This window comes from Proteus sp. TSJ240517 (assembly GCF_047921575.1).
Lineage (GTDB): Bacteria > Pseudomonadota > Gammaproteobacteria > Enterobacterales > Enterobacteriaceae > Proteus.
Genome location: NZ_JBLRMH010000001.1, coordinates 403,700 through 519,042, shown reverse-complemented (window position 1 = coordinate 519,042; position 115,343 = coordinate 403,700). Strand labels below are relative to the sequence as shown.

The window sequence follows — 115,343 nt, the reverse complement described above, 5'->3', positions numbered from 1 at the left end:
CTCGACAAGCGGAGATAAGTCATGCTGGGTAAGAATATCGAACAAATTAATCATGCTCGTCTCGTTGGAAAAGAGGGTTTGTGGCGCATTACGCTTAAAAACAATAAAATTGAAGCGATAGAGCCACAACCTGAGAATAACTTTCATCCTGAAGCATTAGATGCGCAAGGTGGTTTAGTTCATGCTCCTTTTGTTGAGCCTCATATTCATTTAGATACAACACAAACAGCAGGGCAACCGAATTGGAATCAATCGGGAACATTATTTGAGGGTATCGAGCGTTGGGCTGAAAGAAAAGCGCTGTTAACTCATGATGATGTTAAACAACGTGCATGGCAAACGCTTCAATGGCAAATTGCTAATGGTATTCAACATGTTAGAACCCATGTTGATGTTTCGGATCCATCGCTGACAGCATTAAAAGCCATGCTGGAAGTGAAAGAAGAAATTAAACCTTGGATTGATTTGCAAATTGTTGCTTTTCCACAAGAAGGTATTTTGTCTTACCCTAATGGTGAAGCTTTATTAGAAGAAGCATTAAAATTAGGCGCTGATGTTGTCGGTGCTATTCCTCACTTTGAATTTACGCGTGAATATGGTGTTGAATCACTGCATAAAACCTTTGCATTAGCACAAAAATATGATCGCTTAATTGATGTTCATTGTGATGAAATTGATGATGAACAATCTCGCTTTGTTGAAACTGTTGCCGCTTTAGCACATAAAGAAAATATGGGCTCAAGAGTAACAGCAAGTCATACAACCGCAATGCATTCTTATAATGGGGCTTATACTTCGCGTTTATTCCGTTTATTAAGAATGTCTGGTATTAACTTTGTGGCGAATCCTTTAGTTAATATTCACTTGCAAGGTCGTTTTGATACTTATCCAAAGCGTCGCGGTATTACTCGTGTAAAAGAGATGCTAGAAAGTAATATTAATGTTTGTTTTGGTCATGATGATGTTTTTGATCCTTGGTATCCATTAGGCACAGCAAATATGCTTCAAGTCTTACATATGGGACTGCATGTTTGCCAATTAATGGGCTATGGTCAAATTGATAATGGGTTACAGTTAATTAGTCATAATAGTGCGAAAACATTGGTCTTAACGGATTACGGTGTTGAAATAGGAAATAGTGCAAACTTTATTATTTTGCCCGCAGATAATGGATTTGATGCCTTACGCCGTCAAGTACCTGTACGTTATTCAATTCGCCACGGTAAAGTGATTGCACAAACAGAGCCAGCGAAAACAGAAATTATGTTAGATAAGCCAACAGCGATTAATTATAAATAATCTAACAAGTTGGATTTTCGAATAACAGATAAAACGGATAAGTCGATTAATCACTTATCCGTTATTTTTTTATAAAGATTTAATACCTGTTTTCTTTTTATTATCGGCTATTTTTTCTGATCAACGCTGCTAATTGTGCAAGTTCTTCATCACTCGCACGTTCAAAATCATGCGATGAAAGATATCCGGGGTATTTCTCAAAGAAAATCTTTTGTTTATTTTCAATAGGCGCCCATTTTGTCATATCACCTGTGCCGTGCATCGGGCTAAGTTTACTATGAACATGATCAACCCCAAACCCTTCAAAAAACATTCCTGAGCGTGAAACATCGGGGAATGTTTTATCTAAGATTTTTGCTACTTTTTTTGTCGCGATAACCAATAATGCTAAAGCTTCATCGTTTAAATCAAACGCATAACTCGGGTAGTGCTTTTTGGGAATAACAACGGTAAAACCTTTGGTATTGGGAAAAATAGAGAGGAAAGCAAGATGATGATCATCCTCCCAAATTTTATGGCAAGGCGCTTTACCCGCAACGATTTGGCAGAAAATACAGTTATCCATAGTCGTAGCCTCATATCTATATTCTACATACTTCAACTTATTGAATTATTTAGCGTATAAGGTGATTAAAGTAGATTTCTTTCTGCTAAATCAAGTGCGAAGTAAGATAGAATTAAATCTGCACCTGCACGTTTAATTGAGCCTAAAGTCTCCATTACCACACGATCTTCATCGATTGCACCCGCTAATGCCGCAAATTTAATTTGCGCATATTCACCGCTGATTTGATAAGCCGCTAAAGGTAATAAAGTACGTTCACGCACATCGCGAATAATATCTAAATAAGCACCCGCTGGTTTTACCATCAGCATATCAGCGCCTTCTTGCTCATCAATTAATGATTCACGGATCGCTTCACGGCGGTTCATTGGATTCATTTGATAAGTTTTACGATCACCAATTAAGCGAGAGCCTGCTGCATCGCGGAAAGGACCATATAAGGCAGAAGCAAATTTAGTCGAGTAAGAAACAATACCTGTGTCGCTAAATCCTGCTTTATCAAGTGCGGCACGAATAGCAGCAACTTGGCCGTCCATTGCCGCTGATGGCGCGATAAAATCAGCACCCGCTTGTGCGGCAGCAACAGCTTGAAGCCCTAAATTATAGATAGTTTCATCATTATCAACATGTTCACCATGTAAAACACCACAGTGACCATGTGATGTGTATTCACAAAAACAGGTATCAGACATGACAATCATTTCTGGTACGGCATCTTTACAAATACGAGACATGCGAGAAACTAAACCGTCACTTTTCCAAGCATCACTTCCTGTTTCATCAAGGTGATGTGATACGCCAAAAGTCATAACAGTTTTAATGCCTGCTTTTGCAATGCGTTCAATTTCATAAGCAAGGCGTTTTTCAGGAATACGAACGACACCTGGCATGCTTTTAATCGGTTGGTAATCATCAAGCCCTTCTTCTACAAAGATAGGCAGAGCGAGATCATTTTTAGTCAGAGTTGTTTCTTGAAAGAGCGCGCGCAGGTTTTCTGACTGGCGTAGTCTTCTTAAACGCTGGATGGATTGTTCGTTGCTCACAATATCTCCTTTTTATGGCCAGTACTAACAAGTATTTACCGAGGTATTATAAACCTTAATATTGATACATAGATACTCTATAATTCATACTCGTCATACTTCAAGCTGTAGCGTTGTTGGCTGCGTAGTCACTACTTATGTATGCTCCTAGCGACTCATTCACTTGTCGCCTAGCTACATCTTGAATTATTTAGAGTATAGAACGTTAATTATAGAGAAAAGAGAAAAGAGAAAAGAGAAAAGAGAAAAGAGAAAAGAGAAAAGAGAAAAGAGAAAAGAGAAAAGAGAAAAGAGAAAAGAGAAAAGAGGAGAGGAATAAGTGATAGGTGAGGGGAAAATAAAAAAGAGCAGGATAATTTCTACTCTTTATATTGATTTTTACCCATTCTTTAATGAGAAGATTATTTTTTTGGCTCTTCTAATGCTGCAACCATTTGAACTTTACAAGCCGCAACAATTTGAGTTAAACCATCTTGGAACTCTGCGCGAGAACCAATTTCAGATTTGGCTTCACGTAAAGAATTAACAACCTCAATAGCACCTTCAGTGAATTGTGCTTCAGTTGCTTCCAGTTTTGCAAAATCAAATTTCTTTGCACTCAGAGAGGCCATTGCATCTTTAGCAATTTTCTCTGCTGGCTCTTTTGTATCATAAGCTTTAATTGAGATATCTTTAAAAGTATCGCAGTAATCATCAGCCATTTTTGTTGGGTTTGCAAAAGCAACAGCAGGTAATAATAGCAGAGATAAGAGAAGTGGTTTCATTTTAGCCTCATGTTTATTTTTTAGTACATATTTATTGAGTGTAACATATAAACAGGAGTGACGATAAATCAGAAAAAGTGTAAAAATATAAATAGTTAATATTTTTAATCCTATTGGTTTTAGTTGCTTTCGCTATAATTGTGTTTAGGGACAATAAGCTAGCAAATTTTGACATAATAAAAACTTACAATTTACAATATATAAAATAACTCAAAATACAATAATATTAGGATTTATCTTTATTTACATTTTATACGATTAATTTTTATTTGTGTTAAAAATAACAAAATGTGCGCTTTAAATATAAAAAACAGAATAAAAAAGTTAAGTGATTATCAGTTATCATTGAGATAATTTTAATACATTGTATTTAATAAGTTAATTTATGTTCGTGTTGGCAATGATGGCAAGATTTCTAATTCTATTATTTAATCCAAATAACATTAAAAATTTTAAACAAAAATAAGTTTTGATAGTGACTATTGGTTAAATACACCAAAAGAAAACAAACTCATTATCATTTGGATGATATGAAAAGAATTTGAATAGAAATATTGAGGCGGGTAAAAGAAAAAAATCCCCTCTATAAAGATAGAGGGGTAGCTAAATGAATAAAGAATGGTTTATTTCGAGATTGAGTATATAGGAAATTTGAAATCAAAATTTGTTTATTTGTGCAGCACAAAAAGATTAGAAAATAGAATAAAAATATGTGCGAGTACTCAATTCGAAAATAAATGTATTATTGACGATAGGCTGTCTTAATTTGGCTAATCGTATTACGGAATGTTTCTGCTTGTTTTTCATCATCAACTTCTGCAATAGCACGTTCAATGTTTAAAATAACACGCCCAGCATCTGCTTGACCTAATGCTTTTAACATATAGGTGACTAGTGTTTTTAAGCAAGCCACTTCTTCTGCCAATGTTTCTACATCTGCTTGTGTTTTAAACTTCTCGTTCATTATCTACGTTCCTTTGTCTTTAATTTATAAATCATATCAGGCTAGGTCATTAGAATAGCAAAGTCTCAGCAAGGTATGAATAGCGATAATGAAAGCATTTTATCATATTGAATTTGTTAGCATGATAAAAAGACAAAATAGCCAGTGATCCCATTTATTAGTCGAAATCAGGCTATACTTTGAACGTTATGCTTTTAACGTTAATACAAACAAAATGTGGTAGAGCAACCATTGCGAGCAATAAGAAAAATGCAGAAAAAGGGAAAATAATATGAATGAAGAACAATTATTACAGGCTATCACTCATTATCCCGCACTTTATCAGCGCAAATCAGGAAATACACATAAAGGAACATTCGGCACATTAGGTATTGTAGGCAGCTCAGAAGGAATGAGCGGTGCTATTGTGTTAGCAGGCAAAAGTGCATTGAAAGCAGGGTGTGGAAAGGTATTTCTTGGTTTTGCTCAATCGCAACTTCCTATCCCTTTTATTGATAGTGCACCAGAGCTTATGCTTAAAACAGCCCAAGCGTTGATAAATCAGCAGGATATTTCTGCTTGGGCGATTGGGTGTGGATTAGGATTATCTGCAAATTCTGAAGAAATCTTATCAATAGCTTTAGCACAGCGTAATGAAAATAGACCTTATGTTTTTGATGCGGATGCATTAGTGTTAATGGCTAATCTTAAATCAGAACTCTCACTTAATCAGCACTGTGTATTAACACCACACCCTAAAGAAGCGTCTATTTTGCTTAATTGCACGCTAAATGATATTCAAAATAATAGAGAAGAAGCGGCGAAAGAAATTGCGAAGATTTATCATTGCTGGGCAATTATCAAAGGTCAACATACCGTAGTGACTTCTCCGAAAGGGGAAATCACAATTAATACAACTGGTAATAGTGGATTATCAACCGCGGGGAGTGGTGATGTGCTAACAGGCGTTATGGGAAGTTTTTTAGCACAAGGAATGACAATGGCGGATGCGGTGAGAAGTGCTGTTTGGATACATGGAATGTCGGCGGATATTTTAGTTAAAAAAGGTATTGGACCAATCGGATTAACTGCATCAGAATTGATTGATACTATCCGGAATATTCGCAATCAAATATGGACATTATCACAGCAACATAATGCAAACTATTTTGAATAATCGCTTTTATTTTTTAGCTTAACGTATTAATAATTAAAGTAGGTTTATATTAAGATTAGGTTGTTTTTAGTTAATTCACTCACAGTAATCTTTGGGTTATTGCGATAGGATTAAGGCAAATGGAGAGTTAAGAGGAGTTATTATGTATAAAACGATTTTAGTGCCTATTGATATTGTGGAAGAAGAGTTAACCAGTAAAGCGGTACGACATGCTGTGTATTTAGCCAAAGAAACAGGAGCTAATTTACATTTAATTCATGTTCTTCCTATCTCTTCAGCAATCATTAATGCTTATTCATTGGGTTATCCAGAAATTAAAGATAAAGCGACAGTGAAAGCAGAGAATGATATGCAAATGTTGGTAGATTCGGTGGATTTGCCTGCTGAAAAGGTCGCTTATACGGTTACTTTTGGCTCACCTCGTGATGAAATTTTGGTCACAGCAAAAGATATTCAAGCAGACTTAATTGTGATTGGTTCACGTAGACCTAATATTAGTACTCATTTATTAGGTTCAACGGCAGCGGGTGTTGTTCGCTATGCTGAAATTTCAGTGTTAGTTGTTCGTTAATATATTACTAATATGCTATGAGCATCCCTCATAGCATATATTTTAGTTTTTTTGCGTAGCTTATCTTATTTATTCAATAAGCAGTTTATTGAATAAACAGTCTAGAAAGTGGATAAGAATGGAAAAATTTACCGAAGAACTTTTAAGGCTCGATCATTTTATTCTACGCATCTTACGCTATTATGTAATAGGCTCTATTTTCTTTTTCTTAGGATTATTACCTGGTGTATTAGGGTTTTATTTAATTGAAGGGCATACCTTTATGGAATCTTCATTAAATGCAATCTCTATGTTAAGTGGTCAGCCAGTAGAGCCAGCACCTGCAACCCCAACAGGGCGCTTTTTTATTGCAATCTATGGTTTATTTCTTCAGTGTGTTTTTATTTTATCGATTGGGCTTGTAGTGACACCTTTTATTCATCGACAATTGCATAAATGGCATCTTGAGGAAGATTAAATAAGCAAGCTGTGGGTTTAACGCTACAATAATAAACAGACAATAATCTGATAATGAGGAGTTGCTATGTACAAGACAATTCTAGTACCTGTTGATATTTCAGAAGATGAGTTAACGACTAAAGCCTTACAACACGCTGTTTATATTGCTAAATTAGAAGGCGCAAAACTGCATCTTTTCCATGCTATTCCTGATATTTCACGTTTCTCTATTAGTTATAGTTACCATTATGACATGCTCAGTTCTTTTGCAAATAAAGCACTTGAGCGTGTACAAGAACAACTGCAAGAATTAGCTAATGGTATTGATTTGCCAAATGAACAAGTTGAATTTTCAGCTGTATTTGGTTCTGCAAGAGATAAAGTTTTAGAGCTGGCTGAAAAAATTAATGCTGATTTAATCGTGATTGGCTCACGCCGCCCAAGTATTTCGACACACCTATTAGGCTCCAATGCATCAGGTATTGTCGCTTATGCTAAACAATCTGTTTTAGTTGTTCGCTAAAATTTTTTATAAAAGTTAAAAAATAGCCTAAAACCCCTAGATTTTTTATTTAGGGGTTTTTTATTTTTGCATTTAAGCATTGCCATTTTAAATTGATTTGTGCGTGTGATTGCTTATTAAAATAGTGATAGCTATTTGATGATGCGATTTAAAAACAAGAATGGGTATTTATCATTGTATTGTACTTTCCTATGCCAATATTTATGGCTATCCATCGATAAAATTGATCTACTTACTGCCTAAAATATTTTATTTGTTCATAATAGTATTGAAAGATAATAGAGCGAGAAACGAGCTATGCTGATAAACTTTATATTAGCAATGGCTCGTTTTGGATTAAAACTAAGGCATAGTATGGATAATGAGATAATGGCAGAGTGCACAGCCATTTCACAAGATAAACAGCGTGAAATTACCAAGTTATGTATTCAAACTGCGTTGTTGCTATTGCAACATGGCGCAGAAAGTATGCTGGTTGAACAGCTTTCAACCCGTCTAGGTTTAGCTTTAGGTGTACATCAAGTCGAAAGCGCAATTTCTGCTAATGCAGTTGTATTAACCACGATTGTTAACGGGCATTGCCAAACATCAACACGAAAGATAGTCGACCGTGGCATTAATATGCATGTTGTGACAGAAGTTCAGCATATTGTTATTTTGGTTGAACATCATCTTGCAGATATTCATGAAGCCAGAAAACGCTTTGAGCATATAAAACCATTACGTTATCCTCGTTGGGCGATTATTTTTATGGTTGCCTTATCTTGTGGTTGTTTCTCTAAATTGAATGGTGGTAATTGGGATGGCTTTTTAGTTTCTGCCATTGGTGGTGGTTTTGGTATGTTTGTACGCCAAGCATTAACACATCGCCAAATGAATCCATTAATTAATTTCTGTATTACGGCATTTGTGGCAACTTCAGTTTCAGGTCTATTATTAAAGCTCTCTTATTTTCAAACTACAGCGACTATTTCAATGGCTGCCAGCGTCTTATTGTTGGTTCCCGGATTTCCTTTAATTAATGCCGTCGCTGATATGTTTAAAGGGCATGTTAATACTGGCTTAGCGCGTTGGGCAATGGCAACAATGTTAACATTGGCAACCTGTCTAGGCGTTATTTTAGCCATGGCAGTATGGGGGTTAAGAGATTGGGCATAATAACGATAATTCTTACCCTGATTGAAGATATGATTTTAGCTGCTATTCCTGCGGTCGGTTTTGCAATGGTATTTAATGTACCTTCAAGGGCATTAAAATATTGCGCATTATTAGGTGCAATAGGCCACGGCTCTCGTACTATTTTAGTGATGAGTGGTATGAACATTGAGTGGTCAAGTTTTTGTGCTGCTATTTTAGTGGGGTGCATAGGTATTCAATGGTCACGCTGGTGGCTTGCACACCCTAAAGTCTTTACTGTTGCAGCGGTTATTCCTATGTTCCCTGGAATAAATGCATATATAGCGATGATCTCAGTGGTGAAGTTAACGCAAATTGGTTATAGCGCGGAAATTTTTGAAGCTTTAGTTACTAATTTCCTTAAAGCTTCATTTATTGTCGGTGCGCTCTCTATCGGGCTATCCTTGCCGGGATTATGGTTGTATCGCAAGCGTCCGAGTGTATAAAAGCTTATACGGCGTGTTGTAGCGAATTTAATGTAATATCTAGTTCATTTTTGTCGGAAATAATAATTTGAATTCGTAATTTATTCTCAGATTCTAAACTGGCATGCGCTTTAACATCTTCGTTATTCGCATGCTTTTTTGTTATCTCGACTAATTCGTCCATCAAATTCAGCATATTCTCATTCATTTTTAAATTTCTCCAAATCATTGATGGAGTAAACCATAGCAAATCCCTTTTGCGTTAATGTCGAGAATAACGGCTTTTTCTATCACCATTCACGCTTATTGTTTTATTTTTTATACAAAAAATAGCAAGAAAGATTGCCCAAAATAAATCAAAAAAAGGTAATATTAGGCAAAATAAAAATAAGATTATCAGTTGGTTATTAAAGATAATTCTTATTGGGTTTAATAAAATAAAGAGTAAGGCAGATACCACTTTGAGAAAAATATTACACTATACCGCGGTTGTGTTGGGTTTATTTGTTATTGCGCTAAATGTTCAAGCACAAGCCCCTGAAAATTTCACCAAAGCGAAAGAGATAGCAAAAGAACGTATTTATTATGATCAAAATCAAAAATCGCAAGGAACGATTTATTGTGGTTGTGATTGGGAATGGGTAGGGAAATCGGGAGGTCGCGTTGATTTAGCCAGTTGTGGTTATCAAGTGAGAACACAGCAAACAAGAGCGGCTCGTATTGAGTGGGAACATATTGTTCCAGCATGGGTTTTTGGGCATCAACGTCAATGTTGGCAAAATGGAGGTCGAACTAACTGTGTGAAAAACGATCCTGTTTTTGGCAAAATCGAAGCCGATTTACATAACTTAGCGCCATCTATTGGTGAAGTTAACGGTGATCGTAGCAATTTTAGTTTTGGACAATTACCCGCTCAAGCACCTTATCAATATGGGCAATGCCGTAGTCGTGTTGACTTTGCTTCTCGCACTTTTGAACCTCGTAATGAAGTCAAAGGCCAAGTGGCAAGAGTTTATTTCTATTTACACGACCGTTATAACCTCTCAATGTCACGTCAGCAACAACAGTTATTAATGGCTTGGGATAATGCTTATCCACCAACCGCATGGGAAAAAGAGCGTGATAGCCGTATTGCTCGTATTGTTGGATATCATAATCCTTTTGTAACGGGTGAAATGAAATGGCAATTAGGGCATAAAAATAGTGGTGCAGGATTATCTGCAACAAATAGTACGCCAGTGACTAGAGCCAAAGTGGAAACACCGAAACAAGCCAGTACACCACAATCGGGAGACATTAAGGGTAATGTAAATAGCAAGATCTACCATTTTGCACATTGCTCAGGTTATAAAACAATGTCAGATAAAAATGCGGTTTTATTTAAAACAGAGAGTGAGGCCATTAAGGCAGGTTACCGTTTAGCTAATAACTGTAAACAGCCTTAATCGTAATTATTTAGATTACATCCAACGACGAACGTGGCGACAATATTGTTGCCACGCTTGTGGAAATAATTCACTTAAGATTTTCTCTTCACGCACTATCGTATAGCGATCAGTAATAAAGTAAAACGCAATTGCCGCGCCCAAAAATCCCCAATTACCAAAAATAAAAAATAACCCAATACTAATATCTAAGAAACCGAGATACATAGGATTGCGACTTATTTTATAAGGGCCACTTATTACTAATTGTCGAGGGGTGTGATTGGGGTTAGGAGAGGTTTTTTGTTTAATAAAAAATGAGAGGCAATAAAAAAGCCAGATCCCTGAAGTCGTAATGGTGAGCAAACCGAGGTAAAAAAAGAAGCCCATTTTGAGAGAGCCAGAGTGAAGTTCAAAACCAATAAATGGAATTAGGTTAAGTAATAACCAATAAACAAAAGGTAATCGCAAGAAACTCATTTACTTCCCCCTAAAATAACACTTAATTGTTATTTTTATGTTAAGTCCATCTCGTTATAAATCATTTCAGTATTGAAAATATTTTTCTTTTGTCATTATACTGTCATAAAGCTTCGTTAATTTTCACTCTAACTCCATGATGGGGAATATGAATGACAGAAGCAATGGAAATATCTCGTTACTCACAGAAAACCGGCAACAACCGTTCATTGATGTTTAATGTTCAGGATTGTGACCGGTTTTTTTGTTTTTTGCGACTAAACAGGGTCTGAAGGGGACTCATCGGTAAGTGAATGGAATATAAACAGAGATGTCGATGACTTTTTGAAGACTAACAAGGATAAATTCCACTATGAGTAGACAAAAAGCAGCAACACGTTTACGCCGAGAAAATAAACGCACCTCACGTAAAGAGCAACGTAATGGGGCACATCGAGATAATGTTATGGTCTTACCAGGATTTGGGGATATCAATACAATTGGTATGGCCAGAGAAAAGCGTGATGAGAGGATGTTATCTCCTCGCAACGAAGCACAACGCCAATATATAAATGCAATTAAACATCAGAATCTTATTTTTGCCACAGGGGAAGCGGGCTGTGGTAAAACCTTTCTCAGCGCTGCAATGGCTGCCGATGCTTTAATTAATAAAGAAATAGAACGTATCATTGTTACTCGACCTGTGTTGCAAGCTGATGAGGATCTTGGTTTCTTACCTGGTGATATTGCTGAAAAGTTTGCACCCTATTTTCGTCCTGTCTACGACGTATTAGTCAAACGTTTAGGCGCTTCATTTTTACAATACTGTTTAAGACCTGAAATCGGTAAAGTCGAAATTGCGCCTTTTGCTTATATGCGGGGCCGTACTTTTGAAAATGCATTTGTTATTTTAGATGAAGCGCAAAATGTGACGGTAAATCAAATGAAGTTATTTCTAACTCGTATGGGTGAAAATGTTACCGTGATTGTCAATGGAGATATTACCCAGTGTGATTTACCCTCAAATGTAAATTCAGGATTAGCAGATGCTCTTATTCGATTTGAAGCCAATAATCGTGTAGGCGTGATTAAATTTATGCAAGAAGATTGTGTACGCTCTACATTATGCCAACATGTATTAGCTGCTTATAATGATTAAATAGAGCATGGGAATTTTTGTATACATTTAAAAAGGCTGCATACTAATGTGGCCTTTTTATTTGTTGATTTTCCTTGATGTGATTTATCTTTTTTATTAATTGTGGAATATTTAATTTGAATAAAAAATTCCAAAATAAATCAATTTATTTATAGATATTCTTTTTATGACTTGTTATTAATAAATTAATTGTTATTGTTCTTTTGTTTATGATTTTTTAATTAGATAGTAATGCTAAATATTAATACATTTACATATTAACTAAGTATGGTTATGAATCTAATTTGACTTAAGTCACAAATTTAAAAAAGCGGATAAATTCATTTGTTGGTTTTTTAAATTATGGCTAATATCAAATTGACTAGGGTCTAATTTCATCACCTTTAGTTAATGATGGCAATAATAGTAGCTTATTTTTGCTAATTAAATATTTGTCTATTCTTGGGGTTATATATGCTTAAAAATAAACTCCCACTGTCATTATTATCAGTGGCTATATTGTCGACGTCGGCATTTGCTGCAACCAACAGCGCTGGTGGAATAATCTCTTTCTCTGGTGCTATTAGTGATACCACCTGTACAATTAATGGAGGAAATAGTGCGGACTTTTCTATTTTATTAGATCCTATTACCGTAACGGATGCTGGAACAACGGCGAGTACTGTTATTGCCAAAAACCAAAAAGAGTTTGCTTTGACATTCTCTGATTGTGCTCCTGCATCTACGCCAAGTGGAAGTAATTTAAAGATACATTTCTCATCTGCAAATACCATTTCCACCAGTGGATTATATTTAGTCAATGATACCGCTAATGAAAATGATCCATTAGTGGCAAAGAATGTTGGCTTTAGTTTATCAACACCTGCGGCTCCAACAGTTGCTATACCACTGAACGCAACCTTTGATACAGGTATTAAAGGCGATAAAACAGCGCCAGATTCAGATACTCTGCGTTTAATTGCCAGTTACTATAAAACAAATGCGACAGCCGCTAAAACAGGGCCAGTACACTCTAACGTTATCTATACTGTTTCTTATTTATAATATAAAAAAACCAGACTCAATATTGGGTCTGGTTTTTTAGGATGTTTATAATGAAAAAGTTAATCGTTTTTTTAATGGCATTGATATTACCAACGAGTGTATTTGCTAATATTATTATTAATGGTACACGGGTTATTTATTATGAAGGAACAGATAGTGTTAATCTTCAATTAACCAACAATGGTGATTTAGCTTCACTCGTGCAAAGTTGGATTGATGATGGCGATATAAACTCTACGCCTGAAGATGCAAACTCTCCTTTTTATTTATATCCACCAATTGTAAAAATAGCAGGTAGGCAAGGACAAACATTAAGAATAAAAAATTCCAATGAAAAATTATCAGGAAATGTTGAACAGGTATACTATTTAAATATTCTCGATATTCCAGAAAATGCCGAAGCATTAAAAGGAAAAAGCTATTTGCAATTAGCGATGAAAACACGAATTAAAGTTTTTTATCGCCCAAAAGATTTAACTGATAAACCAGAACTTGTTAATGAGAAAATAACGTATCAATTAAATGGTGATAAAGTTTTAGTTAAAAATAACTCACAGTATCATTTCACGATAGCCTCGATTTCTACACAAGAGACACCCCGTGTTACGCTTGTAGATTCTGAAATGATCCCGCCGTTATCTTCTCGTGAGTTACCTTTAATTAATAAATTAAAAAGTAATTCCGCTGTTGTTATTTATGTTGATGATTTTGGTGTTTATAAATCACAGAATATTAAACTCTAATAGAGATAACATCGTGAATAATTCAAAATACCTCTCAGTTCTTATTTTTTTAGGAATACAAAATTATACTCAAAATCTGTATGCAGAGGGATTTGACACATCTTTATTAGTTGGAAAATCAAAGCATGGCGATATTTCACGATTTTATATTGATGATAAAGTACCTGAAGGAAAGCAACTTGTTGATGTGTATGTCAATCAGGTGTGGAAAGGGCAATTTGAAGTCAATGTGCTAGGGAATAATACGGGGATTAGTTTTGAGTCGGATGATGTAAATAAGTTAGGTTTAAATCTATCTTTGTCGGCAAAGCAAAAAATAGCACAGCAAAAAACAATTTTATCTAATGAATTGGCGACGGGAGTTGCTTCAACATTAGATATTAATAAATTAAGACTGGATATCACAGCACCTCAGATTTCTGTTAAACAATCAGAAATGGGATATGTTGATCCCAGTTATTGGGAACAAGGTATTTCAGCACTGATTTTATCTTATAATTTAAATTACTATAACTACAAAGAGAAAAAAGGGAATAAGAGTAATAACGAGAGCTTTTTTGCCAATATTAATTCAGGAATTAACTTAGGGGCATGGCAGTTTAGAGACGAGTCTAACTATACTTATTATTCTCATGGTAAAAGTCAATGGAAAAATAATACTCGCTATATCTATAAAGCATTAAGCCAGATAACAGCAGGATTAACGATAGGTGATTTTTATACACCAGCCGCACTCTTTACCAGTATTTCATTTAGAGGCGCTTCATTGGCGACCGAAATGGGAATGCTACCTAATTCAAGTCAAGGGTTTGCACCTATTATTCGTGGCGTTGCACAAACAAACGCATTAGTGAGTGTTTATCAAAACGAAAACTTAGTTTTTCAAGAGAATGTGCCCCCTGGTGAATTTTCTTTTCGTGATATTCAGCCAACAGCTGGTGGTGGTGATCTGTTAGTGGTGGTTCAAGAAGCGGATGGCAGAAGAGAGTCATTTACTGTGCCATTTTCAGCCGTTCCCGATATGCTAAAAGAAGGTGTATATCGCTATAACGTGATGGTGGGGGAATCACGTATTAATAATACCGATTACCGACCTAAATTTGCGCAAGGTGAATTTCATTATGGCTTAAATAACCTTGTTACGCTTTATGCAGGGGGAATTGCCAGTGAAGACTATTATTCGGCATTGATTGGTAGTGGTTGGAATTTCAAATTTGGGGCGATTTCTGCCGATATAACTCATGCAAGTGCAGATCTACAAACAGGCAAAAAAACAGGGCAAAGTTTTCGTCTTGCATATAGCAAATATATGGATGCCACACTAACTAATTTAACACTGGCGGCTTATCGTTACTCTACCCGTGATTATTATAGCTTTGTGGACTCAATTTACTCTCATGATAACTATCAAGCTTGGAAAGATTATCAAAATGATCTTGCTCAACAGCAGGGAAATAATAATGCTGCATCTGATTTAGATCTCACAACATTTGATGCACTACGCGGCTCTAGAGCAAAAAATACGTTTACCATAAACCTTAATCAATATTTAGGCGGCCAGCGAGGTGTTATTTTCCTTTCAGGAACGCATCGAAATTATTGGAATACTGATGAGAGTAATCGAGAGTATCAACTAGGTTACTCAAATAACTATAAAGATATTGCTTATAATCTTTCGGTATCAAAATTAAGAAATTACGATAATAAAGAAGAAACTCGTTATTATTTAAACGTCAGTGTGCCCATTTCATTCTTTGATAAAAGAGCAAATATTAATACTTCGGTTTATGCCACTGATTCACGCTATCAACAATCTACATTGAGTATGAGCGGAACAGCAGGTAAAGATGACTTGGTTAATTATACCTTAACAGGCTCTAATCAGACGGGTGGGAATAATTTAGTCGGTGCTAATGTGAGCTATCGCCATCCTTATAGCACTTTATCTGCCTCTTATACTGAAGCAAATAATTATCGTCAAGGTGGACTGGGAACCCGAGGAACTATTGTTGCTATACCTAGTCATATTGCGTTTTCTGGGGATACTGGAAAAACTTATACTATTATTGAAGCGCCTATGGCGAATAATATGATGGTTAATGGGAATAAAGCGACATTAACCAATAATCAAGGTGTTGTTTTAGTCGCGAATACGATCCCTTATCGAACGAATACTTATATATTAACAAATACAGAATACCCATCGAATGCAGAAGTTTTAGGAAATATAACGCATGTTACGCCTTATTTAGGTGCTGTTAATCATCTCACATTAACCACGGATCAGCGCAAAACGTTCATTATCAGAGCTTCTTTAGAAAATGATGAAAGCTTACCTTTTGGTACTGAAGTTTTAAATAATAAGAAACAGAGTATCGGTTATGTTGGGCAATCGAGTGTACTTTATTTAAAAAGTGATGCGTTACCTTCTTCTGTCTCGATTAAATTAAATGAGGCAGGAAAAACAGAGTGTGTGATTAATCATTTAGTTAATACGATGGATAAAAATAGTAATATCTGTCGATAAAGGAAAGTCTTATGAAATCATCTGCCTTTATATTTTTAATGCTATTAGGAACAATAAGCCAGCAGGCAATCGCTAACTGTAAACCCGATAGCACTATTACTGCACCCAACGTTAATTTTGATTTATCTGCGGATTTAAATAGTACTTCAACAACGATCACAAAATCGAGTAGAACAACATTTCCAGGTACATATAAATGTACAGCAAGAGGATTATTATTTCCTAATACAGTGGGTATCGCTTCACCTTTTAATGATGGACGGACGGGAACAATTGGTTTTAATGGTGGTAAGCAGTTTGTTTCTATTACGTTAACGTCATTAGAAAAAGATAACGTAACGAATATTCCAGCGGGAACACATCCTGCTTCAGATTTAGATACTAACTTTACATTGAAATTTACGTTATTAAGTAGTAAACCTTCGACCAACTACACTGAAGTCAGTGGCAGTACAGCAATTGTTACACCCGTTATTTTAGCCTCTGATGCATCAAGTTTGGGGCTTGTTCAATGGTTATTGAATATTGTCACTAAATTAGTTCAATTTTTATTAACGTGGCAGTGGCCGGTTGATCAAAACGATATTTTCTTACAACCAATGCAAATTACATATAATCCTGTAATGACAACATGTAATTTTTCTAATGCAGGTTTAATTGTTTCATTGCCGTTAATTAGCGTAAAAGATGCAAAAACGGTAGATAAAGCAGGATATACCCCTTTTACATTAAATTTTACATGCCAAGATTTTTTGAGCGGTTCAAAAGCATCACGTAATATTAATATGTTTTTATCAAGCCAGAATTTATTGGCAACGGATAAAACCGTATTAACCAACACAACAGCACAAGGTGCAGGTGGTGTTGGATTCCGTGTCGTAAAAAGTGATAACACCGCAAGCCCGCTTATTTTATCTGACAATATTAATACACAAGGTAGTGCGACTAGTATTTTTAGTGTTAATCAAGGTGGCACCATATCCTCTGCATTTTCGATAAATATGGGCGCTTATTATTATCCTTATAATATTAATTCAGTCACTCAAGGAAAAATGACAAGTGCGGCAACACTTGTGATGTCTTACGATTAATAAGCCATAAAAAATGGAAGCGAAAATGAAAGGTGTTTTAATTCTATTATTCATGTTGATAACACATTTTACTTATGCAAGTGTGGTGCTTGAGCGCACTCGTTTAATACTTTCTGCCGATAAATCGATAATATCGTTGCAAGTTTTTAATCGAAGTGAACAGCCGACATTAATACAGAGTTGGGTAGATGAAGGGAATATTGCGTCCACACCAGAAACGACAACAGCACCTTTTATTGTTATTCCACCTATGGCAAAAATAACTGCAAATGGTGGATTACAATTAAAAATACAACAATTAGAAAACAGGTTACCCAAAGATAGAGAATCTGTTTTTTATTTAAATGTATTAGATATTGCACCTAAACCAGAAAATAAAGAAAACCTCAGTACATTACAATTAGCATTGCAAACACGAATTAAACTTTTTTATCGTCCAGCACAACTTAAGTTAACCACCGAGGATGTTTTTAAAAAAATAGGGATAACTCATAATGGAGAATATTTAGAAATAAATAACCCTACAGCTTATTACTTTACAATTTCGAAGATGTATTTTGATGATAAAGAAGCACTATTAACAAATGCCATTATGGTTGCTCCTTTTGCAAAACAGCACATTCAATATCAAAAGCAAACTGATATGAACCAAGTAATTACTGTTATCTATATCGATGATGATGGAAACTATCAGCAAGATAAGAAGAATATACATTAATTATATTTGTATAATAAAAAAGGCCGCATATTATTAATGAAATTAATATGCAGCCTGTACAGCCAACGATTAACCTTTAATTTATCGCTTAGCTTACATCTTCGTTATCCATAACATGGTGACGTTCAGCATGATAGCCTTCTTCGTCATAACCAAAACGCCAATAAGGAACGGCATAAATCAAGCTACGATCGTAACCATTATCACGACGAATATGGCGTCTTAATGCACGAATAATTTTGTCTTCACCTGCAATCCAAAATGCCACATCTTCAGCAGGTAATTCCCACGACATAAATTCATTAATTAAGTTTTGAGTTTGTTCTTCAACAGAACCAACTAACCAGATTATCTCTAAGCCACTAGGACGTTTAATTTCTTGGCGATGCGTTTCGTCTTCTACTCGTATAACGACTTTCCCTTGAACATTAGGCTGCATGGCTTCAATTAAAGCCATTAAAGCAGGTAATGAACTTGGATCTGCTGCCATATAGTAATGTGACGCTGGTGCTAATAAAGGCTCAGGGCCACCTGGATTAGTGATCCCAATATAGTCGCCTTGTTTAGCATTTAGCGCAAAATGAATAGCGGGGCCTGCATCGTTATGTACTGCAAATTCAATATCTAACTCTTTTTGTTCAGGGCGAATAGCGCGAACACTATAAGTACGTACAATCGATCTTGGTTCACCTTCAGGCCATTTAGGGCCTTTTTCAGAAAAGCCTGGGACTGTTGGTTTAACTTGGCCTTCTAAAGGTAAGAATATTTTTAAATGTGCCCCCGCAGTATCTGCTGGGTAAGTATTTAAATCATCACTCGTAAAGGTGATACAACGCATTCCCGGTGTAACATCAGTAATGCGCTTTACTTGAACTAGGCGAGGAGGCGCTGGTTTATAAATACTCTTTTCTTGAGGTGTTTTTTTGTTACTCACGTTTTTTTACCTGACTCATTTAATTGTTTTATTGACGTAGATATTATCATTTTCAATTAATAATGATAGTCATTATCAAAATTAACGTTGATTTAGTAAACGAATGCGTATTTTTTTACTTATGTCTAGTGATTAGGTTCAAATTAACAATAAAGAAAAAAACTTAAAAATCAATGTAATAAGCTTAATGTAATAACTCTAAGGCATTAATTAAAAAGTCAGAGATAAATAAAAATACTAAATTACAATACAGAGGGAGGTGAATTGGTGTTCTTTTTTTAACGAAGGAATATTTTCAGATGGTTGTAACAAAGGAAGAAAAATCAATTAATACAGTGAGTAAACTTAATAGTAGGTATACTCACTGTATTGTCATATTAATTCAGCACTAGATTAAGCTTTTGGATCTGGACCAAATCTGTTGTCACCTTTAGTACCCTCAAGGCACATAAAGACAAAAACAATTAATCCACCAACAGCAGGAATAAATGCAAGTAAGAACATCCAACCTGATTTATCTTGATCGTGGAAACGACGAATAGTCACTGCAAGACTAGGTATGATAATTGCTAAAGAATAAATACCTATAATAATACCTGCAATTGAACCTAGTGAACTCATTTCACCTGTATTCATATCTACTGATGAAATTAAAATAGCGTATAGAACAGTAATAATAATGGTATTTACTAGAGTAAACATCCAATATTCTTTTCTGCGAGCACGGCCTGAAAAGTTAGCGTAATTATTTTTAATGACTTCCAAATACCAATTCATGACTTCATCCTTAATTTAGTAGCAACAATACGTAAGCCTAGTGTAAGAGATCTTTCTTAGCAATTAAGATAAATCTAAATTATCAAAATATGTATTTTGAACAGATATTATCCATATCCACACTTTTAATAGGGTGTGGATTTAATTCTTGAATTAATCATATGAGCATACCTGAATGACACATTCAGCGTGTCTTTATAGAATAATACAGATATGGATCCTCTAGGCGCCGATATCATAATTACTTTGGAAGCCTAATTCAACATTCATTCTATCTTATTTCTAGAGAAGAAGGCTTTTTATAGGATTATTTATATTTTTATTTATCGTAATACATGCATAAAAAAGATTTTATCTCTTATTGTTAATCAAAAATGATGTATTTAAAATGATTTTATCAAGGAGTTTGATTTAAATTTAGTTAATCATGGAAGAATAAAAATATTTGTTTTTGTATTTTCTTTTATAAAAAAATTATTTATATAAAATTAGCTGTTAAAAGAGCATTCTAATAAGAATAGGTTAAGTTTTAATGACATTACACGGTAACCCACTATCTTAAATAAAGATAAAAGGGCTGAAGATAACTTCAGCCCTTTCTTTACTTCATTTCTATTTTATAGCTTACCGTATTCGGCGCTAGTTAATTATATTGCTGTATGTACTTTGCCTTTACTTGACTTTCATTCCGGCTAACGTCATTAAAAAACGGAAGAGGGAAGACACAGCAAATAAGGCTAAAACACTACAAAACCAAATTGTAATCAACCATCCCCATTTTTTTAATAATGAGGATTTACTTTGTATTTGTGGATCAGTGATAACCTTCTTCATAATTTGTTTTTCCTCTGAAAACGTAATAACTCCAGAATGTGTAAACGAGAATAATTGGAATAATAAACAATGCGCCAACTAGCATAAACCCTTGACTTTCTGGTGGTGCAGATGCTTCTACAAAACTAATTGCAGGTGGAATAATGTTAGGCCAAATGCTTATGCCTAATCCTGCAAAGCCTAAGAAAATTAAAGCCAGCGCACCAAAGAAAGGAAGGTAATGTCCTTGTTTTTTCACTGAGCGTAAAATTAACCAAGTGCTGTACAACACTAAAAGAGGAACAGGTAAAAAGAAGAACAGATTTGGTAATGTGAACCAACGTTCAGCAATTGCAGGTTGCGCTAATGGTGTCCATGCACTGACGGCTGCAATGACTGCAAGCATAATGAGTGTGAGAGGTTTAGCGACCTTATATAGACTCTGTTGTAAATGACCTTCGGTTTTCATAATCAGCCAGCCACATCCTAATAATGAATAGGCGATAACTAATCCAAATCCACAAAAGAGTGCAAAAGGGGATAACCAGTCAAAATAGCTACCCGCAAAGGCGCGATTAACAACTGGCAAACCTTGAACAACGCTACCCACGACAACACCTTGCATAAAGGTGGCTAAGATAGAGCCAAAGATAAATGCTTTATTCCAAAAGCCTTTATGACTGTCATCTGCTTTAAAACGAAATTCAAAAGCGACACCACGGAAAATTAATGCGACAAGCATTAAGGTTAAAGGCATTGCCAAGGCATCAAGAATAACCGCGTAAGCTAATGGGAAGGCACCAAATAATGAAGCTCCACCTAGGACTAACCATGTTTCGTTACCATCCCATACAGGGGCAACAGTATTCATCATTAAGTCACGATCTTGGTCACTTTTAATAAATGGATAAAGCATACCGATACCAAGATCGAAGCCATCCATTACGATATACATTAACGTACTAAATACGATAATGATGAACCAAATAACTGGTAAATCAATTCCCATGATGAACCTCCGGTGTACCTTTACGGATCAGTTTTAACATATAGGCATATCCAATACCGAATACAGACCCATAAACAACTAAGAAGATCAGCAGGCTTATACTCATATGCATTTCGCCATGTGCAGATACGGCATCTCGTGTTCGTTGTACGCCATAAACAACCCAAGGTTGACGTCCTACTTCTGTTGTAAACCAACCAGCAAGAATAGCGATAAGACCCGAAGGCGCCATTAAGAAAGTTAAGCGTAAGAAAGCTTTAGATTCATAAAGTTTCTTTTTATATCGCAGCCAAGTTCCCCATGCACCAACTAAAATCATTAATATCCCAAGGCCAACCATAATGCGGAAAGACCAGAAGACGATAAGTGAGTTTGGTCGATCTTCTTTAGGAAACTCTTTTAATGCCGGAACTTGTTTTTCTAAGCTGTGAGTTAAGATCATGCTGCCAAGATAAGGAATTTCTATCTTATATTTCGTTTCTTCAGCATCCATATCAGGCACACCAAAGAGAATTAACGGTGTTGCTTCTCCTGGTTCATTTTCCCAGTGACCTTCAATAGCGGCGATTTTAGCGGGTTGATGTTTTAAGGTGTTTAAACCATGAACATCTCCAATGAGTGCTTGAATTGGTGCTAAAATTAAAATCATCCATAAAGACATTGAAAGCATTTTTTTCATTGCAGATGTTTTATGGCCTTTGAGTAGATGCCATGAAGCAGATGCAGCAATAAAGAAGGCGGAAGCAAGGAAAGCTGCAACACCCATATGAGCAAGGCGATAAGGGAACGATGGGTTAAAAATAACGGCGATCCAATCTACCGGAACGACTTGGTTATTTATAATTTCAAATCCTTGCGGTGTTTGCATCCAGCTATTTGAAGCCAAGATCCAAAACGTAGACATTAATGTACCTAATGCCACCATACAGGTTGCGAAAAAGTGAAGTTTTTCACCTACTTTATTCCAGCCAAACAGCATCACACCTAAGAAACCAGCTTCTAAGAAGAAAGCGGTAAGTACTTCATAAGTGAGTAGAGGGCCTGTAATTGAGCCAGCAAAATCAGAGAAAAAGCTCCAGTTGGTTCCAAATTGATAGGCCATAACCAAACCAGAGACAACGCCCATAGCAAAGTTAACAGCGAATATTTTTGACCAAAAATGGAATAGCGCTAAATAATCCTTATTGCGAGTTTTTAACCATAAACCTTCCAATACGGCTAAAAAGCTAGCCAGTCCGATCGTAATTGCGGGAAAGATAATATGGAAAGAAACTGTGAACGCAAACTGGATACGCGCCAAATCAAAGGCACTTAACCCAAGCATAAAAACCTCGTTTTATTGATATAAAAATGTAAATTGCAGGTAAAACGTGTGGATTAGTAGACCATATGACAGTAAGCTATAATAGTGACAATAAGTTTAAAAATGACTATAACAGTTTTGAGGTAAACAGTTTTATATGACTCGATATGAACAGCTTGCATCGCAAATACGCCAACAAATTGAAGATAATATCTGGCAATCTGGCGACCGTTTACCTTCATTGCGGGATACGGTGAAACAATCAGGTTTAAGTTTAATGACTGTTTTACAATCGTACCAGTTATTAGAAAGCCAAGGATGGATAACAGCGCGACCACAATCAGGTTATTACGTTGCACATCGTAATAACCGTTTCGGTCAAGTAACCGCTAGCAAAGGGCTACACATGAGTGAAAATGTTGAAATTAGCACCTCTATTTTCAATGTACTTCAAGCGTGTAAAGATCCTGAAATTATTCCTTTTGGTTCCGCTTTCCCCGATCCCAGCCTATTTATTCAGCCTAAATTAAGTAGCGCATTGGCTTCTGCTGCAAGGCATTTAGCGCCTCAAAGTTCAGTGATCAATCTACCACCAGGAAATGAAAAGTTACGCCGTAACATTGCGCAACGCTATGCATTACAAGGAATTCATGTCTCTCCAGATGAAATTGTGATTACTGCTGGTGCAATGGAATCACTCAGTTTTAGTTTGCAAGCCGTTACCGAACCGGGTGACTGGGTCGTGATTGAATCACCTGCATTTTATGGTGCATTACAAGCCATTGAGCGTTTACGATTAAAAGCGATTGCCATTAGAACAGATCCAGTAACAGGAATTTGTTTAGATGAACTCGAAAAAGTGGTTGAGCAATACGATATTAAAGCCTGTTGGTTGATGAGTCATTGTCAAAATCCATTAGGTGGAACAATGCCTGATGAAAATAAAATAAAGCTGGTGGATATATTAGCGAAGAAACAGATAACGCTAATTGAAGATGATGTCTATGGCGAACTCTATAACAGCCAGAAAGCACCTATGCCAGTAAAAGGTTTTGATAAAACAAATAGCGTTTTACATTGCGCTTCTTTTTCTAAATGCCTTGCACCAGGATTTCGTGTGGGTTGGGTTGCAGCTGGAAAACATGCAACAAAAATACAGCAGTTGCAAATGATGAGTACAGTATCTGCGAGTATGCCAACACAACAAGCTATTGCCGATTATTTGTCACAAGGTGGCTATGATACGCATCTTCGCCGATTAAGATTATTATTAGAACAAAGGCGTTATCGTATGTTACAAGCGATACAAACGCATTTATCAGAAGATGTAAAAGTGAATATTCCATCAGGAGGATATTTTCTCTGGTTAGAATTTGAATCAACATTTGATGCGAATAAACTCTATCATTTTGCATTAGAGCGAGGTGTCAGTATTGCGCCAAGTTCAATGTTTTCCACCAGCTCTCAATTTAATCATGCATTTCGTTTAAACTCTTCTTTTCAATGGAATAGTCGTACTGAAAAAGGAATGGAAATTATTGGAGAAGGGTGCAGAAAATTACGACGTAAATAGCTGACGCCAGCGCACATTTTTAAAAGTTAACTATTGATTTATTGACGGTAATCTCCAATGATTGATCCCTAACCTCATTATCAGACTGATAGCCAGATATTGAAGGAGGATACAATGAAGCTACGTTGTTTTGATCAACAAGAGTTACCGTTTATATCATGGAATAATCAAAAAGGCACAACGCAAGAAATTGTGTGCTGGCCAGTTAATAATGATTTTTCATGGCGAGCGTGTTTAACCTTTATCGAAGAGAATAGCTCATTAGGACAGTTTCCTGACATTGAACGGCAAATAGTGCTATTAGAAGGTAATGGCATCAATTTAAATAGCCCTGGTTTTCTTAATCATTCCGTTACTGACTCTTATCAGCCTTTTGATTTTTCAGGTGATATTCCTGTTAAATCTGAACTTATTAAAGGCAGCGTAAAGTGCCTAAATATTATGGTGCGTCGGACATGTTGGAAAGCAGAGACGACCTTAATAACACAACCGCTTATTTTACCTAGTTCTCATGCAGGATTAATTTATGTCACTCAAGGTGAATGGACTTTAATTGGCGCGACTTGCCAGCGTTTATCAAAAGGACAGGGGGCTTGGTGGTTACCTGATATTCGAGAAGGTGAAATAAGACCGTTAACCGCAAACTGTCAATTATTATGGGCAGATATTCGACCACTTAAATAGAGGGCATTCTTGTGGTCAAATTCTGATTAGAATAATAAATAGTGCTTAGGATTAAGGCTAATTTAAAGCCAGATTAATTGCTGCAAATGTGAGTAATCCACCCGCGATGCCATCGTTATAGCGGCGACGTTTTTCACTTAAACCGCCTTTTAAGCCAATATAAGCAAAAAAGGTGCCGAGCAAACCATAAATAATTAAGCAAGTCGTGATAAATATCCCAGATAACAGCAATGATTGTGTTGCGATATCATTATGATTATCAATAAAGTTTGGTAAAATAGCGAGATAAACTAATAGTCCTTTAGGATTAAGAAAACTGGTTAAAAAACCTTTACGAAATAAGTGTGAGGTTTTTGAGGCATTGAGGGCTAATTGACCTTTTTTGCAGGCGGATATCAACATTTTGACTGCAAGATAACTGATATAAAACACACCAACCCATTTGAGTAAATGAAATAAAATGGGTGATGCTGACACTAAGGCGGCAAGCCCTAATGCGCTTAGTAATGCATGGGTTAAATAGCCTGATATAACGCCAGCGTTGGCAACCCATGCAGATTTCATACCGCCTGATAGCCCTTGAGATGAGATAAAAAGAATATCGGGCCCAGGTGTGCAGATAAGCGGTAGAACCGTTAATGCGAATAATAATAAAGTGTTAAATTCCATCTTTTCACCTGATAGAGATAGTTTAAGAGAAATATCGTTTTTGCTGTGAAATTTAGCGGAAAGATTATATGATGTTTTCGAAAAAATCGGGTTGCTTTGTTGCTAACAAAAAGAATTAATTGGCAATAAAATTCCACAAATAGAATTAAGGTTAATCTTTGATGTCAATAAAATTAGATAAGATAGATAAACATATTTTGCAGGTGCTTCAACGTGATGGCAAAATCCAGAACATTGAGCTGGCAAAAGAGGTTGGACTCTCACCTTCTCCTTGTCTTCGTCGAGTGCGTTTACTTGAAGAATCTGGTGTGATCACTCGTTATGTTGCTGTATTAGATGGTAGTAAGGTTGATGCAGGGTTATCTTTATTTGCAAGAATTTGGTTTAGAGCACAAGATGCTGAAACTATTGAAGAATTTGTAAAGGCTATCAAGGTATTACCTGAAGTGGTTGAGTGTCATTTAATGGCAGGCGAATGCGATGCGCTAATTCGAATTGTGACGAAAGATTTAGCAACGTATCGTCGCTTCCATGCCGATTATTTAACACAAATTCCAAGCATCCAAAGTATAAAAACAGAAGTACCAATGGAAACGGTAAAAGTGAGTTTTGCTTTGCCACTTTAATTTTCTAAACAGTTAGGTTTAGTTGATTTTAAATTATCACACGATATTCTTAGTCGAGAAAGCCTCTAGTTAAAGTTAACGGAGGCTTTTTTATAACTATAAGTTAAATTATCCAGCTTTTAATAAAACGATATATTTCTGGTGTATAAAGCAACATACAAATAAATAATGATGCACCAATAAAATAGATATCAAATGACCAAGTACATAAAGAGACGATAATTAACATTAATATTGTAAGAGTGACGATACAAAGTCTGATCTGTGTAAGAGTTATTTGACCTGCACACGATAATAACTCACCAATTAACTCAAAAAAATCGGACATCTTACTTCCTTAAAATAAATCCATTTAATAGAATTAAGTATATTAGGCTTATTTATTACAGTCTAATTTTTTATCTTTAAGTTATTTTACTTATATTGTTCCGTGTACTCTTGTAATAATAGAGCTAATAAGTAGCTCTATTATATTTAATTTCCTGTTTAGATTATCAATAAAGAAATTTATTTTTTTTGAGATAAATTGGAAAATTCTTTTGTTACAATCTCTGTGGCTTTCACAATAATATCTTTACGGTATTTTGCATCTTGTTCTTGTTGTGTGAAATAGACCACTAAAATTAATGGTGCATGGTTTTTAGGCCAAATAACGGCGATATCATTAGTCGTACCATAATCACCACTGCCAGTTTTATCCCCAACAATCCAGTGTTTTGGTAAACCCGCTTTAATACTGTGATCACCTGTTGTATTGCCTTTTAACCAAGTAACAAGCTGTTGACGTTGAGATTGACCTAATGCGTCACCTAATGTCAATGCTTGAAGGCTTTTAGCCATAGCAATTGGAGAAGTCGTATCACGAGGATCACCATGAATTGCTGTATTTAATTCAGGCTCTTTACGATCTAGGCGATAAGTTACATCATTAATTGAACGTGCAAATTGAGTGACTTTGGCTGGACCACCTAAATAATCTAAGATTTTATTCATTGCTGTATTATCGCTATATTGCAACGTAGCAGCACTTAATTGAGCTAAAGACATTCCTGTCACTAAATGTTTTTCTGTAATAGGGCTGTAAGCAACTAAGTCGGATTTTTTAATTGTAATATTCTTATCTAATAATCCCGCTTGTTTTTCACTCTCTTTTAAAACTGCCGCAACAGCCATAACCTTACTTGTACTTGCCATCGCAAAACGTTCTTCACCACGATATGTTATTTGTGAATTATCTTCCGTGTTGATTAAAGCAACACCTAAACGACCTTGGCTATATTTTTCAAGCGTACTTAATTGCTCTTCAATCGTATTATTGGTGTTAGACCATAACATTGGAGATACCAATAGAGATATTAATGAAACTGCAATCGTCGCTGTTTGGCGAAATGTTGTTTTAAACATAGTCATTGTTGCTCATATTAAGTTAATAAAGAAAATATCAATATAAATAGACAGTTATTGAGTAGATATAGAGCCGTTTATTTATGAGGTGCAATATCCTATTTAATTGATTTATTGACAATCGATAATAAATCACCTTAGCCTATAGAAAATCTAATGGCTAAAAATATTATGCGAACTCATCTTCCCCTAAATGCATTACGTGCATTTGAAGCTTCAGCAAGGCACCTTAATTTCACCAAAGCGGCATTAGAGCTGTATGTCACTCAAGGTGCTGTTAGCCAACAAGTGAGAATGTTAGAAGAGCGACTTGGCGTTATTCTTTTTAAGCGTTTACCCCGTGGCTTAGAAATGACGGATGATGCCCAGATTTTATTTTCTGTGTTAACAACGGCTTTTAGTGATATTGAGCGTGTATTTAAGCAATTTGAACGTGGTGAATATCGCGATGTTGTTTCAATTGCTGCTGTTGGCACATTTGCGGTGGGATGGTTATTACCTAGATTAGCTGAATTTAGGCAGTTATATCCAAGAATAGAATTAAATTTAAGAACAAATAATAATGTGGTTAATTTGGCTACTGAAGGATTAGATTTTGCGATTCGATTTGGTGAAGGTTTATGGCCATTGACACATAATAAAGCGTTATTTTCTGCGCCATTAACGGTGTTATGTTCATCAGATACAGCGAAACGTTTACAACATCCGACAGATTTAATAAATGAAAACTTATATCGCTCTTATCGAGAAGATGAGTGGTTACAATGGTTTGAAAAAGCAGAGATGCCGCCGATAAAAATAACAGGCTCTATTTTTGACTCTTCACGCTTAATGATTGAAAGCGCAATTTATGAAGGGGGTGTTGCATTAGCACCCGCAAAAATGTTTTCAAGAGAAATTAAAAATGGTCAGTTAGTACAACCCTTTAAAATAGAAGTTGAATTGGGAAAATATTGGCTAACATATTTAAAATCAAAGCCAATGACAGCATCAATGGAAATATTTCAGCAATGGCTAATGAATGAAGCGCTAAAAGAAATCAGTGAATGATATAAAAATAAAAAAGCACTGATTAATCTCAGTGCCATTTGTTGTTTTTACTTGCATATATTTTTTCAATTACAAAGAAAAATGCTCTTTTACTATTTCTCTGCCTATTTCAATAGATGCGGTTGCAGCAGGTGATGGAGCATTACAAACATGCAGCGAGCGTTTGCCTTTTACAAAATGAAAATCATCTACTAATTTCCCTTCACGAGTTAACGCTTGGGCTCTAACACCCGCAGGACCTGGATGAATATCTGCTTCACGTAAATCAGGAATGAGTTTCTGTGCATTTGCAGTAAATAATTTACGTGAATATGAGCGGCGAAGCTCTGCCATTCCTTCACCTAAATAATTTCCAGCAATTTTCCAAAATCCTTTATAAGTCAGCACTTCAGTGAGATCTTTTAAGTTAATATCGCTTTTTTTATAGCCTTCACGCTTAAATGCTAATACTGCGTTAGGTCCAACATCACGATGCCCGTTATACATACGCGTAAAGTGTACACCTAAGAAAGGAAAATCAGGATTAGGAACAGGGTAGATAAGATGGTTTACTAAGTAGTTTTTATTAGCATTAAGCATAAAATATTCACCACGGAATGGGACTATTTTCATTCCTGTGTCATAACCTGCCATTTTAGCAATACGATCACTAAATAAGCCGGCGCAATTAATCAACCATTTACCTGTAAATTGATTATTGGATGTTGTGACAGTAACAGTATCATCGGTTTCATTAATTGCTGTCACCGTTTGTCCAAATGCAAATTCACCGCCTCGTGATTGAATAATTTCAACGTGTTTTGCTGCAATTTCAGGGTAATTCACAATACCTGCATCAGGAACTAATAGAGCCGCGATACCATTGACATAAGGTTCTCTGACTTTAAGTTCAGATTCAGTCATTTTGATAACTTCAAGCCCGTTTTCAATGCCACGTTGATAGATATTTTCTAACGCTTTTAACTCTTTTTCATTGGTAGCAACAATAACTTTGCCACAACGATCATAATAGAGATTATGTTGTTGGCAAAACGCATATGTCGTAATGTTGCCTTGTTTTGCCAGCCTTGCTTTAAGGCTCCCTGGTGTGTAATAAATACCGGAATGAACAACATTACTGTTATGCCCACTTTGGTGAGCAGCAGGGCCTGACTCTTTATCAATCACTAGCAATTTCAGCTCAGGTTGACTCTCTTGTAGCGCACTTGCAACCCCTAATCCAACTAATCCCGCACCAATAATAATCACGTCATAAGCCATAATATTATCCATTTTATAAATTTTAAATTAACAGGGTTCTTGTTGTAATCGCTTTAATTTGCCACGTACATTGGTTAAATGAAGACGCATTCTATGGCTTGTTTCATCGTGATCTTGTTGGCGTATTGATTCGACAATTGCCTCATGTTCCGCAATCACTCGCTCAATTTCAGTATCTCGTCCTTTGTTTTTACTTAGCGAATACATTAATACGCCAAGGTAGAGTTCGTGTAAGTTATCTAAGATCTGGACAAAAAAAGAGTTATGAGAGGCAACCATAATAGAACGATGAAATTGATAGTCCTCTTTATGACCAATACTTTTGTTTTGTCTTGTTGCTAAAACAAAGGCATCGTGGGCGTTTTCGATAGCGCGTAATTCTTCTGGTGTTCGACGTAAAGCGGCAATAGCTGCCGCTTCATGTTCAATGACCTCACGCATTTCGAGCAGTGAATCTATCTCTTCAGGGCAAGCAATTTCCATTACCAATGGTTCATATTTACTGAGTATAGAATGGTCAATTACACGGCGACCACCCCCTTGGCGTGAAGTTACTATGCCACTGGCTTCTAAGACACCTAATGCTTCTCTGATGGGAACTCGACTGACGCCAAAGGCGTCAGCAAGTACATTTTCAGAGGGTAACTTTTCACCAATAGGGTAAGTCCCGTTACTAATATTTTGCTTTATCTGCTCAAGAATTTGATGCGACGCTTTTTGGCGTGAGATCTTTTGTATCATCTAGTTTTCTCCAGATGCATGCTCCATATTGGCTAACTGTTTTTTAGACCGTAATAAATGGAATGCACCCGTTAATAGGATCAAGGCGACACCTAAAAGGTCGGTATATAAGCCCGGTTTAATCATTAGAATTGCCGCTGCTGCAAATGCAATACGCTCAAACCATGTTGTTTTAATCATCCAGAAGTTTGCCGTTGCGATACTGAGTGCATAAATTCCGATTAATGCACTAATAATCATTAATCCAATTGAAAGTACACCTAAATTATCACCTTGCATCAGTAAAGCAGGGTTATAGACTAAAATAAACGGAATAATAAAACCGGGAAGTGCTAAACGAACCGCATCCCATGATGTTTGCATTGGATCAGCTCTAGCAATACTGGCCGCGGTATAACTTGCTAATGCTACGGGTGGTGTAATATTGGATAAAGCTCCGAACCAGAAAACAAAGAAGTGAGCTGCTAAAGGCATAACACCCGCTTTAATTAAGATAGGTGACACTGTAACGGCTACGACAATATATAACGCCGTTGAAGGTAAACCCATACTTAATACAATGCACACTAGCATAACGACTAATAAGATCATCCATAATGTGTTATCTGTCATTGAGACGATATTGAATGCCAATGTTGCACCGATACCTGTCATTGTCACAACACAGATGATGACACCGATTGCAGCACAAGCGACAGTCACTTGAACAGATCCACGAGCCGCTTCCGCTAAGGCGTCAGCTACTTTAGTTAATGTCATACGGACTGATTTATCAGGCGTTATCCAACTTGCGACAATAATGGTCAGAATACCTAAGAAGCCTGCATAAATAGGTGTTTTACCCACTAATAAAGTGCCAATAACAATAACTAAAGGTAGTAATAATAAACCACGCGCTTTTAATACCGCTTTAACTTGTGGAATATTCTCTTTACTTAAACCTTTTAATCCTTGTTTTTTGGCTTCGATATCAATCGCCATAATTAAAGCTGCGTAATATAACAACGCTGGAATAATCGCTGCAATAACAATAGTGGTATAAGAAATGCCTAAAAAGCCCGCCATAATAAATGCGGCAGCACCCATAATAGGTGGCATTATCATACCGCCTGTTGATGCTGTTGCTTCTACGGCACCCGCAAAGCGAGGCGTTAATCCAATGCTTTTCATTAAAGGAATGGTAAAAGTCCCCGTTGTTGCTACGTTGGCGACAGCACTTCCACTTAATGAACCTGTTAATGCAGATGAAATAACAGCGACTTGAGCAGGACCACCTCGGCGACGACCCGCAAGAGCAAGTGCTAAGTCATTAAACAGGGCTGTTGCGCCACTGACACTTAAGAACGATCCAAAAAGAATAAAGACAACAATCGCTGTCGAGGCTGTTGAAAGGGTGATCCCAAAAATACCTTCACTGGTCATAAATAAACGGTATAACAATCTTTCTACAGAAAATCCGGCATGACCGAAAATACCCATAAAATACTGACCAAATAAAGCATAGATAATGGCAAAAGTTGCAAGCCCTGGAATGAAATACCCAGTGGTTCTTCTTGCTGCTTCAAACAGTACAATAATACCCAGTATTGCCATGACATAATCGGTAGTATTGGGAATACTTTTTCTTACAACATGAAGATCGACGTAATTAAAGAAAAAATATCCATAACTGATTAATGTTAAAGCAATAAAAAGATAATCCCATCCATTAAATTTAGGCGTTGAAAAACGCTTAGAGAATGGAAACAGAATAAAGCCTAGAATTAAAATACCACTAAGAAAAATAGTATTACGGTAAAATTCTTGAGTATTTGATAATGCGTTGGAATAAATAGCGTAAAGCGAAATTAATATTGCAAGAGTCGTGGTAATTTTCAGGTAAATACCTGCAAGTTGGCGATTGCCGGAGCTTGCTTCTTTATCTAATGCAGGTGGCTCTACCGGAGTTAGGTGGTCATTATTAGTCATAACTCACTCCTGTTATTTATTATTAGTCTGCGTTTGAGCTTCTGGTGGAATAAGATAATCAGGGATCTCTAATCCGATTTCTTTGTAGTAGCGGTAAGCCCCTAAATGTAATGGTACAGAAACACCTTTTAATGCATTTTCTGTGGTGATGTACTTGGCTGCGCTGTGAACTTGGTGAACCTCTGGAAGGTTCTCAAACATAGTTTTTGTCAACTCATAAACCAGATCATTATCAATGCTGGTTGTGGTCATTAAGATATTAGGTTGAGCAATCGTATTGACCATTTCAGTTTGACGAGGGTAGGTGTTGGCGGGGATTTCAAAACGAAACCATGAATTCGCTACATGATTGATATCATCAAGTTGCTTATCCGTGACTTCGAGTAATTTTGCACTGACACCACTTGCGTACATATCAGTTACCGCAGAAGCTGGCACCCCAGCAGGTAATGCACCACCATCAAGGCGGCCATCTCGCATGGCAGAAACGGTATCGCCATATCCAAGATATTCAGGTGTGATATCTTTTTTAGTTAAATTCACGCCTTGAAGAATAATAATCGTGGATTGTTCAGTACCACTGGCTTGAGGACCCACAGAAAAGCTAGTCGCGCGAATATCTTCTAATGTGCCCGTTTTTACTTTGTTATCCATTAAAACAAAGTGCTCAACATTAGGCCATAACATAGAAATTGAACGCAGATCTTTTTCTGGTTTGCCTTCAAAATTACGCACCCCTTCATAAGCCTCTACGGCTAAAAGGCTTTGTAAAATTGAAAGTTGAGCTTCATTTTTCTGCATTAAATAGATATTTTCTATTGATCCCGCTGAAGATTGTCCTGTTACTTGAACACCTCTGTCCTTAAGATGTGTACTCCATACGTTTGCTAAACCCACTCCCATCGGATAATACGTTCCTCCTGTTGAAGCGGTTGCTACAGAGAGAAATTGTTTATTCGCATTCTCTTTTTTGCCGATTACTGCTAATGAGACAACAGCAATAACAGCAACAATACCGATGGCAAGCTTTGTTTTTCTTATTCTCATGATGTTGTTCCTGTACATAAAAACGCAGGTGAATGTTTCACACTAACTTGTATACAACATGACAACTTTTATAGAAAACAAGAAAGTTAAAGAATTGTGAGGTGGCGTAATGAAATTTAAACAAGAAAATAACAATTTGTGATCAACATAGTAATTATGCAATTTTTAATCATAATTATGGTGATAGTCATAAAACACAAAAGAAAATATCAATAACTTGCTAGGGAAACGATAAAATGAGCTAAAAAATAGCCTATTTATCGATAATAAAAAATAAAATGAAAAAAAGAGAAGTTGGTAGAAATTTAAACAATTTTGCGAAAAAAAGTGAAAATAGATGAGTTTGAGAATTAAGAAAATAAGTAAAATTAAGGATTAATCAGTATTCCTATAATGCAATAGAGAGCACTCCTGTTGCAATTAGAATAAACATTGCAGACCACACCAATGCAGAAATAGCGCTAGTGATATAAATACCATAAGCAGGTAATTTTAATAAGCCTGCACTAAAGGGTGTTAAATAACGAAAGACAGCTAAGAATCGAGAAATAAACAAAATATAGTACGTTTTATTTTTTAATAACTGTTGAACTCGATTTATTTTTGATTGATAACGCTTAACCCACAATTTAAGACGAGGAAAACGATAAATTGAACACCCCAATTCATAGCTTAAAATTGAACCTAATAAGGCACCAAAACTGGTTGCTAACCAAAGAAATATCGGGGAGTAAAGTGGTAAACAGGCACCAAAAATAAAGATCAACATCAAAGATGCTGGTGGCAAAAATGAAGAAATACCGATGGTCGATTTTCCAGCCGTGATTAAGATAATAGATAAGAATAGGGTAATAGGAGATAAGTGACTCAATGAGTCTAATACCATGTGAAAGATTTCCATTTAATTATCTCCAGCAGCAAAATAAATGATAATAATAGAAATAAGTCTTAAGATTATTATGAGCTAATATTATAATTTTTATTTATTCTTAATTAACATTTTAGCCCATTCAACAGGGCTGTTTTTTATTGGTAATTTTAATTTCTGACTTAATGAGTATAACGTAGGTGCGGGTATATCTGAAAGGGATTGCAACGTTGAGCTCATTAATACATTTTCAGGAGCGCCATCAGCAATTAATTTTCCTGATGATAAATGGATAACTCGCTGAAAATGACGTGCCGTAAAATCAAGATCATGGCTAATCGCAAGAACAGATGTACCTAATGTTTTTTGTATCTGAAGCCAGTTCTCAAAACATGTTAGCCAATGTGCATCGAAATCGCGAGTCGGCTCATCAAGTAGTAATATTTTGGGGGATAGAATACTCAAACTTGCAACGGCAACCATTCTACGTTGACCTGCGTGTAAATCTAAAGGATGAACATCAGCGACATTGCTTAAACCGCAAAGCATTAATGTTTCATCCAAACGTTTTTTAATCTCTTCTTTAGAAAACTTGCGTTGTTTCAAGCCAAAAGAAACTTCTTTTTCTACGGTGTTATGAAATATTTGTCGTTCAGGCTCTTGGAATAATACACCAATATATTGAGCACGTTGCTGTGCTTTCATTTGAGATAATAACTGATTATTGAGTTTTATCTCACCTTCATTAGGCGTTAACAATCCTGCAATTAAACGTAATAGTGTTGATTTACCCGCACCATTATCACCAACGAGTGTTATCCATTCACCTTGATTTAATGTTAAAGATAATTGAGAAATACACGGTGGAACATCTTCACTCCAACGATAAGTCACTTTATCAAGCTGTAACATAAAACTCCTTAAAAGCCTTAAGTAAGGCCTTATCGTTATTTACAATATTTTTTTTCCAATGATGGTTTTCGACTAACCAATTTAAAGCTAACCATGCATCAGGAGCATTAATTGTTGTAAATAAGAAAGGAAATATATCTTTTAAAGCACCTGCTGCTTTTATTGTTCCTGCTTCTAACAATAAAAATTGTTCACTAAGTGTTATTGCAGGCAATAAATTGCGTTCAAAAATAATCACACTACATGTGTGCTCTTGTGCGTACCGTTTAATGCGTTGCTGTAATTGTTGTGTTGCATTTGGTGTTAAACGACTAAATGCTTCATCAAGCAATAATAATTTAGGGTGCATGGCAAGAGCGCTTGCAATGACTACACGCTGCGCTTCTCCGCCTGACAGTGTAGAAGGGTGGCGGAAACGAAGGCTGTCACATTGCGTTAATATCATTGCTTCTTTTACGCGAAATCGAACTTCATTATCACTTAACCCCAAATTTTCAGGGCCAAAAGCAATCTCTTGCTCTACTGTAAAAGCACAACCTGAAAGTTGTAATTGAGGAGATTGTTGAACGAGTTGTCTACCGGGGGCTAGTGATACTAATCGGCTTTTATCCAGAGCAATATTTTGTACAATTCCCAAGCCTTGCACTGAGCCTGTTAATAAATCGGGATGCCAACCTGCTAGTAGTTGGGCAAGAAGGCTTTTTCCACTGCCATTTCCTCCCAAAACAACAAGCCATTCTCCTTGCTTTAATTGTAGATCAATAGGGCCAATAATAGGTTGCTCATCGTCTTTAGGAGTAAAACTAAATTGCTGAAGATTTATTACCATAGCCAAATAGCTCCTTCAACAAAGATAAGCAGTAAAATAAAATAGCGTAACATCTCTTGTAGTGGTGTATCGACAGGGGGAGAAAGCGTGGTACGTTTTGCAATAATACGAAATCCTCGCATATCTAATGCAGCGCTACGAATCGTTAAATCACTTAATACATGGCTAATAAGTGGCAAGACAATAGCAGGCAATGTTATTAGACGTTGCCAGAATGAACCATCAAGAGGTACACCTCGTGCTAATTGTGCTTCTCTTATATTGTGTAACTGTTGGCGTAATTGTTCTACAAGTAACAAAGGCCCTGCTAATAAATAGGAAAGACTCATAGGTAGACGGCTAGCAAATAAGGCCCTAATAAATTGTTCGGTTGAAGTGTACTGCAACCACAATTGAGCACCGCTTATTATTGCTAATAATCTTAGCCATAGCGTTATTGCCATAGCTTGTTTACTGGTATCTAAAATGCCACCTGTTAACCAATAAGCAAACCAACCGCTATGAACTAACCATAGGCCTATCGCCATAGGGATCATCAACCATGCAATAAGGCGCCAACGCCAGCGAGAGGCTTTCCAGAGTAATAAGCTAATAAAAGTACCACTGCTAATTATCAGCAGTGGTAAGCTTAATGATAAAAACAGCACACTGGCACTTAGCCAAAGCCATAATGCCAATGAGGTAAAGGGGTGCATTATTAGCGAACCTTAGCCATTGCAGGGAAGTTGCGTTGTGTTTTTTGTGGTAATTGACGTACTAATAACCAAGCAATAATCGCTGATAATATTTTATCGGCGAGATTTGCACCTAAAACAGTAATTGCAACAGATTCAATAAGCCCTTCACCAACCGCATGAAAATAAGCGACAAAGAAATCTGCGCCACTGCCTGTGGCACCACCAAATAAATAAGTCCGAATTGGAACAGCGACAACCATTAACGCTAAAGTAATAATAATACCTGAGCCAATAACTCGAGTTAATGAACGAAAACCACCAGCACGCGCTAATAAACCTGCACTTAATCCTATCATCATGGCAACAGGTGCAAATGCAGCAGCCATTGGGCCACTAATTAATCCCCATAACAGGTTGGTTAATAATCCAGTAAATAATGCAACCCATGGACCACCTAATAAGGCACAGATAAGCGTGCCGATGGAGTCTAAAAAGATAGGAAGTTTGACCATTGAGGTGATTTGACCACCGATCATATTTATTGCAATAGAAACAACAATGAGCACAAGAGTACGGCTCGAAATTAGAGGAGTTGTAGACATAGTTTAAAAACCTTTACAAAGGATAGTGACTATTGGTTTTATTATTCTGCATCAATAACGCTCTTTTTATAAAAAGGCTATTTACGCGGTGTGATGACCAACTCCTCATAACCAGAGTGTTCACAAGGCTGACGGCTAAAAGTCACTTGCTCTAACTCACCAATAACGAGTTCTAGCGTTGTGCGCACTGTACAACCTGGCATCATATGTCCACCACACATTAATCCATTTTCATCTGAAACCGCTAAATGCAAATGTTCACCTTGGTCATCTAATGTTCCAATTAGTGAAACAATTTCAAATTTACCCGTAAGATAGCGATTTTCTTCACGTCCTGCAAAGCGTAATACCACATCTGTTAAACTGCCCACACAACCTGCAATAAATGCCGATTTCAGGTTTTGTTCTTTAATCATCTGTCGTAATGCCATAATCACATCTTCATTAGGGAGAAGGCGAAGTGGAATAAATCGAGAATTGGAATAAAGTAATGAGGTGTGTGGCATGGTGATTATCCTAATAACTGAATGTCTATATTTAATTTATTATGGTTATTGTAAGCACTAAAATGACCGTTTCAGATAAGATAAGACTTAGTTTATTTTTATTATCTACTTTCATTTTTATGCACAAAACTCGCATAATGTATTATTAATAAAAAAAACGAAAGAGGAAATAGATAATAACTTTTTATTAACAATGAAATTGTTTTGTATCAAAAGAATAAAATATGGAAAAACAAAGGAGGGCATAAGGATGAAAGGAGAATGTTCATCCTTATTTTTCTAAATAGGGCGTTTAAGTAAGATAACTAAATAATCAAATTATAATCAATATGTTCCATTAATTTAGCGTTATCACTATAATCGACAGGAATAGCAAGAACAGCAGGGCCATCAACAGCCATTGCTTCATGTAAAACGCTACGTAATTGAGAAGCACATTCAACAGAAAACCCTTTAGCTCCGAAGGATTCCGCGTAACGTTTAAAATCAATTGCGCCAAATTTCACGCCAGAATAACGACCATATTTTTCCTTTTCTTGCATTTCGACCATATTATAAGCGTTATCCACCCAGATAATATGTAGGATATTTGTATTTAAACGAACCGCAGTTTCTAATTCCATTGAAGATTGCATAAAGCCACCATCACCAGAAACAGAAATAATTTTGTCAGAAGGACGAACAAAAGAGGCACCAATTCCCCACGGCAATGCAACACCCATAGTTTGTTGACCATTAGAAATCAGCATTTGTCTTGCTCTAAAACTATAAAGATAACGAGCTAACCAGATATGAAAACTCCCCATATCAATACACAGTGTTACATCGTTATCAATAATATCTTGCATCTCATGAATAATGGTTAAAGGGTGAATAGGACTACCTTGCCTAAAATAACTATTTTGTTGCAGCGTTTCTCTTTGCTGGCGAATTTTTTCTAAAACCTGACGAGTGTTATTTGAGAGTGTAATTTGAGATGTGGATTGTTTAGCGAAACGCTGAGTTAAATTATCGAGAGTTAATTTGATATTGCCGGTTAATTCTAAATCAGGGCAATAAGCTAGATCTATTTCAGCTGGAATTTCATCAATATGAATAATATTGGCATTATTGTGATTCCATAATGAAGGTTCATATTCGATTGGACTATAACCTAACGTAATGACTAAATCAGCATGGGAAAGTAATTCATCGCCTGGCTGATTATTAAATAAACCTATGCGACCAGCAAATAAAGGAAAATGGCGTTGAGCGATAGCGCCTGCTGATTGATAAGTTCCCACAATTGGGAGAGGGCAAATATCGAGTAGTTTTTGCAGTGATAATGCATTATCAGGATAACTCGCCTGCAAACCTAATAAAATGACAGGGTTTTTTGCCATTAATAATAAGGTAACCGCTTCTTTTATTGCATCATTGTTTGCTCCACCCAGATTAGATTTAGATTTAGGCTCTAATATTGGGCTATCAACAGCATTATTTAAAATGTCCATTGGAAATGTTAAGAAAGCAGAGCCAGGTCTTCCTGATTCTGCATGACGAAACGCATTGACCATTGTTTCAGAGATTGATTTTGAGGAATCAATTTCAGCACAAAATTTAGTGATAGGATTAAACATGGTAACTGTATCCATACTCTGATGAACCAGTTTTAATCTATCCGCCGATTTTACTGAACCGCCTAATGCGACTAACGGATCACCTTCAGAAGTTGCCGTTGCAATGCCTGTTGCAAGATTAGAACATCCTGGCCCAGATGTAGCGATAGCGACTCCCGCTTTACCCGTTAAGCGTCCGACTGCCGTAGCCATAAATGCCGCATTCGCTTCATGACGAACAACCACAGTTTCAATATTTGAATCAACAAGCGAATCGAATACACGATCGATTTTTGCACCTGGAATACCAAATACTTGTTTGATGCCATGTTGCTCTAATTGTTTGACGACTAAATCTGCACCACATTTCCAATGATGAGTGTTCATATAACCTTCTTTGAGTTTGCAAGTGAATAAAATACAAGCGGGTAATAAAGCTAAGAGGCTTCTAGATTAATTTTCAGCTTTTTCTATTGCCTGATGCAGATTGTCTGGCATTAAGTTAGCTTGCAGAAACGTAGCTTGGCAGGGTAAGTCGATGGTAAGGCGAGAAATAACACCGATTTTTAAGGTGCCATATTTTAAATAGTAATCAAGAACATGACCACCACCTTGACGTTGTTGATTAATATAATGTTCATGAAATCCAGCAACATTCATGCCTTGCGTAAATTGTGGTGAACGAAAACCTGCAATAATACCGGTTTCGTTATGAAACGTGAAAATAGGTTGATTTTTTATTGCCTCTAACATGGGAAGGTAAGGAGGCTCTTGGCGAGGAACAGTACGTGTTTTGACTAATTCAAATTCGCCTTCAATTTTAATTGCACAAAAAAGATTATCGGAAGGAACATACTGATTGATTGTATTATGTATTTCTTGTTGTGAGGCGCCGTAAGAAAACGAATGTTCAATATCAGAATTAAAAAAGGTCATCACAGCAAAAGGGGATTTTTGAGAGTCTAATGCCTTACGGGCACTGCCATCAGAACGTAATTGGAAAACGTTGTTATCAAAAGCAACTAATTCACCATCAAGTTGATTAAAGGTGCCCAAACCAAAATCACCCTGTTTTAATAAATCAGCAATAGTAACATCACTATCATAAACGCCGGCAATTAAGCTGCTCATTAATGAATTCTGATAAATAGTACATTCGGGATGATTATTAATATAATTATTTAGATTGGTTACTATCTCTTGGCTACATTGACAACTACTATTTTTATTATGGGCTATATCGCTATTATCTCGCATATTATGGCTTAAATTATAATTCATAATGCAACTGATCCTTATTTGATAAAGATGGTCATTAATTGACTATCAATTTAATTATTAGTCTCGTGAATAAAAAATTCAAATGTTTTTATTGTTATTAAAATATTAATGATAATTTACTATTTTTTAGATGTGTGTGGTGATTATTTTATAAAGTTATTTGAATGGTTTTTTTTAAGTTATTTGAATGGTGGTTACTTTATTAAAGTAGAAATCATAAATGCTTGTTATCGTCACTTACGATACATAGTTAATTATATAGGCTACTATTATGAATATAGTTTTTACATATCTAAAGGCTCATTTAGCTAAGGATACTACAGCCGCTGTTGATCTGGCAGATTATAATCCTTCTTATAATAATTTATCTTTTGCAAGAAAGATATTGGATATAAAATTAACAACTGCTAAGTGTAATTTCCGTTATAAAAATAAAGGACGTGAACTTAATGAAATTAAAGTAATTAAATATAGAAAACTGATTAAAAAAATAGACACCATTAGTCAAAGAAAAACATATTTCGATAAAGATCTCAGGAATGAAGGTTTTGAGATTTTAAATAAACTTAATTATTTGAAAATTAAAACAAATAATGATTTTTCAAATTCTAATATTTCCAATGTTGATTTAAGTGGTATATTTTTGGATGGCTCAAAATTTATAAAGAGTGATTTGAGCGGAACTAAAATCCATATAAATGATGCTAATTTTTCGAATGCCAAGCTTGATGGTGCGGAAATAAAATTTAAAAATATAAAATATATGGATAAAGTTTTGGTAAATGAAAAACTAATCGATGATCCAGCTAAGAAAAAAATACTTAATACTCTCAGAAGTATTGATGATAAATATTCCGATGTTAAAATAGAACTCGTCAAGCAATTAATCAGTGAAGTGCATTTTTGGGATAATAATTATGTAAATTTACAACATATTGACTCATTTCTAGATTACATTTTTTCAAAAGAATATTATTTGGAAGATAAAGAGATTAGAGATTCTGTTAAATCTTTGCTTGATCAATTAACTCTAACTAATAATAATGAAAAACATATAGCACTACAGCACGTATCGTTATATCTGGATATTATTTCCAAGTTTTTTAATGATCAAGAACAGGATGATTTCCTATTGAAAAATAATAAAAAATTTATTAATTTAATGGCAGTCGCTCTTTATCATAAAGAATTAGATATTCAAGAAAAATCTAGAACTTTATATGATAAATATCTTAAATTAGAAAGGGTAAGATCCTTTTATGAAAAGCATAAAACTGTTAATGATGAAAAGGTTGATTGGGATAATAAAGACGCTAATAATATAATTATTATTAATGAAAATAAAACGATGGTGACAAGCTATAACGAATTAAATAAAATGCTATTTGCCGACCTTAAAAAAGCTGATACACAGTGGAATTCATTTTATCTTTATAACGATAAAATATTGCAGAAGGTTAACGAAAGCAATCTTTATGTTTTATTTAATAAAGATTTTAAGATCTTTAAAGAGAATTATAATGATTTTGCTCTGAGTGAGAAATTTAAGAAACTAGCATCTAATTTTGATAGTTACGCTGAAGGATTCAATTCTGCTTTCATTGGTAATCATATTCAGGTTAATGACAAATTAATTGTTCGTGATCAGAAAGAGCAAACTAAAATATATTTGGTTTTAAAAGAATTAATAGATATCCCAGAAACCAATATTTCAATGACATCACTCAAAAATAAACATTATCAACAAATATGTGACATTTTTGAATTGAACGGGTTAAAGGATAAAGAAAAGTCTAAATACTTACTGTGCCTTGCAATTATATTTGTTAAATATGCATCTAACGATGTATTTGGCTTGGGAAATAAGTCACCTCAAGTATTGAAACTTTATGCTTATGCATTAATAGATAAAGCTAATAAATTAAATGCAAAATTAATGGGCGATGATTATTATGATTTTATGTCTGATTTAGTGGGAAGCGGTAAAGAGACCACTGAAACAACTGGTCTTTATTTCCGAATGAGTGCATATGGAAAAATGCGCTGTGCTTCTATTTTTAATAAGATGATACCACCACAGTGGAGATAATACTTATTTAATGCAAAAGCATAAAAAACCCCAAAAGCTGGAGATCAACTTTTGGGGCTTAATTAAGAAAATGTATTTTTTGTAATAACGAGAATTACACGTTAAACAAGAAGTTCATCACATCGCCGTCTTGAACAATATACTCTTTACCTTCTGCACGCATTTTACCCGCTTCTTTTGCACCTTGCTCACCACCGTAAGTGATAAAATCGTTATAAGCGATAGTTTGAGCGCGAATAAAGCCTTTTTCAAAGTCAGTGTGGATTTTACCTGCGGCTTGTGGCGCAGTTGCACCTACTGGTATTGTCCATGCACGTACTTCTTTAACGCCCGCAGTGAAGTAAGTTTGTAAGTTCAGTAATGCGTAACCCGCACGGATAACACGGTTTAAACCGGGCTCTTCGATGCCTAAATCTTGCATAAATTCTTCACGCTCAGCATCTTCTAATTCAGCAATGTCTGCTTCAATCGCAGCACAAACAGGAACAACCACAGAGCCTTCTGCTTCTGCGATTTTGCGAACGGTTTCAAGGTAAGGGTTATTTTCAAAACCATCTTCATTAACGTTTGCAATATACATTGTTGGTTTTAACGTTAAGAAGCTTAAATAACGAATAGTCGCTTTTTCTTCTTCAGTTAAATCTAAAGCACGTAACATGCCCGCGTTTTCTAAATGCGGTAAGCATTTTTCTAACACTTCCATTTCTGCTTTAGCAATTTTATCGCCACCTTTCGCTTTTTTCTGATTACGGTGCATTGCACGTTCACAGGTATCTAAGTCAGAAAGGGCAAGTTCAGTATTGATAGTTTCGATATCTTCAGCAGGATCAACTTTGCCCGCAACGTGAATGATATTGTCGTTTTCAAAACAACGAACCACATGGCCAATCGCTTCAGTTTCACGAATATTAGTTAGGAATTGGTTACCTAAACCTTCGCCTTTAGATGCGCCTTTTACTAAACCCGCAATATCAACGAATTCCATTGTTGTAGGTAAAATACGCTGTGGCTTAACAATTTCAGCTAATTTATCTAAGCGAGGATCAGGCATTGGAACAACACCTGTGTTTGGCTCAATAGTACAGAATGGGAAGTTGGCTGCCTCAATACCTGCCTTAGTTAAGGCATTAAACAGTGTAGATTTCCCTACGTTAGGCAGACCGACGATACCACATTTAAATCCCATAAACGTTCACCTTGTCACATAAAAACAACAGGAGGGAGTGTTCCTGTTGTGTGCTGTTAAAAAAAATTTGGCGCTATTATAGAGCAAATCCCCGATTGATTAAATCATCAGGGATTAATCGCGCAAAAGAAGAGGGTGATTTACCCACTTAATAACTTGAAAGTAATTGAGTTTGCTTACTAATGCTGATTAAGCTTTAAAACTATGTAAGCGGTTTATGGCTTTTTCATAGCCGTCACGCATGAGAATCTCTGTGCATGAAAGTGCTTCATCAATAGCGTCATCAATTAATTTTTGTTCACTCATGGGTGGTTTGCCTAATACAAAACCAACCACTTTATTTTTATCACCAGGGTGACCAATACCAATGCGTAAACGATAGAAGTTCGGATTATTAGCAAACTTACTTTGAATATCTTTTAATCCGTTATGACCGCCATTGCCACCACCTAGCTTCATTTTGACAACACCGGGTGGTAAATCGAGTTCATCATGTGCAACTAAAATTTCATCAAGCTCAATGCGATAGAAATTTGCCATTGCTTGTACCGCTTTACCACTTAAATTCATAAAAGTGGTAGGCACTAATAATCGAACATCATTACCATTCAAATTAATACGCGCAGTGTAACCAAAGAATTTACTCTCTTCTTTTAGAGATTGTTGATGGCGTTGAGCCAATAAATCAACATACCAAGCACCCGCATTATGACGAGTCTGGGCATAATCTGTACCGGGGTTTGCTAACCCGACGATAAGTTTAATTTTACTCACAATAGCCTTTCACTGTTATCGTCTTAAAAGAAAGCCCATAGTTTACCTGTCTAAGCTCAGAAGCACAAAATAGATTACATAGAATGTTTTTTGAAATGATAAGCAGAGGAAATGTTAATTTTTTGATTTAACAAAAAGAGCGAAAATAACAAAATCGGCGCTGTTTTATTCTTTTGAAAGAAAAAAACACATTTTTTGTTAAGAATTGTCAATAAATTTCGGAGCGATGTGATCCCTTCGACAATAACTTCTTAGTATTTATGGCTATAATAACTACAAAGAATAAAAGGTTATTCGATGTATTTTGTTGTTGAATCGTCTGACGACGCGCTTGGAGGTGCAACATGAAATATAAACATGCATTTGCAGTTGGTAATTTATGTATGGCTACGGGGATGGTTGTGATGCTCGGTAGTCTTGGTTATACGCTTCTTAGCCATATTTTCCCATTAGGGCTCCCTGAATTTCTAGCGGATATCTCTTTAATGGGGATCTTTATTGGTGCTCTAGTTTGGTTAGCTGGCGCCCGTATTGGTGGTAGAGAAACAATAGCAGAAAGATATTGGTGGTTACGTAACCATGATGAACGTTATCGTCGTCATGACAATCACCGTTATCCATAATGTTATTATCACAAATGAATATCAGAATAGATAAAAATAACAAGAAATTAAAAACTGATGTTAAGTGAATAATAGTTGTCATTATGCGTTGTAATACACACCTATAGACCCGTTTAATGATAACGGGTTTTTTGTTGCCTAAAATTCTCTTAATCTAGAAAAAAACATCAAAAAACCCGCTATAACAAATGCTATAGCGGGTTTAGTTATCTCAAATTGCAATGAATGTTATAACAAATTAATGTTCAAACATCGCAGAGATTGACTCTTCATTGCTAATGCGACGAATTGCTTCAGCCAGCATGCCAGAAAGGGTCAATGAGCGGACTTTATTTAATGCTTTGATTTCTGCTGATAACGGAATTGTATCGCAGACAACCACTTCATCAATAACAGAGCTTTTGATGTTCTCAACAGCATTACCAGAGAAGATTGGGTGAGTCGCGTAAGCAAATACACGTTTAGCACCACGTTCTTTCAGCGCTTCAGCTGCTTTACACAATGTACCGCCTGTGTCGATCATATCGTCAACAAGGATACAGTCGCGGTTAGCAACGTCACCAATAATGTGCATAACTTGAGAAACGTTAGCGCGAGGGCGACGTTTATCAATGATAGCCATATCAGTGTCATTCAGAAGTTTAGCGATAGCACGAGCGCGAACAACACCGCCAATATCTGGAGAAACAACAATAGGGTTGTCCAAATCTTTTTGAAGCATATCTTCTAAAAGAATTGGGCTGCCGAAGACATTGTCAACCGGTACATCAAAGAACCCTTGGATTTGTTCTGCGTGTAAGTCACAGGTTAAAACACGATCTACGCCTACACTAGATAAGAAATCCGCAACAACTTTTGCCGTAATAGGAACACGGGCTGAACGAACACGGCGATCCTGACGGGCATAACCGAAGTAAGGAATAACAGCAGTGATACGACCAGCGGAAGCTCGACGTAATGCGTCAACCATGACCACTAATTCCATTAAATTATCATTAGTAGGTGCGCAGGTTGATTGAATGATAAATACATCACCACCACGTACGTTTTCGTTGATTTGCACACTGACTTCACCGTCGCTAAAACGACCTACAGCCGCGTCTCCTAGGCTAGTGTAGAGTCGGTTGGCAACACGTTGAGCCAGTTCCGGGGTTGCGTTACCAGCAAAAAGCTTCATATCGGGCACGAGAAAAACCTCAGGCTTGCGTCCAGAGAGAGATATTGTTGACCTGTAAAGAACGTGTTTATGAACATAGGGTTTGTAAACATCATCTTACGGGTGCAATAACACAGGTATCCTTGAGCGGAATAAATGCAGAGGAGAAATGTTGACGCCTTGCGCTACAAATCCATGCACCCACTCAGGGGCGTTAATTAACACTTCACTGGCGGCAACTTGTGAGTCGAACTCGCCGAACACACAGGCACCTGTCCCAGTTAAGCGTGACGGTGCATATTCTAACAGCCACGAAAGCAGATATTCAACCTCACGAAAACGTTTTCTTGCGATCATTTCACAGTCATTTGCAAACGGAGCCTTTAATAATGCGCCAAGAGAGCGAATAGGAGAATTACGTTTTAATTCTGGATCTGTGAAGATTGTCGGTGTTGGGATGGAAATTCCGGGATGTGCGACTAAATACCATTGCTCTTTTGGCTCTGCGGGGGTCAAAATTTCACCAACGCCTTCGGCGAACGCTGCATGACCTTTTACAAAAACAGGGACGTCTGCACCTAAACTAACGCCTAATTCAGCTAACGTTTCATCACTTAAACCGGCGTGCCAATGGTAATTAAGTGCAATTAAGGTGGTTGCCGCGTTAGAGGAGCCTCCACCTAAACCACCTCCCATAGGCAGTTTTTTATCAACACTGATATCTGCACCGTGATACTGCAAAGAAATATTATGTTGTTGACAATAATCACGCAGTAATTTAGCGGCTTTAATAATTAAATTATCTTTATCTTCTACGCCATCAATCGGCGTCAAGATAGTTAACTGGGTATCATCACGAGGTGTAATGGTTAATGTATCGCCATAATCTAAAAACTGAAATAACGTTTGCAGATTGTGATAACCATCAGGGCGTTTTCCCGTAATGTAGAGAAAAAGATTTAATTTGGCAGGAGAAGGCCAACTTAGTGTCATTGCTGTATATCCCAGTTATCCATTTTTAATTTGATAGTGCGTTCACCTTGTTTTAGCTCAAGGCGTTGTGGCAGGTTGGGTGTGGTACTTGAATCATAAGCTTGGTAAGTCACAATCCAATCGCCTTCAGGTGCAGGTAATGTGACAGATTTTAATAAATGATTAGCATCTAACTCGAAATCAGTTGCATCACCTGGTAAACCGACAAGCCAAGCACGCAGATTTTTCAGTGGAATAACCATTCCTGTAAGTTGGTAGATCATTTCAGCAGGGTTATCGCTATAATATTTTTTGCCTTTATTATCAGTAACTTCAATTACACCAGGCATAACATTTAAATCGAGTTCTGTTGTACCTAAAGGATTGGTTAACAATAAGCGATAACGCTCATCCGCTTTGTCTTGCCAATAGAATCGGGCATAGGTTTTATTGGTATCTTCAATATAGGCAAAAGCGCCTCGGGTTTCGTATTGTGAAATTTTCTTTAATGCTTGTTGGCGAGCTTGCCATTGCACATCATTATCAGATGCCGAACCTTGAGTCTTTATCTGATTTAGATTACAGGCACTCAGCAACAACGCCGTTAGCGGGATAAGGCGCAGGAGTTGTTTGGTTGAAAAAAAGCGTGAACGCATAGCTGAGACATTCCTTTAATTCGTTATTAGTTAAAAAAAAGAGTATCATAAACCTTATGATATAACGATATTTCGTTAAATTGTGTATAGAAATCTCCTATCACTCAAGTAAGCTCTTTTATTGAATCTGTTCATCAAGTAGAATGTCGGAAATGAAGAGTCCATACTAAATGCGCTGTTTTAGGTTTACACTAAGTCAAGTCGCGAGGCGGTATTTATTCATAACTCGATATAGTTGATATGACGTTATTAGCATTAGGTATTAATCATAAAACAGCCCCCGTTGCTTTACGCGAGAAAGTCTCTTTTTCTCCCGATACCATGGGTGATGCCTTAAATAACCTCTTACAGCAACCCGCTGTTAGAGGCGGTGTTGTGCTGTCTACTTGTAACCGTACTGAGCTCTATCTTAGTATGGAAGACAAAGAAAATAGTCATGAACAGCTTATTCGCTGGTTATGTCAATATCACCAAATAGAGCCAAATGAACTGAAAAGCAGTGTTTATTGGCATCAAGATAATCAAGCTGTCAGCCATTTAATGCGAGTGGCAAGTGGCTTAGATTCTCTAGTATTAGGTGAACCTCAAATATTAGGGCAAGTTAAAAAAGCCTTTGCCGATTCTCAAAGCTATCACTCGCTCTCTTCAGAGCTGGAACGTTTGTTTCAGAAATCTTTTTCAGTTGCGAAAAGAGTGAGAACAGAGACACAAATCGGTGCCAATGCGGTTTCTGTCGCTTTTGCAGCTTGTACGCTAGCGCGTCAAATCTTTGAATCGTTATCTTCTTTGACTATTTTGTTAGTAGGCGCTGGCGAGACAATAGAGTTAGTCGCTCGTCATCTGCGTGAACATCAAGTCAAAAAAATCATCATTGCGAATCGAACAAAAGAGCGTGCTCAACGTTTAGCTAATGAAGTTGATGCCGAAGTGATTACATTATCAGAGATTGATGAATGTCTTTCACAAGCGGATATTGTCATTAGTTCTACGGCAAGCCCATTACCCATTATTGGTAAAGGAATGGTTGAAAGGGCGCTTAAAAAACGTCGTAATCAGCCAATGTTGCTGGTGGATATTGCAGTTCCTCGTGATATTGAACAAGATGTTGAAAAGCTAAATAACGTTTATCTTTATAGCGTTGATGATTTAGAAGCGATTATTCAACATAACCGAGAACAACGCCAAGCAGCAGCAATTCAAGCAGAACATATTGTCCAGCAAGAAAGTGGGCAATTTATGGATTGGCTACGGGCACAAGGTGCCGTGGGTGCGATTCGAGAATATCGAGACAGCGCTGAAATGTTACGTGCAGAAATGACAGAAAAAGCTATCACATTGATACAAAACGGAGCGGATGCAGAAAAAGTTATCCAACAGCTCTCTCATCAATTGATGAATCGCCTTATTCACACACCAACAAAATCTCTTCAACAGGCTGCCAGTGATGGTGATATTGAACGCCTGAATCTATTACGTGAAAGTTTGGGTATTACCCATAATTAACTTTGTCTAACAGGATCTTAATCTACGAATGAAGCCTTCTATTGTCGCTAAGTTGGAAGCTCTACAAGAGCGTTATGAAGAAATTCAGGCACTTCTGTCAGAAGCTGATGTTATTGCCTCTCAGGAGCGTTTTCGTGCGCTTTCAAAAGAATACTCTCAATTAACTGACGTCACGGCTTGTTTTAGCCAATGGCGACAAGTGCAAGACGACATCGAAGCAGCAGAAATGATGCTTGATGATCCTGAAATGAAAGAGATGGCACAAGAAGAGCTGAAAGAAGCGCGAGCATTAAATGATGATTTAGAACAACAGTTACAAGTACTGTTGTTACCTAAAGATCCTGATGATGAATTTAACTGTTTCCTTGAAATTCGTGCAGGAACAGGCGGCGATGAAGCTGCATTATTTGCGGGTGATTTATTCCGTATGTATAGCCGTTATGCAGAATCACGTCGCTGGCGTATTGAAGTCATGAATGCTAACGAAGGTGAGCATGGTGGCTATAAAGAAGTTATTGCAAAAGTCGTGGGTGATGGCGCTTATGGTGTATTGAAATTTGAATCAGGCGGTCACCGTGTTCAACGTGTACCAGAAACAGAATCTCAAGGCCGTATTCATACTTCTGCTTGTACGGTTGCCGTATTAGCTGAAGTGCCAGAAGCTGAATTACCTGAAATCAGTCCAAGTGACTTACGTATAGATACATTCCGTTCTTCAGGGGCGGGTGGTCAGCACGTTAACACCACTGATTCTGCTATCCGTATTACGCATATTCCAACAGGAATTGTGGTGGAATGTCAGGATGAACGTTCACAGCACAAAAATAAAGCTAAAGCGATGTCTGTATTAGGTGCACGTATTCGTGCGGCTGAAATGCAAAAACGCCAAGAAGCAGAAGCTTCTGAACGTCGTAACTTATTGGGTTCTGGTGACCGTTCTGACCGAATCAGAACGTACAACTTCCCGCAAGGTCGTGTAACTGATCACCGTATCAACCTCACATTTTATCGCTTAGATGAAGTGATGGAAGGAAAGTTAGATCCATTAATTCAGCCTATCGTGACCGAATATCAAGCGGATCAGCTTTCTGCACTTTCTGAGTTGAATTAATGAATTATGAACAATGGTTGCGTGAAGCAGCCTTGCAATTAATTGAAAGTGACAGCCCTAAACGCGATGCTGAGATTTTACTTGGGTACGTAACACAACGTACCCGTACTTATTTAATTGCCTTTAATGAAACGGTACTTTCGTCAGACGAGTTAGCGCAATTGTCACAATTACTTGCTCGACGCATTAAAGGTGAGCCCATCGCGTATTTAGTGGGTGAAAGAGAGTTTTGGTCATTGCCGTTAAAAGTGTCACCCGCAACATTAATCCCCCGCCCTGATACCGAATGTCTTGTTGAAAAAGCGTTAGAAAAACTCCCATTGGAACCAACAAAAATTCTTGATTTAGGAACAGGAACAGGTGCTATTGCGCTCGCAATGGCATCTGAGCGCCCAGATTGTCATATTATTGGTGTGGATTTTCAAACTGAAGCCGTGGCATTAGCACAAGAGAATGCGACCAATTTAGCATTAACCAACACAGAATTTATGGAAAGTTGTTGGTTTAGTTCACTCTCTGGGTATCAATTTGGTATGATAATCAGTAATCCTCCTTACATAGATGAAAATGATGAGCATATTCATCAAGGGGATGTTCGTTTTGAACCTTTAACTGCATTAGTTGCTGGCAAAAATGGGTTTGCTGATATCGAAATTATCATTGAAACTGCTCGACAGTTTTTAACTGATAATGGATGGGTATTACTGGAACACGGTTGGCAACAAGGCGAAGGTGTACGCAATATTTTTATTGATAAGGGTTACTGCTGTGTGGAAACTTTCCGTGATTATGGCGGTAATGAGCGAGTGACAGTAGGTCGTTGGAATTATGATAGAAACCATAGCTGATTACGAATTTAATAAAGCCCCTTTAGTTAAGGGCATGATCCTTATCTCTCAGGCTATTCGACCTGATTTTCCAACCACTTCTGTTGGTTATCAACTGGAGCAGTTAGTTGAACAAGCAGAAGCTGAAATTCCTCAACAAGGAAATACTAAAGAGCAGATAGAAGCACTGCTAAAACTGTTTTATAAGCAGTGGCACTTTAGTGGTGCAAGTGGCAAATATTGCCTTTCTGATACTTTATGGTTAGATAAAGTATTAGCGACTCATGTAGGCTCTCCTGTTTCACTGGGTTCGATTCTTATTTATATCGCACAAGCGTTAAATTTACCGTTAGTACCAGTTATCTTTCCTACACAACTTATTATCAGAATAGATATTCCTAATGAACAACCGCTATTTTTAAACCCAATAAATGGTGAATATCTATCGCAACATACCTTAGAAGTTTGGTTAAAAGGGAATGTAGGTAGCTCTTCTGTACTATTAGAGGCAGATTTAGAAGAATCAGAATATAGTTCTATTATTCGTAAACTTTTGGATACATTGAAAGTTTCTTTAATGGAAGAAAAGAATATGGAGCAAGCATTAAAAGCCAGTGAAACGGTATTAATGTTTGATCCTGAAGATCCTTACGAAATACGTGATCGCGGACTTATTTTTGCTCAGTTAGAGTGCAACCATGTGGCAATATCTGACCTAAACTATTTTGTTGAGCAATGCCCTGAAGATCCTATTTCAGAGATGATCAAAATCCAAATTCATTCGATAGAACAAAATCCTATTGTTCTCCATTAAAAATTTAAGAAACGTACTTAATTAACACAGTACATTACAAACAGTATAGGGATAAATATGCAACATAAAGTGGTGAATATTGGTGATATCAAGGTAGCAAACGACCTGCCATTTGTGCTTTTTGGTGGCATGAATGTATTAGAATCGCGCGATTTAGCCATGCGTATTTGTGAGCATTACGTCACTGTCACTCAAAAACTGAATATTCCTTATGTATTCAAAGCCTCTTTTGATAAAGCAAACCGTTCTTCAATCCACTCTTACCGTGGTCCGGGCTTAGAAGAAGGGATGAAAATTTTCCAAGAGTTAAAAGAAACTTTTGGCGTTAAAATTATTACTGACGTTCATGAAGCTGCACAAGCTCAGCCTGTATCAGAAGTTGTCGATGTTATTCAATTACCTGCATTTTTAGCTCGTCAAACTGATCTTGTTGAAGCGATGGCAAAAACGGGTGCTGTGATCAACGTGAAAAAACCTCAGTTTGTAAGCCCTGGTCAAATGGGAAATATCGTCGATAAATTTAAAGAAGGCGGCAACGACCAAGTTATTCTATGTGATCGCGGCAGTAACTTTGGCTACGATAACTTAGTAGTTGATATGTTAGGTTTCCACGTTATGATGCAGGCTTCTCAAGGCGCACCCGTTATTTTTGACGTAACACATTCACTGCAATGCCGTGACCCATTTGGTGCAGCATCAGGTGGACGCCGTGCACAAGTTGCAGAACTAGCTCGTGCAGGTATGGCGGTTGGTCTTGCAGGTCTATTCCTTGAAGCTCATCCAGATCCAGATAATGCTCGTTGTGATGGCCCATCAGCGTTACCACTGGCTAAATTAGAGCCTTTCCTAGCGCAAATTAAAGCGATTGATGAAGTGGTAAAAAGTTTCCCAGAGCTAGATACCAGCAAATAAAATGCATTATGCAACTTCATACGGTTGTTAATATGTTCGGCGCTGATCTTCAGCGCCGTTATCACGAAAAAATTCATAAAATCACCCTTCATGGCGGTTTCAACTGTCCTAATCGAGATGGCACATTGGGGCGAGGTGGCTGTACTTTTTGTAATGTCTCTTCTTTTGCTGATGAGCAAACGCAATATCACTCCATTGAAGAACAAATTGCATTACAAGCTAAAAATATTAACCGCGCACACCGTTATCTTGCTTATTTTCAAGCCTATACCAGTACTTATGCCGAAGTAGAATACTTACGTACCTTATATGAAACCGCATTATTACAAGCAGATATGGTGGGGTTATGTGTGGGAACTCGACCAGATTGTGTTCCTGTTAGCGTATTAGATTTATTACAAGGTTATCGTGATAAAGGCTATGAAGTATGGTTAGAACTCGGTTTACAAACGGCTCATGATAAAACATTAAAGCATATTAATCGTGGACATGATTTTCAATGTTATCAAGCGACGACTCGCGAAGCTCGCCGTCGTGGTTTAAAAGTATGCACACATCTTATTGTTGGACTGCCACGAGAAGATCATCTGCTTAATATGCAAACATTAGAGCGTGTGGTTGAGACAGGTACTGATGGGCTTAAATTGCATCCTTTACATATTGTCGAAGGCAGTACGATAGCTAAAGCGTGGAAAGCGGGGCGAATAAACGCATTAACACAAGAACAATATGTTTATACCGCGGGTGAGATGATCCGCCATACTCCTCCTGAGATTATTTATCACCGCGTATGTGCCAGTGCCAGAAAACCCACTTTATTAGCCCCAGAGTGGTGTGAAAACCATTGGTTGGGTATGAATGCACTTTATCAAGATTTATTAAAAAAAGGTGTGCAAGGAAGTGGAATAGGTAAAGCATTTATTCCTTATTAAGTGAATTACTCATAATTAAAAACGCCCTTAATCTTTATTTAATATTGATTAAAGGCGTTAATTTTTTATCTTAAAAATATAAACAACTACTGAATTAATTCCAGATCATCCAATGCTTTTTGCAATGAAGGATAAAAATTCAGTGTACCTTCAATTGGCGTGACTCTTGCTCTAGCCAGTGTCTTTAATGGCTGGAAAGGTATATCACACACAATCACATGGGTATCGTGTTTTACATCAGTAACGAAATGCTGGAACGCATGTAATCCCCCTGCATCTAATACAGGAACAGCATCCCATTGCATAATAACGGTTTTATAACCTTTACTACGTTCACGTAACTCATTAAAGATACGTTCAGCGGCGGCAAAGAATAATGGACCATTAACACGCACAACTAATAACTGCTTATCATCATCAGTATAAGGGGATTCAGTTATTTTGGTCATATTGGCAATACGACGCATAAATAACAGTGACGCCAACACAATACCGATAGTAATTGCAATCACCATGTCAAAGAGAACGGTGAGCGATAAGCATAATACTAAGACAATAATATCGTCTTTAGGGGCATGTCGAATAAGATCAATAACTTTACGTGCTTCGCTCATATTCCATGCAACAATTAACAGCAATGCTGACATTGCGGCTAAAGGTAAATAAGAAAGAAAAGGAGCTAATACAAGTAAAGTTAGCAACACCAACAACGAGTGAACAATAGCAGAAACTGGCGATGTTGCGCCCGCACGCACGTTAGCTGCTGAACGAGCAATAGCGGCAGTCGCTGTAATACCACCAAAGAAAGGTGCGACAATATTACCAATCCCTTGTCCCACTAATTCACCATTAGAGTGATGTTTTTTGCCTGTCATGCCATCAAGTACAACCGCACATAATAACGATTCAATTGCACCTAACATTGCCATTGAAAAGGCTGCGGGTAATAAAGCAGAGACAGTGCTCCAATTTAATTCAAGTGATGAACCTGAGCTTGGTAAATTCCAAGGTAAAACAAATTGGGGCAAAATAGGTGGAATACCTTGCCCTGTTGTACCATTAGGAAGCATATAGCTAAATTGCGAGCCAATTGTTGCAACGTCATGACCGAACATATTCACAATACCCATTACCGCAGTACCTGCGATTAAAGCAGGTAGGTGCCCAGGTAAACGTAAATTCAGCTTAGGCCAATAAATTAAAACAAACAGAGTTGTCAGACCAATAAGCGTATCACCAATATGAATAGTCGGTAATGCAGAGCCTAAAGCAATAACTTTATCTATATAGGTTTCTGGCACATGTGCTAATTCAAGACCAAAAAAGTCTTTTACTTGCATCGTGGCAATTGTAATAGCAATCCCTGAGGTAAATCCAAGTGTTACAGAAACAGGAATATACTCGATAAGCTTACCAAAACGAGCTAATCCCATAACCACTAAGATCACGCCAGACATAAGCGTAGCAATCAATAAGCCACTTAAACCAAATTGTTGTGATACAGGATAAAGGATCACAACAAATGCGGCAGTAGGGCCTGAAACGCTGTATCGTGAGCCACCAGAAACAGCAATAACTATACCGGCAATAGCTGCGGTATAAAGACCGTATTGCGGAGGAACACCGCTACCAATTGCCAGAGCCATGGCTAAAGGTATCGCGATAATTCCGACGGTGATCCCTGCAATAATATCTTTTAATAAACGCGCAAAAGAGTAAGGCTCTTTTACACATGCATCAATAAATGCACTAAAGGGGCGAACCCGGTTAACTTTATGAGTTTTCATTTAGGATTAAACCAAAATAAGAAGTCAGATGCCGAATAACGGCGATAAGGAAAAGAGAGGATATCGCTTTTATTCGCTGATAATAATGTGATACATCAAATTATTAATGCATATCTTAAAGCTTAGTAGAAATAAAATCAATTAAACTAATAAGTTAACATAAATAGATAATGTAATGTATCTTATTGTATTTATTCTGTTGCTTGCTTGAAAATAAAGTTTAAATTTATTTTAAAACTATAAAAAGCGTTTTATTTTAGAATAAATGTCGTTTATAGATAGAATAATAAAAACCTTTTTATGTCATAAAAATCGGATAGACATAAATAACAACTAGATAAGTTGTTTTGATTCATTAAAATTAATTATTAGAGATTATTAAGTGATAAGGAATTATTAAATAAAACGATTAAGCAAAAAAGTAAAATAAAAAATGCTTTGTATACTAACCATAATCTAATCAAAAAAAGAAGAGTGATGGATATAAATAACTCAGTGAAGAAAAACGAGACTAAAAGTGTATGTTTTTAGAACAAAAAAATAGAGCCTAGCTAAAAAACTAGGCTCTATCTTAGAATATGGCGGTGAGAGAGGGATTCGAACCCTCGATACGTTGCCGTATACACACTTTCCAGGCGTGCTCCTTCAGCCTCTCGGACATCTCACCGTATTGTTTGTTGGATATGTACTTAACATCTCTCAACGGGGCGCTACTATAGGGAAAAGGAGCATAAGCGTCAACAGCTAAATGCATTTTTCCTTTAACTTTTCTATTAAGCAGTCAAATAAAAAACAATATGCACAAATGCTAGACAAATTATACAGTAAACCAATACACGTATAGATTGGCGTATTGAAAAAAGAATGGATATTTTCGTTAACTGGTTAACATTCTCAACATTTTTATTAACAACTTATACAAAGAGACTTGAAATAAGAACGCAACCCTCGCACCCTATGATAAAAATGCTGGAGGAAGGCAAAATGAATATTATTTATTATCATCCTTTTTTTGACGCAGAAACATGGATCAACGGTATGAAGGCGCGTTTGCCTGATGCCAATATACGCATTTGGGAACCTAGCGATAATCAACCTGCTGATTACGCCATGGTTTGGCTTCCTCCTTATGAAATGCTTACAAGTCGTAATCACCTTAAAGGTATTTTTGCGTTAGGGGCAGGTGTTGATGCTATTTTAAAACAAGAACAGCAAAAGCCCGGCACATTGCCAACAGGTGTTCCTGTTATGCGTTTAGAAGACACTGGTATGGGGCTTCAAATGCAAGAATATGCCATTGCTAAAGTGATGTATTACTTTCGCCGTATGGATGATTATAAACGCCAACAATCACAACGTTTATGGAAACAGCTTCCTGCACACTCTTATGATAATTTTGTGATTGGTGTTTTAGGTGCTGGCGCTTTAGGCGGTAGTGTCGCAACTAAACTTGCGGAATTAGGTTTTAAAGTTCGTTGCTGGAGTCGCAGTGAAAAACAAATTAAAAATGTTGAAAGTTTTTATGGCAAAGAGCAACTCAGTAATTTTCTCAAAGAGTGTAATTTGCTGATTAACTTATTGCCTTATACGCCTGAAACGCATGGTATCTTGAATTTTTCACTCTTTGAGCAATTAAAACCGTCTTCTTATTTAATTAATCTTGCTCGTGGTGCGCATTTAGTCGATCAAGATTTATTAGAAGCCATAGATCAAGGCTATATTGCTGATGCAACACTTGATGTTTTTGCTCAGGAGCCTTTAGCGGGTATGCACCCATTTTGGACTCATCCTCGTATTTCTATTACGCCACATATTGCGGCTTTCACCATTCCGAATATTGCTATGGATACGATTGTTGAAAATATTCAGAGAATTGAAAATGGAGAAGCACCTTTTGGTGTTGTTGATATGAAGAGTGGTTACTAAGTCTATTTTATTTATATTTTAATTTTAGATAATAGGCAGCAAACTTTAGTTTGTTGCTTATTTTTTTGTCTGAGCTTTCAAAAAAAGTACTTTTTTTGATTATTATATAATGTCATAAAAATCTGGTTGTAAAAAGATATCGTTTGCAGATTATCTTATTAATTATTACCTCATGATTTGAATGTAATGAGGTCGACATGATTAATAAAATAAATGCGATACCCAGTAAATTAATGCCAATGGGTACTTTTTATGGGAAAAAAGAGAAACCTTCAATAAAAGGGCTAGCTAATAGTAATAGTACCTACCACAAAAATCATGATAAACAGAAAAGAGGAAAGCAATTTAGCTTAAATAATGCTAATAACTATGTATATTTAGGATCAACAAATACACCTTTATTTAATAATATGGGGATCACACTTTCAGATGATGGTTCCTTGATCTTAATTAAAGGTAAAACACATGACTTATTTACAGGATTATATCAAAAACACTTTAAAGGAGGGTTTGAATATAATCTTTTTAATATAGAATCCCAAGGTGGTGATAATATGAAGTTCAAAGAGCTTTATGTTGATCTTAATGGGTTTTTGATTGGAAATAAATATAGCAATATAGATAATAGTAGTGACCTTTATAAAATTAAATTTAACAGAGTTGAAAATGAATATAGTTTAAATGATGTCTCATCAAATACTATTGGGAGTAACTTTATCGTTGAATATGAAAAATATATAGTTGACGATAACCTACAGCCAGAATTATCAAGTATAAATAATATTGCGGAATCAAAAGAGAATAATATATTAAAAATTAATCGTGAAGGTCTAAATATTACAATTGAAGTTAAAGATAACCAACTTTTTACATCTGGATTGCCTGCGATATTAAAATTAACAGATGATCAAACTGACAGTGCTAAAACTGAACATGATATTAAAATTGAAAAGCATAAAATAAAAATTCCATTAAAGAATACAGATAAAATATTAGCAATAAAACCAATATTAAATCAAATCCAACTCGTTGTGGATAAAGGTAATAAAATAAAAATATACTACCTTGACCCTTTGAATATTTTTGCGGTTAAAGATTATCAGTATGAGGTTACTCGTTTAAAACAGGATCCACCCTTATCATTTTACTCAATGGTAGGTGAAAATAATTATAATAATTATCATTCTGGGCAGCCATTTGCTACTCAAACAATAGGTAATTTCAGTAGCCAACATATTCCTTTTTTCTCTTCTTTTATTGATAATTCTAGATTACATATTAGTAAAGCTAAAGAGCAATATGCATTAAAAAAATATAAAGCAATGATGAAAAATATTGCAAAAGCTGTTGATCCTGGTTTTAGAGGATTATTTTGTAATATAAAACAGCTTATTAATTCTTCAACCTCTGCATATAACAGCAAGCCAATGGCATTATATGGTATTAAAGAAAATATAGGAAAAAGCTATGATGTGTTAAATCGTATAGTTAAAGGTGTCAAAAATGGTGTAACACAAGGTGATGTGATTTATTCATTAGTAAAAGACCTTAAAGAGAAAGAAAATATTACAATTAACCACCATAATGATGTTAAAGCTTTTTTTGGTATTAATGCTTTTCAACTGCCAAATAATATAGGGATTAACGCCTTTCTATTAGCTTCTTATGTAAAGTCGCACTCTATCACATTATCAAAAAGTGAAGATAATAAGATCACTTTTTCTTTTATTAATAATAATAAGAATCTTTTTGTTGCAGGCTTATCTGCGGGCATTGGTGGGTATGAAAAAAGATGGGATTTAGAAAATGTTGACTATGGCTTTGTTACTCCAGTCATGGCAAGTGCTTTATTAAGTGCCACTTATACTAAAAAATCTAATTTTTCATTTAGTCTTGATATTAATAATATTTCAGAATTTATTAATCAAGGGTTAAATCAAAGTGAAAATGAATTAATCGATAAATCTACCCTTGAAATTGATCAAGGCATAAGCATCTCAATGGGAGTTGAGGGAAGAAGTGAAGTGAGTTTTGATGTTGATGTCATGGTTAATCCCAATATGGAACTAACCGTGCCCAGAAATGCTATTGGTATAAACTTTATTTTAAATTTATTAAAATTAAATTTAAATATTAATAAATTTATCGACTATGGTAAAACAGATATTACAAAAAAAACAAAAAGGCTTGAGCTCAACTTATTAGAACTTGGTGTTGATATTTATCGTGATTTGAAGTTTACGCCTTCTACAACGAATGCTGATAATGTTATTCAGTGGTATCCATTAACGTCCGTAAAAGATTTCGAATTAATGGTGAAAAAAAGAATAAATAGCTTATTAAGTTTTACGCTTTTTAAAAGCGAAAAATTAATAAGCGCAGAAAAATTGGATCAAGATAAAAAAGATATAAAAGGAATTTACAAAAGAGTATTAAAAATAAATAGATTATTAGAAAAATATCCAGAGGGATATCATCTTTCTAATAGTATATCTAAATTGGATAGCATCTATTTAAATTTATCATCAGATAAAAAAGCAATTAATAAATTAAAAGATGATAGTAATAAAAAATCTATTACTGTTCTATCTCAAAGTAAAGAAGATATTTTTCAGGATCAAATAACAAAAGAAAATAGACAATATAACATTGATCGTTTTTTATCCTCATTAAAGGAAAGAAAAGAGACATTGTCATCTCAAACAAAAGATAATATGAATGAAAAATTTAAGCCTTATTTTACAGCAAATTATCAGCTAAATAGACAGGGGCGCTCACTGCGTTCTGATTTACAAAATGAAATAAATCAATTTGTTGAAGAGAGTAGAAATTCTGAACAGATTGATTTAAATAAAATCAAAGAAAAACTGGATGATTTATATACTAGATATAAACAGCAGTTTACTCAGGTTGAATATCAAATTGCCTCTACAGATATTATGTCTGTTAGTGAACTTTCGTACAAAAAGAAGACATTGCCGACAGGGTTTGTGCGATTAGGAAATAAAAAAGCGATTATACATACTCAAGTTAAAGGTAATATTAATTATATTTATAATGAAGATGAAGAGCGAATGGATAAAATATCAACTAGTTATTATTACTAAGTAAATCATTCATTTTGTTTATTATTAGTGTAATGTAACTTATAAAATCACCCTTGAAAAAATGAGGGTTTGAAAAAGATAAGCAGTGTTAAGTTTTGTTTGATCTATTATTTTTGATTTTTATGAGATTTATCTCTAATTAATTGATGTTATCGAAAAGATAAGTTTATTAAATTGTCATTTTGCTTAACTTGGTGATATAAGGTAGTTTCCCATGTTTATCAGACAATATACTTAATGAATATAGCAGAACTTCTTGAGCAAATAGCAGAGAAAGGATGGTGTGTATGGGATGATTTCCTCACACCAGAGGCTGTTCAACAATTGCGCGCTTGTTTTGATGGCAATGCACAACAAGCGCGTATTGGTCGTCATGAGAATCGACTTGCAGAAACAACAATTCGAAGTGATAAAATACGTTGGCTAGAACCTGAAATGGGAATACCCGTTCAGCATTACTTAATGCAAATGGAGTCTATTCAGCGTGCCGTTAACCGAGAGTTTTATTTAGGTCTTTTTGAATACGAAGCACATTTTGCCTGTTATGAGAAAGGCGCTTTTTATAAAAAACACCTCGATGCATTTAAAGAAAATGTCACTCGCCGTTTAACTACCGTGTTGTATCTTAATGAGGCTTGGACAAAAGAAGACGGTGGTGAGTTAGTTATTTATGATTTGGAAGATAAAGAACTGGCAACTGTGGCACCAAAGGGTGGGCGTTTGGTTGTTTTTCTTTCGGAGCAGTTTCCTCATGAAGTCCTTCCTACTAATAAAGAGAGAGTCAGTATTGCTGGTTGGTTTAGAGTAAATGGCGTGCGAGATAACTTTTTAGATATCGCCAGCTAATTAATTGGCAAAATAATTGCTGTTGGAAAATAGCATGGGATTAGGCGCGTTTCTTATATTAAGTAAAAGACTTAATAATAAGAACGCGCTTTTTCTGTTTTAAGTGATTAGAGATGGTAAGATTAATATTAACAATAAAAGAGATATGACGAAAAAAGTTGATTTTCTTACTATTAAAAGCACAATAACGCCAAACTTTATGGGGTAAAAATAAAATGAATGAGTTTTCGATTGTTTGTCGTCTTTTAGGTACATTATTTCAACGTGAACCCAATGATCCAATCTTAGCGCCAATTATAAAAATGATTAGTGAAGGGAAACTGAGTCAGCTGTGGCCATTAGAGCAAGATGAACTCTTTAATACGTTAAAAAATAGTGTCAAAGATTTGGCTATTGTTGAAGCTGATTATCAATCTCTTTTTGGTGGTGAAGCACCAACGGTGTCTGTTTATGCCCATGATTATGAAGAGATCAAAGAAGACGATATTCGCCAATTCTTAGTCACAAGAGGGATGCCTGTTGCTGAAAGTGCAACAGACAGTTTTGGCGCTTTATTGCTTGCTGCTTCATGGCTTGAAGATAACTCTGCGGAAGATGAAGTATTAGCACAAATACAATTATTTGATGAATACCTGCTACCTTGGGCTGGAACATTTTTAGGTAAAGTAGAAGCTCATGCAACAAGTGGTTTTTATCGCACATTAGCAGGTATTGCGCGTGGTGCATTATCAGCATTACGCGAAGAACTCTCTGATGATGAAGATAGTGATGAGATAGATGCAGAGTAATATAAATATTTCTTTGTAAAAGTATTTTATTATTCATAAAAAAGGCAAACCATTAGGTTTGCCTTTCTCATTAATCACGATAAATATTTTTAATCAACTCGCGTAACTATTAGAGTTGGATCACAAATTTACCTGGTTTAACTTCAATTCCTTTAGCCAGTTTAAACGCGGCTGCTTCAGCACTGTTTTTTTCTGGATTAAGAACATAAACAGGTTGATTATCAAAGTAAGTTGCGATGGTTGTCTCTAAATAAGGTTTTAATGCTACAACCACTGCATCCATTTTTTCTGGAGAGACTTTGTAACTATCAATAGCCATTGATTTTATGTATATCGCTCCTTTATCAGCTTGATAAGAAGGTTGGCCTGATAACGTAAGCTCAACTTTAGCGTTTGTCTTGCCAAAGAATGAATTAATTGTTAGGTCGGTTGTACCAGAAAGACTAATTTTACCCGGTTCAGTACGACCAATTTGAATGGAAAGATTGCTCAATTTAATATCAGCGGATACAACTTCATCTTCACCAATATGTTTCTGGAGATTTATTTTTTGGCTGATATAGTCATTAATAAGATTTTCACTTACATCAAATTGCTTGAGCTGATCACACCCTGTGACTAAGCTTGTTAATACTAATATAGCTGTTAGAAAAATTACTTTCATAAACACTCCTTGATCATTGATAACTAAGAGTTTACCCGATCTTTAGGGAGTAAGCATGGCTGTTTCTATTTTTTTACGATTAAATTGGCGATGTAATGCATAAAGTGTTATTAAACCTACGGTTCCTAGTAAGAACCAAGGCAATTCAGGCATATCAAATTGATTACCTAAATCATACATCCATCCACCACCGGTATATCCAATTGCACCACCAAATGCTAAGCCTAATCGGCTAAAGCCCATATAACTACCACGAGCGCGAGGATCAGCAAGTGATGCACTTAATGTTTCGCGAGCAGGCTCTGCGGTAATAGTACCAAGATAGAACAGGCCAATAATCAAGAAGATGCTTTGTAATGAATGGATCATACCAACAGGGAACATGCTGATGCTCATTAAAAATAAGCCCGCCATTAAACGTTGTTCTAATTTAAAGCGTTTCTCACTCCAGCGCGCAATAGGATAAAGCAATGTTAAAGAAAGTAGGGCTTCAATAGCATACATCCATTTTACGGCAGTTGGCGTACCCGCAATATCATTGACGATAATAGGAAACATCAACATGACTTGAACGGATAATACAAAATAACCTGTCAGCGTTAAGACATAACTGACAAAGCGTTTATCAAGAAATACGCGTTTTAATCCTTCTTTAATTGGTGTTCGGGTTGTGGATATACGGTAAGCGGGTAATAACCAAGCATTAAATAAGGCGGCGATAACAAAAACACCAGCACCGACCCAGCAGACTAAATGAAAATCATACTGTAATAACCAGCTACCAATGAGTGCACCAATAACGGCACCGGCGCTATCTTGCATTAATAATAAAGAGTAAAAACGACCGCGTTCATAAGGACGGGTTAATTTGATAACTAGCGCTGTGCGAGGTGGATCAAATAAAGTCCCACCTAATGCAGATAAAATGCAAGATAACCAAAGTATCCAAGGTTGATCTGCCATTGCCATTAAAGCAAAACCTGAAGCTCGTAATAACATGCCTGTTATTATCATTGGTTTTGCACCAAAACGGTCTGCAATAGCACCACCAAAAATACCAAGGCCTTGTTGTACTAATTGTCTAAGCCCTAAAGCAAAGCCGACAATAACACCAGCCCAACCTAATTGTTCGACGAAACGAATAGAAATAAGCGGAAAAACGACGAAAAAACCTAAGACAACTAACATATTGTCAACGAGGAGAAAGTATTTACCCAAAGTACGGGCTTGTGTTACCAGCGCCATTACTCACCATCAATAAGCAAATAATTTAAATAAAATAAGGGGGGAATGAAATAATTTATTTCTTCGACTATTCTGTCTCTAAATGTACATAATTCCTAGTAAATTAAAGATGATATTTTTTTATTAAGGTTAGTGGCAGAATAAGAAGAGTTGCTTCAGAATTAGGCTTATTTATATCAAAGGATAATGAGATCGTAATGTTTGGTTATCGTGGCGGAATTCCTAAAATTCGTTTTGAAACACAAAGAATGGTAATTCGTTTAGCATATGAGAGAGATGCTGAAAGACTGGCCGATTATTATACATTAAATCGTCGCTTTTTAATTCCATGGGAACCCGTAAGAGATAAAACGCATTATCTACCCTCTGGTTGGGAACACCGCTTACAATATATGAACGAACTGCACCGACAAGAAAGTGCTTTTCATTTTCTGCTATTAACACAAAATGAAGATGAAATTATTGGTGTTGCTAATTACAGCAATGTTATGCGCGGCGCTTTTAATGCTTGTTTTCTAGGGTATTCAGTGGGTGAAAAATGGCAAGGTCAGGGCTATATGTCGGAAGCCTTAACGGAAACACTTCGCTATATGCAACGACAGCAAGGGATGCATCGTATTATGGCGAATTATATGCCTCATAATTTACGCAGTGGAAACCTATTAGCTAAACATGGTTTTGAACGGGAAGGCTACGCCAAAAACTATCTACAAATTAATCAAGAGTGGCGAGATCACGTATTAACTGCATTAACAACGCGAACTTATTTTAAACGTTAATATTGGTCATCATGGAAGAAAAGCACTGTTTATAATTATATTAAAAATGCCTTATTTCAGTGCTTTTAGCCACTATTTAATGATAATAGAGATATTTAATAGGTCATTAAGTCGGTTTTTTTCAACATATAGTACCAATGTTGAATATGGAAAATAGACTGTGTTAAGCGTGATGATTCCTCTTTTTCAATATAAAACCCATTCTTTTGATACAAATAAAGTGCACCTTGATGATGAATATCGACATAAAGTGATAAAAACGCTTTTCTCAGAACATCTTTACTATATTGGGTTATCCAATCAAGTATAGCGTAAGCAATACCATGTCCTTGATATGATGATAAAACGGCAATATGAGCCAAATAAGCCTCATTTTCATTTGGTATATAATCAAATAAAGAAAAGAAAATCTTTTGCTTAATATAATGAGCGATACCAAAATGCCAATGATCCAAGAAAGGTGTTTTAATAAAGAGATTTGAAATAAAGTCGTTTTCTTTTATCACTAAGCAAAATGTGGCAATTATCTTTCCATCATCAGTGACAACAAATTGTTGGCTATTTTTCTTACATGCTAATGAATTCCAAATAGCCTCTAGTTGCCGACGTTGGTTAGGATTAGTGCTATCAATATTAAATGCGTTCAATTTAAAACGAAATGCTTGTGTAAATAATTGAATAATTTCAGGAGTATCTGAAGGTTCTGCAACACGAAGCTGATAGTGTTCATTAAGTAATTGCATGATATCGTTACTCTGCAATAATAGGGTTAACTTTTTAGACTGTTTAGTCTAGTTGATTGTAGACTAATCAGTCTAATTTATTTTGTCCAGAGATTTTTAATGTTATGAACAAGACTGTTACTGAAAAACAAAAAGCGAAAATGAAGCATATTATTGATGCTGCAATACGCTGCTTTGCTGTAAAAGGTTTTCACTCCACATCAACAGCAGAAATCTGTCATGAAGCAGGTATGAGCCCTGGGAATGTATTTCATTACTTTCCGAATAAGAATTCGATTATTGAGGCGATTGCATTAGAAGATGCACAACTGTTTGACGATATCTTTTGTCGCTATGAAGCCGAAGAAGAGTGTATTCAAGCAATCATCGATTTAATGAAGGAAATTATAGCGCTTTATAATCACCCCGAATATGCGCGCATTAGTATTGAAATTTTTGCTGAAGCATCGCGTAATGCGAGCATTCACGAGATTTTTATTGAAAATGAAAGAAACAACAAACAGCGTTTGATTGCGATGCTGAAAAACGGTATTAAAAAAGGGCAGATAGACTCAACACTTGAGCCAGAGAAAATTGCAACATGGCTGTTAGTCATCGCAGATGGCTCTATGGGAAGAAATATTATCGATCCTGAATTTAATGAGGGTGAGGATCACGTTATGTTGGAATCGATGTTGAGAAAAATGCTGACAAAGCCATAAATAGCTATTTTTTAATCGCTTGGATTAGTCGAAGATAAGCAGAGTCAGCATATTCTTAGCTAATTGAAGATTGATTTTTCGATGTTAGAGACGGAGTATAGTCCCTTTCTTTTTATTCCATTCAACAAAAATTAGAATGACTTTATGAATTTACTTAAATCACTTGCTGCGGTGAGTTCTATGACCTTATTTTCACGGGTACTGGGATTTATTCGTGATGCAATTATTGCGCGTATTTTTGGCGCAGGTATGGCAACAGATGCCTTTTTTGTTGCTTTTAAATTGCCAAACTTATTGCGGCGTATTTTTGCAGAAGGGGCATTTTCTCAAGCATTTGTTCCAATCTTGGCAGAATATAAAAATCAGCAAGGTGAGGAGGCAACGCGTACCTTTATTGCTTACGTTTCGGGTATGCTGACGCTTATTTTAGCCGTGGTCACCGTGATTGGTATTATTGCTGCGCCTTGGGTGATTTATGTTACAGCACCGGGTTTTAGTAGTTCACCTGATAAATTTCAATTAACGACCGATCTATTACGGATCACCTTTCCTTATATTTTTCTTATTTCACTGGCTTCATTGACGGGCTCTATTTTAAATACTTGGAATCGTTTTTCAGTACCCGCTTTTGCACCAACGCTACTCAATGTCAGCATGATCTTTTTCGCTTTAGTGGTCGCACCTTATTGTAATCCTCCTATTATGGCATTGGCGTGGGCGGTTGTTGCTGGGGGAATATTACAACTGGGTTATCAATTACCGCATTTGAAAAAAATCGGTATGCTTGTTTTGCCACGTATTTCATTTAAAAATAGCGGTGTTTGGCGTGTGATGAAACTGATGGGACCTGCTATTTTAGGGGTTTCGGTTAGCCAAATATCGTTAATTATCAATACTATTTTTGCTTCCTTCTTAGTCTCTGGTTCAGTTTCTTGGATGTATTACGCAGATCGTTTGATGGAACTACCGACAGGGGTATTAGGCGTTGCATTAGGTACAATCTTACTTCCTTCATTATCTAAGAGTTTTGCCAGTGGTAATACTGAAGAATATAGAAAATTAATGGATTGGGGATTAAGACTGTGCTTCTTATTAGCACTGCCTTGTACTATTGGTTTAGCGATATTATCTGGGCCTTTAACAGCGTCTTTATTCCAGTATGGTAATTTCAATGCTCATGATGCACTAATGACACAACAAGCGCTAATCGCTTACTGTGTTGGGTTAATGGGACTGATTATCATAAAAATCTTAGCACCAGGGTTTTATTCTCGTCAGGATATTAAAACACCAGTAAAAATTGCGATTGCGACATTAATTCTCACACAATTAATGAACCTTGCATTCATTGGTAGCTTGAAACATGTGGGGCTTGCACTTTCAATAGGTATTGCGGCTTGTTTTAATGCCTCTATGTTGTTTTGGCAGATCCGTAAGAAAAATATCTATCAGCCTTTGGCTGGCTGGCCAGTGTTCTTATTAAAACTTGTTATTGCGCTTGCCATAATGGGGGCTGTATTAGTTGGAATGTTGTGGATCATGCCAAGTTGGGATACTGGCAATATGCTAATGCGCATCTTACGCTTGTTGTTAGTTGTAGTAGCTGGAGCAGGAAGTTATTTTGTTGCGCTGTATGCACTAGGGTTTAGACCTCGCCATTTCTCACTACGTGCTTTATAACTGATAACATGGACTCCTCGTTTTTGTATAAAAGCGAGGAGTTGCAAAATTAACAATATTTTTATCAATGTAATTCTCTTCATTTAGATCCTTTCTCTATTTTTAGACTATTTATAATGTTATATAGATCACACTTCTCGCATTTAGTTACGCGGATCTGGCTACCCTTAAAAAGAAAAAATAGTGAGAAAAAAAGCAAAAATCTTTTTTCTCACTATTTTTTTTATTAAATTTTTTTTCCAATTTCTAAATGATTTATACAGTTTTTCGGCATCTGAAAGTGTTTTTTAATCTTCATTGATAAAATTATCTAAACATTAATCATATCGAATATCTTTAGACAATTTGTTTACTAGCAGTGGGATTCTACATAAAGTAAAAAAATAGACACTATATTCTAAGCACTTACGGTTTGACGAATTATCTTTTTTTAGATAAACTCTCTTATGTCGTATAGGTTTAAAAATTGACACATCTGTTAAATATTTCTTACTTAATGATGAGATATTGCAAATATTTCAAAATATTGCAGTATATTTTAAAACATTTAATTTTTTTGATTTAAGACATATTATTATTTCTTTATTCAGGTAGATTAACCGTGACTGTAAAGTTATTTGCTTGTTATCGTTCAGTACTACTGAAAGTGATCATATCTATTTTGTCTGCGCTTCAAATAGGTAACACGATTGCTGGGGATAAGCAGTAAACAATAAGTCGCGTGAATAATGAAATTAATGCTAAATCTATTATTAATAGATAATTAGATTACTGAAAATTCAGTATGGTACACTAATTATTATTTTCATTTATCCGCCGTTGTTTTCTGTTTTTCCCTCTCTTTTCTAGTCCTTCTCAATATCTCTTATTTTTTTATTAATAGCTCAATAACTCAAATATTTCTCTATTTATTCGTTATACTCAAAGCAGTTATAAATCATTAGGTATTTCTAGTTTAAAGACCACTAAATAATCACTGCGTGATTTTTGGTAAAAATAAAAATAAGAGTGTCAAGGAGCTACTATGAAAAAAGCAATTATCATTTCTGTATCACTAGCTACGTTATTTCTTGCAGGTTGTACTGCTGACGGAAAAATTAATACCTCAAGACTCACTCCAGTTAACTGTATTGGCGTATTTGACAAAACTAATGAGAAGCTTGCTTTCACCGCTAAAGACGTCAATGACCGCTTATACAGCCCTAGTAAGCCAATAGACAGTGTCGATGGTTGGATTGAGGTAAAAGATATTAGAGGGCTATTGTGTCAGGATGTTATAACTGCTAACGAAGATTAATGATTAAATAGCATTGGAAGTTTTATTAAACCATTGTTTGTAATGTTTTTAGCTATCTTGAATTAAAATTTAACGCATAATAAAAAACCGATGGTTAATACCATCGGTTTTTTTATCACTACTATTTGAAAATAGAAATGAATTACATTCTATCTACTGTTTCAATACCTAAAGTATCCAAACCTTGTTTTAATGTTCTTGCGGTTAAACGAGCTAGTTTTAGACGACTTTGGCGAGTGTTTTCATCTTCAGCAGATAAGATAGGGCAGTTTTCATAAAAGCCAGAGAAAGCTTGTGCCAGATCGTAAAGATAAGCACACATAACGTGAGGCGTTCCTTCACGAGAAACTTGCATAATCGTCTCATCAAATTGGACTAAACGTAATGCAAGCTGTCTTTCATGAGATTGGGTTAGTGCGATAGGTTGCGTTAACGCATTTTCATCAATTTCTGCACGTTTGAAGATTGAAGCAACACGAGTATAAGCATATTGCATATACGGTGCTGTGTTACCTTCAAAACTTAACATCAGATCCCAATCAAAGATGTAATCTGTGGTACGGTTTTTAGATAAATCAGCGTATTTAACAGCACCAACACCCACAACGCGAGCAACATTATTTAATTCGTCTTTATCCATATCTGGATTTTTTTCAGCGATTAATGCGCGGGCTCTTTCTTGAGCTTCGTCCAGCAAGTCGGTTAAACGAATAGTGCCACCAGAACGAGTTTTAAACGGACGACCATCTTTACCTAACATCATACCGAACATATGGTGTTCGAGTGACATTGAATCAGGGATGTAGCCTGCTTTACGAACGATTGTCCAAGCTTGCATTAAATGCTGGTGCTGACGAGAGTCGATATAATAAAGCACACGGTCAGCATGTAATGTATCGTGACGGTATTTTGCACAAGCAATATCTGTCGTTGTATATAGGTAGCCACCGTCTTTTTTCTGAACGATAACACCCATAGGTTCGCCTTCCTTGTTTTTATATTCGTCAAGGAAAACAACCGTTGCGCCTTCACTTTCTACTGCAAGACCTTTTGCTTTTAAATCGGCAACAATACCTGCCAACATTGGGTTATAAAGACTTTCACCCATAATGTCGTCTTCGGTTAATGTGACGTTAAGACGTTGATAAGTCACTTGGTTTTGTTGCATGGTGATATCAACTAATTTACGCCACATTGTACGGCAGTATTCATCACCACTTTGTAATTTCACAACGTAATTACGGGCACGCTCTGCGAATACTTCATCTTCATCATAGTGTTTTTTCGCTTCACGATAGAACTCTTCGAGATCAGATAACGCCATATCAGCGGCATTTTCATTCTGTTTTTTCTCTAAATACGCAATCAACATACCAAATTGCGTACCCCAATCACCAAGGTGATTAGCACGAATAACATTATGACCTAAGAAAGATAAAGTACGCGCACTTGCATCACCAATAATGGTTGAGCGTAAGTGACCAACGTGCATCTGTTTTGCAACGTTCGGAGATGAATAGTCGATAACAATAGTTTGAGGTTCGACGGGTGTTACGTTTAGATGTTCATCTGCTAATGCGTCTTCAGCTTGCTTTGCAACCCATTGTGGAGATAAAAAGATATTGATGAAACCTGGGCCTGCGATTTCAACTTTATCTGCAACATCTGTAATATCGAGCTTTTCTAGGATCTTTTCTGCGAGTTGTCGGGGTGGGATCCCCATTTTTTTTGCAGCTCCCATGACACCATTTGCCTGATAGTCACCAAATTGTACTTTGGCTGACTGACGGACAAGAGGTTCGCTATCAGCGGGTGCGCCAGCAGCACACATTGCCACACTGATTTTTTCTGAAAGAAAAGCCTGAATATTCACCGGGTTACCTTAAATTATTGAGAAAATAAAACCTGACGACAAAAGTCTGACAGGTTTCTTATAAAGAATTAGGATTAACCTTGAATTTATAACATATTCCGGCTAGAACATGCTACCATCTAGGCCTTATCTTTAAGGTTTTTTCTCTGTTTTTTCATTAAGGTTATTCAAAATGGTGTTATTTTCTTCAATTCCTCAATTAAATGATTTAACTCACGAGCTTTCTTTGTTTGAAGAAAATATGACACTATTTGTCAATAGTTTGGGCATAGATTTATCCATCTATCACACTGATCACGTATCGTTACGTTGTCACGATTTAGCATTAGCGGAGCAGTGGCGAACAGGGTTAAGCCAGTGTGGAAAGTGTATTTCTGATAATGTGATTAATGGGCGCCCAATATATCTATTTCAATTAGAAATACCGCTAACTATTCTAAATCAAGCTGTTTCGATTGTTGAATTGCCTTTCCCCACAAATAAAAAATATGAATACCAAGGTTGGGAGCATATTGAGCAAGTGATCTCCGTTGAACCCGCTTTTTTAGTGGATAAAGTGATGTCTTTTTTACCCGAAACGTTACCTGAGAGTGTTAGCTTAAAAATCAGCGAACCTAAAGGTGAGAAAGAACGTTTACCCAATCCAACGGTGGCTATTTCTAATGGAAAAGTCACAGTGAAGTATCATCCTTATTCGTTACTTGAAATCGTTGAAAGTGAGTGTTGTTCGACACTTTCAGAAAATAGTTTGCTTGTGTCAGCACAAAATTCTGATGGCAGAATTGAATGAATTACAAGATTCGACAACTATTGTTAGTAATCGCTAAGAAATGATATTTATTTTCTGATTACTTTCTTTATTAAGGATGGAGAGGGATGATATGGCTACATTGGAGATTTGTTGTTTTGGCGCTGAATGTGCGTTGGTAGCAGAACGAGCAGGCGCAGACAGAATAGAGCTGTGCACGAGTCCAGCAGAAGGTGGTATTACACCAAGCTTTGGAATGCTACGACAAGTCAGGGATCTGGTTCGTATTCCCGTTCATCCTATCGTTCGCCCGCGTGGTGGTGATTTTTGTTATACACAAGCTGATTTTTCAGCAATGAAAAATGATATTAGTTTGATCCGTGATATGGGATTTTCAGGTGCCGTTGTTGGTCTTTTAAATGAAGAAGGGCATATTGATTTGCCTAAAATGGAAATTTTAATGGAGCTTGCAGGTCCATTAGCCATTACTTTTCATCGTGCTTTTGATATGTGCATTAATCCATTATTAGCGCTAGAACAACTGACTCAGCTAGGTGTTGCTCGTATTTTAACCTCAGGACAGCAGGCGAATGCAGAATTAGGTTTGCCATTATTACGCACGTTAAATGAAAAAACACAAGGCCCTATAATTATGGCGGGCGCTGGTGTAAGACTCAGCAATATCCAAAAATTCCTAGATGCAGGATTGAAAGAAATTCATAGCTCAGCAGGAAAAGTGGCACCTTCAACCATGATTTATCGAAAAGCGGGTGTAACTATGAGCTCTGACAGTGAGGTTGATGAGTTTACGCATTACTGTGTGGATGAAGATACAGTTGAAGCGATGAAAGATATTATGAGTATTTATGCGCCATTAGCATCTTGATTGATACGGATTAAATATTTTAAAACTGCGCCTTTTATGGCGCAGTTTTTTTATATAAGTTCGCCTAATAACAGCGTATGTGTAATACCACAGCGTTCAACAAAGGCTTCATCATGCGAAACCAGTAACAATGTGCCTTGATATTCAACAAGTAGATTTTCCAATAGTTGTTTGGATTCGATATCAAGGTGATTATCTGGCTCATCAAGTAATAATACTGCTGGTGGTTTTGGGCTGTGTGTTAAAGCCAATAACGTTGCTTTTAATTGCTCGCCACCACTGAGTTTTTCAAGTGGTAGTAAAGATTTATCACCTCTAATTCTCAACATTCCAAGACGAGTTCGCCATTGCTCGACAGAAATCGCGGGTTGATATTGGTGTAGTGCTTGTGCAACTGGCAATGTTTTATCAAGTAAAGCAAGATGTTGGTCAAGGTAACAATAGTCTTTGTTGAGACGAAACTCACCAGAAAGTGGTACAAATTGTTCGATCAAGCATTTTAGTAATGTTGATTTTCCACAGCCATTTTTACCTTTAATATGCCAATGCTCATTGCCGTAAGCTGAAAATGAAATAGGGTGCTGATAACCATATGGAAGTTGAAGATTATTAACAAATACATTTAAACGATGGCCATCACTTTGATAATTCAATACCATTTTTTGCTGATGAACATGTGCTTTTTCCTCATCGATATCTTGCTTTTGAGATTGTATATCATCAATTACGCGTTGATGTCGTTTTGCTACGGCAGATTGGCGTTGTTCTGCTCTGTTTTTTTGCATATCCAGTAAAAGTAGGCACTGAGAGCCACTTTGCCTAATTGATTCGCCTTGTCGTTTCCGTTGCGCTGTTTTTTGCAATGTTGCTTGTTGCTGGCGTTTCTCATTTTTAATTTGGTTGTTTAGTCGATCACTTGCGGCTTCCAATGATGTTATTTCCGCACTTTTTTGCGTCTCATATAACGTATAATTTCCACCATATTCAGATAAGCCTTTCTCACTTAATTCAATAATAGTATCGGCATACGAAAGCAGGTTTCGATTGTGGCTAACAATAAGAGAGCCAGCTTTGTGCTGAGCTAATTGTTTTATTAGCCATTGTTGTCCTTGATAATCAAGATGGTTATCTGGCTCATCTAACAGTAGAAAGCTCTCTTCACATAAAAAAGCGCGACAAAGTGCTAAACGTGTTTGTTCTCCACCACTTAGATGCGCAATAGGGGTATCTAATGCGACGGGAAGTTGTGCTGAATCTAATAAATTCTGCCACATGACAGGGAGTTGCCATTTGCCATCGAGTAACTCAATATCTTCTAATGTGGCAATACCGTCATCAACGCGTTGGAATGCTTGATAAATTTCATGAACATCTAACGCTTGAGCAAGTGTATCACCCTGTAATCGCGTTAATTGATCAACGTGAACAAAAGGCATATTCCAATTAATTTGACCCGAAGTCGGTAATATTTTTTGTGCTAATAATCTTAATAGTACAGACTTTCCTTTACCGTTATGGCCAATTAATGCATTTTGCTGACAAGTCAGTGAGCGAGTTAATGGTGGAAAAAGAGCTTGTTGATTAAATTCGACAGTAAGTTGTGAAAAATGACAGGCTATTGTCATCATCGACCTCCTAAGAGAAATAGGTGGCAGACAGCCGAGATCTTTTTTCTAGATGCGACGAAATAAATTATTGTCTGCCAGTAACAGAAAATGAATACCTAAAAGGTATTTGAAATAATTTTCTGGCAGAATTTAGTTCATCTTAGGGAAGTGCCTTCTTAAAAAGAGAAATAATTGGAGTGATAACGCGCGTATTTAAACATGAATAAAGATAAACAACAAGCGCCGAATAAGGTTATCTTTGTGTGGTTCTTATTTTATGTGCTTTTATTCTAAACATTATACGTTTATAAATCGATGATATATTAATATAGGCAATGCAAGCTAAAGGAATACCGTAGAATAATGTGCCGTAAGCCATACCAATATGTGGAACATTAAAATAATCGCTGTGCTGTGGAATTAAATAGAGATAGTTAATTTCATTTAAATATTGGGGCGTTAATCCACCGTAAGGGACTAGAAACTTAAAAATCATGACAGAAAAAAGGCACAGCATAAAATTTAAAACTAATAGTGCAGAATAGAATAAATTCTTTCCCATTTCTTCTTTAGTTTTCACTTGATAACCACTGATAATTCGATTAGCAACAATTACAGCATAAAGCCAAATAATCAGGTTTTCATCACCCATAATCATACTATTGATAATAAGAGCGAATATCCCATAAAAAGGAATAAGAGCAAAAACAAGCTTAGTACGAGCAAATGCAGCCATAAAAACACCTGAATGCACGAGAATAAATTCAAATAAAAATAAAACGGTTAGATTATAAATTGTTTGAACTGAGAAATGTTCAGGAAACCACCAAACGGTAATAATAAAAGCGATATATAAAAGCTGTGTGGCATAGTCAAATAATGAAAAAAAGAGTTGTACCCCTTGTTGTAATGGCGTTAGTGGAGGGCGTTTTGCTGATGTGGTTTCTATAAAGGACGAAAAAATAGGATCATCATATTGCTGACGCTTATTTTTTTGCAAAAGAGCGTGTTGTTTTTTTTGTGTTATTTCCTTTTGGGTAGCAACTTTGCTCTTTGGTGTCTTTGCCATAATTTTCTTTAATCGTTCATCTGCAAATAAGGGGCGTATAAAGTGTCTTTAATAAAAAACAAGATGAATATTATGAAAGAAAGGGATATTTAATAACTTGATACCCCTTTAAATTTAGATAAAAAATTAAGGCTTAGTGGCAATTAATATGGCACGTTTTGGTGCGGGATAACCTTCAACAGTTTTTGTTTTATCATCAGCATCTAAAAAAGCATCTAATGAATCTGTTACCATCCAATCTGTTTTACGTTGCTCATCAAGTGATGTCGTATTTTCATCAACAATACGCACATCTTTAAAACCACATTTTTCTAGCCAAACCTTTAGCATTTTTGCAGATGGAATAAAGTACACGTTACGCATTTGTGCATAACGCTCACCAGGGATCAGGCATTGAAATTCATCACCATCAACAACAAGGCTTTCTAACACTAATTCGCCACCAGAAACTAATTGGTTTTTTAATTGCCATAAATGATCAAGTGGTGAACGGCGATGATAAAGTACACCCATTGAGAATACAGTATCGAAGGCATTTAATTCTGGCATTTGCTCAATACCAACAGGAATTAAATGTGCGCGTTGGTCATTACCTAATAATTTTCTGACAGCTTCAAATTGGCATAAGAAAAGTTGAGTAGGATCGATCCCTACAACAAATTCTGCGCCTTCACCTAACATCCGCCACATATGATAGCCACTGCCACAACCAACATCTAATACTAAACGGCCTTCAAGCGGTGAAAGATGGGGTAAAACACGATCCCATTTCCAATCAGAGCGCCATTCTGTATCGATATTGACGCCATAAAGTGAAAATGGACCTTTACGCCACGGCATTAAATTTTTTAAAACGTTACTTAATCCTAGTTGCTCGCCAGCACTTAATGCTGGAGTGTGTTGAGCAATCACACCATTTTTCAAATCAATCTCAGTAGGCGTAATTTCTGGCAAACCATCGAGCATTCTTTCCCAAGAAGAAAAGTGACCGTGTAACGCATTTGATCGCCATTCTGATAATTGAGCCGGTAATGTATCTAACCAATGAAATAAGCGCTCATCTTGCGCAATAAGTTGATAAAACGAGCCAAAATTAATCATTAATTATTGCCTTTAATCGCTAAAAGAGAGCCGAAATTAAAACATTGGAACCAAACTTCTGTATGTGGAAAACCTGCATTATGTAAGCGAGCTTTATGCGTTTCAACAGAATCGGTCAGCATAACATTTTCTAACATGCTACGTTTTTGGCTAATTTCTAATTCGCTGTAACCGTTAGCACGTTTGAAATCATGGTGCATATTAAACAACAACTCACCAATTTCTTTATCTTCAAAACTGAATTTTTCAGAAAGCACTAACACGCCACCGGGATTAAGACCTTGGTAAATTCGGTTTAATAATATTTGGCGATCGTTCGGCGCTAAGAATTGTAAGGTGAAATTAAGCACTACCATTGAGGCATTATTAATTTCGATATCAAGAATATCACCTTCAATAATATCAACGGGTGTATCTGCTTTATAGGCATCAATATGGCGCTGACAGCGTTCTACCATGGCAGGTGAATTATCAACACCAATAATTTTACAGCCAGCAGCATCAATATTACGACGCATGGAAAGGGTTGCTGCACCTAAAGAACAGCCTAAATCATAGACTTGGCTATTGGGCGTAACAAAGCGACCTGCAAGCATACCAATCATGGAGATGATATTAGAATAACCTGGTACTGAGCGTTTTATCATATCAGGAAACACTTCAGCGACTTTTTCATCAAAGCGCCAGTCACCAAGGTTAGCAATAGGTGTCGCAAATAAGCTGTCTTGTTGTGATGATTTTGAATTCGACATAACTAAAATAGGTTTAAGGAATAAAAGAAGCAAGCATTCTACCAGAAGCGACGGTGCTCACAAAGTTGCATTATTTAGAAAGAAATTGGAAAAAATAAATAAACCTTTTTGATACCTTGCCGTTATTAGACACAACAGCAAGGATGTCGGTTTTGATCATGGATGATCATGTTATTCCCGCGAGGACTTAGTAATAAAAGGAAAAGATTTGTATCCAAGGAAGGAAATAAATATTAGCAATGATCATCAATACCATCGATAAATAAGTGGCTGCCATACCTGAACGGCGCCAGCGAAGTTCACGGTGTTTTAATCCATAAGAGTGTAAAAAGCGACCTGCGATTAAAATTGAGCCACAGATGTGCACCATCCAAACAAAAGCACCATTCATTTCCATGACCAGTAATAAGATCATGGAAATCGGAATATATTCTACCGCATTGCCGTGAACACGGATGGCTGTTTGTAATTCATAAAAGCCACCATCGCCATAAGCAACCCGATATTGTGTTCTGAGTTTTACGACATTGAGGGACAATTTAATCAATAATAGTGCGCCCAGTACGATGTAAAGCGAGCTAACCATCTTTTCTCCATTGCCAAAGCCAAAAAACGGCGAATTTAATGATAAACCTCAAAGCGACTTCTGTCGCTATAAATAATTATTATTAATTAATTGTTTGGGGATTAGCAAATCCTTGAAAAGATGTATCATATAAACTAGGTCTATACTCTTATCTCCAGGAAGAATTTTCGTTATAATGTCTGCCTTTTTTTGACACTGCTCGAAAAAGACTATTGCCAAAATTTCCGCAGCAGAAAGCACAACAAGCTGAGTAAAAGGATATTGTATGCGTACTAATTATTGTGGGCAGTTGAATAGCGCCCATGTGGGCCAAAAAGTGACTCTTTGTGGTTGGGTTAACCGTCGCCGTGACTTAGGTGGACTTATCTTTATTGATATGCGAGATCGCGAAGGTATTGTTCAAGTCTTCTTTGACCCAGAGCAGAAAGAGGCATTTTCTCAGGCTTCAGAACTGCGTAATGAATTTTGTATTCAAGTCACAGGAACAGTACGCGCTCGTCCTGATAGCCAAGTTAATAAAAATATGGCAACAGGTGAAATTGAGTTAGCGGCAGAATCTCTGTCTATTTTTAACCGTTCAGAGCCATTACCGTTAGATAGCAATCAAACAAATACCGAAGAGCGTCGTTTAACATATCGTTATTTAGACCTGCGTCGCCCTGAAATGTCAGATCGCTTAAAAACCCGTGCTAAAATCACAAGCTTTGTTCGCCGTTTTATGGATGGTGAAGGTTTCCTTGATGTTGAAACCCCTATGCTGACTAAAGCGACACCAGAAGGTGCGCGTGACTATTTAGTGCCAAGTCGTGTACATAAAGGTAAATTCTACGCATTACCTCAATCACCACAGCTTTTTAAACAGCTGTTAATGATGTCTGGCTTTGATCGTTACTATCAAATCGTAAAATGCTTCCGCGATGAAGACTTACGTGCTGACCGTCAGCCTGAATTTACCCAGATCGATGTTGAAACCTCTTTCATGAGTGCAGATCAAGTGCGCGAAGTGATGGAGCGTATGATCCATGCATTATGGTTAGATATTCTTAATGTCGATTTAGGTGCGTTCCCAGTAATGACTTTTGCTGAAGCAATGCGTCGTTATGGTTCAGACAAACCAGATTTACGTAACCCAATGGAACTTAAAGACATCGCTGATTTAGTCAAAGATGTTGAGTTTAGCGTATTTGCACAAGCTGCCAACGATGAAAAATGCCGAGTTATCGCATTGCGTGTACCGGGTGGTGCAGCATTAACTCGTAAAAATATTGACGAATATACACAGTTTGTTGGTATTTACGGCGCTAAAGGTCTTGCGTGGATGAAAGTCAACGAAAGCGCGAAAGGCATTGAAGGTGTACAAAGCCCTATCGCTAAATTCCTGACTAACGATGTTGTTAACGCTATTTTGGAAACAACTGGCGCAACAGATGGCGATTTAATCTTCTTTGGTGCGGGTCGTAAAGGCACAATGAGTGATGCGATGGGCGCTCTGCGTCTAAAAGTCGGTCGTGATCTTGAACTGACTGATTTAAATGCATGGAAACCATTGTGGGTCATCGACTTCCCAATGTTTGAAGAAGATGAAGAAACTGGTAGCTTAAGTGCGATGCACCATCCATTTACTTCACCAAAAGACTTATCACCAGCTGAATTGACTGCACATCCGGTAGGTGCTGTGGCAAATGCTTATGATATGGTGATTAATGGTTATGAAGTGGGTGGCGGTTCAGTGCGTATTCACCGTAATGAAATGCAGCAAGCGGTATTTAGCATTTTAGGTATTACACCGAATGAGCAACAAGAGAAATTTGGTTTCTTATTAGATGCACTTAAATTTGGTACTCCACCACATGCAGGTTTAGCATTTGGTTTAGACCGTTTAGTGATGTTGTTGACAGGTACTGATAACATCCGTGATGTTATTGCTTTCCCTAAAACAACAGCCGCTGCGTGTTTAATGACTAATGCACCAAGCTTTGCTAATGAAGATTCTTTAAAAGAGTTAGCGATTGCAGTCACTCAAAAAGAAGTTAGCGAAGATAAAGAGTAAATGATGAAATATAAGCGCCCGATATCCGTTTTAGTTGTTATTTATGCAAAAAAGACCAAACGGGTGCTTATGCTAAAGCGTCGAGATGATCCTGATTTCTGGCAATCTGTGACTGGCAGTTTAGAAGAGGGTGAAACGCCTTTTCAAACGGCGTTGCGCGAAGTGCAAGAAGAAGTTGGAATTGATATCATAAAAGAAAATCTTGAGCTGGTGGATTGCCATCGCTCAATTCTTTTTGAAATTTTTGCACATTTTCGGCATCGTTATGCACCAGATGTTACTCATTGTCAGGAACATTGGTTTACGTTAGCACTGCCCGCAGAGCGAGATATTGTGCTAACTGAGCATTCGCAATACCAATGGTTAGACGCGTCACTGGCGGCAAAATTAACAAAATCCGCCAGTAATCAGCAAGCGATTGAAGAATTTGTTATTTAATGATTAGACCACGTTTGGAGATATTTCATGGCAGGTCATAGTAAATGGGCCAATACAAAACACCGTAAAGCAGCGCAAGATGCGAAACGCGGTAAAATTTTCACTAAAATCATCCGTGAACTAGTTACAGCAGCACGTTTAGGTGGTGGTGATCCTGCAACTAACCCGCGTTTACGTGCGGCAGTTGATAAAGCATTATCGAACAACATGACTCGTGACACCTTAAATCGTGCAATTGCACGAGGTGTGGGTAATGATGAAAACGATAATATGGAAACCATCATTTATGAAGGCTATGGCCCAGCAGGTACTGCTGTGATGGTTGAATGCTTAAGTGATAATCGTAACCGTACTGTTTCCGATGTTCGCCATGCATTTACCAAAACAGGTGGTAACTTAGGAACTGATGGTTCTGTATCTTATCTGTTTACCAAAAAAGGTGTAATTTCATACGCACCAGGTGTTGATGAAGATGCCGTTATGGAAGCTGCGTTAGAAGCAGGTGCTGACGACGTTGAAACCTTTGATGATGGCGCTATTGATGTTTACACTACACCAGAATCTTTTGGTGAAGTAAAAGATGCAATGGATGCAGCAGGTTTTGTTGCTGAATCAGCAGAAGTTTCAATGATCCCATCGACTAAAGCTGAATTAGATATTGAAACAGCACCAAAATTAATGCGTCTTATCGATATGTTAGAAGACAGTGATGACGTGCAAGAAGTATATCACAACGGTGATATCTCAGACGAAGTTGCAAAACAACTGGAAGATATCCTGTAATCGTTCTAACGATTATCGAAAATAACGGTGTTTAACGCTGTTATTAAAAGTGCGAAGAGAAGAGCAGAGCAGATTTTTTTGCTCTTTTCTCTCGCCATCGACCATATCGGCAACAGGAATTGATATGGCTATCATTCTAGGTATAGACCCCGGTTCGCGTGTTACAGGCTATGGCGTAATTCGACAGCAAGGGCGTCAACTTATCTATTTGGGAAGCGGTTGTATTCGTACACAAGTTCCCGATCTCCCCAATCGACTTAAGCGCATTTATGCTGGTGTTAGCGAAATTATTACTCAGTTTTCGCCGGATGTGTTTGCCGTTGAACAAGTGTTTATGGCTAAAAATGCTGACTCCGCATTAAAACTGGGGCAAGCGCGAGGTGTAGCGATACTCGCAGCCGTAAACAATGATTTACCTGTTTTTGAATATGCGGCTCGCCAAGTTAAACAAACCGTTGTGGGTACGGGTGCCGCTGAAAAAAGCCAAGTACAACATATGGTGCGCTCAATACTAAAACTATCTGCGGCACCACAATCAGATGCTGCTGATGCTTTGGCGATTGCTATCACGCATTGTCATTTTAACCAAAATTTATTACGTGTGGGTGATCCTCGATTAGTGTTAACACGAGGTCGGTTAAGATAAGTTGTTATCTTGGTAAATGTCTTTGGTTTTTTACAGGCTGGATATACGTCCAGCTTTTTTTATGTTATAAACTTGACGTAATTATATTTGCGGAGGCGTTAGGGTGATAGGTCGTATCAGAGGAATTATTCTTGAAAAACAGCCACCAGTGGTGCTGATCGAGGCAGGTAATGGTGTGGGTTATGAAATCAATATGCCAATGACCTGTTTTTATGAATTGCCTGATATTGGTCAAGAAGCCATTATCTACACGCAATTTATCGTACGTGAAGATGCTCAATTACTTTATGGTTTTAACCAAAAACAAGAGCGCGCACTCTTTCGTGAATTAATTAAAGTGAATGGTGTAGGGCCTAAACTCGCATTAGCCATTCTATCTGGCATGTCTGCTCGCCAATTTGTAACCGCGATTGAAAATGAATCTATCACTTCACTAGTGAAATTACCGGGTGTAGGTAAGAAAACAGCTGAGCGTTTAGTTGTTGAAATGAAAGATCGCTTTAAAGGTCTTAATGGTGATTTATTCGAAAATAGTGATATTGAATTACCAGAAAGTACTTCACCTAAAGCACCAAAAGCGGCAGATATTGAAGCCGAAGCCTCTGCTGCATTAATCGCACTAGGCTATAAACCACAAGAAGCTGCAAAAATGATCAGCAAAGTGGCAAAACTGGGTACAGATAGCGAGACGCTTATCAAAGAAGCGTTGCGCGCGGCTATTTAGGAGTAACACATTGTGATTGAAGCAGATCGCCTGATTTCAGCAGAAATTCAACAACCTGAAGAAGAAATTATTGATAGGGCGATACGTCCTAAATCTCTTGCCGAATATGTTGGGCAACCGCAAGTTCGTGAACAAATGGAGATTTTTATTCAGGCGGCTAAATTGCGTCATGATGCGCTCGATCATTTGCTTATCTTTGGACCTCCTGGATTAGGTAAAACCACATTGGCAAATATCATTGCTAATGAAATGGGGGTTAATTTACGCACGACATCAGGTCCTGTGCTTGAAAAAGCGGGTGATCTAGCTGCAATGCTAACTAATCTTGAGCCTCACGACGTATTATTTATTGATGAAATTCATCGTCTTTCACCCGTTGTTGAAGAAATTCTTTATCCAGCAATGGAAGATTATCAACTTGATATCATGATTGGTGAAGGGCCTGCGGCTCGTTCAATTAAAATTGACCTACCTCCATTTACCTTAGTGGGTGCAACCACAAGAGCGGGCTCTTTAACATCGCCATTGCGTGACCGTTTTGGTATTGTTCAACGTCTTGAGTTTTATAATGTTGACGATCTTCAACATATTGTTTCTCGTAGTGCCAGTTTTATGGGATTAGAGATGACAGACGAAGGTGCTCGTCAAATTGCGATGCGTTCACGAGGCACACCGCGTATTACTAACCGATTATTGCGCCGTGTGAGAGACTTTGCCCAAGTAAAGGGTAATGGTGCCATTGATGAAGAGATTGCTTCTAAAGCGCTTGATATGTTGAATGTGGATGCGGCAGGCTTTGATTATTTAGATCGTAAACTCCTTTTTGCCATCATTGATAAATTTATGGGTGGCCCCGTAGGATTAGATAACCTTGCAGCAGCTATTGGTGAAGAGCGTGAAACCATAGAAGATGTATTAGAGCCTTATTTAATTCAGCAAGGTTTTATTCAGCGCACACCACGAGGCCGTGTTGCCACTAATCATGCCTATCGTCATTTTAATCGAATTATGGAAGATTAATTTCTTATCATCATTAGAAAATAGATAAAAAATACCCCTCGGTGAAATAATTAACAACGAGGGGTATTTTTTTATCCAAACTTAATTTGTTATCTTACTGTTTAGTAGGTGAAAATAAACTCAAGATAAATAGGCAACTCGCTGCTAAAACTACAGACGGGCCAGCTGGAGTGTCATAGAAAGCTGAGAAGGTTAAACCGCCTGTAATGGCTAACATACCAACCGCGATTGCAATCAGAGCCATTTGTTCTGGAGAACGAGCAAAACGACGTGCTGTTGCAGCAGGGATGATCAGTAACGAGGTAATGATCAGCGCACCGACAAACTTCATGGCTAAACCAATGGTTAATGCGGTGATCATCATTAGCTTTAAGCGTTCTCGTTGAATATTCACACCATCAACAAATGCCATATCTTGATTAATTGTCATGGAAAGTAGTGGACGCCATGAGCGAATAATCACAAATAAAACAATCACAACACCAATAAAAATACTGATAACGTCTTGATAGTTTACAGACAGCAAATCACCAAACAGATAAGCCATTAAATCAACACGTACATTCGACATTAAACTAACAACCACAAGCCCTAAAGAAAGCGCACTGTGTGCCATGATCCCTAAAAGAGTATCAACAGAAAGTTGAGGTTTTAATTCTAACCAGACCAACAAAATAGCGAGGAGAAGCGTGACTGCAATCACAGCATAAAAAGGCTCGATGTTAAACAGCAAACCAAAAGCAACACCAAGTAGTGAGGCGTGAGCTAAAGTATCACCAAAATAAGACATACGACGCCAAACGACAAAAGAGCCCAAAGGGCCCGCCGCCATTGCTAAGAGCATACCGGCAATCCAACCCGGTAACAGCAACTCAATCATGACGACACTCCTTACTATGCTGGTGATGATGACGATAAATACCAAGTTGTTCAGCACCACGGCTTCCAAACATGGCAATAAATTCAGGGTGAGAAGAAACAACGTCAGGTGTACCCGAACAGCAAATATGACCATTTAAACAGAGGACTTCGTCTGTTTTTGCCATCACAAGATGAAGATCATGAGAAACCATCAATATGGCACAACCTAATTCATGACGAAGCTGATTAATTAAATCATAAAGTGCTAATTGACCATTAACATCAACACCTTGAGTGGGTTCATCTAAAACTAAAAGTTGGGGCTGATTAAGCAACGCTCTTGCTAACAATACACGTTGAGACTCACCACCAGAAAGTTTCTGCATAGGTTGATCGATTAATTTAGCCGCATTAACGCGTTCTAAAGCAGGGAGAATATCTTTATCATGAACACCCGGTTTTAGTGTCATAAACCGTTTAACGGTGAGTGGCATTGTGGGATCAAGATAAAGTTTTTGTGGTACATAGCCCACTCGTAGCGCGTTTTGACGCTCAACTTTTCCTGAGGTTGGATTTAATAAACCAAGAACTAAACGGATAACCGTAGATTTACCTGCACCATTAGGGCCAAGTAAAGTAAGAATACGGCCTGCTTTTAGATCAAAAGAGATATCTTTTAAAATTTCTCTTTCACCAAAAGAAACACAAACCGATTTTAAACAAATCAAGTCAGACATAAAATTAGCACTTGCAGAATCATTGAAACGTTATAATATAACATCTCCAATGATGATTCACGAGAATTCTTCCTATGTTACATAAAAACAACAAATTTGCGCATCGTTTTTTATTGAAATCATTTTTAGCGACAGCGATGATAAGCTCATTCAGTGCTTCGGTGCAGGCTGATGTTGTCGTTTCCATCAAACCACTAGGATTTATTGCTGCGGCTATCGCTGATGGAGTAACACCAACGGAGGTTTTATTACCAGATGGGGCATCTCCACACGATTATGCATTAAAACCCTCTGATTTGAAAAAAATTACTTCCGCAGACCTGATGGTATGGGTGGGGCCTGATATGGAAGTATTTTTAGATAAGCCATTAAACAGACTTACTGACAATCATAAGTTGGCTTTAGCGGAAACTGACGAAATAAAGTCACTTTTATTGAAAGATGATGATGACAATGTGCATAAACATGAGGAAAATCACGAACATCATTCTCACGGTGATTATAATATGCACATCTGGTTATCACCAGAAATTGCGTTGTCGTCTGCAAAACAGATCCACCAAAGGTTAATTACACTCTATCCAGATAAAAAAGAACTTCTGGACGTAAACCTAGGTAAATTCAGCGAACAACTCAAGCAAACTGATAAGAATCTTGTTAATATTCTGTCGCCTGTGAGAAATAAGGGTTATTTTGTCTTTCATGATGCTTATGGCTACTTCGAAAAACATTATAATTTAAAGCCGTTAGGTCATTTTACGATCAACCCTGAAATACAGCCAGGTGCGCAGAAATTACATCAAATACGAACACAGTTGGTTGAGCAAAAAGCAACCTGCATTTTTGCTGAGCCACAATTTAGGCCGACAGTAATAGAAACAGTGGCGAAAGGCACTGGGGTTAAAATGGGTGTATTAGACCCCCTAGGAAGTGGGATTGCTCTAACTCAAGAGAGCTATGTAAAATTCCTTACCCAACTAGCTAACCAATATGCGAGCTGCCTGAATGAAACACAATAAGGAATTAAGAGCGTGCAGCAGAAGAAATCCATTGCACAGGTATATTTAAGTTTACCACTCCCACATAAGATCATGCTTGGTTCGTTAACTGCAGCAACCTTGGCCGTCGCAATTTGGCGGCCTGTGGTACTTCAAAATGAGCAAAGCCGAGAAGTTCCAGTCAGCATTCAAATGCCTCTTGCCAATCAAGGCGAAAATACCGATGACATTATCACTGATAGTAGTGATCAGCTTACCAATGAAGGATTAGTTGATACTGATGATGGCACTGATACAAGCACTGCGGTTGCGCAAGTTCCCCATACTTATATTGTTTCTAGTGGCGATTCATTAAGTTCAATTCTGACTCAGTTTGGTATTGATTCTGCGGATATCGCGACTATCTCTAATCAAAATAAAGATCTTAGAAACCTCAAAATAGGGCAACCTATTAGCTGGGAACTTGATGATAATGGATTGCTTCAAGAATTAAGCTGGGGTGTTTCTCGTCGCGAAACTCGCGTTTATACCCGTACCGAAACGGGTTTTAAAGAAACAAAAGAGTTTCAAAAAGGTGAATGGAAGAACAGTGTAACCACAGGTGTTATTCGTGGGAGTTTTTCTGTCAGTGCAACAAATGCAGGTTTAACCAATGCTGAAGCACGCGCCGTTACCAAAGCATTACAGTGGCAAGTGGACTTTAAAAAATTACAAAGTGGTGACCAATTTGCGGCACTATTTTCTCGTGAAGTGCTTGATGGGCGTACCGAGCAAAGTGAGCTAGTTGGTGTCCGTTTACGTAGTGCGGGTAAAGATTATTATGCGTTCCTTGCTGAAGATGGTCGTTTCTACGATAGCCAAGCGGGTGGATTAGAACGTGGATTTATGCGTTTCCCAACTGTGAAGCAATTTAGAGTTTCCTCTCAATTTAACCCTCGTCGTATTAACCCTGTTACGGGGCGTTTAGCTGCACATAAAGGTGTTGATTTTGCGATGCCAGTAGGTACTCCAGTATTAGCAACAGGAGATGGTGAAGTTATTGTGGCTAAATACAGTGGTGCTGCAGGTAACTTTATCGCTATTCGTCATGGTAGCCAATACACAACACGTTATATGCACTTACGTCAATTATTGGTAAAACCAGGACAGCGTGTTAAGCGTGGCGATAGAATTGCGTTATCAGGAAATACAGGGCGTTCTACGGGGCCTCATTTACATTATGAAATGTGGATCAACCAACAAGCAGTCAATCCATTAACGGCAACATTGCCTCGCGCTGACGGTTTAACAGGTAAAGATAAACAAGAATATCTTGCTAAAGTAAAAGAGATTAAACCTCAGTTAGTGCTAGCCGATTGACAATAAACACGATTTTAAAGACATAAAAGCGGATGATTGATATCATCCGTTTTTGTTTTAATGTTTTTTACGCCTATTAGGGGTATCAATTCAGAGAATTATCTGATGAATAAAGAAAAAGATACAGATAGCAAAGCGGGTTATGTGCCCACTTTTCACCGTGCGTATTTGCATCCTCGTCATTGGGGAACTTGGCTAGGTGCAGGTGTATTAAGTGTATTGGCTTATATGCCAGTAAAATGGCGTGATCCCTTTCTTGCTTCTATTGGCCGTTTTGTTGGACGTAAAGCGAAAAGCGCAAGACGTCGTGCAGATATCAACTTGAGATACTGTTTTCCAACATGGAATAAAACGCAACGTGAAAATGTACTCGACAGTATGTTTGAAACTGCCCCCCAATCCTTTGTGATGTTAGCAGAGCTTTGTTTAAGAGGCCCTGAGCGTATATTAAAACGCACATCTTGGCAGGGGCTAGAAATTATTGAGCGTTTTAAAGCGCAAGGCCGTAATGTCATTTTTATGGTGCCTCATGGCTGGGCAGTTGATATCCCTGCAATGCTATTAGCATCAACAGGTCAGAAGATGGCCGCGATGTTTCACCACCAAAAAGATCCTGTTGCTGATTATTTATGGAATAAAGCACGTCATCATTTTGATGGTCGATTACATTCACGCGAAGCAGGTATTAAGCCTTTTATTTCTTCTGTGCGACAAGGTTACTGGGGCTATTATCTGCCCGACCAAGATCACGGTGCAGAGCATAGCCAATTTGTCGATTTTTTCGGTACTTATAAAGCGACATTACCCGCGATTGGGCGGTTAATGAAAGTATGCCGAGCTGCTATCGTACCGTTGTTCCCAGTGTATTGTCATAAAACACATCAGCTTAGTATTATTGTTCGTGAACCAATGGATGATATTGAAGATAAAGATGATGCGTACATTGCACGCAGAATGAATGAAGAGTTAGAAGCACTAGTGACACCAACGCCAGAGCAATATACGTGGATCTTAAAATTACTTAAGACACGTAAAGAGGGTGAAATAGAGCCTTATGCACGTGAGAATATCCTAGACTAGTTCTTGCACAAGAAATAACCAAATAAAAAATGGGCACTTAATAAAGTGCCCATTTTGTTATTAATATTTAAGACTCTGAGTTATTCAACAGTCAAAATACGGCATGTATTGGTGCTACCGACTGTGCCCATTTGGTCACCTTGAGTGACTAGCACTAAATCACCTGAAACTAAGAAACCTTTATCGCGCAAACGACCAATTGCTTCATTAGCAGCGGCAATACCGTCAGTGTGAGTACTGCAATAAACGGGGGTTACGCCACGATAAAGTGCAGTCTGATTCAATGTTTTCTCATGACGAGACATTGAGAAAATAGGTAAGCCTGTACTGATACGAGACATCATGCGTGCAGTACGACCTGATTCAGTCATCGCAATAATCGCATTAACGCCTTTCATATGGTTAGCTGCATACATTGTAGACATTGCAATGGCTTCTTCCACTGTATCAAACACCATATCTAAACGGTGCTTAGAAACATTGGCAGCTGGCATTTTCTCAGCACCTAAGCAGACTTGCGCCATTGAAGCGACTGTTTCTGCTGGATATTGTCCAGCAGCTGTTTCTGCTGAAAGCATAACAGCATCAGTACCATCCAATACGGCGTTAGCAACGTCCATTACTTCGGCACGAGTTGGCATTGGATTTGTTATCATGGACTCCATCATTTGAGTCGCAGTGATAACGACACGATTAAGCTGACGAGCACGACGAATTAATTTTTTCTGTACGCCAACCAACTCAGGATCACCAATTTCAACGCCTAAATCGCCACGAGCAACCATCACCACATCTGAAGCTAGAATGATTTCATCAATGATTTCATCATTAGCAACCGCTTCAGCTCGTTCTACTTTTGAAACAATTTGGCATTCACAGCCAGCATCACGGGCTAAACGGCGGGCAAGGTTAAGATCTTCGCCAGTTCTTGGGAATGAAACGGCAAGGTAATCAACACCAATTTTTGCAGCAGTGATGATATCTTGCTTATCTTTTTCTGTTAACGCATCAGCGGAGAGACCACCACCCAGTTTGTTAATCCCTTTATTGTTAGATAAAGGACCGCCCACAGTCACTTCAGTAAAGACTTTTAAACCATCCACTTTAAGGACTTTTAACTGAACGCGACCATCATCAAGAAGTAAAATATCGCCTGGAACCACATCGGCTGGTAAGCCTTTATAATCAATACCCACTTGATTTTGATTGCCTTCGCCTTTTTCTAGCGCCGCATCAAGCAAGAATTTATCACCGACATTCAGGAAAACTTTTCCGTCTTTAAAGGTAGATACACGGATTTTAGGGCCTTGTAAATCCCCGAGAATAGCAACATGGCGACCTAATCTTGCTGCAATTTCACGCGTACGATTAGCACGAGCAAGATGATCTTCCGCAGAACCATGAGAGAAATTTAATCGAACAACATTCGCGCCAGCAATAATAATTTTTTCTAAGTTATTATCACGATCTGTTGCTGGGCCTAAGGTGGTAACAATTTTTGTTCTTCTGAGCCGTCTGGACATGTATTACTCCGTTGACCTTGAACGAAAGGTGTTGGCAATTGGATAAAACAGAAATTAGACTGTGTTTTACCCAATATGTTAAGTGAAACGCTTCAAGCTAATTGCAACATACACTACTGTTTTCATTATATGCGAGAGTTAGCTCGCAGATATGCTACCATTTTTCAAAAACTTATCTAGTCAGGGGCACAATTGGAAGTGTGACTATACTAACAGAATAATTAAAAACGGTTACTTATCAAACCGTGAATCACGTAAAGCTTCTTTGACGCGCTTCAAGTTATCTCTGAATTTTGGTCCTCGGCGTAAAATAAATCCTGTTGCAAGAACATCAATAATAGTGAGTTGTGCAAGGCGGGAGATCATTGGCATGTAGATATCAGTATCTTCAGGCACATCAAGCAAGATGGGAAGGGTTGCTTCAGAGGCTAAAAGAGAGCCCGGAGTTGTAATAGCAATAACCGCTGCATCGTTTTCGCGTGCGATTTTGGCAATTTCAACTAAATTTTTAGTACGTCCTGTATGTGAAATAATAACGACCACATCACCATCAGTACTATTTATGCAACTCATACGTTGCATAACAACATCATCAAAATAAGTGACAGGAATATTAAAACGAGAAAACTTATTCATGGCATCGTGAGCAACGGCTGCTGATGCACCTAAACCAAAAAAAGAGATTTTTTTAGCTTGCGTCAAAATATCAACTGCACGATTGATCGCTGCGATATCAATATTGTTTTTAACGTTTTCAAGTCCTGCCATTGCTGATTCAAAAATTTTATTGGTATAAGAAGAGACTGTATCGGAATCATCAATATTACGATTTACATAAGGCGTACCGTTGGCAATGCTTTGTGCTAATTGTAATTTGAAATCAGGAAATCCTTTTGTTGCCATACGTCGGCAAAATCGATTAACAGTCGGCTCACTGACATCAGCCGTTTTAGCCATTAAGGCAATGCTTGAATGGATAACTGTTTGTGGCGCAGTTAAAACAGCCTCTGCGACTTTTTTTTCTGATTTACTCAAGATGTCCAGATTAGACTGAACCCTTTCCAATATATTCATTAAATATACAGATCCTTGGCTTTGCCAATTTCAATAAAAGGAGAAATCTATAACGGTTTTATGAAAATATACTACGCAAAGAACAAGGCTTGCAGTGTAAACCATCGGTAAACAGGGCTTTTTTCGTTAAAGTATGACGTGTGTCTAACTTTCAAAGCTGAAAACAAGAAACAAAACTGTTGTAAAGTTACAAGAAAGGATAAAACGCTAGGCATAAAATGAAGCATTACAATATGTGTGGTAAGTTAAAGACTAATATGTGCAAGTGTATTTACTGAATACATCCAAAAGAGTACATTAATACAAAATTCTGTAACAAAATTACAAAATCTCATCATGAGGAGACGTTCTATGGCAGCGATATCGACTGCTCAGGCCTGTGATCTGGTTATCTTCGGTACGAAAGGGGATCTAGCACGCCGTAAGCTCATTCCATCATTATATCAATTGGAGAAAGCAGGATATATTCACCCTGACTCTCGCATTATTGGTGTCGGTCGTGCTGATTGGGATGTTGAGGCATATAAAAATGTCGCTCATGAAGCGTTAAAAACCTTTTTAAAAGAAGAAATTAACCCTGAAATTTGGCAGCGTTTAAGTGATCGCTTAGATTTTTGTAATCTTGATGTTAATGAAACCGACCATTTCATTGAGTTATCAAAGCATCTAAAACAAGATAAATTACCCGCTATCTATTATTTTGCTATGCCTCCAAGTACCTTTAGCGCAATGTGTCAGGGACTAGGTCATGCAAAATTAAATAAAGAGCCTAATCGTGTCGTAATGGAAAAACCATTAGGGACAGATTTAGCGTCTTCTGTTTCTATTAACGATAGCGTGGCGAAATACTTTAAAGAGACTCAAATTTATCGTATTGACCACTATTTAGGTAAAGAAACCGTTTTAAACCTATTAGCATTGCGCTTTGCAAACTCACTGTTTGTTAACAACTGGGACAATAAAACGATTGATCATGTCCAAATTACGGTTGCAGAAGAAGTGGGCATTGAAGGGCGTTGGGGATACTTCGATCAAGCAGGTCAAATGCGAGATATGGTGCAAAATCACCTATTACAAATCCTGACTATGATTGCAATGTCACCGCCAGCTGACTTAACAGCTGACAGTATTCGTCAAGAAAAAGTGAAAGTTTTACGTTCACTGCGTCGTATTGATAACACAAATATTCGCGAAAAAACAGTTCGTGGACAATATACGGGTGGTTTTGTACAAGGTCAAAAAGTACCTGGTTATCTTGATGAAGAAGGTGCCAATAAAACCAGCAATACAGAAACATTTGTGGCAATCCGCGCTGATATCGATAACTGGCGTTGGGCAGGTGTTCCGTTCTATTTAAGAACAGGTAAACGCCTACCAAGTAAATGTTCAGAAGTTGTGGTTTATTTTAAAAAGCCTGCGCTGAATATTTTCAGTGAGACTTATCAAGAGTTACCTCAAAATAAGCTGACTATCCGTTTACAGCCAGATGAAGGTATCGATATTGAAGTGCTAAACAAAGCACCTGGTCTTGATCATAAACACCGTTTACAAACAACTAAGCTGGACTTGAGTTTCTCTGAAACATTCAACCAAACGCATTTAGCGGATGCTTATGAGCGTTTATTGTTAGAAGCCATGCGTGGCATTCAAGCGCTATTCGTGCGTCGTGACGAAGTGGAAGAAGCATGGAAATGGGTTGATTCAATTATCAATGCATGGGAATGCGATAATGAGCTACCTAAACCCTATCAAGCTGGTACATGGGGGCCTGTTGCATCTGTTGCAATGATCACCCGTGATGGTCGTTCTTGGAATGAAATTGAATAATCAATAATGTCTTTATTGTTTATTCGACGATTAAGATACCCAGCTTTGCTGGGTATTTTTTACCTCTAAGCATAGATACAGCGCTTTAGATGAATAAAACCGCTGAAGGATCGTAAAACTACTGATTAACTATGCAATCTAATTTAAGTTGGAAATTAAAACTTAAACAAAACCAACCAATTAACTAAAAAATTTTCCTCAAAAGCATTGCTTTAAATAATTTGGCGTGATAGAAATATCATGTAACATTTAACCATCTTATATGAGGGTTCGGAGTATATCGTGCGGATGGTCTGTGCGATGAAAGAATAAATAATCATGACTAGCGCCAAAAGCGTCAAAGTTAAACGTTCTACCTATAAGTTATTCCTTTCTGCTATTTTATCCAGCGAACACTACTGGTGTGGCGCATTATAGAAATCTCTCATCTTAATTCCTGAGTTATCAGGAAATGACGTTGCCTTAACGTTTGGCTACTATTGCCGCCAGAAAGACTATCTACATATTCTCTATCTTCTGCGCAAGAAACGTTTCGGCGTATTTCAAATGTGTATGAGAGATGAAAAAATGATTTATTGGATATTTTTAGCATTAGCTATTGTTTGTGAAGTTATCGGTACTTTATCGATGAAGTACGCCAGTGTAAGCGGTGGTTACACCGGTATGATAGTGATGTGGTTAATGATTGCCACTTCCTATATCTTTTTAGCCATAGCCGTTAAAAAAGTGGCATTAGGTGTAGCATATGCACTGTGGGAAGGTATTGGAATTGTCATTATTACGACATTCAGCGTTCTGTGGTTTGGTGAATCACTTTCACCATTAAAATTAGGTGGTCTAGCAATGTTAATTGCAGGGATCACGCTTATAAAATCAGGTACTAAAAAATCGGCTGTTGCTAAGAAAACAACAGAATCGGTAAAAAGTATTGCCGGTAAAGCCAAGTACGTTGCCAGTGCTGTAAAAGGAGCGAATAAGCCAATTCCTGCCAATATTAAGGAGGCTTAATTATGTTAGCTCAATTTGAATGGTGGCATGGTGCGTTTCTGATACTTGCCGTAGTGCTCGAGATTGTCGCGAATATATTCTTAAAAATGTCTAACGGTTTTAGCCGAATGGGATTAGGAATATTATCACTGTTTTGTGTATTAGGTGCCTTTAGTGCACTGGCAATGGCAGTCAAAGGGATAGAGCTTTCTGTTGCTTATGCACTTTGGGGAGCATTCGGAATTATTGCAACCATTGCCGCGGGTTGGATCTTATTTAATCAACGACTCAATTATAAAGGATGGGGCGGAATTATATTATTACTGGTTGGTATGATAATGATTAAATTTGCCTAAATCTAATTAACTTAATAAATGAGATATTGATAAAACAAAAAATCTAATTATTACAGCAAATAAGTGACATTAAAAAGCTGAGTTCTTATGAATTCAGCTTTTTTATATAAACGTAACAGGTCAATAAATAATACCTATTTACATAGCCGCAATAATCTTAATTTCAACTTTATATTCAGGGTGCATTAATTGTGCTTGTACAGTACAACGCACTGGTGCGCTACCTTTGGCAACCCATGCATCCCACGCTTGATTCATTCCTGCAAAATCCTCTTTATTAGCTAAAAAAATTGTTGCATCAAGAATTTTAGTTTTATCAGAACCTACACGTTGTAACAAAACGTCAATTGCCGCTAATGTGTTTGCTGTTTGTTCAATAATATCGCCCGATAAATTTTCTGGCACCGCAGTGTAATAAATTGTGTCGTTATGAATAACAGCTTCAGACCAGCGATCTTCAGGGTCGATACGTTTAATTGTCATTATGAGTTCTCCTTTGTATTAACGGCATAGGTGGTACTTTTGGTTATCCACTGGCATAATTTACGTCTTATTTTATAAAAAGAGTATGCCTGTGTCAGACGATTTTGCAGAAAACGGGATTTTAACCCGAACTATTCCAGGATTTCATCCCCGTGAAGCTCAACGACAAATGGCGAAATCAATAGAGGAAACTATTGATAAGCAAGGTGTACTTATCGCTGAAGCGGGTACAGGGACAGGAAAAACGTATGCTTATCTTGTGCCCGCGTTGCGTTCGGGTAAAAAAACGATTATCTCAACAGGCTCTAAAGCCTTGCAAGATCAATTATATAGTCGAGATTTACCCACGATCATTGAAGCGATTAATTATGATGGTAATACGGCGTTATTAAAAGGGCGTTCTAACTATCTCTGCTTGGAAAGACTTGATCAACAAATGCTGAGTGGTGGTGATCTCGAGGCCGAAGTTTTGTCTGATGTAATGTATGTGCGTCAATGGTCAACGCAGACAGAAGATGGTGATGTGAGCCGTTGTCATAGCGTGGCTGAAGACAGTCGTGTTTGGCCTTTAGTCACAAGTACTAACGATAACTGTTTAGGCAGTGATTGCCCTCGCTATAAAGAGTGTTATGTTTTAAGTGCACGTAAAAAAGCAATGGATGCGGATATTGTGGTGGTTAATCACCATTTATTTATGGCGGATACTGTCGTTAAAGATACTGGTTTTGGTGAGCTAATTCCGGAAGCTGAAATTATGATCTTTGATGAAGCCCATCAAATTCCAGATATCGCTAGTCACTATTTTGGTCAACAACTTACCAGTAGACAGCTTTTTGATCTCGCCAGAGACATGACAGTTGCTTATCGCACAGAAGTCCGTGATCAAGTTCAGTTGCAAAAAAGCGCTGATAGATTAACGCAAATGGTGATGGATTTTCGCTTAGCGTTAGGTGATACGGGGTATCGTGGAAATTTACGTGAGCTATTGCAAGGTGGTGAAACAAAACGTTTTCTTACGTTACTGGATGATGCCTTAGAACTGAGCTATGACGTAATGAAACTTTCGTTAGGGCGAAGCCAATTACTTGATAGTGCTTTTGAACGCGCCACCGTTTATCGCAATCGCTTAAAACGCCTGATGGATACCACAATTCCGGGTTATAGCTACTGGTTTGAAAGTTATGGTCGCCATTTTTTACTGGCCATTACGCCACTTTCTGTGGCCGATAAATTTCGTGAGCTTATCAAATCACATAAAAGTAGTTGGGTGTTTACCTCTGCAACACTTTCTGTAAATGAACAGATGTCTTATTACACAGACAGGCTCGGTTTAGAAAATGCGACAACACTGATTTTAAACAGTCCGTTTGATTATCAACATCAGACATTACTCTGTGTACCACGTTATTTGCCACCATTAAATCAATCTTATACGGCGAAACGTTTAGCCACTATGCTCACGCCTGTTATTTTAAAAAACCAAGGTCGCTGTTTTTTCCTCTGTACTTCACATGCCATGATGCGTGGACTTGCCGAAGAATTCAAAGCCAGTTTGCCATTACCCGTATTGATGCAAGGAGAGATGAGTAAAACGCAATTACTGCAAAAATTTATCTCATCAGGAAATGCGCTTTTAGTGGCGACTCAAAGTTTTTGGGAAGGTGTTGATGTGCGTGGAGATACATTGTCTTGTGTGATTATTGATAAATTACCCTTTACAGCACCTGATGATCCTTTATTAAGAGCACGTATTGAAGATTGTGAGTTGCGGGGCGGAGATGCCTTTAAAGATGTCCAAATTCCTGATGCTGTTATTAGTTTAAAACAAGGTGTCGGGCGATTAATTCGTGATGTACACGATTATGGTGCAATTATAGTTTGTGATGATAGATTGGTTTCTCGTGCATATGGCGAGGTTTTTTTAAGTAGTCTGCCACCATCACCACGAACGCGTTCACTCGAAAAAACAATGAAATTTTTGAGCCAACGCGCACAGCAGAATGAAATACAAGAAATATCGGATTCATAATAGCGATCGCACAGAATGTGTGTTTATTCTGTTGAACACTATTATGATATTATTATTCCTCTTTTAATTATCGAATTTGCCGGAGTTATGGCGTGTCACTGCGAATTTTAGCAATTGATACTGCAACAGAATCTTGTTCAGTTGCAGTTTGGAATGAAGGCGTTGTTGCTTCACGTTTTGAAATCTCACCTCGTGAACATACACAAAAGATTTTACCTATGGTGAAAAGCGCCTTAGAAGAAGCAAACATCACATTGCAATCATTAGATGCACTTGCTTTTGGACGAGGCCCAGGGAGCTTTACTGGCGTTCGTATTGGTGTTGGTGTTGCACAAGGTATTGCGTTAGGTGCTGAGTTGCCCATGATTGGTATTTCATCACTTGCCACAATGGCTGAAGGTGTCTTTAGAACAACGGGTATTAAACAAGTTCTCGTGGCAATCGATGCGCGTATGGGTGAAATCTATTGCGCTCAATATCAGCGTAATGATGCAGGTGCTTGGGTGGGGGAAGACACTGAAGCGGTGATGAAACCTGAGCAGTTTATTGAAGCATTACAATCAACAACAGGAACATGGGCAATGGCAGGTACAGGCTGGCAAGCTTATCCTGATTTAAAAAAAGCGTTGTCTTTCACTGTTGTTGAAACTGAGATTACATTACCTGCTGCACAAGATATGTTACCCCTTGCTGTAACCGCTTGGCATGAAGGTAAAGCAACCAAAGTTGAAGACGCTGAGCCTGTGTATTTACGTAATGAAGTGACGTGGAAAAAATTGCCCGGTCGTGAATAGATTTGTGAGTATCTATTAGAAATCGAAGAGTAAAGCTATAATAGTACTATAGAGTAACGTCAATAATGACTTGCAATGAGGTGGTTTATGAACAGACAATTAAACTACCGTTTGGTAAGCAAAGCGCTATTTCTATCTGGTGCTTTGTTTCTGGCGGGATGCGTCTCTATACCTGAATCAATAAAAGGTACATCAGCAACGCCTGTTACTGATTTAAATGGAGTTTTTGTTGCACCTGAGCTTTATATTGGCCAAGAAGGGCGTTTTGGTGGACGTGTGATTGATGTTAAAAATCTTCAATCATCAACACAGCTAGAAATTGCTGTTATGCCTCTTTCTCAATATGATGCTGCGCCCGAATTGCAACAGCCTTCTATTGGTCGTCTCTATGCGAATGTTATGCATTTCTTAGATCCTACCGATTATAAAAATCAGTATGTAACAGTAGTTGGTACTATTAAAGGTGTTGAAACTGGCAAAGTCGGTGAAGCGAGTTATCCATTTTTACGTATTGATGTGACGGGCATGAAACGTTGGACGCTGACACAACAAGTCATTATGCCAGCACCTGTTATGACATGGGGATATTATGGAGATGGCCCATATTGGGGTTATCATCATGGATATGGCGGTTACGGTGGATATCCATATGGAACCGGTCAGGTTGTGCCCGTTTTAGAATAAAAAATGGGTATTAGATTCCATGACAAAATAATATTTTATCTCCATTTGTGAGAAACGGTGTATAATCAATATCTATAATATATTAGGTAACTATCTAATAGAGTTATTAAAGTTGAATAAAAATAAAAGAGAGGGCGGTTTTGACCGCCTTCTTTTTTGTTAATCTAAAAATAAAATATTTAGTGACACACTTCGCATCTTCACAACAGAAAATTGTTTGTGCTGGTAGGATGAGTTAATACTTTGTTAAAAATGAAACATAATGTTAACCCAAGAAGTGCGATTAATCAGGAGTACTACTTTGGAAAAAGTCTGGCTTAAACGTTATCCGGCAGATGTTCCGGCTGAAATTGACCCGGACCGTTTTGCATCCCTTGCTGAGATGCTTGAAAACGCTGTCGCAAATTACGCAGATCAACCCGCCTTTATCAATATGGGCGAGGTCATGACTTATCGCAAACTTGAAGAGCGTAGCCGTGCTTTTGCAGCATACTTGCAAAACGGCTTAGGATTAAAAAAAGGTGATCGTGTTGCCTTAATGATGCCTAATTTACTGCAATATCCTATCGCGCTTTTCGGTATTCTTCGTGCAGGCATGGTTGTCGTAAACGTAAACCCACTTTACACACCAAGAGAACTTGAACATCAATTAAATGACAGTGGTGCAAATGCCATTGTAATAGTCTCTAACTTTGCGCATACGCTCGAAAAAATCGTATTTAATACCAGTATTAAACACGTTATTTTAACCCGAATGGGTGATCAGCTATCTCGTCCTAAAGCAACATTAGTAGACTTTGTTGTTAAATATATCAAACGATTAGTGCCTAAATATAACTTGCCTGATGCCATTTCATTCCGTAGAGCAATGCATTTTGGTTATCGTATGCAATATATCAAACCTGAAATTACAGGAAGTGACCTAGCTTTCTTGCAATACACAGGGGGAACAACAGGTATTGCTAAAGGTGCTATGTTAACGCACCGCAATATGTTGGCAAATCTTGAGCAAGCAAAAGCGGCTTATGTACCTGCACTAAATGTAGGTAAAGAGCTGGTGGTTACAGCGTTACCGCTATATCACGTTTTTGCTTTAACCGTAAACTGTCTGCTCTTTATTGAAATTGGTGGTAAAAATTTACTTATTACCAACCCTCGTGATGTGAAAGGCACAATTAAAGAGCTAGGACGTTACCCTGTCACGGCAATTACTGGCGTAAATACTTTATTTAATGCTTGGTTACAAAATCCAGAATTCCGTCAGCTTGATTTTTCCAAACTAAACCTCTCTGTTGGCGGTGGTATGCCCGTTCAAAGTAGTGTTGCTAAAGAGTGGGAAGAGTTAACGGGTAAACATTTGTTAGAAGGTTATGGTTTGACTGAATGTTCTCCTTTAGTCACTGGTAACCCTTATAATTTGAAAAAATACAGTGGTAGTATTGGCTTACCTGTACCTTCAACGGATGTGAAGTTTATGGATGATGAAGGTAACGAAGTTGACCGCACTGTAGGCGGTGAAATGTGGGTTCGTGGTCCTCAAGTAATGAAAGGTTATTGGAATCGTCCTGATGCAACTGATGAAGTTTTACATGATGGTTGGGTTGCAACTGGTGATATTGCTACAATGGATGACGAAGGCTTTATTCGTATCATTGATCGCAAAAAAGATATGATCTTAGTTTCAGGCTTTAATGTATACCCTAATGAAGTCGAAGAAGTTGTCACGGCGCATCCTAAGGTTTTAGAATCAGCTGCAATTGGCGTACCGAGTAAAAACTCAGGTGAAGCAGTTAAAGTTTTCATTGTGAAAAAAGATCCATCATTAACAGAAGATGAGATAAAAACACACTGTCGTCGTTACCTAACAGGTTATAAAGTACCTAAAATTATTGAGTTCCGCGATGAATTACCAAAATCAAATGTTGGTAAAATTTTACGCAGAGAGTTAAGAAATGAAGAAAAAGAGTTGAAAACCTCAACTGAATCTTGATACAACACTCAATAACCTTTTTCAATTTCGCCGGTTTATACCGGCGTTTTTGTGATTACATAAAAAAGTCATTAGACATAAAAATAAGAGAAACCTGTTTTGAATTATCAATTGATTACGACAGACACTGCATTAGATACCGCCTGTAAAGCCGCTTCTGAGGCTTCACAAATAGCTTTAGATACAGAGTTTGTCCGCATACGAACCTATTACCCACATCTTGGTTTGATCCAGATGTATGACGGTAAGCAGATCTCTCTTATTGATCCGTTAGCAATTAAGGATTGGGCTCCTTTTGTTGAGCTACTAACAAACTCAGACATTATGAAGTTTCTCCATGCGGGAAGTGAAGATCTCGAAGTCTTTTCTCACCAGTTTGGCTGTGTTCCAACACCTATGATTGACACTCAAGTCGTTGCTGCATTCTTAGGTCATCCCATTTCTTGTGGTTTTGCGACATTAGTTGAGAAATATGAAAATGTTGCACTCGATAAAAGTGAATCTCGAACAGATTGGCTAGCGCGACCTTTAACTGAAAAACAGTGCCAATATGCCAGTGGTGATGTTTTCTATTTGCTACCTTTAGCTGAAAAATTAATTAAAGAAGCTGAAGAAGCAGGCTATATGGATGCCATTGCAGATGAATGCAACATGATTGCAGAACGTCGACAAGAAACGGTTGTACCAGAGCTTGCCTATCGTGATATTAGCAATGCATGGCAATTAAAAGGCCAACAGCTAGCATGCTTACAAATGCTTGCTCAGTGGCGTTTAAATCAAGCTAAATCTCGTGATATGGCATTAAACTTCGTTGTAAGAGAAGAACATTTATGGTCTGTTGCTCGTTATTTTCCTTCATCACTAGCAGAATTAGATGCGTTATCGCTTTCTGGTCAAGAAATTCGTTGTCATGGTCGTCGCTTATTAGATTTTGTTGCTAAGGCAAAAGAAATTAAAGATGAAGATTGCCCAGAGCCTATTGGCAATTTAATTGAACAACCAAACTATAAAAAAGCGTTTAAAGCAATCAAATCGGTTATTCAAGAAATTAGTGAAGACAAGCGTTATAACCCTGAATTATTAGCCTCAAGAAGACAAATAAATCAATTATTGAGTGTTCATTGGAAAATAAGAGAAGGGCAACCTGAGCTTACTTCACGCTGGCGTAAAGCCTTATTAGAAGAAAAAGTCACTGAAATTTTGGCACAATATTCCTAAATTTGTTAACGGCTTATTTTCTAATAGCAAATACTTGAAATGAAGTCGGTATCATTAGTTCAATAAATAGGAGTCTCTTTTGAGGCTCTTATTTTTTGCGCACAAAAAAATCGCCTATAAAAAATAGGTGATACGGATTAATAAGCTAAATAAACAGGGCGTAAAATAAACGTTATAACGGAATAAAAAAACTCCTTTGACTTATCACCAATGATCAAAATAGCAACGAGATATAGCGCTATTTGCGCATTCAGGTGTATTCAATTTGTATATAATTAAACACAGAGCCAATCAAATTAATTATAGTTCATGGCTGGCTCTGTGAATAATGACTTATATAAAGCGTAAAATATGATTTACTTTGTAGGTTCTTCACTCTCAGGTAAAGTCACATTTAGCTCTAATACAGAGATATCATCACCTTTTTGTTCAAATTGAACTGAAAGCATCTCTGGATCTATCTGCACATATTTGCAGATGACACCTAATAAATCTCTTTTCATATCAGGTAAATAAGCTGGCTCGCTATCACCACGGCGGCGTTCTGCTACGATAATTTGTAGACGCTCCTTGGCAATATTAGCTGTCGACTTTTTACGCGACAGGAAAAAATCTAGTAAAGCCATCTTTTACCCCCCAAAAAGGCGTTTCAGAAAGCCTTTTTTCTCTTCTTCAATAAAACGGAATGGATGTTCTTCACCTAACAAACGATTTACTGTATCTGAATAGGCTTTACCCGCATCAGACTCGCTATCTAAAATAACAGGTTCACCTTGGTTAGATGAACGTAAAACAGATTGATCTTCTGGAATAACACCCAAGAGTGGAATGCATAGAATTTCAAGGACATCTTCCATACTTAACATATCACCACGGTTAACACGACCGGGGTTATAACGTGTTAATAGCAGATGTTCTTTAATTGGTTCTTCACCACGTTCAGCACGACGTGATTTCGAGGCAAGAATGCCTAAAATACGGTCGGAGTCACGTACTGATGACACTTCAGGGTTTGTGGTGATAACAGCTTCATCTGCGAAATAAAGAGCCATCAAAGCGCCACTTTCGATACCCGCAGGTGAATCACAGATAATAAAATCAAAACCCATTTCATCAAGTTCATCTAATACTTGTTCGACACCATCACGAGTGAGCGCGTCTTTATCTCTTGTTTGTGAAGCAGGGAGAATAAATAGATTTTCTGTACGCTTATCTTTAATCAATGCTTGATTTAAAGAAGCATCACCCTGAATAACATTAACAAAATCATAAACAACTCTACGTTCACAACCCATGATAAGGTCTAGATTACGCAACCCAATGTCAAAGTCGATAACAACCGTCTTATGACCTTTTTGAGCGAGGCCGGTAGAAATGGCCGCGCTGGAAGTTGTTTTACCAACCCCACCTTTACCTGACGTAACAACAATAATGCGTGCCATGGAGTGATTCCTTGTCGATGCTCTAAATTAAGTTCTCGATTGTTAATTCATTCTCTTGCAAACTCAGTTGTACTGATTTACCAACAAAGTCTGTAGGAATTTGGTCGCTTAGCCAATATTGACCAGCAATAGAAACAAGTTCAGCAGACAGATGTGTACAAAAAATATGACTCTCTTGATCACCCGATGCTCCTGCAAGCACACGTCCACGTAACACACCGTAGACATGAACATTACCATCAGCAATTAATTCAGCGCCTGCACTTACATTACTGATAACGACTAAATCGCTATTTTGAGCATAAATACGCTGACCTGAACGCACAGGTGTATGGATGATTTTTGTTTTTTGACGAACAACTGTCGGTGCTTCATTCGTTTTATCGTTATTTGCCTGAGTGCTTGGCTTAACTATTTTACCTTCATTTAAGATAGGTAACTGTGCGGCAATTATCGCTTCTTTCTGTTGAGCGTTTGAACTACCACTAATTCCCACGACTCGTAAGCCAGCATCTTCTACAATTCGCCTCAGTTTTTTAAAATCAATATTTTCATCTGCCAAAGCAGAGACATTGATAACCACAGGTGCGTTTTTCAGAAATTGAGGCGCTTGTGCAATTTTTTCTGAAATAGCCTGACGAATAACTTTCGGTGTTCCATCGTTTAAATGGAGTACTGAAAGGGTAAAATTACTGCCTTTTAACTCAATGGGCGTGTTTGACATCTATCTGACTCAGTAAATTTTTTATAATCTGGCACAAAAAACCAGAGACGATATTACGAAAGTATATAAGCATGTTATATTTACTAAAATATTCAGGCAAGTCGCTTATTTTAATAATTAGAGTTTAATGAAAATGATTTGTGCAATTTACCGTAGTACCAAACGTGATCAAACTTATTTATACATCGAAAAAAAGGATGATTTCTCTCGAATTCCGGACGAATTATTACAAAGTTTTGGCGAACCACAATTTTCAATGTTGCTTAATCTCGCGGATAGACAGCGTTTAGCGCATGCTGACATTGAAAAAGTCAAAAAAGCATTAGTTGAGCAGGGTTTTTACTTACAAGTTCCACCCCCTGTCGAAAGTATGTTAAATGCTTATTTAGATGAATTAAAAAAATCAGAAAAAACTGAATAAATCATCGAGATAAAAGGAGCATAAATGTTCAAATATTCATTCATCGCTGTGATTGTTTCCGGTTTAATGTTATCTGCGTGTACTCATAGCCAACAAAAATTGGCTGAAAGGCAAATTACTGCACCAGAGGAAAAGGCAGTTGAAACACAAAAAATGCCTCGATGGAAACAAGTGAATGTTGCATCGTTAGAACAAGCGTTTCCTAAAGAAACTCGTACTTCTGCACAATTTCCTGCTTATGTTGAAGCGTTAAAATTGAAAGCAGCTCAATTGGGATATAAACAAGAAACAATAGATTTTGCTTTTTCAGAAGCACATTTTATTGAACGAGTGATTAAATCAGACCGTAATCAACCGGAAAAGAAAATCACACTCGATGTTTATTTACCGCGCATTGTCACCAATGGGCGTTTAAACCAAGGGGCTAAGCTTTATCAAGAGAATCAAGATACCCTAGAACAAATCAGCAAAAAATATGGTGTGCCTGCAAACTATATTGTTGCGTTATGGGGACTTGAGAGTGGCTTTGGTAAGGTGCAAGGCAAAGAAGATGTTGTCTCTGCACTTGCAACGCTTGCGTTTGAAGGCCGTCGAGAAGAACTTTTTGCTCGTCAATTGATGGCAGCATTAGAGATTATTGAAGAAGGACATATCCCTCAAGGACAGCGTCTCAAAGGCTCTTGGGCGGGTGCTATGGGGCAAACTCAGTTTATGCCATCTTCCTTCCTAACTTATGCCGCAGATGGCAATGGTGATGGAAAAATCGATATTTGGAATACTCAAGAAGACGCATTTGCTTCGGCTGCTAACTATTTAGCGACTGAAGGTTGGAAAAGTGGACTTCCTTGGGGAGAACAGGTTACTTTATCGGTAGATTTTAACCAACAGCTTGAAGGCATTAAGACCGAACAGAAAAAAACGGTCGCTCAATGGAAAGCGTTGGGTGTTCAATTACCTGTAAATAGCCAATTGAACGATGCTATGACTGTATGGTTAATCATTCCTGATGATGATTTGCACAGAAGCTATTTAGTAACACAGAACTTCCGTACGATTATGCATTGGAACAGCTCTTACTTTTTTGCCCTCAGTATTGTCACAATGGCTGATGGCGTTGCTAATAAAATAAATTCACTACCTAACGCGAGCTAATCGCGTTTTTATAGTGAAATAAAACACAGCAATTTACCTAAAAGGAACACATTATGTATCAACATCGTGATTGGGAAGGTGCGTTACTTGATTTTCCTGTCAATAAAGTGATTTGCGTTGGCAGTAACTATGCAAATCACATTAAAGAGATGGGGTCCGTTCGCTCAGAAGAGCCTGTGATTTTTATCAAACCAGAAACAGCAATGTGTGATATTCGCCAACCTATTGCTATCCCAAAAGATATGGGAGCGGTTCATCACGAAATTGAATTAGCGGTACTTATCGGTCAGCCACTTAAGCAAGCTAATGAAGATAGGGTTGATCGTGCAATTGCGGGTTTCGGTCTTGGTCTTGATCTCACATTACGTGACTTACAAGGTAAATTGAAAAAAGCAGGGCAACCATGGGAAAAAAGTAAAGCATATGATGGCTCTGCACCATTATCAGGTTTTATCCCTGTCAATTCATTTGGCGACCCGCAAAATGCGGATTTAATGTTACGTGTTAATGACGAGATTCGTCAGCAGGGTAACAGTCGTGATATGCTAACCCCTGTTTTACCCCTTATCAGCTATATGTCTCGCTTTTTTACTCTACGTCCTGGTGATGTGATTTTAACGGGGACACCTGAAGGTGTTGGTCCTCTAGAATCAGGCGATATGTTGGTATTAAGTGTTAATGAACATCAGCTGACAACGCGGGTTATTTAATTCGTATTAGATGAGCAATAAGGTAATAACGTAGAGATGACACAGGCTTTTTGGCAGACTAAAACATTAGATGAAATGAGTGATGATGAGTGGGAATCGCTCTGTGACGGGTGTGGACAGTGTTGTTTACACAAGTTAATGGATGACGATACTGATGAGATATATTTTACCAATGTCGCTTGTAATCAGCTAAATATTAAAACTTGCCAATGCAGTAATTATGAAGATCGTTTCCGTTATGAGCCAGATTGTATCAAACTTACACGGTATAATTTACCAACATTTGAGTGGCTACCAATGACATGTGCGTATCGCCTGTTAGCAGAGGGTAAGACGTTACAAAGTTGGCATCCACTTATTGCAGGTAATAAAGCAAAAATGCACCAAGGCAATATTTCCGTAAGATATATTGCGGTACCAGAAACGGAAGTTGAAGATTGGGAAGATCATATTCTTAATCGTCCGAAAGGGCGTGGTTAATTACTTCTTTTCATTAAAAAGCGCCTTTATAGGCGCTTTTTGTTAAAGGAGCTAAGTAATGACAATAGATATTGCTGGGTCAGCTATACCGATTGACATGATGTCAATGATAAAAAATTCCTGATTTGATGCCAATAAGAGAAAAAATATTCATCAAATAATCTTTTTAAGAAAATCTATTGACGAGATGGAAAATATAGTCCATGATTATTCTCATGGTGGGAAATTTGAATTTCACCAACTAAATGAATAAATGCCTCGCTTATGCGGGGCTTTTTGCATTTTAGTGCTGTGAAAATTCCCGCCATATTTTATAGCAAAATTCTGAGTCGTATTCAGTCATTGAAAAGCACATCAATATTAGAATGATGCGCTTTTCTTTATCGTTTATTACCAGAATTCACTAAAAGAGAAGAATGGATTTTCTCTTATCTAAAACATCAAAACTCGCTTCGGCGAGTTTTTTTGTTTTTCTTCATTTTATAAAAAGGAATTTTATATGAAACGTATTACCCCGATTATTTTATCACTTCTCATGGTTTCAACTAGCTATGCCAATTCAGAGACGATGGTAGGGCCTGATCTTGAAACACAACCATCTGCCGTTGCGCGTGATACTTCAATGCGTGCAATGAATGATGAAAACTGTGGTATTGGTTGTCCATTAGGAGGCAGTGAAACCACAATTCAACGTGATGTTTATACATTAAATAATAATAGCGAAACCAAGTTTGCGGACTGGGTTGCTTATTTAGTGACTAAAGACAGTATTGGTAGTGGTAAAGCACGTAACTGGAAAAAAGACCCAGCTTTAGGTAATGATGAAACCTTATCGCCAACGGATTACAAAAATGCCAATGCCACATTAAAAGTTGACCGTGGTCATCAGGCGCCTTTAGCTTCATTGGCTGCGTTGCCTGGCTGGAATGCACTTAACTATCTTTCGAATATCACACCACAAAAAGCAGATTTAAACCAAGGTGCGTGGGTGCGATTAGAAGATCAAGAGCGTAATTTGGCAAAAGAAGGTCATAAAGTCTTTACAGTTACTGGTCCTATCTATGAAAGAGATATGGGTAAATTGCCAAGTACAGATAAAGATCACACAATTCCAAGCGCTTATTTTAAAGTGGTTTTTCTAAATGATTCACCTGAAAACTCCTCTTATGCAGCGTTTATTATGGATCAACAAACACCGAAAAAAGCAAATTTCTGTGAATTCCAAGTAACTGCGGCAGAAGTGGAAGCACGTACAGGTCTAACACTTTGGAGTCAATTACCTGAAAGCGCTCAAGGTGTGAAATCTCAATCTGGTGAGTTAGTCAAAAAAATGGGATGTACGGTATTAAAATAAGATTTTAAACCGATTTCTTAGTAAGTAATAAAAAAGGTCACTCAATTGAGTGACCTTTATCAATATAGTTAAATGGCTATAATTTAGCGGTTTTCAAGATTAATAAGCTGGTGTCGCTGATTAAAAAACTTCTTATAGGTTAAATAGCAAGCAATAATGGTTGAAATACTGGCTGTTGCCATCAACATAAAAGTCACCATAATTTGATATTTAACAGCTTGTAATGGATCAACACCGGCAAAAATAAGCCCTGACATCATACCCGGTAAACTCACAATACCCACAGTTTTTGCTGCATCAACGGTCGGGATCAATGAAGATTTAATGCTATCTCGAATAATACTCATTGAGGCTAATTTAGGTGTCGCACCAAGGCTTAACATCTCTTGCAATTGCTGTTGTTGATTTTGAAAACGTTGACCCAAATTATTATAACAAAGCCCTGTTGCTATCATCGCATTACCCGCAATCATCCCCGTAATAGGAATAATTTGAATTGGTGTAAAAGCAATAGAACTGGTGAGCAATAAAATAGTTAAAGTTAATAGTGCCCCAGTTGTAATAGCAGTAAATGAGATCAGAAAAATATCTTTAACGTATTTACTTCGCTTTTTGGCATTATGAGCCGCGTTATAGCAGATAAATAACACCATTAAGAAGGTGAGAATAAAATGGTCAACATGGAAAATATAGGTCAAGACATAGCCAACAATTAATAGTTGAATAATGGCTCTTGCTGTACTCCAAATAATATCTTTTTCTAAAGCTAGTTTTTCTTTGCGACTAATAAAAATAGCCACGAGAACTAATAAAAGCGAGAAAATTAGAGATTCATTGCTTATCGTATGTTCGTTCATAATATTATGTTCGCTCATAACAAAAGGATGACTGAGAAAGAAATAAAAAATCAGGCATCATTGTGAGAAGGTAATAAAATCACATCATCAGCGTGTTTTATTTCATTTTGATCGTGAGTAACCCACAACACAGCAAGATTTTGATCTTTAACGTAGTGGTGAATAACATCATTCACTTTTGTTTTATTATCTTCATCTAATGCACTTGTTATCTCATCAAGTAATAAGATTTTTGGCATAAATTGCAGATTTCTTATCAGTGAAATACGCTGTTTTTCACCGCCAGAAAGTTCATTAATTCCTTTTTTCATAATGGATTCAGGTAAACAAAAATAATCCAAATCATGTGCTAGTTTCTTATCATCCACTGAGAGTTTTCGTAAGAAATAAGGAAATTTAAGGTTATCGTAAACAGTTTCACCAAATAACATAGGTGCTTGAGTGCAATAAGAAACTTGTTGACGATATTCTTCGGGTGACAACGTTAAATAGTCTTTATTTTCAAAGAAAATTGAACCCTTGGTAGGTGATAATAGAGAAGCGACAATCTTGAGTAAGGTACTTTTACCACAACCTGAAGGGCCTGTGATAAGTTTAAATTCAGAAGGTTGAAGTTCAAAATTGATATCATCGAGGATAGTTTTGTTATCGACTCGATAACTTATTTTATCAAGACGTAAAAGTGCAGTCGTGCTTTCCATTCTTATCCCAAACTTAAAAGAGAGAATAATAATTATTATACAGAATTAACGATATAAAGATCCTGCTTTAAATCAGTTAGTAAGCAAATTTGTTACTATTGAAGTATAGGATAATAAGAATGCGAGCCAATAAAAAAGATAAAATTATTTTGTATATTGAGAGTACCACTGCTGTATATCGCTGATTATTTCATTCGTTAAACGCTCGCCTTGTTCATTATAAAACCCATGATCTAGCTTATTGTATTTAATAAATTTCACATTAGGCTGATTGATATCTTGGCTTAATTGATGAAATGCATCGACATTTACATTAGTGTCATTAAGTGTCTGAATAATTAATACAGGGGTGTGTTGATTACTTTTAATGACTTTGAGTAAATCGATAGTAAAAAATTGTTGCCACCATATTTTACTGTGTTCGCTTATAAATTGTTCATCATCTATTTGATTATTTTTTATTGCGTCAGCAAATTGCTGAAAGCCATTTAGAGCATCTTCAACGTGTTCTTTCGGTGTGGTATGGCGGATATTATAAAGAACATCATCAAGAAAAAAACGACCCCCGCCATTTAACGCAATAGCTGCTTTAATATCATTGCGCTTAGTTACCACTAAATGCACCATCGTGGCGCCTTCACTTCCACCAATTAAAATAATATTCGGATACTGTGAGGATAATTTATCTAACACAGCTTCATAATCTTCGATTCGTTGCTTGGGATTATCATGACGCTTATAGATTTTAGGACAATCAACACGTTCACCATCATATTGTGAATAAGGTAATAGGGCGGTAATACCGTATTTTTCCACCATGAGAACATCACTATTTGGTAACCACTGACCAAAGGTTTCTTGGATAAACATGTTATTTTTAATGCTGTTACAGTCAGAGCCTTGCATTAATACTAATAGAGTTTGGTTTTTTTCAGCTCGTTTATCCAAGTAATAGCTAATTTCACTACCATCTTTCCGTGGGAGTAGATGTGTCGATATTTTTGCATAACTTGCAAAAGAAGGAAGCAAAAAAGTAGAGAGTAAAAATAGAAGTGAAATGCGCATGATCACCTTATTTGTTTTTGTAGGGAGGTAATACGAAATTTTATTTTAATAATAAGTAAACAGCTAATTTAGTGAATTATTGTACAGAAACAAGTGATGAAAAATTTATCGCACAGATAGTCACTATGAAATTAATCTGCTCTTAATAAAATAGCCTGAAAATTCAAGCTATTTGAGGATCATCAATGGATGGGAACGAAATAATCAATCTCTAAGGTTTTTGGTAATTCCATTAAATCAACATCAGTTTCTATACTGACATACCTTTCAATATCAGCGCCTAAGCGACGACATAAACCTAATGCAGGTAGCGTATAAAAATAAATTTTCATCGCAAACTGCTTATATTCTTCTAATGTTCCCTTAAATTGAAATCGGACATAACGTCCTCCTTCTATCACTCTTTTTCTAAAACCACTGGTTTTTGTAAAATGATCTAAGTTATTCAAGCCAATTTCATAATCAATTTGGATTTTATTTTTACGTAAAGTATTGGGTTGGTATGAGATAAGCACCGTACTTTCCGTAAAATTTTTATCAGTATACAGTAAAAAATCATTCCAAAATTGATGACGAATATCTTCATGTAATTTGCCAATATCTTCTATAGAGCAAAAATATTGATATTGCATGCCGTAAACATAACTGTCTGGTAATTCCATAATCTTAGGAATAGGTAAATCAATAACATCAAAATTAATGGGGGGCTGGAAATTATTACCACAAAGATTATCAAGTTTACGATATTCCGTTGGTGTAACACCAAATGTTGCTTTAAAGCGACGAGTAAATGACTGTTGAGAATCAAATTGATAACGCAATGCAACAGTGAGAATAGGTAACTTTGTTAACCGTAACTCTGTTGCAGCTTTTGTTAAACGTCTTCCTCGAATATACGAAGCAAGCGTTAAACCCGTTGCTTGTTTAAATACACGTTGTAAGTGCCACTTTGTGTAACCTGATTTAATTGCCACATCATCAAGTAACAACGGTTTTTCCAGATTCACCTCAATCCAGAGAAGGAGTTCTTTGATAATTTCTATATTAAATGAGGATAAGGTATTGGAGGGGATAAGCCCATTGTACTGAGATGACATGATGATTTCCTGAAAATATTTTGTTCAGTTTACACGAAACTGATACCCATATATTATTACATACTTATGGTATGTTTTAAGGGTTTTATCATGAAAATAAAATCACGGCAACAAGAGAATTCAGAGCAAACGCGCTCTGCGTTACGTGAAGCTGCACAAGAACTATTTATAAATCAAAACTATTGTGATGTTTCTGTTGATGAAATATCACGTCACGCAAGAGTAACGAAAGGGGCGTTTTATCACCACTTTAGTAATAAGAAAGCTTTATTAAAAGAGTGCTATCTTTTTCAGGTTGATAAGGTTGTTGAAAAACTGGTTCAAATTCCTACCTATGATGATCAATGGCAAGAGTTAGAGGCTATTTTTAGTTTCTGTGTTGATCATATTTATCAACATAAAGATAAGCTTATTCCCCTACAAGAAATAATTTCCGTTTTAGGTTGGAAGGAATGGGATGAAATTGATTCACAAATTCTTATTCCTCGAATAAAAAAATGTGTAGATACGCTTTATGATAAACAAGAAATTTGTACCTATTCTCCTGATATTGTCGTTAATTTAATTTATGGATTTGTTACGCATATTGCGATTAATTTAAAAAATGAAACTACATTACCTGAAAATGCTTGTAAGGATTTTAAAACGATATTTTCTGATTTTTTAATGGGAATGAAACAATCTTCAATAAATGTGAAAGACCATAAATAGCACAAAAATAATGATAGGTGTGATGTAGTTTGGGTAAAAATAAATAGGGTAAAGGATCAGAATATTATGACAATAGAAGTGCCTAAGAGTCATTTCACCGCAACGGGCATTGTATTCAATGAACAGGGCAAATTCCTTCTCCATTTACACTCTAAAATAGGTTGTTGGTTACCACCTGGTGGTCATATAGAAGAAAATGAAGAGCCACAAGATGCAGTATTAAGAGAAATAGAAGAAGAAACAGGCTTACTGTGTGAGTGTCTTTGCTATCAACCTGAATTTAGCCTTAACCTCAATAACAATGATGTTATTGAGCTTGTAAAACCTCTCGCCATTTTAAAAGAACCCATCCACGATAAAAAACAAGGATTTCATTATCACATTGATATGATTTACCTTTGCAAGCCGCTAAAAAATAGCCGATTAACAAATAATTCTTTCCAATGGCTTTCTTTGGAAGAAGTTAGAAAAATAGAAACCCCATTAAATGTGATAAGACTTATTGAACTAACTGAAAAACTATTAATAGAAAAAATTATTTAAATTTCTTAATAAAGATAAATTACTCATAATAAATAAACAATAAAAGCGGTTTTTAGAAACTGCTTTATTTTTATTGGAAATAAAACACTTTTAAAACTCACTGTAAATTAATCTCAGAATTAAATTAATTAATGTTAATAGGTAAATATACCTATTAAAACTTAATATGAAAATATATAAATAAAATCAAAAAAACTAAAATATAATTAATAAATTATCTTTTTCTGAGTAAAATCACCTTCATTGCGGGATATTATATAGTTAATTTGTATCTTGGTGGCTAAAACAATCGTTTATTTCATAAATGAAAAATGGTTTTCACTATACTCTAAAGTTTTCTCTCATTATTACCGACATTATAAACAAAGGTAGATCCTACGTGCCTTTATATTCTAATGAATAAATCTTAGCCTTATTTTATTGACACTAGGGAATATGCTCTTTATCAGAGAAAGAGTGCATTCTGATATCTTACAAATGTACAGATAACAAACTCTGTATATTTTGATGGAATATGACCATGTTTAAAAATATCAGTATAGAAAAGACCGTTAAGGTCATGCTGGCCATTTTGTTTGCGTTGATTATGAGTATTATTTATTTTAGTTATGATGCTTCCACTCGCTCCTACAATAATTTCGTTTCCTCAAATAGCCTCAGTCAGCAAATGTTACTTATGGGCAAAGCGCGATATCAAATGGCGGTGATCAGGGCAAATATTAATGGATTAGATGGACAATTACGCGTTAATGAAAAACCCTCAGCAAAATACTTTCACCAAACTGCGGAATATATTGAAATAACGCGTGAAGAGATCCATCGTTGGTCAGATACGGAAAAACTCACCCAAGAAGGGCGAGAATTAGCCGATGATATGACAAAGCGTTTTGATGAACTGCTGGATATCTTCACTGGCGCACTAGATAAACTGCGTAAAGGTGAGCTAACAACACACTCTGCCAGTGTTAAAATGGATGAGCTAAATGATATTACTATGCAATATTATGCTGTTGCTAATGGCATTGAGAATAGCTATATCGATATTGCAAAAACATCCCAAGAACGCTTGATGTTGGTGTCGATTTCTATTGGCACTGTCGTTATTCTCTTATTTATCTTTATATTACGTTGGTTCTCTCATACGTTTATTGGCAATATTAAAATCTTAATCAACATATTTAGTAAGATGAGCCAAGGCGATTTAAGTATGCGTGTAGAGAATCATGGTACTAATGAATTTGGTCAGTTATTCAATGAAATGAATAAGATGAAAAATTCATTAAGCCATATGATCGCATCTGTCAAAAATGCAGTGAATACCATCAGTGTTAGTGCAAGTGAGATTGCGACAGGAAATACTGATTTATCTTCCCGTACTGAGGAACAGGCTAGTGCATTACAAGAAACTGTTGCGAGCATGGAGCAAATTAAAACAACAGTTGAGAAAAATGCGGATAACTCGCGT

At 37.0% G+C, this 115,343-nt stretch carries 115 protein-coding genes and 1 tRNA gene (2 of these 116 running past the window's edge); 62 read left to right on the top strand and 54 right to left on the bottom strand.

Annotated elements, in window-relative coordinates; all coding sequences use genetic code 11:
* Both codB and ACNARN_RS02440 read left to right on the top strand, forming a co-directional pair.
* Window positions 1-32 carry the final stretch of a cytosine permease gene (gene codB, locus ACNARN_RS02445; RefSeq protein ID WP_198619941.1) on the top strand. It extends 1,219 nt beyond the left edge of the window, so the window shows 32 of its 1,251 coding nt (coding positions 1,220-1,251); the start codon falls outside the window, past its left edge; the stop codon is at window positions 30-32.
* Window positions 22-1,299 (top strand): cytosine deaminase, encoded by a 1,278-nt coding sequence (locus ACNARN_RS02440; protein ID WP_198619942.1) that lies wholly within the window; start codon window positions 22-24, stop codon window positions 1,297-1,299. Before codB ends, ACNARN_RS02440 begins: the two co-directional genes overlap by 11 nt.
* A 100-nt stretch (window positions 1,300-1,399) precedes the next feature.
* Here ACNARN_RS02440 and ACNARN_RS02435 read toward each other — a convergent pair whose 3' ends face one another.
* The 4 genes from ACNARN_RS02435 to ACNARN_RS02420 form a co-directional block, all read right to left on the bottom strand.
* Window positions 1,400-1,864 carry an HIT family protein gene (locus ACNARN_RS02435; RefSeq protein WP_198619943.1) on the bottom strand — a complete coding sequence of 155 codons (465 nt, stop codon included), beginning with the start codon at window positions 1,862-1,864 and terminating at the stop codon, window positions 1,400-1,402.
* Window positions 1,865-1,929: 65 nt separating this feature from the next.
* Window positions 1,930-2,907: a porphobilinogen synthase gene (gene hemB / locus ACNARN_RS02430; RefSeq protein ID WP_072064069.1), complete on the bottom strand. Its 978-nt coding sequence runs from the start codon at window positions 2,905-2,907 to the stop codon at window positions 1,930-1,932.
* Between the two features lie 401 nt (window positions 2,908-3,308).
* Window positions 3,309-3,671 carry a hypothetical protein gene (locus ACNARN_RS02425; RefSeq protein WP_198619945.1) on the bottom strand — a complete coding sequence of 121 codons (363 nt, stop codon included), beginning with the start codon at window positions 3,669-3,671 and terminating at the stop codon, window positions 3,309-3,311.
* Window positions 3,672-4,413: 742 nt separating this feature from the next.
* The gene (locus tag ACNARN_RS02420; protein WP_006536484.1) at window positions 4,414-4,635 is read right to left on the bottom strand and encodes a DUF2594 family protein; all 222 of its coding nucleotides are present in this window, start codon (window positions 4,633-4,635) and stop codon (window positions 4,414-4,416) included.
* Between the two features lie 271 nt (window positions 4,636-4,906).
* On the opposite strand from ACNARN_RS02420, the gene ACNARN_RS02415 reads away from it, so the two are divergent.
* From ACNARN_RS02415 to ACNARN_RS02390, 6 genes are all read left to right on the top strand, one after another.
* The gene (locus tag ACNARN_RS02415; protein WP_196532572.1) at window positions 4,907-5,791 is read left to right on the top strand and encodes an NAD(P)H-hydrate dehydratase; all 885 of its coding nucleotides are present in this window, start codon (window positions 4,907-4,909) and stop codon (window positions 5,789-5,791) included.
* A gap of 142 nt (window positions 5,792-5,933) precedes the next feature.
* Window positions 5,934-6,362 carry a universal stress protein gene (locus ACNARN_RS02410; RefSeq protein WP_036912874.1) on the top strand — a complete coding sequence of 143 codons (429 nt, stop codon included), beginning with the start codon at window positions 5,934-5,936 and terminating at the stop codon, window positions 6,360-6,362.
* 118 nt (window positions 6,363-6,480) lie between these two features.
* Window positions 6,481-6,819 carry a hypothetical protein gene (locus tag ACNARN_RS02405; protein WP_072064066.1) on the top strand — a complete coding sequence of 113 codons (339 nt, stop codon included), beginning with the start codon at window positions 6,481-6,483 and terminating at the stop codon, window positions 6,817-6,819.
* Window positions 6,820-6,885: 66 nt separating this feature from the next.
* The gene (locus ACNARN_RS02400; RefSeq protein ID WP_088495397.1) at window positions 6,886-7,323 is read left to right on the top strand and encodes a universal stress protein; all 438 of its coding nucleotides are present in this window, start codon (window positions 6,886-6,888) and stop codon (window positions 7,321-7,323) included.
* Window positions 7,324-7,677: 354 nt separating this feature from the next.
* Entirely contained in the window at window positions 7,678-8,481 is an 804-nt protein-coding gene (locus tag ACNARN_RS02395; RefSeq protein ID WP_198619946.1) for a threonine/serine ThrE exporter family protein, read from the top strand.
* Complete coding sequence (locus ACNARN_RS02390) at window positions 8,472-8,945, top strand: threonine/serine exporter (protein ID WP_198619947.1); 474 nt, start codon at window positions 8,472-8,474, stop codon at window positions 8,943-8,945. Before ACNARN_RS02395 ends, ACNARN_RS02390 begins: the two co-directional genes overlap by 10 nt.
* A gap of 4 nt (window positions 8,946-8,949) precedes the next feature.
* On the opposite strand, the gene ACNARN_RS02385 is transcribed toward ACNARN_RS02390, so the two are convergent.
* Window positions 8,950-9,153 carry a hypothetical protein gene (locus ACNARN_RS02385; protein ID WP_416304094.1) on the bottom strand — a complete coding sequence of 68 codons (204 nt, stop codon included), beginning with the start codon at window positions 9,151-9,153 and terminating at the stop codon, window positions 8,950-8,952.
* Between the two features lie 232 nt (window positions 9,154-9,385).
* Here ACNARN_RS02385 and ACNARN_RS02380 point away from each other — a divergent pair, with 232 nt between their 5' ends.
* Window positions 9,386-10,369: an endonuclease gene (locus ACNARN_RS02380; RefSeq protein ID WP_232797457.1), complete on the top strand. Its 984-nt coding sequence runs from the start codon at window positions 9,386-9,388 to the stop codon at window positions 10,367-10,369.
* A 15-nt stretch (window positions 10,370-10,384) separates the two neighbouring features.
* Here the strand turns inward: ACNARN_RS02380 and ACNARN_RS02375 are convergent, their stop codons facing one another.
* The gene (locus ACNARN_RS02375; protein WP_198619948.1) at window positions 10,385-10,828 is read right to left on the bottom strand and encodes a methyltransferase family protein; all 444 of its coding nucleotides are present in this window, start codon (window positions 10,826-10,828) and stop codon (window positions 10,385-10,387) included.
* Between the two features lie 352 nt (window positions 10,829-11,180).
* Here ACNARN_RS02375 and phoH point away from each other — a divergent pair, with 352 nt between their 5' ends.
* The 6 genes from phoH to ACNARN_RS02345 all read left to right on the top strand — a co-directional run bounded on the left by phoH (window position 11,181) and on the right by ACNARN_RS02345 (window position 18,089).
* Window positions 11,181-11,966 (top strand): phosphate starvation-inducible protein PhoH, encoded by a 786-nt coding sequence (gene phoH / locus ACNARN_RS02370; RefSeq protein ID WP_368887778.1) that lies wholly within the window; start codon window positions 11,181-11,183, stop codon window positions 11,964-11,966.
* A gap of 453 nt (window positions 11,967-12,419) precedes the next feature.
* Window positions 12,420-13,010 carry a fimbrial protein gene (locus ACNARN_RS02365; protein WP_100160253.1) on the top strand — a complete coding sequence of 197 codons (591 nt, stop codon included), beginning with the start codon at window positions 12,420-12,422 and terminating at the stop codon, window positions 13,008-13,010.
* A gap of 50 nt (window positions 13,011-13,060) precedes the next feature.
* Window positions 13,061-13,753, top strand: a complete 693-nt coding sequence (locus tag ACNARN_RS02360) for a molecular chaperone (RefSeq protein ID WP_368887777.1) — start codon at window positions 13,061-13,063, stop codon at window positions 13,751-13,753.
* Window positions 13,754-13,766: 13 nt separating this feature from the next.
* A complete protein-coding gene (locus ACNARN_RS02355; RefSeq protein WP_416304093.1) occupies window positions 13,767-16,280 on the top strand; it encodes a fimbria/pilus outer membrane usher protein in 2,514 nt (837 codons plus the stop codon).
* Between the two features lie 11 nt (window positions 16,281-16,291).
* Window positions 16,292-17,371, top strand: a complete 1,080-nt coding sequence (locus ACNARN_RS02350) for a fimbrial protein (protein ID WP_198619951.1) — start codon at window positions 16,292-16,294, stop codon at window positions 17,369-17,371.
* 25 nt (window positions 17,372-17,396) lie between these two features.
* Window positions 17,397-18,089, top strand: a complete 693-nt coding sequence (locus tag ACNARN_RS02345; RefSeq protein ID WP_416304092.1) for a molecular chaperone — start codon at window positions 17,397-17,399, stop codon at window positions 18,087-18,089.
* Window positions 18,090-18,177: 88 nt separating this feature from the next.
* Here the strand turns inward: ACNARN_RS02345 and ACNARN_RS02340 are convergent, their stop codons facing one another.
* The 5 genes from ACNARN_RS02340 to ACNARN_RS02320 all read right to left on the bottom strand — a co-directional run bounded on the left by ACNARN_RS02340 (window position 18,178) and on the right by ACNARN_RS02320 (window position 22,946).
* On the bottom strand, window positions 18,178-19,023 hold the full coding sequence (locus ACNARN_RS02340; RefSeq protein WP_416304091.1) for a siderophore-interacting protein: 846 nt from the start codon (window positions 19,021-19,023) through the stop codon (window positions 18,178-18,180).
* Between the two features lie 393 nt (window positions 19,024-19,416).
* Window positions 19,417-19,800, bottom strand: coding sequence for a DUF805 domain-containing protein (locus tag ACNARN_RS02335; protein ID WP_198619954.1), 384 nt, complete (start codon window positions 19,798-19,800; stop codon window positions 19,417-19,419).
* Window positions 19,801-20,472: 672 nt separating this feature from the next.
* The gene (locus ACNARN_RS02330) at window positions 20,473-20,634 is read right to left on the bottom strand and encodes a DUF2474 domain-containing protein (RefSeq protein ID WP_416304090.1); all 162 of its coding nucleotides are present in this window, start codon (window positions 20,632-20,634) and stop codon (window positions 20,473-20,475) included.
* Window positions 20,615-21,622: a cytochrome d ubiquinol oxidase subunit II gene (gene cydB / locus ACNARN_RS02325; protein ID WP_198619956.1), complete on the bottom strand. Its 1,008-nt coding sequence runs from the start codon at window positions 21,620-21,622 to the stop codon at window positions 20,615-20,617. The genes ACNARN_RS02330 and cydB overlap by 20 nt, the downstream gene beginning before the upstream one ends.
* Window positions 21,612-22,946, bottom strand: coding sequence for a cytochrome ubiquinol oxidase subunit I (locus ACNARN_RS02320; protein WP_416304089.1), 1,335 nt, complete (start codon window positions 22,944-22,946; stop codon window positions 21,612-21,614). The genes cydB and ACNARN_RS02320 overlap by 11 nt, the downstream gene beginning before the upstream one ends.
* 136 nt (window positions 22,947-23,082) lie before the next feature.
* Between ACNARN_RS02320 and ACNARN_RS02315 the strand changes: the two genes are divergently transcribed.
* Together ACNARN_RS02315 and ACNARN_RS02310 are read left to right on the top strand one after the other, a co-directional pair.
* Window positions 23,083-24,498, top strand: coding sequence for a PLP-dependent aminotransferase family protein (locus tag ACNARN_RS02315; RefSeq protein WP_416304088.1), 1,416 nt, complete (start codon window positions 23,083-23,085; stop codon window positions 24,496-24,498).
* Window positions 24,499-24,612: 114 nt separating this feature from the next.
* Entirely contained in the window at window positions 24,613-25,182 is a 570-nt protein-coding gene (locus ACNARN_RS02310; protein WP_416304087.1) for a HutD family protein, read from the top strand.
* Between the two features lie 57 nt (window positions 25,183-25,239).
* On the opposite strand, the gene ACNARN_RS02305 is transcribed toward ACNARN_RS02310, so the two are convergent.
* Window positions 25,240-25,851 (bottom strand): LysE family translocator, encoded by a 612-nt coding sequence (locus ACNARN_RS02305; RefSeq protein ID WP_198632178.1) that lies wholly within the window; start codon window positions 25,849-25,851, stop codon window positions 25,240-25,242.
* A gap of 161 nt (window positions 25,852-26,012) precedes the next feature.
* On the opposite strand from ACNARN_RS02305, the gene ACNARN_RS02300 reads away from it, so the two are divergent.
* The gene (locus ACNARN_RS02300; RefSeq protein ID WP_023582027.1) at window positions 26,013-26,477 is read left to right on the top strand and encodes an Lrp/AsnC family transcriptional regulator; all 465 of its coding nucleotides are present in this window, start codon (window positions 26,013-26,015) and stop codon (window positions 26,475-26,477) included.
* A 103-nt stretch (window positions 26,478-26,580) separates the two neighbouring features.
* Here ACNARN_RS02300 and ACNARN_RS02295 read toward each other — a convergent pair whose 3' ends face one another.
* Both ACNARN_RS02295 and bla read right to left on the bottom strand, forming a co-directional pair.
* On the bottom strand, window positions 26,581-26,805 hold the full coding sequence (locus ACNARN_RS02295; protein WP_198625688.1) for a hypothetical protein: 225 nt from the start codon (window positions 26,803-26,805) through the stop codon (window positions 26,581-26,583).
* Between the two features lie 179 nt (window positions 26,806-26,984).
* Window positions 26,985-27,881 carry a class A beta-lactamase gene (gene bla / locus ACNARN_RS02290; RefSeq protein WP_416304163.1) on the bottom strand — a complete coding sequence of 299 codons (897 nt, stop codon included), beginning with the start codon at window positions 27,879-27,881 and terminating at the stop codon, window positions 26,985-26,987.
* Window positions 27,882-28,052: 171 nt separating this feature from the next.
* Between bla and ACNARN_RS02285 the strand changes: the two genes are divergently transcribed.
* The gene (locus ACNARN_RS02285; protein ID WP_198632253.1) at window positions 28,053-28,931 is read left to right on the top strand and encodes a LysR substrate-binding domain-containing protein; all 879 of its coding nucleotides are present in this window, start codon (window positions 28,053-28,055) and stop codon (window positions 28,929-28,931) included.
* A 69-nt stretch (window positions 28,932-29,000) separates the two neighbouring features.
* On the opposite strand, the gene lhgO is transcribed toward ACNARN_RS02285, so the two are convergent.
* From lhgO to budA, 12 genes are all read right to left on the bottom strand, one after another.
* Window positions 29,001-30,203, bottom strand: coding sequence for an L-2-hydroxyglutarate oxidase (gene lhgO / locus ACNARN_RS02280; RefSeq protein WP_109372189.1), 1,203 nt, complete (start codon window positions 30,201-30,203; stop codon window positions 29,001-29,003).
* 15 nt (window positions 30,204-30,218) lie between these two features.
* The gene (locus tag ACNARN_RS02275; protein WP_109372191.1) at window positions 30,219-30,932 is read right to left on the bottom strand and encodes a FadR/GntR family transcriptional regulator; all 714 of its coding nucleotides are present in this window, start codon (window positions 30,930-30,932) and stop codon (window positions 30,219-30,221) included.
* Window positions 30,933-32,900 (bottom strand): TRAP transporter permease, encoded by a 1,968-nt coding sequence (locus tag ACNARN_RS02270; RefSeq protein ID WP_109372193.1) that lies wholly within the window; start codon window positions 32,898-32,900, stop codon window positions 30,933-30,935.
* A 12-nt stretch (window positions 32,901-32,912) separates the two neighbouring features.
* On the bottom strand, window positions 32,913-33,947 hold the full coding sequence (locus ACNARN_RS02265; RefSeq protein ID WP_109372195.1) for a TAXI family TRAP transporter solute-binding subunit: 1,035 nt from the start codon (window positions 33,945-33,947) through the stop codon (window positions 32,913-32,915).
* A 388-nt stretch (window positions 33,948-34,335) separates the two neighbouring features.
* A complete protein-coding gene (locus ACNARN_RS02260) occupies window positions 34,336-34,848 on the bottom strand; it encodes a DedA family protein (RefSeq protein ID WP_349443093.1) in 513 nt (170 codons plus the stop codon).
* A gap of 78 nt (window positions 34,849-34,926) precedes the next feature.
* Entirely contained in the window at window positions 34,927-35,727 is an 801-nt protein-coding gene (locus tag ACNARN_RS02255; RefSeq protein WP_416304086.1) for an energy-coupling factor ABC transporter ATP-binding protein, read from the bottom strand.
* Window positions 35,714-36,556 (bottom strand): energy-coupling factor ABC transporter ATP-binding protein, encoded by an 843-nt coding sequence (locus tag ACNARN_RS02250; protein ID WP_198619965.1) that lies wholly within the window; start codon window positions 36,554-36,556, stop codon window positions 35,714-35,716. The genes ACNARN_RS02255 and ACNARN_RS02250 overlap by 14 nt, the downstream gene beginning before the upstream one ends.
* Window positions 36,550-37,251, bottom strand: a complete 702-nt coding sequence (locus tag ACNARN_RS02245) for an energy-coupling factor transporter transmembrane component T (RefSeq protein WP_198619966.1) — start codon at window positions 37,249-37,251, stop codon at window positions 36,550-36,552. Before ACNARN_RS02245 ends, ACNARN_RS02250 begins: the two co-directional genes overlap by 7 nt.
* A 2-nt stretch (window positions 37,252-37,253) precedes the next feature.
* On the bottom strand, window positions 37,254-37,835 hold the full coding sequence (locus ACNARN_RS02240) for an ECF transporter S component (protein WP_349443094.1): 582 nt from the start codon (window positions 37,833-37,835) through the stop codon (window positions 37,254-37,256).
* A 77-nt stretch (window positions 37,836-37,912) separates the two neighbouring features.
* Window positions 37,913-38,341, bottom strand: coding sequence for a PPC domain-containing DNA-binding protein (locus ACNARN_RS02235; RefSeq protein WP_198619967.1), 429 nt, complete (start codon window positions 38,339-38,341; stop codon window positions 37,913-37,915).
* Window positions 38,342-38,646: 305 nt separating this feature from the next.
* Complete coding sequence (gene alsS / locus ACNARN_RS02230; protein ID WP_416304085.1) at window positions 38,647-40,326, bottom strand: acetolactate synthase AlsS; 1,680 nt, start codon at window positions 40,324-40,326, stop codon at window positions 38,647-38,649.
* Window positions 40,327-40,392: 66 nt separating this feature from the next.
* Window positions 40,393-41,220, bottom strand: coding sequence for an acetolactate decarboxylase (gene budA / locus ACNARN_RS02225; protein ID WP_198632177.1), 828 nt, complete (start codon window positions 41,218-41,220; stop codon window positions 40,393-40,395).
* A gap of 271 nt (window positions 41,221-41,491) precedes the next feature.
* Between budA and ACNARN_RS02220 the strand changes: the two genes are divergently transcribed.
* Entirely contained in the window at window positions 41,492-43,309 is a 1,818-nt protein-coding gene (locus tag ACNARN_RS02220; protein WP_416304084.1) for a pentapeptide repeat-containing protein, read from the top strand.
* Window positions 43,310-43,403: 94 nt separating this feature from the next.
* Here ACNARN_RS02220 and ychF read toward each other — a convergent pair whose 3' ends face one another.
* A complete protein-coding gene (gene ychF / locus ACNARN_RS02215; protein WP_023582042.1) occupies window positions 43,404-44,495 on the bottom strand; it encodes a redox-regulated ATPase YchF in 1,092 nt (363 codons plus the stop codon).
* A 189-nt stretch (window positions 44,496-44,684) separates the two neighbouring features.
* Window positions 44,685-45,269 (bottom strand): aminoacyl-tRNA hydrolase, encoded by a 585-nt coding sequence (pth, locus tag ACNARN_RS02210; protein WP_416304083.1) that lies wholly within the window; start codon window positions 45,267-45,269, stop codon window positions 44,685-44,687.
* A 344-nt stretch (window positions 45,270-45,613) separates the two neighbouring features.
* On the opposite strand from pth, the gene ychH reads away from it, so the two are divergent.
* On the top strand, window positions 45,614-45,892 hold the full coding sequence (gene ychH, locus ACNARN_RS02205) for a stress-induced protein YchH (protein ID WP_072068239.1): 279 nt from the start codon (window positions 45,614-45,616) through the stop codon (window positions 45,890-45,892).
* A gap of 238 nt (window positions 45,893-46,130) precedes the next feature.
* Here ychH and prs read toward each other — a convergent pair whose 3' ends face one another.
* The 3 genes from prs to lolB all read right to left on the bottom strand — a co-directional run bounded on the left by prs (window position 46,131) and on the right by lolB (window position 48,676).
* Window positions 46,131-47,078: a ribose-phosphate diphosphokinase gene (gene prs / locus ACNARN_RS02200; protein ID WP_036912921.1), complete on the bottom strand. Its 948-nt coding sequence runs from the start codon at window positions 47,076-47,078 to the stop codon at window positions 46,131-46,133.
* 87 nt (window positions 47,079-47,165) lie between these two features.
* The gene (gene ispE, locus ACNARN_RS02195; protein WP_198619973.1) at window positions 47,166-48,041 is read right to left on the bottom strand and encodes a 4-(cytidine 5'-diphospho)-2-C-methyl-D-erythritol kinase; all 876 of its coding nucleotides are present in this window, start codon (window positions 48,039-48,041) and stop codon (window positions 47,166-47,168) included.
* Window positions 48,038-48,676 carry a lipoprotein insertase outer membrane protein LolB gene (gene lolB / locus ACNARN_RS02190; protein WP_109372209.1) on the bottom strand — a complete coding sequence of 213 codons (639 nt, stop codon included), beginning with the start codon at window positions 48,674-48,676 and terminating at the stop codon, window positions 48,038-48,040. The genes ispE and lolB overlap by 4 nt, the downstream gene beginning before the upstream one ends.
* Window positions 48,677-48,916: 240 nt before the next feature.
* On the opposite strand from lolB, the gene hemA reads away from it, so the two are divergent.
* Genes hemA through ACNARN_RS02160 form a run of 6 tightly spaced genes read left to right on the top strand, consistent with a single transcriptional unit; the run spans window position 48,917 to window position 54,775 of the window.
* Window positions 48,917-50,179, top strand: coding sequence for a glutamyl-tRNA reductase (gene hemA, locus ACNARN_RS02185; RefSeq protein WP_109372210.1), 1,263 nt, complete (start codon window positions 48,917-48,919; stop codon window positions 50,177-50,179).
* A 28-nt stretch (window positions 50,180-50,207) separates the two neighbouring features.
* Window positions 50,208-51,290, top strand: a complete 1,083-nt coding sequence (prfA, locus tag ACNARN_RS02180) for a peptide chain release factor 1 (RefSeq protein WP_109372211.1) — start codon at window positions 50,208-50,210, stop codon at window positions 51,288-51,290.
* Complete coding sequence (gene prmC, locus ACNARN_RS02175; protein ID WP_198625681.1) at window positions 51,290-52,138, top strand: peptide chain release factor N(5)-glutamine methyltransferase; 849 nt, start codon at window positions 51,290-51,292, stop codon at window positions 52,136-52,138. The genes prfA and prmC overlap by 1 nt, the downstream gene beginning before the upstream one ends.
* Complete coding sequence (gene sirB1 / locus ACNARN_RS02170; protein ID WP_198625761.1) at window positions 52,122-52,931, top strand: invasion regulator SirB1; 810 nt, start codon at window positions 52,122-52,124, stop codon at window positions 52,929-52,931. The genes prmC and sirB1 overlap by 17 nt, the downstream gene beginning before the upstream one ends.
* Window positions 52,932-52,988: 57 nt before the next feature.
* On the top strand, window positions 52,989-53,843 hold the full coding sequence (gene kdsA / locus ACNARN_RS02165; protein ID WP_109372214.1) for a 3-deoxy-8-phosphooctulonate synthase: 855 nt from the start codon (window positions 52,989-52,991) through the stop codon (window positions 53,841-53,843).
* A gap of 8 nt (window positions 53,844-53,851) precedes the next feature.
* Entirely contained in the window at window positions 53,852-54,775 is a 924-nt protein-coding gene (locus ACNARN_RS02160; RefSeq protein WP_368887766.1) for a TIGR01212 family radical SAM protein, read from the top strand.
* Window positions 54,776-54,861: 86 nt separating this feature from the next.
* Here the strand turns inward: ACNARN_RS02160 and dauA are convergent, their stop codons facing one another.
* Window positions 54,862-56,562 carry a C4-dicarboxylic acid transporter DauA gene (gene dauA, locus ACNARN_RS02155; protein ID WP_196532601.1) on the bottom strand — a complete coding sequence of 567 codons (1,701 nt, stop codon included), beginning with the start codon at window positions 56,560-56,562 and terminating at the stop codon, window positions 54,862-54,864.
* A gap of 579 nt (window positions 56,563-57,141) precedes the next feature.
* Window positions 57,142-57,229, bottom strand: a tRNA-Ser gene (locus tag ACNARN_RS02150).
* 317 nt (window positions 57,230-57,546) lie between these two features.
* On the opposite strand from ACNARN_RS02150, the gene ghrA reads away from it, so the two are divergent.
* From ghrA to ACNARN_RS02130, 4 genes are all read left to right on the top strand, one after another.
* On the top strand, window positions 57,547-58,488 hold the full coding sequence (ghrA, locus tag ACNARN_RS02145; RefSeq protein ID WP_416304082.1) for a glyoxylate/hydroxypyruvate reductase GhrA: 942 nt from the start codon (window positions 57,547-57,549) through the stop codon (window positions 58,486-58,488).
* A gap of 197 nt (window positions 58,489-58,685) precedes the next feature.
* Complete coding sequence (locus ACNARN_RS02140) at window positions 58,686-61,595, top strand: hypothetical protein (protein WP_416304081.1); 2,910 nt, start codon at window positions 58,686-58,688, stop codon at window positions 61,593-61,595.
* 237 nt (window positions 61,596-61,832) lie between these two features.
* On the top strand, window positions 61,833-62,441 hold the full coding sequence (locus ACNARN_RS02135; protein ID WP_198619978.1) for a 2OG-Fe(II) oxygenase: 609 nt from the start codon (window positions 61,833-61,835) through the stop codon (window positions 62,439-62,441).
* Window positions 62,442-62,656: 215 nt separating this feature from the next.
* Complete coding sequence (locus tag ACNARN_RS02130) at window positions 62,657-63,229, top strand: TorD/DmsD family molecular chaperone (RefSeq protein WP_198629999.1); 573 nt, start codon at window positions 62,657-62,659, stop codon at window positions 63,227-63,229.
* A 109-nt stretch (window positions 63,230-63,338) separates the two neighbouring features.
* On the opposite strand, the gene ACNARN_RS02125 is transcribed toward ACNARN_RS02130, so the two are convergent.
* Both ACNARN_RS02125 and mdtH read right to left on the bottom strand, forming a co-directional pair.
* The gene (locus ACNARN_RS02125; RefSeq protein WP_198619980.1) at window positions 63,339-63,893 is read right to left on the bottom strand and encodes a lipoprotein; all 555 of its coding nucleotides are present in this window, start codon (window positions 63,891-63,893) and stop codon (window positions 63,339-63,341) included.
* A 42-nt stretch (window positions 63,894-63,935) separates the two neighbouring features.
* Window positions 63,936-65,138, bottom strand: a complete 1,203-nt coding sequence (gene mdtH, locus ACNARN_RS02120; protein ID WP_198619981.1) for a multidrug efflux MFS transporter MdtH — start codon at window positions 65,136-65,138, stop codon at window positions 63,936-63,938.
* Between the two features lie 197 nt (window positions 65,139-65,335).
* Between mdtH and rimJ the strand changes: the two genes are divergently transcribed.
* Entirely contained in the window at window positions 65,336-65,917 is a 582-nt protein-coding gene (gene rimJ / locus ACNARN_RS02115) for a ribosomal protein S5-alanine N-acetyltransferase (RefSeq protein WP_109372222.1), read from the top strand.
* 95 nt (window positions 65,918-66,012) lie between these two features.
* Here the strand turns inward: rimJ and ACNARN_RS02110 are convergent, their stop codons facing one another.
* Window positions 66,013-66,660, bottom strand: coding sequence for a GNAT family N-acetyltransferase (locus ACNARN_RS02110; RefSeq protein ID WP_416304080.1), 648 nt, complete (start codon window positions 66,658-66,660; stop codon window positions 66,013-66,015).
* Between the two features lie 104 nt (window positions 66,661-66,764).
* Here ACNARN_RS02110 and ACNARN_RS02105 point away from each other — a divergent pair, with 104 nt between their 5' ends.
* The 3 genes from ACNARN_RS02105 (at window position 66,765) to ACNARN_RS02095 (ending at window position 70,338) form a co-directional block, all read left to right on the top strand.
* Window positions 66,765-67,361: a TetR/AcrR family transcriptional regulator gene (locus ACNARN_RS02105; RefSeq protein WP_196532607.1), complete on the top strand. Its 597-nt coding sequence runs from the start codon at window positions 66,765-66,767 to the stop codon at window positions 67,359-67,361.
* A 144-nt stretch (window positions 67,362-67,505) separates the two neighbouring features.
* Window positions 67,506-69,041, top strand: a complete 1,536-nt coding sequence (murJ, locus tag ACNARN_RS02100) for a murein biosynthesis integral membrane protein MurJ (RefSeq protein ID WP_416304079.1) — start codon at window positions 67,506-67,508, stop codon at window positions 69,039-69,041.
* A gap of 1,024 nt (window positions 69,042-70,065) precedes the next feature.
* Window positions 70,066-70,338 (top strand): hypothetical protein, encoded by a 273-nt coding sequence (locus ACNARN_RS02095; RefSeq protein ID WP_198619984.1) that lies wholly within the window; start codon window positions 70,066-70,068, stop codon window positions 70,336-70,338.
* Between the two features lie 142 nt (window positions 70,339-70,480).
* Here ACNARN_RS02095 and argS read toward each other — a convergent pair whose 3' ends face one another.
* The gene (gene argS, locus ACNARN_RS02090) at window positions 70,481-72,211 is read right to left on the bottom strand and encodes an arginine--tRNA ligase (protein ID WP_416304078.1); all 1,731 of its coding nucleotides are present in this window, start codon (window positions 72,209-72,211) and stop codon (window positions 70,481-70,483) included.
* A 172-nt stretch (window positions 72,212-72,383) separates the two neighbouring features.
* Between argS and ACNARN_RS02085 the strand changes: the two genes are divergently transcribed.
* On the top strand, window positions 72,384-73,001 hold the full coding sequence (locus tag ACNARN_RS02085; protein WP_416304077.1) for a VOC family protein: 618 nt from the start codon (window positions 72,384-72,386) through the stop codon (window positions 72,999-73,001).
* Window positions 73,002-73,092: 91 nt separating this feature from the next.
* Window positions 73,093-73,845 (top strand): copper homeostasis protein CutC, encoded by a 753-nt coding sequence (gene cutC / locus ACNARN_RS02080; protein ID WP_109372229.1) that lies wholly within the window; start codon window positions 73,093-73,095, stop codon window positions 73,843-73,845.
* Window positions 73,846-73,895: 50 nt separating this feature from the next.
* On the opposite strand, the gene ACNARN_RS02075 is transcribed toward cutC, so the two are convergent.
* The 5 genes from ACNARN_RS02075 to ACNARN_RS02055 form a co-directional block, all read right to left on the bottom strand.
* Entirely contained in the window at window positions 73,896-75,470 is a 1,575-nt protein-coding gene (locus ACNARN_RS02075; RefSeq protein ID WP_416304076.1) for an ATP-binding cassette domain-containing protein, read from the bottom strand.
* 235 nt (window positions 75,471-75,705) lie between these two features.
* Complete coding sequence (locus ACNARN_RS02070) at window positions 75,706-76,521, bottom strand: hypothetical protein (RefSeq protein ID WP_109372231.1); 816 nt, start codon at window positions 76,519-76,521, stop codon at window positions 75,706-75,708.
* A 126-nt stretch (window positions 76,522-76,647) separates the two neighbouring features.
* Window positions 76,648-77,622 (bottom strand): tRNA 5-methoxyuridine(34)/uridine 5-oxyacetic acid(34) synthase CmoB, encoded by a 975-nt coding sequence (cmoB, locus tag ACNARN_RS02065; protein ID WP_109372232.1) that lies wholly within the window; start codon window positions 77,620-77,622, stop codon window positions 76,648-76,650.
* Window positions 77,622-78,374 (bottom strand): carboxy-S-adenosyl-L-methionine synthase CmoA, encoded by a 753-nt coding sequence (gene cmoA / locus ACNARN_RS02060; protein WP_198625673.1) that lies wholly within the window; start codon window positions 78,372-78,374, stop codon window positions 77,622-77,624. The genes cmoB and cmoA overlap by 1 nt, the downstream gene beginning before the upstream one ends.
* 187 nt (window positions 78,375-78,561) lie before the next feature.
* Window positions 78,562-78,960 carry an MAPEG family protein gene (locus ACNARN_RS02055; protein ID WP_023582071.1) on the bottom strand — a complete coding sequence of 133 codons (399 nt, stop codon included), beginning with the start codon at window positions 78,958-78,960 and terminating at the stop codon, window positions 78,562-78,564.
* 265 nt (window positions 78,961-79,225) lie between these two features.
* Here ACNARN_RS02055 and aspS point away from each other — a divergent pair, with 265 nt between their 5' ends.
* The 6 genes from aspS to ruvB all read left to right on the top strand — a co-directional run bounded on the left by aspS (window position 79,226) and on the right by ruvB (window position 84,621).
* Entirely contained in the window at window positions 79,226-81,010 is a 1,785-nt protein-coding gene (gene aspS, locus ACNARN_RS02050; protein WP_109372234.1) for an aspartate--tRNA ligase, read from the top strand.
* 3 nt (window positions 81,011-81,013) lie between these two features.
* Window positions 81,014-81,448: a dihydroneopterin triphosphate diphosphatase gene (nudB, locus tag ACNARN_RS02045; RefSeq protein WP_196532615.1), complete on the top strand. Its 435-nt coding sequence runs from the start codon at window positions 81,014-81,016 to the stop codon at window positions 81,446-81,448.
* A gap of 27 nt (window positions 81,449-81,475) precedes the next feature.
* Window positions 81,476-82,231 carry a YebC/PmpR family DNA-binding transcriptional regulator gene (locus ACNARN_RS02040; protein ID WP_023582074.1) on the top strand — a complete coding sequence of 252 codons (756 nt, stop codon included), beginning with the start codon at window positions 81,476-81,478 and terminating at the stop codon, window positions 82,229-82,231.
* A 124-nt stretch (window positions 82,232-82,355) separates the two neighbouring features.
* A complete protein-coding gene (gene ruvC, locus ACNARN_RS02035) occupies window positions 82,356-82,877 on the top strand; it encodes a crossover junction endodeoxyribonuclease RuvC (protein ID WP_006536599.1) in 522 nt (173 codons plus the stop codon).
* Between the two features lie 103 nt (window positions 82,878-82,980).
* Complete coding sequence (ruvA, locus tag ACNARN_RS02030; protein ID WP_075671063.1) at window positions 82,981-83,601, top strand: Holliday junction branch migration protein RuvA; 621 nt, start codon at window positions 82,981-82,983, stop codon at window positions 83,599-83,601.
* 12 nt (window positions 83,602-83,613) lie between these two features.
* Window positions 83,614-84,621 carry a Holliday junction branch migration DNA helicase RuvB gene (ruvB, locus tag ACNARN_RS02025; protein WP_099075472.1) on the top strand — a complete coding sequence of 336 codons (1,008 nt, stop codon included), beginning with the start codon at window positions 83,614-83,616 and terminating at the stop codon, window positions 84,619-84,621.
* Window positions 84,622-84,715: 94 nt separating this feature from the next.
* Here the strand turns inward: ruvB and znuB are convergent, their stop codons facing one another.
* Complete coding sequence (gene znuB, locus ACNARN_RS02020) at window positions 84,716-85,501, bottom strand: zinc ABC transporter permease subunit ZnuB (protein WP_196532616.1); 786 nt, start codon at window positions 85,499-85,501, stop codon at window positions 84,716-84,718.
* Complete coding sequence (gene znuC / locus ACNARN_RS02015; RefSeq protein ID WP_088495457.1) at window positions 85,494-86,219, bottom strand: zinc ABC transporter ATP-binding protein ZnuC; 726 nt, start codon at window positions 86,217-86,219, stop codon at window positions 85,494-85,496. Before znuC ends, znuB begins: the two co-directional genes overlap by 8 nt.
* 74 nt (window positions 86,220-86,293) lie before the next feature.
* Here znuC and znuA point away from each other — a divergent pair, with 74 nt between their 5' ends.
* The 3 genes from znuA (at window position 86,294) to lpxM (ending at window position 89,656) form a co-directional block, all read left to right on the top strand.
* Window positions 86,294-87,238, top strand: a complete 945-nt coding sequence (gene znuA / locus ACNARN_RS02010; RefSeq protein ID WP_416304075.1) for a zinc ABC transporter substrate-binding protein ZnuA — start codon at window positions 86,294-86,296, stop codon at window positions 87,236-87,238.
* A 12-nt stretch (window positions 87,239-87,250) separates the two neighbouring features.
* Window positions 87,251-88,576 (top strand): murein DD-endopeptidase MepM, encoded by a 1,326-nt coding sequence (mepM, locus tag ACNARN_RS02005; RefSeq protein ID WP_109372239.1) that lies wholly within the window; start codon window positions 87,251-87,253, stop codon window positions 88,574-88,576.
* Window positions 88,577-88,681: 105 nt separating this feature from the next.
* Entirely contained in the window at window positions 88,682-89,656 is a 975-nt protein-coding gene (gene lpxM, locus ACNARN_RS02000; RefSeq protein WP_198619994.1) for a lauroyl-Kdo(2)-lipid IV(A) myristoyltransferase, read from the top strand.
* Between the two features lie 80 nt (window positions 89,657-89,736).
* Here lpxM and pyk read toward each other — a convergent pair whose 3' ends face one another.
* Window positions 89,737-91,179, bottom strand: a complete 1,443-nt coding sequence (pyk, locus tag ACNARN_RS01995; RefSeq protein WP_088495460.1) for a pyruvate kinase — start codon at window positions 91,177-91,179, stop codon at window positions 89,737-89,739.
* 231 nt (window positions 91,180-91,410) lie between these two features.
* Window positions 91,411-92,253: a MurR/RpiR family transcriptional regulator gene (locus ACNARN_RS01990; protein WP_099075468.1), complete on the bottom strand. Its 843-nt coding sequence runs from the start codon at window positions 92,251-92,253 to the stop codon at window positions 91,411-91,413.
* Between the two features lie 351 nt (window positions 92,254-92,604).
* Here ACNARN_RS01990 and zwf point away from each other — a divergent pair, with 351 nt between their 5' ends.
* From zwf to mdtI, 3 genes are all read left to right on the top strand, one after another.
* Window positions 92,605-94,080: a glucose-6-phosphate dehydrogenase gene (gene zwf, locus ACNARN_RS01985; RefSeq protein WP_416304074.1), complete on the top strand. Its 1,476-nt coding sequence runs from the start codon at window positions 92,605-92,607 to the stop codon at window positions 94,078-94,080.
* Window positions 94,081-94,647: 567 nt separating this feature from the next.
* Window positions 94,648-95,088 (top strand): multidrug/spermidine efflux SMR transporter subunit MdtJ, encoded by a 441-nt coding sequence (gene mdtJ, locus ACNARN_RS01980; protein ID WP_416304073.1) that lies wholly within the window; start codon window positions 94,648-94,650, stop codon window positions 95,086-95,088.
* A gap of 2 nt (window positions 95,089-95,090) precedes the next feature.
* Entirely contained in the window at window positions 95,091-95,423 is a 333-nt protein-coding gene (gene mdtI / locus ACNARN_RS01975) for a multidrug/spermidine efflux SMR transporter subunit MdtI (RefSeq protein ID WP_198619995.1), read from the top strand.
* Between the two features lie 138 nt (window positions 95,424-95,561).
* Here the strand turns inward: mdtI and ACNARN_RS01970 are convergent, their stop codons facing one another.
* Window positions 95,562-95,906 carry a RidA family protein gene (locus ACNARN_RS01970; protein WP_109372243.1) on the bottom strand — a complete coding sequence of 115 codons (345 nt, stop codon included), beginning with the start codon at window positions 95,904-95,906 and terminating at the stop codon, window positions 95,562-95,564.
* Window positions 95,907-95,991: 85 nt separating this feature from the next.
* On the opposite strand from ACNARN_RS01970, the gene ACNARN_RS01965 reads away from it, so the two are divergent.
* The 5 genes from ACNARN_RS01965 (at window position 95,992) to rnd (ending at window position 102,621) form a co-directional block, all read left to right on the top strand.
* Window positions 95,992-97,935, top strand: coding sequence for an ATP-dependent DNA helicase (locus tag ACNARN_RS01965; RefSeq protein WP_198632165.1), 1,944 nt, complete (start codon window positions 95,992-95,994; stop codon window positions 97,933-97,935).
* Between the two features lie 92 nt (window positions 97,936-98,027).
* Complete coding sequence (gene tsaB / locus ACNARN_RS01960; protein WP_109372245.1) at window positions 98,028-98,729, top strand: tRNA (adenosine(37)-N6)-threonylcarbamoyltransferase complex dimerization subunit type 1 TsaB; 702 nt, start codon at window positions 98,028-98,030, stop codon at window positions 98,727-98,729.
* Window positions 98,730-98,816: 87 nt separating this feature from the next.
* On the top strand, window positions 98,817-99,413 hold the full coding sequence (locus ACNARN_RS01955) for a Slp family lipoprotein (protein WP_198619998.1): 597 nt from the start codon (window positions 98,817-98,819) through the stop codon (window positions 99,411-99,413).
* Between the two features lie 301 nt (window positions 99,414-99,714).
* Window positions 99,715-101,403, top strand: a complete 1,689-nt coding sequence (gene fadD / locus ACNARN_RS01950; protein ID WP_109372247.1) for a long-chain-fatty-acid--CoA ligase FadD — start codon at window positions 99,715-99,717, stop codon at window positions 101,401-101,403.
* Window positions 101,404-101,502: 99 nt separating this feature from the next.
* A complete protein-coding gene (rnd, locus tag ACNARN_RS01945) occupies window positions 101,503-102,621 on the top strand; it encodes a ribonuclease D (RefSeq protein WP_198619999.1) in 1,119 nt (372 codons plus the stop codon).
* Window positions 102,622-102,977: 356 nt separating this feature from the next.
* On the opposite strand, the gene minE is transcribed toward rnd, so the two are convergent.
* Genes minE through minC form a run of 3 tightly spaced genes read right to left on the bottom strand, consistent with a single transcriptional unit; the run spans window position 102,978 to window position 104,787 of the window.
* Window positions 102,978-103,247, bottom strand: a complete 270-nt coding sequence (minE, locus tag ACNARN_RS01940) for a cell division topological specificity factor MinE (RefSeq protein WP_023582089.1) — start codon at window positions 103,245-103,247, stop codon at window positions 102,978-102,980.
* Window positions 103,248-103,250: 3 nt separating this feature from the next.
* Window positions 103,251-104,063: a septum site-determining protein MinD gene (minD, locus tag ACNARN_RS01935; RefSeq protein WP_109372249.1), complete on the bottom strand. Its 813-nt coding sequence runs from the start codon at window positions 104,061-104,063 to the stop codon at window positions 103,251-103,253.
* Between the two features lie 22 nt (window positions 104,064-104,085).
* Window positions 104,086-104,787: a septum site-determining protein MinC gene (gene minC / locus ACNARN_RS01930; RefSeq protein ID WP_109372250.1), complete on the bottom strand. Its 702-nt coding sequence runs from the start codon at window positions 104,785-104,787 to the stop codon at window positions 104,086-104,088.
* Window positions 104,788-104,920: 133 nt separating this feature from the next.
* Between minC and ACNARN_RS01925 the strand changes: the two genes are divergently transcribed.
* The 5 genes from ACNARN_RS01925 (at window position 104,921) to ACNARN_RS01905 (ending at window position 108,904) form a co-directional block, all read left to right on the top strand.
* A complete protein-coding gene (locus ACNARN_RS01925) occupies window positions 104,921-105,208 on the top strand; it encodes a YcgL domain-containing protein (RefSeq protein WP_069369136.1) in 288 nt (95 codons plus the stop codon).
* 24 nt (window positions 105,209-105,232) lie between these two features.
* Window positions 105,233-106,360: a lytic murein transglycosylase gene (locus ACNARN_RS01920; RefSeq protein ID WP_109372251.1), complete on the top strand. Its 1,128-nt coding sequence runs from the start codon at window positions 105,233-105,235 to the stop codon at window positions 106,358-106,360.
* A gap of 53 nt (window positions 106,361-106,413) precedes the next feature.
* Window positions 106,414-107,070 carry a fumarylacetoacetate hydrolase family protein gene (locus ACNARN_RS01915; RefSeq protein ID WP_416304072.1) on the top strand — a complete coding sequence of 219 codons (657 nt, stop codon included), beginning with the start codon at window positions 106,414-106,416 and terminating at the stop codon, window positions 107,068-107,070.
* 36 nt (window positions 107,071-107,106) lie between these two features.
* Window positions 107,107-107,550 carry a YcgN family cysteine cluster protein gene (locus tag ACNARN_RS01910; RefSeq protein WP_088495473.1) on the top strand — a complete coding sequence of 148 codons (444 nt, stop codon included), beginning with the start codon at window positions 107,107-107,109 and terminating at the stop codon, window positions 107,548-107,550.
* Between the two features lie 622 nt (window positions 107,551-108,172).
* Complete coding sequence (locus ACNARN_RS01905; protein ID WP_232797488.1) at window positions 108,173-108,904, top strand: DNA/RNA non-specific endonuclease; 732 nt, start codon at window positions 108,173-108,175, stop codon at window positions 108,902-108,904.
* 83 nt (window positions 108,905-108,987) lie between these two features.
* On the opposite strand, the gene fetB is transcribed toward ACNARN_RS01905, so the two are convergent.
* The 4 genes from fetB to ACNARN_RS01885 form a co-directional block, all read right to left on the bottom strand.
* A complete protein-coding gene (gene fetB / locus ACNARN_RS01900) occupies window positions 108,988-109,761 on the bottom strand; it encodes an iron efflux ABC transporter permease subunit FetB (protein ID WP_109372253.1) in 774 nt (257 codons plus the stop codon).
* A gap of 50 nt (window positions 109,762-109,811) precedes the next feature.
* Entirely contained in the window at window positions 109,812-110,462 is a 651-nt protein-coding gene (gene fetA, locus ACNARN_RS01895; protein WP_416304071.1) for an iron efflux ABC transporter ATP-binding subunit FetA, read from the bottom strand.
* Window positions 110,463-110,606: 144 nt separating this feature from the next.
* Window positions 110,607-111,527, bottom strand: coding sequence for an alpha/beta hydrolase family protein (locus ACNARN_RS01890; protein ID WP_198632163.1), 921 nt, complete (start codon window positions 111,525-111,527; stop codon window positions 110,607-110,609).
* Window positions 111,528-111,709: 182 nt separating this feature from the next.
* Window positions 111,710-112,624 (bottom strand): helix-turn-helix domain-containing protein, encoded by a 915-nt coding sequence (locus ACNARN_RS01885; RefSeq protein ID WP_109372256.1) that lies wholly within the window; start codon window positions 112,622-112,624, stop codon window positions 111,710-111,712.
* A 90-nt stretch (window positions 112,625-112,714) separates the two neighbouring features.
* On the opposite strand from ACNARN_RS01885, the gene ACNARN_RS01880 reads away from it, so the two are divergent.
* The 3 genes from ACNARN_RS01880 to ACNARN_RS01870 form a co-directional block, all read left to right on the top strand.
* Window positions 112,715-113,335 carry a TetR family transcriptional regulator gene (locus ACNARN_RS01880; RefSeq protein ID WP_198620005.1) on the top strand — a complete coding sequence of 207 codons (621 nt, stop codon included), beginning with the start codon at window positions 112,715-112,717 and terminating at the stop codon, window positions 113,333-113,335.
* 66 nt (window positions 113,336-113,401) lie between these two features.
* Complete coding sequence (locus ACNARN_RS01875) at window positions 113,402-113,878, top strand: NUDIX hydrolase (RefSeq protein ID WP_198620006.1); 477 nt, start codon at window positions 113,402-113,404, stop codon at window positions 113,876-113,878.
* Between the two features lie 520 nt (window positions 113,879-114,398).
* Window positions 114,399-115,343 carry the 5' portion of a methyl-accepting chemotaxis protein gene (locus ACNARN_RS01870; protein WP_198620007.1) on the top strand. The gene runs 654 nt beyond the window's last position, so only the first 945 of its 1,599 coding nucleotides appear in the window; the start codon lies at window positions 114,399-114,401; the stop codon falls past the right edge of the window.

Excerpts from the sequence above, each read along its gene's own strand:
- ACNARN_RS02440 (WP_198619942.1), top strand. The coding sequence starts at position 22 with ATGCTGGGTAAGAATATCGAACAAATTAATCATGCTCGTCTCGTTGGA.
- ACNARN_RS02435 (WP_198619943.1), bottom strand. The coding sequence starts at position 1,864 with ATGGATAACTGTATTTTCTGCCAAATCGTTGCGGGTAAAGCGCCTTGC.
- ACNARN_RS02425 (WP_198619945.1), bottom strand. The coding sequence starts at position 3,671 with ATGAAACCACTTCTCTTATCTCTGCTATTATTACCTGCTGTTGCTTTT.
- ACNARN_RS02420 (WP_006536484.1), bottom strand. The coding sequence starts at position 4,635 with ATGAACGAGAAGTTTAAAACACAAGCAGATGTAGAAACATTGGCAGAA.
- ACNARN_RS02415 (WP_196532572.1), top strand. The coding sequence starts at position 4,907 with ATGAATGAAGAACAATTATTACAGGCTATCACTCATTATCCCGCACTT.
- ACNARN_RS02410 (WP_036912874.1), top strand. The coding sequence starts at position 5,934 with ATGTATAAAACGATTTTAGTGCCTATTGATATTGTGGAAGAAGAGTTA.
- ACNARN_RS02405 (WP_072064066.1), top strand. The coding sequence starts at position 6,481 with ATGGAAAAATTTACCGAAGAACTTTTAAGGCTCGATCATTTTATTCTA.
- ACNARN_RS02400 (WP_088495397.1), top strand. The coding sequence starts at position 6,886 with ATGTACAAGACAATTCTAGTACCTGTTGATATTTCAGAAGATGAGTTA.
- ACNARN_RS02395 (WP_198619946.1), top strand. The coding sequence starts at position 7,678 with ATGGATAATGAGATAATGGCAGAGTGCACAGCCATTTCACAAGATAAA.
- ACNARN_RS02385 (WP_416304094.1), bottom strand. The coding sequence starts at position 9,153 with ATGATTTGGAGAAATTTAAAAATGAATGAGAATATGCTGAATTTGATG.
- ACNARN_RS02375 (WP_198619948.1), bottom strand. The coding sequence starts at position 10,828 with ATGAGTTTCTTGCGATTACCTTTTGTTTATTGGTTATTACTTAACCTA.
- phoH (WP_368887778.1), top strand. The coding sequence starts at position 11,181 with ATGAGTAGACAAAAAGCAGCAACACGTTTACGCCGAGAAAATAAACGC.
- ACNARN_RS02365 (WP_100160253.1), top strand. The coding sequence starts at position 12,420 with ATGCTTAAAAATAAACTCCCACTGTCATTATTATCAGTGGCTATATTG.
- ACNARN_RS02360 (WP_368887777.1), top strand. The coding sequence starts at position 13,061 with ATGAAAAAGTTAATCGTTTTTTTAATGGCATTGATATTACCAACGAGT.
- ACNARN_RS02350 (WP_198619951.1), top strand. The coding sequence starts at position 16,292 with ATGAAATCATCTGCCTTTATATTTTTAATGCTATTAGGAACAATAAGC.
- ACNARN_RS02345 (WP_416304092.1), top strand. The coding sequence starts at position 17,397 with ATGAAAGGTGTTTTAATTCTATTATTCATGTTGATAACACATTTTACT.
- ACNARN_RS02335 (WP_198619954.1), bottom strand. The coding sequence starts at position 19,800 with ATGAATTGGTATTTGGAAGTCATTAAAAATAATTACGCTAACTTTTCA.
- ACNARN_RS02330 (WP_416304090.1), bottom strand. The coding sequence starts at position 20,634 with ATGAAGAAGGTTATCACTGATCCACAAATACAAAGTAAATCCTCATTA.
- cydB (WP_198619956.1), bottom strand. The coding sequence starts at position 21,622 with ATGGGAATTGATTTACCAGTTATTTGGTTCATCATTATCGTATTTAGT.
- ACNARN_RS02320 (WP_416304089.1), bottom strand. The coding sequence starts at position 22,946 with ATGCTTGGGTTAAGTGCCTTTGATTTGGCGCGTATCCAGTTTGCGTTC.
- ACNARN_RS02315 (WP_416304088.1), top strand. The coding sequence starts at position 23,083 with ATGACTCGATATGAACAGCTTGCATCGCAAATACGCCAACAAATTGAA.
- ACNARN_RS02310 (WP_416304087.1), top strand. The coding sequence starts at position 24,613 with ATGAAGCTACGTTGTTTTGATCAACAAGAGTTACCGTTTATATCATGG.
- ACNARN_RS02305 (WP_198632178.1), bottom strand. The coding sequence starts at position 25,851 with ATGGAATTTAACACTTTATTATTATTCGCATTAACGGTTCTACCGCTT.
- ACNARN_RS02300 (WP_023582027.1), top strand. The coding sequence starts at position 26,013 with ATGTCAATAAAATTAGATAAGATAGATAAACATATTTTGCAGGTGCTT.
- ACNARN_RS02295 (WP_198625688.1), bottom strand. The coding sequence starts at position 26,805 with ATGTCCGATTTTTTTGAGTTAATTGGTGAGTTATTATCGTGTGCAGGT.
- bla (WP_416304163.1), bottom strand. The coding sequence starts at position 27,881 with ATGTTTAAAACAACATTTCGCCAAACAGCGACGATTGCAGTTTCATTA.
- ACNARN_RS02285 (WP_198632253.1), top strand. The coding sequence starts at position 28,053 with ATGCGAACTCATCTTCCCCTAAATGCATTACGTGCATTTGAAGCTTCA.
- lhgO (WP_109372189.1), bottom strand. The coding sequence starts at position 30,203 with ATGGATAATATTATGGCTTATGACGTGATTATTATTGGTGCGGGATTA.
- ACNARN_RS02275 (WP_109372191.1), bottom strand. The coding sequence starts at position 30,932 with ATGATACAAAAGATCTCACGCCAAAAAGCGTCGCATCAAATTCTTGAG.
- ACNARN_RS02270 (WP_109372193.1), bottom strand. The coding sequence starts at position 32,900 with ATGACTAATAATGACCACCTAACTCCGGTAGAGCCACCTGCATTAGAT.
- ACNARN_RS02265 (WP_109372195.1), bottom strand. The coding sequence starts at position 33,947 with ATGAGAATAAGAAAAACAAAGCTTGCCATCGGTATTGTTGCTGTTATT.
- ACNARN_RS02260 (WP_349443093.1), bottom strand. The coding sequence starts at position 34,848 with ATGGAAATCTTTCACATGGTATTAGACTCATTGAGTCACTTATCTCCT.
- ACNARN_RS02255 (WP_416304086.1), bottom strand. The coding sequence starts at position 35,727 with ATGTTACAGCTTGATAAAGTGACTTATCGTTGGAGTGAAGATGTTCCA.
- ACNARN_RS02250 (WP_198619965.1), bottom strand. The coding sequence starts at position 36,556 with ATGGTAATAAATCTTCAGCAATTTAGTTTTACTCCTAAAGACGATGAG.
- ACNARN_RS02245 (WP_198619966.1), bottom strand. The coding sequence starts at position 37,251 with ATGCACCCCTTTACCTCATTGGCATTATGGCTTTGGCTAAGTGCCAGT.
- ACNARN_RS02240 (WP_349443094.1), bottom strand. The coding sequence starts at position 37,835 with ATGTCTACAACTCCTCTAATTTCGAGCCGTACTCTTGTGCTCATTGTT.
- ACNARN_RS02235 (WP_198619967.1), bottom strand. The coding sequence starts at position 38,341 with ATGCCACACACCTCATTACTTTATTCCAATTCTCGATTTATTCCACTT.
- alsS (WP_416304085.1), bottom strand. The coding sequence starts at position 40,326 with ATGAACACTCATCATTGGAAATGTGGTGCAGATTTAGTCGTCAAACAA.
- budA (WP_198632177.1), bottom strand. The coding sequence starts at position 41,220 with ATGAATTATAATTTAAGCCATAATATGCGAGATAATAGCGATATAGCC.
- ACNARN_RS02220 (WP_416304084.1), top strand. The coding sequence starts at position 41,492 with ATGAATATAGTTTTTACATATCTAAAGGCTCATTTAGCTAAGGATACT.
- ychF (WP_023582042.1), bottom strand. The coding sequence starts at position 44,495 with ATGGGATTTAAATGTGGTATCGTCGGTCTGCCTAACGTAGGGAAATCT.
- ychH (WP_072068239.1), top strand. The coding sequence starts at position 45,614 with ATGAAATATAAACATGCATTTGCAGTTGGTAATTTATGTATGGCTACG.
- ispE (WP_198619973.1), bottom strand. The coding sequence starts at position 48,041 with ATGACACTAAGTTGGCCTTCTCCTGCCAAATTAAATCTTTTTCTCTAC.
- lolB (WP_109372209.1), bottom strand. The coding sequence starts at position 48,676 with ATGCGTTCACGCTTTTTTTCAACCAAACAACTCCTGCGCCTTATCCCG.
- hemA (WP_109372210.1), top strand. The coding sequence starts at position 48,917 with ATGACGTTATTAGCATTAGGTATTAATCATAAAACAGCCCCCGTTGCT.
- prfA (WP_109372211.1), top strand. The coding sequence starts at position 50,208 with ATGAAGCCTTCTATTGTCGCTAAGTTGGAAGCTCTACAAGAGCGTTAT.
- prmC (WP_198625681.1), top strand. The coding sequence starts at position 51,290 with ATGAATTATGAACAATGGTTGCGTGAAGCAGCCTTGCAATTAATTGAA.
- kdsA (WP_109372214.1), top strand. The coding sequence starts at position 52,989 with ATGCAACATAAAGTGGTGAATATTGGTGATATCAAGGTAGCAAACGAC.
- ACNARN_RS02160 (WP_368887766.1), top strand. The coding sequence starts at position 53,852 with ATGCAACTTCATACGGTTGTTAATATGTTCGGCGCTGATCTTCAGCGC.
- dauA (WP_196532601.1), bottom strand. The coding sequence starts at position 56,562 with ATGAAAACTCATAAAGTTAACCGGGTTCGCCCCTTTAGTGCATTTATT.
- ghrA (WP_416304082.1), top strand. The coding sequence starts at position 57,547 with ATGAATATTATTTATTATCATCCTTTTTTTGACGCAGAAACATGGATC.
- ACNARN_RS02140 (WP_416304081.1), top strand. The coding sequence starts at position 58,686 with ATGATTAATAAAATAAATGCGATACCCAGTAAATTAATGCCAATGGGT.
- ACNARN_RS02135 (WP_198619978.1), top strand. The coding sequence starts at position 61,833 with ATGAATATAGCAGAACTTCTTGAGCAAATAGCAGAGAAAGGATGGTGT.
- ACNARN_RS02130 (WP_198629999.1), top strand. The coding sequence starts at position 62,657 with ATGAATGAGTTTTCGATTGTTTGTCGTCTTTTAGGTACATTATTTCAA.
- ACNARN_RS02125 (WP_198619980.1), bottom strand. The coding sequence starts at position 63,893 with ATGAAAGTAATTTTTCTAACAGCTATATTAGTATTAACAAGCTTAGTC.
- mdtH (WP_198619981.1), bottom strand. The coding sequence starts at position 65,138 with ATGGCGCTGGTAACACAAGCCCGTACTTTGGGTAAATACTTTCTCCTC.
- rimJ (WP_109372222.1), top strand. The coding sequence starts at position 65,336 with ATGTTTGGTTATCGTGGCGGAATTCCTAAAATTCGTTTTGAAACACAA.
- ACNARN_RS02110 (WP_416304080.1), bottom strand. The coding sequence starts at position 66,660 with ATGCAATTACTTAATGAACACTATCAGCTTCGTGTTGCAGAACCTTCA.
- ACNARN_RS02105 (WP_196532607.1), top strand. The coding sequence starts at position 66,765 with ATGAACAAGACTGTTACTGAAAAACAAAAAGCGAAAATGAAGCATATT.
- murJ (WP_416304079.1), top strand. The coding sequence starts at position 67,506 with ATGAATTTACTTAAATCACTTGCTGCGGTGAGTTCTATGACCTTATTT.
- ACNARN_RS02095 (WP_198619984.1), top strand. The coding sequence starts at position 70,066 with ATGAAAAAAGCAATTATCATTTCTGTATCACTAGCTACGTTATTTCTT.
- ACNARN_RS02085 (WP_416304077.1), top strand. The coding sequence starts at position 72,384 with ATGGTGTTATTTTCTTCAATTCCTCAATTAAATGATTTAACTCACGAG.
- cutC (WP_109372229.1), top strand. The coding sequence starts at position 73,093 with ATGGCTACATTGGAGATTTGTTGTTTTGGCGCTGAATGTGCGTTGGTA.
- ACNARN_RS02075 (WP_416304076.1), bottom strand. The coding sequence starts at position 75,470 with ATGACAATAGCCTGTCATTTTTCACAACTTACTGTCGAATTTAATCAA.
- ACNARN_RS02070 (WP_109372231.1), bottom strand. The coding sequence starts at position 76,521 with ATGGCAAAGACACCAAAGAGCAAAGTTGCTACCCAAAAGGAAATAACA.
- cmoB (WP_109372232.1), bottom strand. The coding sequence starts at position 77,622 with ATGATTAATTTTGGCTCGTTTTATCAACTTATTGCGCAAGATGAGCGC.
- cmoA (WP_198625673.1), bottom strand. The coding sequence starts at position 78,374 with ATGTCGAATTCAAAATCATCACAACAAGACAGCTTATTTGCGACACCT.
- ACNARN_RS02055 (WP_023582071.1), bottom strand. The coding sequence starts at position 78,960 with ATGGTTAGCTCGCTTTACATCGTACTGGGCGCACTATTATTGATTAAA.
- aspS (WP_109372234.1), top strand. The coding sequence starts at position 79,226 with ATGCGTACTAATTATTGTGGGCAGTTGAATAGCGCCCATGTGGGCCAA.
- nudB (WP_196532615.1), top strand. The coding sequence starts at position 81,014 with ATGAAATATAAGCGCCCGATATCCGTTTTAGTTGTTATTTATGCAAAA.
- ACNARN_RS02040 (WP_023582074.1), top strand. The coding sequence starts at position 81,476 with ATGGCAGGTCATAGTAAATGGGCCAATACAAAACACCGTAAAGCAGCG.
- ruvC (WP_006536599.1), top strand. The coding sequence starts at position 82,356 with ATGGCTATCATTCTAGGTATAGACCCCGGTTCGCGTGTTACAGGCTAT.
- znuB (WP_196532616.1), bottom strand. The coding sequence starts at position 85,501 with ATGATTGAGTTGCTGTTACCGGGTTGGATTGCCGGTATGCTCTTAGCA.
- znuC (WP_088495457.1), bottom strand. The coding sequence starts at position 86,219 with ATGTCTGACTTGATTTGTTTAAAATCGGTTTGTGTTTCTTTTGGTGAA.
- znuA (WP_416304075.1), top strand. The coding sequence starts at position 86,294 with ATGTTACATAAAAACAACAAATTTGCGCATCGTTTTTTATTGAAATCA.
- lpxM (WP_198619994.1), top strand. The coding sequence starts at position 88,682 with ATGAATAAAGAAAAAGATACAGATAGCAAAGCGGGTTATGTGCCCACT.
- pyk (WP_088495460.1), bottom strand. The coding sequence starts at position 91,179 with ATGTCCAGACGGCTCAGAAGAACAAAAATTGTTACCACCTTAGGCCCA.
- ACNARN_RS01990 (WP_099075468.1), bottom strand. The coding sequence starts at position 92,253 with ATGAATATATTGGAAAGGGTTCAGTCTAATCTGGACATCTTGAGTAAA.
- zwf (WP_416304074.1), top strand. The coding sequence starts at position 92,605 with ATGGCAGCGATATCGACTGCTCAGGCCTGTGATCTGGTTATCTTCGGT.
- mdtJ (WP_416304073.1), top strand. The coding sequence starts at position 94,648 with ATGATTTATTGGATATTTTTAGCATTAGCTATTGTTTGTGAAGTTATC.
- mdtI (WP_198619995.1), top strand. The coding sequence starts at position 95,091 with ATGTTAGCTCAATTTGAATGGTGGCATGGTGCGTTTCTGATACTTGCC.
- ACNARN_RS01970 (WP_109372243.1), bottom strand. The coding sequence starts at position 95,906 with ATGACAATTAAACGTATCGACCCTGAAGATCGCTGGTCTGAAGCTGTT.
- ACNARN_RS01965 (WP_198632165.1), top strand. The coding sequence starts at position 95,992 with ATGCCTGTGTCAGACGATTTTGCAGAAAACGGGATTTTAACCCGAACT.
- ACNARN_RS01955 (WP_198619998.1), top strand. The coding sequence starts at position 98,817 with ATGAACAGACAATTAAACTACCGTTTGGTAAGCAAAGCGCTATTTCTA.
- minE (WP_023582089.1), bottom strand. The coding sequence starts at position 103,247 with ATGGCTTTACTAGATTTTTTCCTGTCGCGTAAAAAGTCGACAGCTAAT.
- minD (WP_109372249.1), bottom strand. The coding sequence starts at position 104,063 with ATGGCACGCATTATTGTTGTTACGTCAGGTAAAGGTGGGGTTGGTAAA.
- minC (WP_109372250.1), bottom strand. The coding sequence starts at position 104,787 with ATGTCAAACACGCCCATTGAGTTAAAAGGCAGTAATTTTACCCTTTCA.
- ACNARN_RS01925 (WP_069369136.1), top strand. The coding sequence starts at position 104,921 with ATGATTTGTGCAATTTACCGTAGTACCAAACGTGATCAAACTTATTTA.
- ACNARN_RS01920 (WP_109372251.1), top strand. The coding sequence starts at position 105,233 with ATGTTCAAATATTCATTCATCGCTGTGATTGTTTCCGGTTTAATGTTA.
- ACNARN_RS01915 (WP_416304072.1), top strand. The coding sequence starts at position 106,414 with ATGTATCAACATCGTGATTGGGAAGGTGCGTTACTTGATTTTCCTGTC.
- ACNARN_RS01910 (WP_088495473.1), top strand. The coding sequence starts at position 107,107 with ATGACACAGGCTTTTTGGCAGACTAAAACATTAGATGAAATGAGTGAT.
- ACNARN_RS01905 (WP_232797488.1), top strand. The coding sequence starts at position 108,173 with ATGCGTGCAATGAATGATGAAAACTGTGGTATTGGTTGTCCATTAGGA.
- fetB (WP_109372253.1), bottom strand. The coding sequence starts at position 109,761 with ATGAACGAACATACGATAAGCAATGAATCTCTAATTTTCTCGCTTTTA.
- fetA (WP_416304071.1), bottom strand. The coding sequence starts at position 110,462 with ATGGAAAGCACGACTGCACTTTTACGTCTTGATAAAATAAGTTATCGA.
- ACNARN_RS01890 (WP_198632163.1), bottom strand. The coding sequence starts at position 111,527 with ATGCGCATTTCACTTCTATTTTTACTCTCTACTTTTTTGCTTCCTTCT.
- ACNARN_RS01885 (WP_109372256.1), bottom strand. The coding sequence starts at position 112,624 with ATGTCATCTCAGTACAATGGGCTTATCCCCTCCAATACCTTATCCTCA.
- ACNARN_RS01880 (WP_198620005.1), top strand. The coding sequence starts at position 112,715 with ATGAAAATAAAATCACGGCAACAAGAGAATTCAGAGCAAACGCGCTCT.
- ACNARN_RS01875 (WP_198620006.1), top strand. The coding sequence starts at position 113,402 with ATGACAATAGAAGTGCCTAAGAGTCATTTCACCGCAACGGGCATTGTA.